The sequence below is a fragment of the Moraxella cuniculi DSM 21768 genome (assembly GCF_900156515.1).
GTDB classification, from domain to species: domain Bacteria; phylum Pseudomonadota; class Gammaproteobacteria; order Pseudomonadales; family Moraxellaceae; genus Moraxella; species Moraxella cuniculi.
Genome location: NZ_FTNU01000005.1, coordinates 1 through 115343 on the forward strand (window position 1 = coordinate 1; position 115343 = coordinate 115343).

Here is a 115343-nt window from a genome sequence, read left to right on the forward strand (position 1 = left end):
TTTGCCAAGAAGAACTTGTTGTACAGCGTTAAGTTTAAAGGTGGTGTCATAGATGGCTTTGGTTCTTCGTCTTTTAATACCATCAATACCGTGTGCTTGGTAGAGTTTGACCCAAAGCTCTACTGTTTTGTGGTCTAAACCAAAATGTTTTGCTGTGCGTTTGTAGCTGTGATTGTTTTGATAATAGGCCATCACAGACAGCTTGAAATCAAGTGTGTATTTTGCCATAGAAAGCACCCCAAGAGTTAGTAGTGGAATGTCTAACTTTTGGGGTGCGGTTCATTCACACTGGGGTATTTATCAAAAAAGTAAATTAACGGCGATATGCCAGCTCTGTCAAAATGCGTTCGGCATCGCTCCAGCGGCTTTCACTGCTTGATGCACCCAATAAAACAATAATCGCTGGGCGGTTATTGATATTGGTCTCCATGACGACATTATAACCAGATTCACGGATATAGCCTGTTTTTTGTACACCGATTGGGTAAGTACCTGCATTCACTAAGCGATTGCTGCTGTAGCCTTTATAGGTACGATCGCCGCTGCTGTCGTTGGCAATATAAAAATCATAATTTGCCGCTGTGGAGAAATTGCGAATGCTGTGATAACGAGGATCGCTATTGACCGCCTTCATCATGATAAGCAAATCGCTGGCTGATGACATATTGCGTGGATCCAGCCCCGAAGAGTCGCTAAACTTGGTCTGATACATGCCCAAATCGCGTGCCTTTTGGTTCATTGCTTCAATGAATGCATCATAACCACCTGGATAAGTGCGCGCCAATGCTTTGGCAGCTGGGTTTTCAGAACGCATCAAAGTCATCAAAGTAAACTCTGAGCGAGTCATGCGATCGCCAGCTTTTAGGCGTGTGCTTGCTTGTTTTGCCCCAACCAAATCAGAGGCAATCAAAGTAATTTGTTCACGCATATCCAGCTGTGCATCCAAAATTACCATCGCTGTCATCAGCTTACTGACCGAGGCAATCGAACGCTGTGCATCGATATTTTTGGCATAGATGGATTGGTTGGTTTGCAAATCATACACCAGTACCGCTGCCGAGCGTGTGGTCAGTGCCAATTGATCCAAACTATTGGCATAGCTTTGACTGCTGTAATTGGCAGTTGTGGCTGTTGTGCTTGGCTGAACACTGACACGGGTCGTTGTTGCCACTTGTGGCGTTGGTGTCTGTGCTGACTGGACAACCACATTGGTTTTGGTGGTCAGCTGAGCCGCTGGCTGCACATAGGTTGTCTGGGTGGTAGACAGGGTCGCAGTCTGAGCGGTACGCTGCTGACTGCTGTCCACCGAAAACGCTTGAGCGTTCATGCCAGCAGCCACTGCCAGCAACAGCACAAGACCTTTGCTGCTATGCTTGAATACTTTCATAGACGATCTCTGTTGTGAATATCTGACTATTGTACCATAATTTTTATGGAATTTTAGCCCTGCTGGGATTTTTTGTCAATGATTACAATATTACAATAATCTGTGCAGATAATTAACAATTGATTGATAAATCAACAAAATGGCACAAGCTACACCATCAAACCATCTGGCACAATAATGATTTTGAAAAATTTTCTAAATTTTCTAAATTTTCTAAATTTTCTAAATTTTCTAAATTTTCTAAATTTTCTAAATTTTCTAAATTTTCTAAATTTTTAAGATTTTTAAGATTTTTAAGATTTTTAAGATTTTTAAGATTTTTAAGATTTTTAAGATTTTTAAGATTTTTAAGATTTTTAAGATTTTTAAGATCTTGCCAGCAAAAAGATTAAGAAAATTTTGGCAAATTGTTGTCGGTTTGTGCTAGGATATGGCAAATTTATTCGGAAAAAATACCATGAAACAAGTGCATTTCAAAGACGGCAAAACCGCCCCTGTTAATAACATTTATTGCATCGGACGCAATTATGCTGAACATATCAGCGAGCTTGGCAATGTTCCAACTGGCGAACCTGTGGTTTTTTTGAAACCAACCACCGCACTTAACACCAATGACACGATGCGACTGCCTGATTTTTCTGATGATATTCATCACGAGGTTGAGCTGGTGCTGTATATCGGTTGCGATGTTGCTGATGATGACATGCCAAACCTTGATTGCATTACAGGCTTTGGCATAGGGCTGGATTTAACCGCACGCGACATACAAAGCCAGCTAAAAGCCAAAGGTCTGCCATGGACATTGGCAAAAGGCTTTCCTGATGCTGCATGGCTGTCGGTGCTGCAAGCAGGCACACCACCACAAATATCCCAGCTGTCTTTGACGGTAAATGGCGAACAACGCCAGCACGACAATACGGGCAGCATGCTGTTTGATATTGAGTTTTTGTTGCGATTTTTGCACAGCCGCTTCAGGCTGCGTCAAGGTGATTTGATTTATACTGGCACACCCAAAGGCGTTGGGCGACTGCACACAGGTGATGCCCTAATCGCCACCTTAAATAATGACAGTTATACGCTGCAAGTTATATAACCAAATCAGCGAATAAATTGGCAAATTGCCCAAAATTTGCTACAATCGCCGAAATTTTGGCCTTTTTGATAATTAATTGGGGAATGTATGAATATTTTAGTATTGGGTACAGGTGGTCGTGAGCATGCACTGGCATGGGCGTGTGCCAAAGACGAACGAGTGCAAACGGTTTATGTTGCCAAAGGTAATGCTGGCACAGAAGGTGAACACAAGCTGCAAAATATTGATTTGGATATCAATAACCATGCGGCATTGATTGAGTTTTGTCAAAATAATGCCATCGAATTTGTCCTTGTTGGCCCTGAAGCACCGCTGGTTGCTGGCGTGGTTGATGATTTAAGAGCAGCAGGCATTGCCATTTGGGGTCCAACACAATACTGTGCCCAACTTGAAGGCTCAAAAGCCTTTGCCAAAGCCTTTATGAAGCAGCACAATATCCCAACGGCATTTTATGAGGTATTTACCGATACCGATGCCGCCAAAGCCTATGTTAAGCAGCATGGGGCTCCGATTGTTATCAAGGCTGATGGTTTGGCAGCTGGCAAAGGTGTGATTGTCGCCATGAGCGAAGAAGAAGCCTATGATGCCATTGATGATATGCTTAGCGATAACAAATTTGGCGAGGCTGGCAGTCGTGTGGTGATTGAGCAATTTTTGGCAGGTGAAGAAGCCTCTTTTATTTGCATGATTGATGGCGAGAATATTTTGCCGATGGCGACCAGCCAAGATCACAAACGCATTTTTGAGGGTGATACAGGGGCAAATACAGGTGGTATGGGTGCCTATTCGCCAGCTCCTGTTGTTACTGCCAGCGTTCATGACAAAGTCATTACACGCATTATTCGCCCTGTGGTTGAAGCGATGAAAGCAGCTGGTACACCCTATACAGGATTTTTGTACGCAGGTTTGATGATTGATGAGTTGGGCGATCCTTATGTGATTGAGTTCAATTGCCGCTTTGGCGATCCTGAAACTCAGCCAATCATGATGCGACTAAAAAGCTCATTGGTTGAACTAATCACATCAGGGCTAAAAGGTCAGCTACCAAGCCAAGCTGCATGGTCAGATGAGGTTGCACTGGGCATTGTACTGGCAAGTCGTGGCTACCCAGAAAGCAGCTCAAAGGGCGATGTCATCACAGGGCTGACAGATGACGATCAGACGCTAAAAGTCTTCCATGCAGGTACAAAAAAATCAGGCGATGCCATCGTTACTGACGGTGGTCGTGTGCTGTGCGTAACGGCATTGGCTGCTGATATTGCTACCGCCCAGCAGCAAGCAATTGACGCTATCGGCAAAATTAACTTTGCTGGTATGCAATATCGCCGCGATATCGGCTGGCGAGCCATTGGTCGTTCATAAGCCCAAATCACGCAACCAAACCGCCCAAATCCACCAAAGGCAAGCCATGGGTTTGCTTTTTGGTGATGACGGCTGTTAAGTTTGGTAAAATTTGCTATACTATGATAAATTTTAATACAGCAAAATCATGAGCGATTCATTAAACAAACTAAAAACCAGTCCATTATCACGCCGCCTATCAATCGCCAAAACCTCACTTAATATCGGCAAAAACTGGGCAAAATCCAGCATGAGCAGTCTCCTGCTTGACAAAGATCAACGCTCTGCTCAAAAACAAGCCTTATTACAAGAGCAGGCGGATTATTTGGCTGCCGAACTGGGCAAGCTCAAAGGTTCTGTTGTTAAAGTCGGTCAAATGCTGGCACTGTATGGTGAACATTTTTTGCCAAAAGAAGTGCTAAATGCCCTACACACGCTTGATGCCAGCACCACACCTTTGTCTTGGCACATCATCTATGAGGCACTCAAACAAGAGCTTGGCGAGCGAGTGCATGATTTTGATATTGAACGCACGCCCATTGGCACGGCAAGCCTTGCCCAAGTTCACAAAGCTGTGCATAAACATACTGGCAAGCCTGTCGTGCTAAAAGTCCAGTATCCGCGTGTGGCAGAATCCATTGATTCTGATTTGTCAATTTTTAAGCATTTATTAAAAATCACCAATGCCGTGCCACAAACCAAATCGCTTGATGCATGGTTTGATGAAATCTCCAAATTGCTCCACCGCGAGGTTGATTATCAGCTTGAGGCAGCGACCACCAAGCGATTCGCCAGCTACTTGGCTGATGACGCTCGCTATGTTGTGCCGACCATTTATGATAATTACAGCAGTAAAGGCTTGATTTGCATGAGTTTTGAGGCTGGTATTTCGCTCAATGACCCAAACCTAGCACAGCTGCCCCAAGCACGCAAAAATGCTCTGGGTCAAGCCGCCATCGAGGTCGTGGTGCGAGAGTTGTTTGAATGGGGAGAAATGCAGACCGACCCAAATTTTGGCAATTATTTGGTACGCCATGAAGACAGTATTGACAAACTTATCCTGCTTGATTTTGGTGCAATTAAGCAGTTTGACCAGCATTTGCTTAGCATTGCCAAAGGTCTGATGGCAGCAGGCTATCATCAAGACAAATCACAGATGATGACCGCAATGACAGGTTATGATTTTTTTGACAAGCTTACAGGCAAGCCAAAATCAGACATGGCGGAGGTTTTTTTGATGGCGTGCGAACCGTTCGCCAATACCGAAAAATTAATCACCGCCCATGCTGGCAATTGTCCACATCTCGACGATGAGCAGCGTTATATCTGGGCGGGCAGTAATTTATACGCACGCGTCATGAATACCGCCAGACAAGGCATGCAGTCGCTTGAATTTAGCCTACCGCCCAAAGAGATGATGTTTATCAGTCGCAAATTTATTGGTGCTTACGCCCTGCTTGTGGCGTTAGATGCACGCACCGATTCTGAGGGCTTGGTTGCACGGTTTGTCTCATAAGCCATCATTGATTTGCTTACAGCCACATCGCCACCAATCAAAGTGCATATTCATTGGTTAATTATTAATGATAATTAATAGAAATTATCAGATTAATAACCAATCATCAACAGCGTCCCAAAACTTAGCCATTGGCATTGGGCTGTGTGCAGCCCAGCCAATTTAGCACCCCTTTTGCTGCCACTCGTGCCGTAGCAAAACAGGCGGTCAATAAATAACCACCCGTAGGTGCGTCCCAATCGAGCATTTCCCCTGCACAAAACAAGCCTGCCTGATGATGACACTGCAAATCATCAGCCACCGCCAAACGCTTCACGCCGCCACCTGTGCTAATCGCCTCATCAATCGGTCGCAAGCCCGTGCAGCTAACAGCCAGCATCTTAATATGGCAAGCCATCTTCTTGGGATTGTTCCAATCTTGCTTGGGAGTGCATTCTCGCAAAATGGCAATCTTGCTGGCATCAAGCCCTACTTTTTTCAGAGCGGTATTTAGCGATTGTTTTTTAGATTTTATTAATAATTGGTAGATTTTTTCTGCTGATTTATCAGGCAATAAATCCACATACAAGACAAAATTTGACAAATCACAAGTTTGTCGTATCGCCGAATTTAGCTTATAAATCAGTCCACTTTCTAACCCATAATGGCTGATAATGATATCACCCTGCTGTGCAGCCATACCGTCCACCCAAGCCTTGACACGCTTTAATGGCTGCCCAAAAACCCCTTGCATATACGCAGACCAAGCAACCGTAACGCCGACATTGCTGGCATACAGCGGAGTCAATAATTCCTCAGGCAGCCATTTTTGCCACCTGCCATCACTGCCAAGCGATGCGTAGGAGCCGCCACCACAAGCCAAGATAACCGCTGCAAATTTGCGTTGGAAAACTGTTGTTACCCCGCCCTTGCTATCTAGCACCTCAAAGCCAAGGGTCAAACCATCAAGCGATACACAGCGATGACGATAATAAAATTTTACTTCATAATCATTTAGGCGTTTTAGCCAAGCACGCACCAATGCCGATGCCTTCATCTGCACAGGAAAAATCCGCCCTGTAGAGCCTACAAAGCTCTCTATCCCCAATCCTGCCAGCCATTCAACAATCTGTGCTGAACCAAATTCTTGGACAAACGGTGCAAGCCAATCGCTTGGCGTGTAGCGACTGACAAATAATTCATGATTTTCGGCATGAGAAATGTTCAAACCAGTTTTGCCCGCCATCAAGATTTTGCGTGCAGCGGTTGGCTTATGCTCAAAGATATGCACATTCACAGGATAGCCAGCCAGCACCTCCGCTGCCATCAGCCCTGCTGCCCCTGCCCCAATAATGGCAACATCAGGTCTGCTCACATATCCCCCTTGGCAAAAAAATCATCAAATCGTGTGCGGTATCCTTCGGGTTTTTTTATTAGTAATTCTTGACAATGCTCACCGCGAGCCAAATATTTAATCTCAAAGTGCGTGCGTGCTGACTGCTTATCAATCACCCTTTTTTGATACGGCAGTTGCCATACTTCATCAAGCCTAGCACAAGCCTCGTCAATATATGCCGTGATATTGCTTGCTAAGACAATCTGTGCATTTGGCTTAAGTCTTGATAGCAAAAATTCAAAAAATGGCATATTTAACCAACGCTGATTTTTATTGCTAGGCTCAGGATTGGGGTACAAAATAAACGCACCGTCCAACGTATTTGGTGCAATAAAATGTGCGGTAAAGGCAATGGCATCAGCATGGATATAAATTAGATTTTCTAAAATATCTACCGATGCTTGTTTGTCAAATGCAGTAAATTTTTCGCTGGTGCGTTCAACTGCAATCAAGCGACTTTCTGGATTTTCTTTGGCAAATAATAACGCGTGCTTGCCCTTGCCTGCACCAATTTCCAGATACAGCGGCAGCTTGGATTGTTGCCATTTGCTAAGCTGTGATATGCTGTCAGTATCAAGGTTTTTTGGTGCGTGCAAATGAGCAGTGCTAAAAATTCGCTCAAACTGATGGCTTGGCTGTTTGGTTATCATAGATTCAACCGATTATCAAAAACAAAACCCGTCCAATAATTTGCATGGACGAGCCATTATAACACAATCACCCATCATATCTTGGCAAAAAATTCGCATAAAACCCAGTAATGATTTATAATAGCATATTTGACATAATAAAAAGTAATTAGTGCATAAATCTATGGAAACAATCATCGCATATACAGATGGTGCCTGCAAAGGCAATGGCAAACAAGGTGCGTCAGCAGGCGGCTATGGCGTGCATGTGCAGTTTGCCAATGGTGATGTGCAAAATTTTTGGGGCGGTGAGGCTGATACCACCAATAATCGCATGGAGCTTATGGCCGCCATTGTTGCCCTACAAAACACCCCACAAGACGCACCGCTACAACTATGGACAGATTCTGGTTATGTAAAAGATGGCATTACCAAATGGATTGCCAACTGGAAAAGTCGTGGCTGGAAAAAAGCAGACGGCAAGCCTGTGTTAAATCAGCAGCTGTGGCAGCAACTTGATACTCTGTGCCAAAACCGCTCCATTGACTGGCAGTGGATAAAAGGTCATGCAGGACACGCAGGCAACGAAATGGCTGACAAACTTGCCAATCTGGGCGTGCATGAGACAGGGCATGAGCTTATCCCAGCTGACGGTACAAACGCTGCCATGCCGACCAGCCAAAGCACCACAAACCAAACCAATATGGAAAAAACAACCATGCAATCGACCAGCCAATATACGCACAATAATGAACAAAACCCTGCCTATGATGGCGACACCAGCCGAAAAAACCCTGATTTTTGGCCAGTGTTGCCAGCACCAAATTTGCGAGGTGCACCAGAAAGACAGCTGATTATGGATACCGAGACCACAGGTTTTAATGATCAAAGTGGCGACCGCATTGTTGAGGTTGGTATCGTTGAGATGGTTGGACGCAAGTTCACAGGCAATAAGTTGCATGTCTATATCAATCCAGAAATCACCATGGACGATGAGGTTATCCGAGTGCATGGCATCAGCAATGAATTTGTTTCTGATAAGCCAAAATTTGCCGAGGTAGCCGAGCTGATTTATGAATTTATGGTAGATAGCGAAATCATCGCCCATAATGCAGGCTTTGATATGCGATTTTTAAAAATGGAATTTGACCGTGTTGGATTGACTGATTTTAGCGATAGAGTAACAGTAACTGACACTTTGGCACTTGCCAAGCAAATGTACCCCGGTCAGAAAAATAGCCTTGATGCACTGGTGAAGCGGTTGGATGTTGGCAAAAAAGACCGTACCTTCCACGGAGCTTTGCTGGATTCGGAAATCTTGGCAGAAGTTTATTTGGCAATGACTGGCGGGCAGATCAATCTGGCAATTGACGAAGAGCAATCAGCCACCGTCGAGCAAAATACCCAAGGCTTGCATTTTGCCAATTTATCACAACTGGCAAGTCTGCTCAATACCTCTGCCAGCGACCATCAAGCGGACGCACTGTGGCGTGAAAAGACCCTAAAATAACCCAAATCAAACGGTATTTGATATGGTAACAATCTGGCTTATTTGTGGTGATGGCATTATCTGTACAGCATCTGGCGTGCCGTTTGTTTTGACAACACAGTACACCCCAAGCTCGGCAATTTGCTTGGCATTTGGCGAAACCCATCAAGCCACAACCATCAGTCATGATAATAAGGACTGCCCTGTCAGTCATGTCATGGATTTACAAGATGCCTGCCAGCTTGGTCTGATTGCTCGCTATGGCAATGGTTATGACAGCAAGTATGAACAAAATTTACAGCTCATAAGTTTTCGTCAATTGTTAAATACAGCTAACAAAAACCTCCTAAATCAGCTGGCACGAGCCATCATGCTTAACCGCTGGAATATCGATCATCGGTTCTGTAGTCGCTGCGGTGTGGCAACCACAGCACATCAGCATGAACATGTCAAAATTTGCCCAAAATGCCGCCACCATGCCTACCCTCGTGTGCAGCCTTGCATCATTGTCGCCATCACTCGCCACAATCCTACCACCAACCAACCCCAACTCTTACTCGCCTGCCACACACGCCACAAAGACAGCGGCGTTTATGGGCTTATCGCAGGTTTTGTTGAGGCTGGTGAAACCCTTGAAATGGCTACACATCGTGAGGTTTTTGAAGAAGTGGGGCTACAGATTGATTCATTGAGCTATTTTGGCAGTCAGTCATGGCCATATCCGAGCAATCTAATGGTGGGATTTGTTGCCAATTATGCTGCTGGTGAGATTTGTATTGAGCCAAATGAAATTTTTGACGCACAGTTTTTTGACATTGATAAATTGCCAAAAATTGTCAGTGCTGGCACAATATCGCACGATCTCATCATGCATGTTCTCAACCAATTTTCAGCTGAATCATGAGCATAACAGATACCGAACGCCTTAACAATCTACCCATTTTGTTTGATTCTCTTAATTTAGAAAATCTTAATGAAGATGCACGCATTGCCATCGCTGCCATTGATGCTGTCTTGCCACAGACACAATGTGGCTTGTGCGGACATCATGATGGCTGCCTACCCTATGCACATGGCATTGTCATACATGGCGAGGCAATCAATCTATGCGTGCCGGGCGGACAAGCCGTCAGCGACCAAATCGCCAATATCGCCAAGCAGCCAAAAAAGCCAGCCACACCGAGCAAATGGGCAACCAATCCAAATACCCAGCGACCCATCGAAGTGCGTGCCATCATTGATGAAACCAACTGTATCGGTTGCACCAAGTGCATTCCCGCCTGCCCTGTTGATGCCATCATCGGCAGTGCCAAGCAAATGCACAGCATCATCACCGACCTTTGTACAGGTTGTGAATTGTGCCTACCTGCCTGCCCTGTTGATTGCATTGACCTTAGTCCCCACGCTCGCACAATTGACGACAACAAACGCCAGCACGAAGAGCAGCACCTAAGAAATCGCTATCATCAGCACTTGCACCGAGTTGCCAAGACCATCAAAACTGGCAGCAAGCCTGTGGTCAGCACCATTGAATCTGCCATGGTAAATGCCCTAAATAGCAGCCAATCTGCCAATATTGACGAAACTGCGGCAAAAAACACCATTGCCGCTGCCAAATTGCGTAGCAAAATAAAAAAAATCACCAAGCAGCTTGCTTTGGCAAATAACCCCAGCCTACAAACAACACTTGAGCAATTAACACAAGAGCTTGCCAAGCTAGAAAATCACAGCACACCGCCAAATAAGGACACTCATGGATAAGTATACCGAGCTTGAACATCAGCACCTACAGGCGATTAAGCTGCTTGAAGAGCAAGACTATATTTTTGCCCAAAACCCCAAAATTATCACCAAAGCTGTCGCAAGCGAAGCTGTCAGCAGTTATGACAAGCTGTTTTTGCGTGCCAAGAAAATTGACAGCGATGGGCAAATCATGCAGCAGCTTATCGATGCCACGCACACGGTTGCCTTAAGCAAACGGCTTTTGTATTTGGCTTATTTTTTGCTCGGTTTATTTGGTGTTGTGGGACTGCTAAGCGGTCAATCACTGAACTTTTTTTATGTCATCATCGCCCTATTGGGGTGGCACAGCTTATCTTTGTTGATTTGGCTTGTTCAGCTTACCCTACCACACAGACCTTCACTGATTGCCAATTTGATTAATAAATTTATTCTAAAAAATAATTTTATTTATGGAAATAAATCAAACAAACCACGACAAATAATCTCCGCCATTGTCGCCCAAAGCTCAACTGGTGGCTATCATGCGGTGCTGCATGGTGCATGGTTATGCGGACTGATTGGCAGCATGCTTGGCTTACTTGGTTTATTTTTATTTAAAAGTTATCAATTTTATTGGCAATCAACATTATTGCCCGATGGTTATTTTTATCAATTGATTGCCATCATTGGCTATCTGCCTGCCAAACTTGGTCTGACACTACCAACAGCAACCAATAATAGCCCTGATGACTTCGCTTGGCTAATGATTGTTAGTCTGCTACTGTATGGCATCCTGCCCAGATTGTTGGCTTATTTATTTAGTATATTTTATAAAAATAATCAATTTAAAATTGATACAAAAGATTCTTATTATGTAAATTTACTTAACTTTTACAACCAACAAATCATCGATAAAGATGATTATCAGCCAGTCAAACCAATCATTGGCAAAATACACGCCATCAGTGATACGCTGATTTTGGCAAGTCTTGAGAAAGCCACCAATATCCAGCCAAATCATGAATTTATTGCGGATTTTGGGGTGGTTGATAGCCAGCAACAAATCCAAGAGTTGTTGGCACAGGCGGAAAGTCTCGCCGCCCAAATCTATTTGATTGTCAACAGCGACACACCGCCTGATCGCGGTATTATTCGCAAGGTTGAACAATTGTCCAAGCACCCTTTTGGCATGATTGTCGCCCTATCTGGCACGCATCGCACACACGATGACGCATGGCAGTTAGCCTTAAATCAGCGGCAGATTGCCACAGAGGGCGGCAGCTTGGGCAAGAATTAGCAAATACAAACCACCAACAAAAGGAGAAACCATGCCTTTATTTGCCATTATCGGTCATGATGTCGCGGACAGTGGCGACAAACGCAGTAAAGCTCGTGCCGAGCATCTTGCAAGACTGCATGAATTATTGGCCGAAAATCGCCTTGTCATTGCAGGACCGACACCGATTGAACATGGACAAAGCCAAATGAGTGGCAGTCTTATTGTTGCCTCTTTTGATGATTTGCACAGTGCCAAAGCATGGGCGGCTGACGACCCATATATCATCGCAGGAGTTTATAGCCGTGTTGATGTCAAACCCTTTATTCAGGTTTTGCCAAATTTTGACTAGTATGACAAGATTGCTACTTGATTGATTGGCAGTCTATTTATCAAGTCTTACTAATTAATATTATCAGCAATACTACAATTTGCTTATCAATCAGTCAAAGCACATACCGCACAATCTGGATTGGCATAAAACTGATAATGCTGCAAACGCATCGTTGCCCCTTGCCATACCATCAGTTGATTGGCGATAGGATTAATGCCCTTTGCCAAAAATACCAATGCCAATTGTGCTGCCATGGCGCCAATGACCGCCACCGTACTGGCAAGCACCCCTGAGTTTGCACAATTTTGCTCATCATCGCCTTCATCAGCAAAAACACACTGATAGCACCCTGTCTGTGCGGTATAGAGTGCCACTTGACCTGTTTGGGCGATGGCGGCAGTCGATAGCAGTGGCACGCCTCGCCTGCGACATATTGTATTTAGCACATCACGCACAACAAAATTATCCGTGCAATCAATCAACAAATCCACCTCGGACAGATATGCTGGCGACCAATTGGCACACACTTGCTCGGTACTGGTGTCAATGCAACAAAAGCCATTTTCTTTGTGCAGTTTTTCTTTGGCAACCTCCACTTTGGCTCTGCCAATATCATCACTGGTATAAAGCAGCTGCCGCTGTAGGTTACTTGCCTCAACCGTATCATTATCAATAATGGTCAGCCTGCCAATGCCTGAACGCACCAAAATCTGTGCAATCGGACAGCCCAAACCACCCATACCAACAATAATCGCATGGCTATTTTTTAATCGTATTTGTGCAGGCAAATCCCACTCATCAAGCAAAATCTGCCGCGAATAACGCATCAGCTCATCATCGCTTAGTATCATCTGCTGATTTATCATACACCACTCCAATGCAGTTGATTATTTCACCACACTCTTGTGCTTATAGCAATCCAAGATATTTAATTAAAACCGACTGGTTGGTTTTTATTTATCACTCTGCAAAATATGCAAATCACCCCTGTCAATTGCACAGTTGGTTTATTAAGCGAAGTTGATATGGTCTAAGCCAGCTTTTGTATCGGCATAAGAAATAAGCCCATACCAACCAAATGGCAAACGCCTGCCGAATTTTGACAATCGACAGGCGGTCAAGTTTAGTCAATGCTTAGCCTAAAGATATTCATGGGTCAATCTGTGGCTGAGAAATCTTGATATGCTTATTAACCAAATAAATCAGCAATAGCACTGGGATACCAATTAAGAAAGTAAAGCCAAAGAAAAACTGATAACTTGTCGCATCAACAATTGAGCCTGAATAGCCGCCAAGCAACTTCGGTGCCAGTGTCATCAATGATGAAAATAACGCATACTGCACCGCTGTGAAACGAATTGAGGTCAAAGCAGACAAAAATGCCACAAACACAGCGGTCGCAAGCCCTGCCGCCAGATTATCAACAATCACAGCAAAATACATCATCATCGGCACAGGCGTATAAACCAACAAGATAAATAGCAAATTGGTTACACAGGCCAAAATCGCCCCAAGCGTCATTGCCTTAACAATGTTCATACGCTGAGCAATCCAGCCGCCAACAAAGCTACCGCCGATACTGGCAACCACACCAACCACTTTTACTGCATTGGCGATTTGTGTCTTGCTAAAGCCCAAATCCTGATAAAAAATATTAGAAATATTGCCAGCAACGACATCACTGATACGATATACACCGATGAGTGCCAATAGCAATAAGGCTTTTTTGCCATAGCGGCGGAAAAATTCTGCCACAGGCTCAACCCAAGTACGCATGACCATCTGCTTTGGGGCAATCTCAACTTTTATCAAAACAAAAATCATCACCGCAAATGCAATCACACTCGCCACAAACTGCATACAGCCATACAAAAAGCCCATCAGCACACTTTCGGTCTCGGGCAATACAGTCCCCATGCCACGAAATGCCAAAATAAATGCCACAACCGCCGCAACAAACACCAATATCATTTGTAAATAATCACGGTTGCTTTCAGTGGCAGGCTTAACACTAAGCGTTGGCTCTTTAATCCATAGCGTTGTCATGACGCCAATTAACATCACCGCCGCCATAATCAGATAGGTTTTTTGCCAAGCAAGATAACTGTACGACTCCATGGTTGAGCCAAAAAAATCCGCCAAATATAATGCCCCTGCACCAGAGACAATCATGCCGATGCGATAACCCATGATATAGGTGGCTGATAATGCAGGCTGCATTTGGGCAGGTGCAATCTCGATGCGATAAGCATCAATAACAATGTCTTGTGAAGCAGACGAAAATCCAAGCAATACCGCCGCTGCTGCCATCACCATCAACATCTGATCACTGCCCTGTGGATTGGTTAATGCCATCAAAACCAGTGCAGCAATAATCAACAGCTGCGTCAATAGCAGCCAGCTACGACGGCGACCCAAACTGCGTGTCAGTACAGGCAATGGCAAACTGTCCACTAAGGGTGCCCAAATGAATTTGAACGAATAGCCCAGTGCTGCCCAGCCAAACATGGTAACCGTGCTACGCTCAATCCCTGCCTCACGCAACCACAATCCCAAACTGGAAAAAACAAGCAAAATCGGCACGCCAGCTGCAAAGCCCAATAGCAACAGTGCCAGCGATTCACGATTCAGATAAGCCTGAGCAAATGCTTGCCATGCTGTCAAATTGGCAGTTTGTGAGGATTGATGAGTGATTGAGTCTGACTGACTGGGGTGTTTGTTGAGTTGATTCATGGTCATTACTTCGTTGGTCCATCAAATGATAAAAAAAAATCCAAAAGCAAAAATCCTTTGGCTTGCCTAAAGATAACAAATAGCTTGAGTTTATTTTACCCTACTTTTTATCAATTTTCTTGCAATTTTATGAAAAATTTATCTCTTTTTCACAAAAATTTGGTATGATGAACAGCACAAAATTATCCAAGTGTTGATTTTTTATTTATCATAAACATATTATTTAATTTATAAAAGGTTATTTATGGCCATTGACATCGTTATCAATCAGCGTCATCTGCAAATTCAGCTCAAGCAACTGGAGACAGTTTGGCATACGGTGGTCAATGGCTACAATCTTAGCCAAGCTGCCGAACTGCTGCACACCAGCCAGTCCAGCCTATCCAAGCAAATCGCCGCCTTAGAAAATCAGCTCAAGGCAGATGTGTTCACTCGCCAAGGCAAACGCCTAACAGGCTTAACCGAAATTGGCAAAAAACTACTGCCACACATTGAGGCGATTTTTGCTGAGATTCGCACCATTGAAAATCTCAGTCTTGATTTTAACAATGCTCAAGCAGGCACGCTCACCGTTGCCACGACACACACCCAAGCCCGCTATGTCCTACCACAGATTGTCAAAGAGTTTCGTGCAAAGTTTGACAAAGTCAATCTGGTGCTGCAACAGGCAGATCCTGAGAGTATCGCACAGATGGTGATTCGTGGTCAGGCTGATATTGGCATCGCCACCGAATCGTTACTAAATAACGATGTGCTGCGTTGCCATCGCTACTATGATTGGTCGCATGTCGTCATTGTGCCAAAAGATCATGAGCTGGCAGCATTTGCCGATGTGCCAGATGGGATTGATTTGCCAACTCTGGCGAGCTATCCGCTGGTTACTTATCACGGCGGTTTTACAGGGCGTGGTGCGATTGATAAGGCATTTGCTGCGGCAGGTTTTAGCCCAGAGATTGTCTTGGCGGCACTGGATTCGGATGTTATCAGTACCTATGTGTCAGCAGGTTTGGGCTTGGGCATCATTGCCGAAATGGCATATCAGCCGAAGCACTATCCAGATTTGGTGGCAATTCCCGTCAGTCATTTTGGGCGTTTTACCAGCTGGATTGCTGTGCGTGATGACAGTGAGATTCGCAAATTTGGTCATGAGTTTATCAAATTATGCCAATCGCAATTTGACAGTTTTTAATATATAATAAATTATATATTTATATTATTTGATAAATAAGCCAAGCAAATCATCTTTAATTTGCCAAATGTAGCAAATTGCACAAATGATTATCTATCTTTATTGCAATATAAATGAATCTTTGCAAAATCGCCACAGGCAGCATTAAGTTTGCCACTTAATCTGCAAAGATTCACCAAAAAAAGCATGGTCAAACCATCTCAATCCAACTCAAATTGCCAAAAAAATACCCATCATAGCGATGGGTATTGATAGCCAAACTGGCTTAAGTCAAGAAGACATACGCCCAAATTGTAACGATAACAATCGCCACAATATTGAGCCAAAAACCAACTTTCATCATGTCTTTTTGCTTAATATGCCCTGTTCCCATCACGATGGCATTCGGCGGTGTTGCCACAGGCATCATAAAGGCACAAGACGCTCCGATACCAATTACCATAATCAACACCTCAGGCGGTAGGCCAAGCTGTACACCAATTGGGGCGAACAATGGCACAAGCAAGGCTGCCGAAGCGGTATTACTGGTAAACTCCGTCAAGAAAATGATAAATGCTGCAATCACCAAAATCACAAGCAATGGCGATACGCCACCAAGCATTGCAGAGATACTCTCACCAAGTGCCGCAGAAGCACCCGTGTCTTTCATGATATTTGACAGGGTAATACCACCACCAAAGAGCATCAGCACGCCCCAGTCGGTATTATCCGAAATCTGCTTCCAGCTCACCAAACCGAACAACAGCACAGCAACCGCCGCCGACAGTGCAATCACCGTATCTGGCTGCGTAAAACCAAACAGCTCGCCCAACTGCTTGCCAAAAATCCAGCTGGTCGCCGTGATGACAAAAATCACCATGGTCAAAATGCGTGGCAGCGTCCAGTCGATTTGTTCTTGTACGGTTAGTTGAATTTTTTGATTGAGATTTGGTCGCAATACAAAATACATGGTAGCAAGCAAAAACGGCATCAGCACCAACATCATTGGCAAACCAAACTGCATCCATTCAGCAAAACCAATGCCAAGCTCTTTGGCAGCGATATTATTCGGTGGCGAACCAACCAGCGTTCCTAAACCACCGATTGATGCCGAATAAGCAATGCCAAGCAGCACAAAGATAAAGGTATTACGGTCTTTGCTCTCATCTACCTGCTCCAAAAGACCGATTGCCAGTGGCAGCATCATTGCCGCCGTTGCCGTATTACTAATCCACATGGATAGCCCAGCGGTAACGGCAAACATGATACATATCGCACGCCCCAAATGACCGCCTGCCAAGCCAATCAGCCCAAAGGCAATCTTGCGATCTAGCTTTTGGACATGCAAAGTTGCCGCCAATGCAAAACCACCAAAGAATACAAAAATAATTGGGTCAGCAAAGCTCACCAAGGCTTTTTTGGTATCAAACTCAGGGATACCAATAAACAATGCCAAAATAGGCACCAAAATCGCCGTTGCCGTTACATGAATGGCTTCGGTCAGCCACAAAATGCCAATAAACGCCACCAACGCCAAGCCCTTATTGACCAGCACATCAAATGGCAAAACAAATGCGTATAAAACATAAGCCACAATGGCGGCGATGACGGTGATAATCACACCTCTTGGAGCATCGGCACGCACCTCTCCTGAAGGTGGCACACCATTATCATCGTGCTGAAAATCAGATTTTAGCGTAAAATCCGTCTCTTTTGATTGATCTTGTTGAACCATAAGTTATCCTTAATCCTGTGCGACTTAGTCAATAAATCAGCACAAAGTGAGTGTTAAAAGTCGCAACCTACAACTTAATTGCTCGTATAATAACAAAACCGCAGTAATTTGCAATATTATTGTCATAATTTTATCATTTTTACTAATAATAAATCGCCAAATACAAAAGCAGCCCTGTTCATTCATTACATCAAATGCCCAATAAGTTGGGCTGTAAATTAACTTTAATAAATGAATATTTTGAATTGAATTAATAAATAGCACAATCTGCTCGCAAGTGCTTAACAAGACAATAAAATTACGCTACAATAGTCAGACCAGAGAATCAGTGAGTAACCATGAGTCAGACCACGCATGATAAATTGGGCGTTGATAACTTTAAAGACGCCTATCAAATCCTAAAAAATAATGCCGACAAGCTGGAGCAATCCGACCAGATAGATATTGACAATCTGGTGTCGATTGTTGAAGAATCTTTGGCAGCATATCGTGTATGCCAATCACGCATTGAGGCAGTTGAGGCGGCATTACAATCGGCCTTTGCCAATGCAGGTGCAGAGTTGCTTATTGATGGCGATGACGAGGCATAACCACTTTTGAGTACTTATTTAATCTCAAAAACTTGCCTTAAATAAGCAAGATAAGTATCGTCCTCAATCATGGTCTTGCCGGGACTGTCAGAGATTTTGGCAACAGGTTGTCCGTTGCACGCCACCAATTTTAGGACAATATTTAGCTGTGTGATGCCCATGTCATTGGTAAGATTTGTCCCTATGCCAAAGCCAGTTTTTATTCTGCCTGCAAAATATTGATGCAAATCCCATGCTTTTGGCAAGGTCAGACCATCGCTGAAAGTTAAAATTTTGGTTTTTGGGTCAATTTTTAATTTGTGATAATGTGCGATGGCTTTTTCGCCCCATTGATACGGATCGCCACTGTCGTGCCGCAAACCATCAAACAGCTTGGCAAAATACAAATCAAAATCACGCAAAAATGCCTCCATGCCCACCACATCGGTCAAGGCAATGCCCAAATCGCCACGATATTCACGCACCCAGCATTCCAGTGCCGCCTTTTGTGAATCACGCAATCGCACATCAAGTGCCTGAAATGCCTGCATAAACTCATGTGCCATTGTACCAATGGGTGTCAGCCCCAACTGCTTGGCAAGATAGACATTGGAAGTACCACGCACAATCTTTGGGCAGGCACTGCTGATTGATTTGACCACATGATAATGCCATGCTTTGCTAAAACGGCGGCGAGTACCAAAATCCGCCACCGTAAACGCCAGCTCATCAGGCACGCCCTTGGCGGTTTGTTCGGCATCGTATTGCTGAAGCAGGGCAATTTTTTCTTCCAAACGCCGCTGCCCTTCTTTGATAATCTGCTCATTACTTAGGCGGCGATAATACAGTTCATTGACAATGCACAAGACAAAAATCTCAAAAAACATTGCCTGAATCATCGGCCCTTCGATATCAATATTGAGCAAATTATCAGCAATAGATACGCGAATAAATCGGCGTTTTAATGAAAACAGTTCCAAATAATCCACAAAATCAGATTTAATAAAACGCAAACTACGCAAATAATCCAGCTCGTCTTGAGCAAAACTTAGCTGACACAGATAATCCAGCTGGGTCTGCAAATCCTCATACAAGCTCGCCAGTGGATAAGCAGCCTCATGATGATTGCGACAGCGAAAGCGATACACACCATGCGTCTGCGGAAACTGGTGCAACATTGCTTGTAGCATGGTGAATTTGTACAAATCATTATCAAGCAGCGAGCTGATGATTGGTTGATTTGTAGATAAAATGCTCATAAAGCAGTCCTTGATAATAACTAAGCTGGCAATCTTGGCACTATGATACACAAAATCAACGAATTTTGCACCCTTTGGTATCGATTTTGTGTCATTTATAACCCAAAGTCAGCTTGTGATTTTGGCAAATTCATCAATGCATCTTGCAATCTGTTGGCAAACTCTTTATTATGATACAGCCAAATAATCACAAAAATCACGCCATGAACGCACTCACCCCCTCTTTACAACTTAGCAATTCACAGCCACTTAGCTCGCAGTTTTATGTCCGTCTGCTTGATAATGCCGACTACCAAAGCACACACGAGGCAATGCTTAACCATACCTTGCAACGCATTGAGGATAAAAAAGCAGGCAAAAATCACCCTGATGAATTATGGATTGTCGAGCATCAAGATGTCTATACACTGGGTCAAGCAGGCAAGGCTGAGCATATTTTGTACCGAACCGACACCCCAATTATCCAGACTGACAGAGGTGGTCAGGTAACTTGGCATGGCTATGGGCAGTTGGTGGTTTATTGGTTGTTTGACTTGCACAGACTAGGCTTTGGTGTGCGTGATTTGGTCAGTCATGCTGAGCAAGCCATCGAAGATGTGCTAAGCCCTTATCTGCCCAGCTCGCTGTATGCCAAATCACGCCGTGATGCACCCGGCGTGTATATTTATAATCACGATGGTGATATGCTTGGCAAAATTGCCAGTTTGGGATTTAAGATTAAACAGGGTTTTAGCTATCATGGTGTGGCTATTAATCTTGTCAATAATCTGACCGCCTTTGACGCCATCAACCCTTGTGGTTATGCAGGTATGCCCATGGCAAAACTTGAGAGCTTTGGGCAATTTGACAAGCAACACACTGGCGAATTTATCAAGCAATTTATCAAAAATATCGCCGAACGGCACGCAGGCTTGGTTGAATTACGACCCCAAGATACGCTAAAATAACACGGTTTTTTACTTTTATCATAGGAGCATATTATGGCAGATTTTAACAAAATTTTGGACGCAGGTGATGTTGATGGTGGCATCATCAATGTCGTGGTTGAGATTCCAACAGGCTCAAACCACAAGATCGAATGGAATCGCCAACTGGCGTGCTTTGAGCTTGATCGTGTTGAGCCGATTGCCTTTGCCAAGCCTTGCAATTACGGCTTTATTCCACAAACTTTGGACGAGGACGGCGATGAGTTGGACGCACTGATCATCACTGACCAACCACTAAGCACAGGCATTTTTTTACAAGCCAAAGTCATCGGCGTGATGAAATTCGTTGATGATGGTGAAGTTGATGACAAAATCATCGTTGTGCCAGCCGATGACCGCAACAATGGTAATGCCTACAACAGTTTGGCAGATTTGCCTGAACAACTTATCAAACAGCTAAACTTCCACTTTAGCCATTATAAAGACCTTAAAAAAGCTGGCACGACCGTTGTTGAGGGGTTTTTTGGCATTGATGTTGCAACCGAAGTTATCAAAGAAAGTCAAAAACGCTGGAATGAGCAATAATCCATACCACAATAGCCGAGCAATCGGCTATTTTTATGGGATAAAATCAGTTTGGTTTTGTCAAAATTACCCAACGCAGCATCTTTATTTTTATCATGATATTAAATTTTAATTAATTAAATTTTATAAAAATATAATAAAAACACCCTGACAAAACAGGGCGTATTATCAACTGTAATAATGCGCACTTGGTTAAGAACTCTTGTTAATTTACCGCAGGTTGAATATCAATCTCAATAACATAATCCATCACAGGTGGCTTGCTGCCAAAAGCATCATACTGCAAACGAATGACATGGCGACCATTGTCGCTGACCTGATAAGACCCGTTGGCAAAGTCGTGCCAGTTTGGACGAACAAGCGTCAGACTGATGCGACTGTCAGATACCGAAGCCTGCACCGTATCGCCGATATATGGGTAAATAAAATAATCACAACTTTTGCCTGTCATGCTGTCTTGACGCAGAACTTGGGTGCTGTCCACCTTTTTTTGCACCAAGCGAGGACAGCTGTCTTTTTTATTTTTGTAAGCTGGCGACTCTGCTTGCTCCTCTTGCTTTGGCGTGTCGTCAATCGTCAGGATTTGGGTTTCTGCTTGCGGTTTGCAGCCACTTAGCAACACAAGCAACCAAGCAGCACCAGCAATGCAAAATTTAGAATTTTTTAGCATTATGCCCTACTCCCAACCCATCAAAACACTAGCAAAAACAGTTTTGGCTGATTTATTCAAATTCCAATTTAATTAATAATAGCTTAATAAATTCAAGCACTTGCCACAGCCCTGTCAAGCAACACACATCACCCAAATAATCATCAGGCGATTGGTTCAATTGGTGCTACAACATCGGCGTTTTGGGCTCGGTGGCGTAGATAATGATCCAAAAGCACAATCGCAAGCATTGCCTCTGCAATCGGAGTGGCACGCACACCAACACAAGGGTCGTGGCGACCTTTGGTAATCACATCAACTGGCTGACCTTGTAAATCAATGCTCTTACCTGCAGTGGTGATACTGGCGGTTGGCTTTAGGGCGATAGCAACCCGAATCGTTTGACCGCTGGATATTCCGCCCAAGATACCCCCTGCATGATTGGCGGTAAAGCCATCTGGAGTCAGCTCATCACGGCTGGTATGCCCATATTGCTCAACCACCGCAAAACCATCGCCAATCTCCACCGCCTTTACTGCATTGATACTCATCATCGCGTGAGCAATGTCTGCGTCTAGGCGATCAAAGACAGGCTCACCCAAACCAACAGGAACATTCTCGGCAAAAATCTCAAGTTTAGCACCGCAGCTTGTGCCTTGCTTGCGCAAATCATTAATCAATTGCTCAAAGCGTGGCACGGCATCAGCATCACCACAAAAAAATGGATTATTAGCCACTTCTTGCCAGTCCAATTTATTTGCTTTTTCTGAGCCGATTTGTGTTACATGGCCACGGATAGTAATACCAAGTCTTTGTGATAAATATTTTTTGGCAATCGCCCCTGCGGCAACACGCATCGCCGTCTCGCGAGCAGACGAACGACCGCCGCCACGATAATCACGAAAGCCATATTTCATCGTGTAGCTATAATCGGCATGATTTGGGCGAAAAGTATTGGCGATATTGCCATAATCCTTGGATTTTTGGTCGGTATTATGGATAATCAGCCCAATCGGCGTGCCTGTTGTTCGCCCCTCAAACACACCAGAGACAATCTGTACAACATCGTCTTCTTGTCGCTGGGTGGCAAATTTTGAACTGCCTGGTTTACGGCGATCAAGCTCAATCTGTAAATCCGCCTCGGTCAATGGCAACCCCGGTGGCACGCCATCAACAATTGCCATCAGCCCCACACCGTGCGACTCACCGCAAGTTGTTACCCGAAAAAGCTGTCCAATTGTATTACCCGCCATAAAGCCACCTTATCAAAATTATCAAATCCAAATGCACCACTGCCATGCTTGTATCATCGACAGCAGATGCCTGTTGATTGTATCATAATTTGCCGATACAAAAAAGCAACAACTGTTTATGCGGTATGTCGTTTGTCATATTTATAAAAATCTGCCGCAGCACGACTGAAATTTTTTGCCTGATTTACATGGGCAGACAGCTTGTCTGTTTCGCAGTATCGGCACAGTTGGATCCAAAAAATACCAGCAAGGCTTATTTTGAGCATTCATCATCTGCACAAAGACCGAATGCTCCTCGTGGCATTCTTGCACACCTGTGTCATTATAAATAAAATCTGCACAAAAATGCACTTTGCTGTGCAGCCTATCTAATTTTGCCACTTGTTTGATGGTCAATTTTTGCCAAGTCAGCCGCTGTGTCCATGCCAGCAGTGCCGCCCTATCCAGCAGATGCTGTTGAATGGGCAAAGTCGTGGCGATAATATAGTCAATCTCTTGATACACAAAAGCACTGTAACGAGAACGCATCAGTCGCTCGGCATTTTCTGCAAGCTCTCCCAAATGATATGGCTGACAGCACTGCTCATAAACATCGCCCAAACCACAAGGACAGACAGATAATGTATTCATTTGATATTTAACGATATTTTATTTAATAAATAACTTTGAGCATTGTGCGTGCCACCTACCACTGGATACCATTCGCCAGTGCCTGACAATTCCCATGCCTGAGTGTCATCTTTTAGATAATTTATCAATCCATCTTCATAGATTTTTTTGAATAATTTTTTATCTAAAATTGGAAATGCCACCTCAACACGGTGTAATAAATTACGATCCATCAAGTCTGCCGAACCGCAGTACAGCCGTTCTTGACCGCCATTTTGTACATCATTGGCAAAATAATACACGCGTGTATGCTCCAAAAACCGCCCCACCACTGAACGCACACGGATATTTTCAGACAATCCTGCCACCTGTGGACGCAAGCAACAAATTGACCGCACAATCAAATCAATCTGCACGCCTGCTTGGCTTGCTTCGTACAATTTATTGATAATTTTGCGTTCGGTTAGGGCGTTGAATTTCATAATCACTCGCCCAACTTTGCCCGCTTTGGCATGAGCAATCTCATCGTCAATCAGTCGCATCAGCGTATCATGCAGTGTAAATGGTGCGTGCAAAATCTGCTTGGAAGGCAACGGTCTGCCCATGCCAGTCAATTGCCAAAATACCCCAGCAACATCTTCGGTAACTTCTTCATTGGCGGTAAATAATCCATAATCCGTATATGCCTTGGCATTGCCTGCGTGATAATTCCCTGTGCCCAGATGTGCATAACGGCGGATTTTGCCCGCCTCACGGCGAATAATTAGCATCATTTTGGCGTGCGTCTTGTAGCCGACAATGCCATAAACCACCACCGCACCTGCCTCTTGGAGCATATTTGCCACAGCAATATTGGATGCCTCATCAAACCTTGCACGCAGCTCAATCACTGCCGTTACTTCTTTGCCATTACGAGCAGCAGCGGCAAGTGCTTGGACAATTTCTGAATTAACCCCAGAGCGATAAATTGTCTGCTTGATTGCCAGCACATCAGGGTCATTGGCCGCTTGCCACAGCAAGTTCACCACAGGGCTAAAGGCATGAAATGGGTGATGCACCAGCACATCTTGACGAGCAATGGTGGCAAACATTGAGCCTGTGTCGGCTTTGTTTAAGCCCTGAAACGCCTTAGGAATGGCGGCAGTAAATGGTGAAAACTTCAGCCTTGGATAATCAAAACTGGTCAAAAGCCGTGTCAAATTTACAGGGCCGTTCACACGGTATAGCTGCGAGCTATCCAATGCAAATTCCCTTAACAAAAATTCGCTGATTTGCTGTGGGCAGTTGGTCGTTACCTCCAAACGCACCTTTTGCCCAAAGCGGCGATTATTAAGCTCGCCTTCTAATGCTTTTGCAATATCATCAACATCATCAGCCAGTGCAAGGTCAGCATTACGCGTTAGGCGGAATTGATAGCAGCCTGTTACTGTCATGCCCAAAAACAACTCGCCAATATATTCATGAATCACCGCCGAAAGCATGACATGATGGTCCTTGCCCCCTGTTAGCTCATCAGGCAGGCGAATGACGCGTGGCAGCGAACGCGGGGCTGGCACGATGGCAAGGTTAATATCACGACCAAAGGCATCTTTGCCATCAAGCGTTACAATAAAATTTAATGATTTGTTTGCCAGTCTTGGAAACGGGTGGGCAGGGTCGATACTAATCGGCGTCAAAACAGGCATCACCTGACTGACAAAATACTCTTTCATCCATGCACGCTGCTTGTCATTTAGCTCATCACGCTTTAGGTAACGGATTTCATGCTTGGCAAGCTCGGGCAAAATATCCTCATTGAGCATACGATATTGCTCATCAACCGCACCGTGGGCGATTTTGCTGATGATTTGTAAAATTTCGCTGGGTTTTCTACCATCTAAACTGCTGACTTGATCGCCTTGTTTCATTTTTTGTAACAAGCCTGCAACACGAATCTCAAAAAACTCATCTAAATTTGACGAAAAAATGGTCAAAAAGAACATTCGTTCCAACAAAGGGTGATTGGGATTTGCCGCTTGTGCCAAGACACGCAACTGAAATCTCAATGCCGACAAATCACGATTAATGTAGCAATTTGGCGTAAACTTACCCTTTTCATCAAACAAACCCTCAAGCTCAATCAAGGCTTGGTTGGCTGTCATGCGATTATCTTGAGCTGTAGGCGGGATTGTCGCGGCTGTCTCATGCTGTTTATTTGAGCTATTCATCATATAATTCCCAATTGTCCTTAAAAGGCGAAAAATAATCATCTCTCGCCTTGGCTATATTTTTAATTTTATCTTAATTAATACATCATTATAAATTAAATATCCGACCGCTTGCTAAGTGCCTTTTATTTTGCCAAATTTGGCAGCATCGTCCAACTGTCTTTTAACCATTCTATGGCATTTTTATGACAGTTTGATGACAATCCAAGGCTATAAACTGACAAACTCAAGGCAATCTTGCACTGTTCATACGCCGCAAGATAATCCGCTGTTTATTACGCAGGCGTTTGGCGGTTAGATTTTTGCCGTAGTATTTGGGATTGGGCAATAGTGCGATCAATAACGCCGCTTGCTCACGATTTAGCTTGGCGGCTGGACGGCGAAAATAATGCCAAGCCGCCGCCTCAATGCCATAAATCCCCTCGCCAAATTCAGCAACATTCAGATACACTTCCAAGATTCGTTGCTTTTGCCACAGGCTTTCCATCATCACTGTAATCAGTGCCTCTTCGCCCTTACGAATATAAGAACGATGCGAGGTTAAAAATAAATTTTTGGCAAGCTGCTGGCTGATGGTCGAGCCGCCCACACTAACCGCCCCTTCTGCCTCATTGGCACGCATGGCTGCTTGTATGCTGGCAAAATCAAAGCCTCGATGCGTGCTAAATTTCGCATCCTCGCTGACAATGGCGGCTTGCTTGACAGGGGTGGCAATTTTGTCATAATCCACCCAAGTTTGCACAACCTCACCGCCTGATAATCTGTGCCAAAGCATGAATGCAGAAGTTTGCACAGGTGCATTCGCCCACCAAATAAGCAGTAAGGCAACCAGCAACTGAATGCCAAAAAATAGCAGCAACATGGGTGCAATTACCCATTTAAAAAGCCAGCGAAACACGCTAAAATAACCCCTATTTTATGCCAAATACACAAAACACCTTAAGCAAAAAAACACCGCCATGTCTACCATCTTAAGCCCCAGCACCCGATTGATACTTGCACAACTCAACACAAATAAGCATCTTTTGAGCCACGCTCACCCAGATGGCACACAAATCATTGCTGAGATTTTGGCTTGTTTTACGATAACTCATGCAGCAAAAACATGGTATCTGCTTGGCACTGATGGTTGTCATTTATGCCAAATTGCTACACAAACAGTTAATCAAGCATTGAGTATTATCACAAATCCGCCCACACTGGCAACGCTTGATTTAAGCGATAGCAGCGATTTATTACTCGTTGATATGCTTGGCAGCAGCATTCCTATTTTGATTGCCAACAATCGCCTGCTGTGCTATCCCTTTGGCTTGATGGATATTACCCAAATCATCAATCCGTAGATTTTTTCGCCAAAATCATGATATTATTAAAATTTTTTAAATAATATCAAAAAACTACACCTTTAACCCCACCTAAGATAGGCGAGAGCTGGCAAGTTTGGTCAATTGATACAGCCCGTCTCGATAGCGATTGTCAGGCAAGCGTGCCAGTGCTTCTTGTGCCAATCTGGTCTGCTCAAGTGCTTGATTTTTGCAGTATTCTATTGCCCCAGATTGTCGCACCAAGTCAATCAGCACCGCCGCATCATCTACCTTACCCGTCTGAACAGCAATGCGTAATTTATCATAATCATCACTGGCTGAATTTTTTAGAAATTCTAATGTTTTTATGATTGGCAAAGTTGGCTTACCTTCTGCCAAATCATCACCCAAATTCTTGCCCATGATTGCCATGTCGCCACTAAAGTCCAGCACATCATCTATAATCTGAAAGGCATTACCAAAATGATAAGCAAACGCCCCCAAATCATCAAGCAGCTCATCACGACCCTGCAATAACGCCGCACCTTTGGTCGCCATCATAAACAATCGTGAAGTTTTGCCGTCAATGATTTGCATATAATCCGCCTCGCAAGCCTCTGGATTGTGCTGATGTTGTAGCTGTAGCACCTCCCCTTCGGCAATATCGCAAGTGCCATCGCTAAACAGCTTTAGCAGTGGCAAATTATTAAACCCAACCAATAAATTAAAAGAACGGGCAATCAAATAATCCCCCACCAGCACCGCTGTGGCATTGTCCCAAGTGGCATTGGCGGTCGGCTTGCCACGACGCAGCCCTGAAGCATCGATAACATCATCATGCACCAAAGTTGCCGTATGCAGCATCTCGGTAATCGCCGCCAGCTGCATTGCCTGCTCACTTTGTACATCTTGCAGCATTCGGGCGGTCAATAGCGTAATCAATGGACGCATTCTCTTGCCACCAGCGTCAATCACATGCTTTGAGACACTCATCACCAGCTGCACTTTGGAATTTAGACTGCCAAAAACCTGCTTATCCATGATGGCAAAATCTTCATCAACAATTGCCTGAATCTCGGCATAACTCATTGCGTCATTCATACTCAACACTATCTGCTTGATTATAAAAGCACTATAATAGCACAATTTTATACATCTTGAAATCCAAGAACTTGGGATTGGTTGGTCAATTTTGACAGAAACAAAGAAGCTCCGCTAACAAACCCAACTTTACCAGACAACGCCATGCAGAAATTTGCTGATTTTTTGGCACATGATTGTAAAAATTTCACAAAAAATTGTCAGAAAACAGCATTTTTGGCTTGTAATCAATAGCAACAACAGGCATAATGTGCTTTATTTTCTCTATGGCATCGCCTCATTGAGCCAAATAGTATCGCAGCAAATCAAATCAAGCTGCCAACTCATATAAAACAGGGAGCTAACATGAGCCAGCCTACCACACAGCACAAAGAAATTGATGACGTGAATATTGAAAAATTCATTCCGCTGATTACGCCAAACAGCCTAAAATCCAAACTGCCCTTATCAGACAATGCTTATCAAACTGTCCTAACTGGTCGCAAAGTTATTGAGAATATCTTAGACGGTGTGGACAAACGCATCTTGGTCGTTGTTGGTCCTTGTTCTATACATGACCCAGTTGCCGCCCAAGAATATGCTGATAAATTAAAAATTCTTTCAGAAGAATTAAAAAATGAACTGTTCATTGTCATGCGTGTATATTTTGAGAAACCTCGCACCACCACAGGCTGGAAAGGATTAATCAACGATCCTGACATGAATGACAGTTTTGATATCGAAAAAGGCTTGCACATTGCACGCAAATTATTGCTTGAGCTGAACGAAAAAGGCTTACCTTGTGCCACCGAAGCCCTAGATCCAAACACGCCACAATATATCCAAGATCTCATCAGCTGGTCAGCAATTGGTGCACGCACCACCGAAAGCCAGACACACCGAGAAATGAGTTCTGGTCTGTCTTGCCCTGTTGGCTTTAAAAATGGTACCGATGGCAGCATGACGGTTGCGGTCAATGCCATGCAAGCGGTGCAGTCAGGTCATAGCTTTTTGGGTTTGTCTGGTGATGGTCAAGTCGCTATCATCAAATCAAAAGGCAACAAATACGCTCATGTCGTCCTGCGTGGCGGCAATGACAAGCCAAATTATGATGAAACTGCTGTCGCTGCCGCCGAAAATGAGCTTGCCAAAGGCAAAACCAACGGCAAAATCATGATTGATGCCAGCCATGCCAACAGTGGCAAAGATCCATATTTACAACCCATGGTTATCCAAAATGTCGCAAGCCAAATCGCCAATGGCAACCAGTCGATCATGGGGCTGATGATTGAGAGCCATCTTAAAGGCGGTCGCCAAAACATTCCTGTGAATTTGGACGACTTAGAATATGGCAAATCAGTTACCGATGGCTGTCTGGATTGGGAGGCAACGGTAGAAACCCTACGAAAATTTGCCAAAACCATCAAGCCACATCTGGCAAATCGCTGATTACACCACAAGGTCGCCCATGGGCGGCTTTGTCGCTTTGGCCAATTAATTTAGCAGCAACACGCTTATTAGCACCCTTATTAGACAAAAATCCAGCAAATTTGCCCAAATTTATCACGCATAAATTAGTATGAGTACACCAAGTTTTAAAGATATTTTATCAAAATCACAGCAGCAAGCACTTGCCAAGCTTAGCAAACCTGAGCCCACTGTAACTGCCCAAAAAACCCCCGTAGCAGCTGACAGACCAACAAGCCATGATGATAAGCAATTATTTTTGCAAGCCATGCACGGGGTCGTACCACTAAAAAACACGCCAACCGTCAGCCAAAAAAAACCAACCGCCGTTGATGATAATACACTACGCCGCCGCATGGCAGCACAAGGTGATGAGCAAATCGGTGGCACATTATCAGACATGCAAGCACTGCTAAATCCCGTTGCTGGCGAGGCATATTTATCCTACAAAAACCCAACGCTACAAAACAAAGTCTTCGAGCAATTAAAACAAGGCAAATTGCGGTGGTATGACGCTGTAGATCTGCATGGCTCAAGCATTGAAGAGGCAAGATCTGCCGTACAGCTGCTGATTCATCAGTCGATCAATCAAGGCGAAACTGTCGTAAAAATTGTACACGGCAAAGGCAAAGATGCCATCATCAAAACCTGCGTCAATGGTTGGCTACGACAAATGAACGAGGTTATGGCATTTGTTTCGGCACCAGCCAATGATGGCGGCAACGGTGCGGTATTGGTATTATTAAAAAAGAAAAAACTGGGCGACTAAGATGAGCAATCCTACCTTAACCATCGGTATCGTTGCAGGCGAAGTCTCTGGCGATGCATTGGGCGGTGATTTTATGCAGCAGATGAACCAACTTCACCCGAACATTCGCTGGGTGGGTGTTGGCGGACAACAAATGGCAGCACAGGGACTAAATAGCCTGATTGAGATGAGTCGGCTGTCAGTCATGGGGCTAATAGAGGTCATCAAGCATCTGCCCGACCTTGTGCGAGCAAAAAAACAAATTTTATCAGCATTTTTTGATGAAAAAATTGACATCTTTATCGGTATTGATGCTCCTGATTTTAACCTTAGACTGGGTAAGTCATTAAAAAAACAAGGGATTTTTTGTGTGCAATATGTCAGCCCAAGCATTTGGGCATGGCGAGAAAACCGCATCAACAGCATCAAGCAAGCAACTGATTTGGTGCTGTGTTTATTTCCATTTGAGCTGGCAGTTTATCAAAAACATCAGCACCCTGCCGTTTGTGTTGGACACCCCTTATTGAGCAAACTTCACGCCGATACACGCCCCATGCCTGTGCGTCTGCACGAATTTATCCAGCAAACCACAGCATTTGGCACGGCAACACTGAAGCAAGCCAGCCACCGCATTTGCCTTATGGCAGGCTCTCGCAATGGTGAGATTCATGCTATTTTGCCACTATTATTAGACAGTGCCAAAAAAATTCATGACATGCTGCCAAACAGCCAATTTATCCTACCTGTCATCACGCCAGCACAAGCTGATTTGATACGGCAAATCGCACAAAACACACACCCAGACCTGCTGGCAGCTTTGCATATTTTGCATAACAGCAACCAAAAGCCAAGCGATTTATCTTTAAGCCATGCCTGTATGAATGTCAGTGATGTTGTTGTGCTGGCTTCAGGCACAGCAACGCTTGAATGTCTATTGCTAAACCGCCCAATGGTTGTTGTTTATAAAATGAACAAATTAAGCTTTGCCATCGCCCAGAGACTCGTCAAAATCCCCTATGTTGCCCTGCCTAATATTTTGGCTCATGGACAAACTGGCAAGGCGATCGTGCCTGAGCTTATCCAGCATCATGCCACTGCCGAGACAGTCAGTGCCGAAGTTTTCGGCATACTCAACAATCAACAAGCACAAATACAACTGCTACAGCAAACCACTGAGACCTTGCGTGCAGACAGCCATCATGGTGCCGCCCAGTCGGTATTACAAAGCTATTTTCAGAACAAATTATGATTGATCATTCACTCATCACACAATGCAATATCATCACCAAGCCTGATGCCAAAATCAGCGATACGCCAGTTATTATCGGTATTGACGAGGTTGGCAGAGGAGCATTATTTGCCAATCTTACTGTCGCTGCAGTAATTTTACCTGCAACATTTAGCGGTGAATTTAATTCGGTGGATTTACGCACAACCCCAATTGAGTTGATTAACGACAGCAAAAAACTCACAGCAACCCGCCGTGAGCGATTGTTTGAACCCATAAAACTGCTGGCGGCTGATTATGCAATTATCGATGTACCACGCAGTGTCATTGATGAAATCAATGTCTTGCACGCCACTTTGCTTGGTATGCGTCTGGCAATCGAAACTCTGGTTGCTCGCCATCATCTCGTGCCACGCAATACCCAGATTGTTGTTGATGGACATCAATTCCCGAACCTACAAGGCGGCTGTGCTGAATTTTTTTATCAAAATCAAACTCTTATCAAAGGTGATGCCACTCACAGCAGCATTGCTTGTGCCAGCATTCTTGCCAAAGTGCATCGCGATCGCCAAATGTTACTTTTGGATAAGGTATATCCAGAATACGGACTTGCCAAGCATAAGGGCTATCTCACCGCCCAGCACAAAGCCGCCATCACCACGCACGGCATCTTACCCGAGCATCGCCGCAGTTACTCACCGATTAAAGAGCTGTTTGCCACAGGGCATCTGAATCATAATTTTTGGTAATTTTGCCCACAATCAACCATGCAGCAGCCCATTATGCCACTGACAAAAATTGGTTTTAATTTTATAGCCATGCAAATACTTGCATCTCGTACAAAATGCCAAAATGGCATATTGGTGGCTTTGTTGTCTTTTGGTGCAACTGTGAAAAATCAGCCACTGATATTATCAATGAATCATAATTTCAGCTCAGCTTAATTTATCTTAAAAATAAAAATTAATCACCAATTATAGTCATCATAATGACTATGCCAGTTTAACATTAGATAAATTAATAATACTTATTATTTATAATATTTTATATCAGCTATTGATGGATAATGTGATGGCAAATATTTATTGATAAAGGTCAGCATATCAAATTGCCCAAATCAGCGTGTGGCATTGACCCACAACAAATCCCCAATTGCTGATTGATGGCAAATAAAAAAAACAGCACATCAACGATATGCTGTTTTTTGGTGTGTAATCAAAGCAAAATGCGACGAGGATCTGCAAGCAGTTTGGCGATATAACGCGTAAACACGGCAGCATCTGCTCCATTGATGACACGGTGGTCGTATGACAGCGACAGTGGCAACATCAAGCGTGGCTCAAAGCTCTTGCTGGCAGCATTCCAGCGTGGTTGGAATGATGCTTCGGAGATGCCCAAAATGCCAACCTGTGGCCAATTGACCAGTGGCGTAAATGCTGTGCCACCCAAGTTGCCTTGGCTTGAGATGGTAAAGCTGGCACCTTGCAGTTCTTTTGCAGACAGTTTTTTGTCTCGTGCTTTTTTGGCAAGCTCACCAATTTCAATGGCAATCTGCTTAATGCCTTTGGCTTGGGCATCTTTAATCACAGGGACAATCAGACCATCATCAGTCGCTACGGCAATGCCCATATTGACCGATTTGCGAATCAAAATTTGCGTGTTGTCATCAGACAGATGGCAGTTGAATTTTGGATGCTCGGTCAGGGCATACGCAACCGCTTTGACAATAAATGCCAAAATCGTCAAGCCAATGCCCTGTGCCTTAAATTCACCTTTTAGCTCATTACGCAGATTTTCAGTATCTGTAATATCCGCCAAATCAAACTGGGTTACTTGTGGCAGATAAGTGTTATAATTAAGCTGTGGGATTGAGACTTTTTGTAGACGAGTCAAATCCTCAACCTCAATCTCACCCCAAATCTCTTTATTGCTCATATCAGGCAAGTTTGGCAAGCCTGAACGCACATCTGCCGACGCTGTGGTCGCTTGTGGCTTACTGGCAGCACCATTCATCACCGCTTTAACAAAGGCGAATAAGTCCTCTTTTAGGATGCGGCCATGGGTGGCAGTGCCTGTTACGGTGCTAATATCCACACCCAGTTCTCGTGCCAATTTACGCACAGCAGGGCCTGCATAGACATCTTTTGCTTTTTCGTTCACAACCTGTTCAGGCAGTTTGTCGGTGGTCGCTACAGGCTTGCTTGGGCTTGTCTCTGCTGCCTTTGGCTCAGCTTGCGTTTGAGTTGGTGCAGATTTTTCTTGGGTGGTTTTGCTTTCTTGTGCCACAGGCTTGCCAGCAGCTGCAATGGTGATAAACGCTTGTCCATTGCTGACACTGTCGCCTGCTTTAACCAAAATTGCCTCAACCACACCATCGGTTGGCGATGGCACTTCTACCGAAGCCTTATCAGATTCAACCAAAATCAGCGGTTGGTCTTTGCTGACGCTGTCGCCAACTGCCACCATGATTTCTGCAACTTCTGCTGATTCTACACCAAGGTCAGGTAGGTTGTGCGTCTGGCTGCCACCAGTAGCTGCAGCGGTCGGTGCTGACGGCTGCTCTGCTACTTGTTGCTCATCAGCAGGCTCGCTTGGCTCTGACTCCACTACCGCATCGGTCTGTTGGGTTTCATTCGTTGATACAGAAGCTGACTCGATTGTGAATAACAAGCTGCCTTCGCTGATATTATCGCCTGTATTGATATGAATTTGCTTAATCACACCAGCAGTTGGCGATGGCACTTCTACCGAAGCCTTATCAGATTCAACCAAAACCAAATTGTCATTCTCGCTGACGCTGTCGCCAACTTTTACCATGATTTCGGCAACTTCTGCTGATTCTACACCCAAATCGGGGGCTTTGATTTCCATCACATTCTCCTATTATTTGGGTTCTTGGATATTGCTATCGTTTAATAAAGCTGCATCAGCCTTGTCCTCGCTGCGACCTTGCTGATTAATAGCCTCATCTGACTCTTCAATCAACTCTGGTACAGGATTTGGGGCACGCGTAGTTTTTGGTGCTGGTGCATCTGGGAAAAAGTCATACTGTGGCTGCGGCTGCCAAGCGGGTGCTTGGTCTGCATCAATATCGAAGCTATTGATTGCATCTTGTACAAGGCGGACATTAATTTCGCCCTCATCAGCCAGTTTTTTCAAGGTGGCGACCACGATATGTTCAGCATTGACATTAAAGAAACTACGCAATTTGGCACGGCTATCCGAACGACCAAAGCCGTCAGTTCCAAGCGTAACATAAGGGCGAGAGTCAGGCAACCAGCCACGGATTTGCTCTGAATAGTTACGCATATAATCCGTTGCAGCAACCACGATACCCTTGTGAGCAGCCAATTGCTGAGTAATCCATGGTGTCTTTTGTTCGGCGGTTGGGTGCAGACGGTTATAATCATCACACGCCATACCATCACGGGTCAATTCATTAAAGCTGGTTACACTCCACACATTTGCCGTGATGCCAAACTCTTCTTGCAAGATGCGAGCCGCTCTTTGAACTTCACGCAAAATCACCCCAGAACCCAACAGTTGCACTTGGGTAGAACGATTGTCCTCAAGCAAGTACATACCACGCTTGATGCCTTCTTCAATACCTTGCGGCATGGCAGGTTGCTCATAGTTTTCATTCATCAGCGTAATGTAATAATACACACGCTCACCCTCGCCATACATACGACGCAAGCCATCGTGCATAATTACCGCCAGCTCATAGCCATAACATGGGTCATAGGTAACACAATTTGGCACCGTGCCAAATAAGATATGACTATGACCATCTTGGTGCTGCAAGCCTTCGCCATTGAGCGTTGTGCGACCTGCTGTCGCCCCAAACAAGAAACCTTGAGCCTGACAATCGCCTGCAGCCCATGCCAAATCACCAATGCGTTGGAAACCAAACATTGAATAATAAATATACATTGGAATCATTGGCAAAGCATTCACCGAGTAACTGGTTGCCAATGCAATCCAAGCACTCATCGCACCTGCTTCGTTAATACCCTCTTCTAGCATATGGCCGTCTTTTGCCTCGCGATAACCCATCAAGGCTTCGGCATCTTCGGCAACATAATTCTGACCTACCGATGAATAAATCCCCAACTGACGGAACATACCCTCAAGACCAAAGGTACGAGCTTCGTCAGGAACGATTGGCACGACATATTTGTTCAGAGCCTTGTCTTTTAATAGTGCTGACAGCAAGCGTACAAACACCATCGTTGTTGATTGCTCTTTGCCTTTTGAGCCTTGTAGTACCTGATCAAAAATAGACAGCTCAGGAATTTCTAGCGGAATATGACCGCTGCGGCGAGCAGGCAAATGACCACCCAATGACTCACGGCGACCCATCAGATACTTATACTCTGCCGAATCTTCACTTGGGCGATAAAACGGCAATTGCTTTAATTGCTCATCGGTAAATGGCAAATCAAAACGATCGCGGAAATACTTCAGTCCTGTTTCGTCCAATTTTTTTAGTTGGTGAGCTTTGTTTACAGCCTGAATTTGGCTTGACAGGCCATAGCCCTTGACAGTTTTTACCAAGATTACCGTTGGCTGACCTTTGGTTTTCATGGCTGCACTAAAGGCTGCATATACTTTTTTCGGATCATGGCCACCACGGTTTAAGTGCATAATGTCCTCATCGCTTAGCTCTTTGGCAAGCTCTTCTAATTCTGGATATTTGCCAAAAAATTCTTTGCGTACAAAGGCACCATCGCGTGCTGCATAAAGTTGATATTCGCCATCAACAACTTCTTCCATGCGTTTTTTGAGTGCACCTGATTTGTCTTTGGCAAGCAATGCGTCCCAATGATCGCCCCAAATCACCTTGATTACACGCCAGCCTGCACCACGAAATACCGATTCAAGCTCTTGGATAATCTTGCCATTACCACGCACAGGACCATCTAGTCGTTGTAGGTTACAGTTGATTACCCAAATCAGGTTGTCAAGTTTCTCACGACCTGCCATTGAGATTGCACCCAAGCTCTCTGGCTCGTCCGTCTCACCATCACCCAAAAATGCCCAAACCTTACGATCTTCATCTTTAATCAGACCGCGATTGGTTAGGTATTTTTGGTTGCGTGCTTGATAAATTGACATCAACGGCCCAAGACCCATTGATACGGTTGGAAATTGCCAATAATCAGGCATCAAATAAGGGTGCGGATAGCTTGACAGACCCTTGCCATCAACCTCACGGCGGAAGTTTTCTAGTTGCTCTTCAGACAAGCGACCCTCTAAAAAAGAGCGAGCATACATCCCTGGGGCTCCATGACCTTGGTAATAAATCATATCGCCGCCGTGATTTTCGCTTGGTGCACGCCAAAAATGGTTAAATCCTGTTTCGTACAGCGTTGCTGATGATGCAAAAGTCGCCAAATGCCCGCCCAAATCGTCATTATTTTGGTTGGCACGCATCACCATCGCAAGTGCATTATATCGCACCAAAGCACGGATTTTGCGTTCCATGTGCAAATCGCCCGGATAAGTCGGCTCATCTTCGACAGCAATGGTATTGATGTAAGCTGTATCCAAGCGATTAAACGGCAAACCTTCTTGTGCTGCCATGTTGTATAGTGCTTTTAATAAAAATTGTGCACGATCTTTGTCGGCATTTTTGATGACCGATTCAAAAGCATCTAACCACTCTTGGGTTTCGATGTGATCGGGATCGTTATAATAAGTTGTCATTACGCTTACCCTAAAATTAAATTTAATCAGTCTTTCATAAAATCACACAAAAGACCGCATCAACACACAAGCAGCTGCCCACTCATGCAACTTTATTCACTGCTCAAGGTGAACATGAATACACTTTAGTCTGTATTATAAAAGGATTTGGTCAAAAAGTTTATGCAGTAAAATAAATATCATCAGAATATTCATTTATTTAAAAAATACCAACACAGCACCAAATCATCTCACAGACTCTAATTTGTAGCAATGATAAATCTGCCACGCACAAGGATTATTATACCCTATTTTGGCTGATATTTAAATTTTTTCGGCGGCGGACAAAAGCATTGACAGGGGGGGTTCTGGGATACAATGCAAAAAATCCACACTGTCATTAGCCAGTAAGCGTATGGCAGCTATCTTGTAATTAAGGATAAGTTATGAATATCAAGCTAATTGCATTTGCCCTGATTGGCACTTTGGGGGCATTGACCGCCAACGCCAACCAATACACCCTTCAAAGTGGTTCGGCATACATTCAGACCAAAACCGATGGCTATGTCTATATGCGTAACGCACCACACCCAAACGCCACTCGCATACAACGCCTAAATGACTACACCGATGTGCAAGTGCTAAGCTGCGAAGGTCGCACCGTACGCCGCACCGATGTCGCCGCTCATGGACAAAAAGGCAAATGGTGCCGCGTCTCCGCGAACGGTCGCACAGGCTATGTGTTCAGCCCTTATCTTCGTTATTACTGATTGCTAGAGAATTTGGCGATTTATCAGTAATCACCTACCCAACATAAGACCTTAAGCCTTCAACGGTCTTAAGGTCTTTTTTGTATCTTGGTACTATTTATGAATAAATTATTTATTATTTTTTTAGTTAAAATTGCCATTATTGCCTTAATTGTGCAACAAGCCCAAAGTACTGGCAAGGCAAATCCAGCCATCAGCCCAAAAAATAACGCCCATGATCTTGACCTAAATCGCAGTGAAAATCAGCAATTTATACTTGAGCATAATATTTTGCTCAAGCAACAAACTTATGCCATCGGTCAAGAAAAATACGCCATCAATATTTATCAAAAATCACCCATTGGCACGACTCGCTATTTGGTGCTGCACGACAATGAGAATGCTGCTTTTGACAGTGGCTTGCGTGCCATTAAAGATGGTGGATTGCTGGTTGTGCTAGAAAATAAAGAAAGCCGCTATTTGTATGATTTTGGCAAAAATACACAAACCAACACGGACCCAAACCGTATTTTTGACGATAAAAATAAATATTTTGCCCTTGGTCAAGCCATCTTGTCATCGTTGCAATTGCAACAAGACAGCTTGGTTGTTGCTCTGCATAACAACAGCCCAAATTCTACCTTTAAAATGTCAAACATTCACAAATTTGGCAATACACAAATTGTCTGCCAAAAGGATCATAATGAAAAAAATCTGTACTGGCTACCTTATAAAAACAGCACCGATGCAGGCTTAAACCTTGCCAAAAAACTGTGCAATGCTGGCAGCTATAATGTCGTCAGCGAACAAGTCTCAACCATTGCCAAAGGCGATGGGTCGTTGTCAATCTATGCCGCCAATCGTGGCATTGATTATGTTAATATTGAAATAAAAGCAGCCATCGCAGGCGATAAAAACAACGAAAATACCGCGATGCTTGCTCAACAAAATTACATCACCACCCTAGCCAAACTATCGCAAGCCAAGCCAAACAGGTGATTTGACCCTACGCCATAACAGACCCAACTGGCGAGCTACAATAAAAAGCTCGCCAGCTGCTGTATGCCAATCCGCTCATGTGCCTTAAATGGCAAGCGTTTGGGATTGACCTGCCAGTTATTTTTAATGCACACTGCCAAAATATCAATATCTAATGCCACTTGATAATCAAATTCGGCAGTTTTTTTATGCTCATCGCGACCGCAGAGTTTCTCAATCTGCTTTAGCTGCTGCTGCAAGCTATCATGGGCGATATCCTGATAAAGCTGCAGATGCACGCACACATTGTGATAAATCAAGCTGCTGCGTGCCTCAATATCCGCCCCTTGTATCACTTGAGAGAGCCTTAATGAGCCCAATCGCCCAAGTTTATCCAAAGCCACATCAAAGCCCTGCTCGGCACGATAATTACTGCCCAAGCATAGCACTGCCTCCTGCACCTTCATCGCTTGCCTGCCACCATCAGTCATCATGTTGCTGATAAATTGGCTTGGCGGCGGACAATTTTCACGCCAACGCTTACTGCCTGCGTGATGGCATTGGGCTTGTGAATGGTTAGGCTGATTTGTCCACAAGGATAATGGCGTAAAATATGTTCAGCAATTCTCTCTGCCAAAGTTTCCAGCAACTCCGCCTGTATCTCATGGCACAATCGCTCGATATCCTCGCACACTGTCTTATAATTAATCACATGAGCCACATCGTCAGATGCCGCTGCCAAGCTCATATCACACAGCATTTCTGCATCAATAATCAGCTGCTGCTTGATTGCTCGCTCCCATGGATACACGCCAATCAGCGTATTGATTTGCAAACCTTGAATAAAAACCACATCGTCCATTATTTAACCTTTTTTATTTTTTAATAAATCAAAACTAAATAAAATCAACCCAAGCCAAATCAAGGAAAAGACCACCATATTTTGCCAAGCAAAGGGTTCATGATAATAAAACACCGCCAATAAAAAGACAATGCTTGGTGTTAGATAATTAAGAAATGATAAAGTATTAAATTGCAATAATTTGGCAGAAATATTATAAAGCAGTAGCGGAATAAGCGTAATTGGCCCTGCCAACATAAGCAGCCAAATCTCCGAAGACAGCCAAAATGACAGCTGGCTACTCACAACCTCTGCTTGACTTAGCCACAGCAATGACAATGGCAGCAAAAGCAGCGTTTCCAAGAATAAGCCATCCAGTGCATCAAATGGCGTGTATCGCTGAATCACCCCATAAAAACCAAAAGACAGTGGCAACAACAAGCTCACCCATGGCAAACCACCCAGCCATACAACCTGCGTTATAACAGCAATCATTGCCAAGCCGACAGCAATTTTTTGCAGAATTCTTAATCTTTCCTTAAAAATTATCATGGAAAGTGCCACACCAATCAGCGGCTGGATAAAATAACCCAAACTTGCCGACAGCACCTGATTGTTTGTTACTGCCCACACATAGACCAGCCAGTTGGTTGCAATCAATAACGCTGCCAAAAAAGTCAGCAGCAACCATTTGGGATTTTTGGCAATTTGCAATAATCCTGCCCAGCGGCGTGCAAGCAACACCACCACAAAAAGCAGCACAAAGGTCCAAATAATACGATGGGCAATGATTTCCACCGCATTATATTCAACCAGCATCTTAAAATATAGCGGAAAATTCCCCCAAATCAAAAATGCCACCAAAGCGGTGGTCAGCCCCTTTGGTGTATTTGATTGTTTAGAAATTGACATTATGCAATCACTTCCAGCCCAAGCCCTGCTTCTTTTACCAAGTTGGCAAAACTAGGAAAACTTGTTGCCACCGTCTCTGTGCCGTTTATCACAATTTCATCAGACGCACGCAGGCTTGCCACCGCAAAACTCATTGCGATTCTATGATCATGATGCGATTCGATCGCCCCACCACCAAACACAAATTCACCCTCACCCTTGCCGACAATCTCAATACCATCATCGAGTACCGCGCAGTCAATGCCCAAAGTTGTCAGTCCATCTGCCATTACCTGTATGCGGTCGGATTCTTTGACACGCAGCTCTTCTGCCCCACGCAAAATCGTCTTGCCAGTTGCACAGGCAGCCGCCACAAACAGCACAGGAAACTCATCAATGGCAAGCGGTACAAGATGCAAGGGGATTTCGATGCCGTGTAATTTGCTTGACTTGACGCAAATATCTGCCACAGGCTCACCGCCGACAAGTGTTTGATTTTTAAGCGTAATATCCGCCCCCATCAGGCGTAAAATATCAATCACCCCTGTGCGAGTGGGATTGATGCCAACCTTTGGCAATATCACATCGCCACGCCCTGCAATCGCTGCCGCCACCATAAAAAACGCCGAGCTTGAAATATCCGCAGGCACTTCGATGTCACACGCCGTCAGTGTACCGCCCCCTGTTAGGCGGATTTCGTTGCCGCTTGCCAGTGGGCTAACTTTGACATCATAACCAAAGGCGGTAAGCATTCGCTCGGTATGATCTCTTGTGATTTCAGGCTCGGCAACCACCGTCTCGCCATTCGCCCAAAGACCAGCTAAGAGCAGACATGATTTGACTTGGGCGGATGCCATGGGCATTTCATAATGGATGGCGTTTAGGGTTTGACCACCCATAATCGTAACAGGCGGTGTGCTTTTTTCACCTGTTGTGGTAACTTTCGCCCCCATTTGGCGTAAAGGCCCTGCAACTCGCTCCATGGGGCGTTTGGATAGGCTTGCATCACCGACCATCGTGCTGTCAAAATCTTGAGCCGCCAAAATCCCTGATAGCAGTCTCATGCTCGTGCCAGAATTACCCATATCAAGCGGTTTGGTTGGGGCTTTTAGCCCATTCATTCCCACGCCGTGTATCGTTACTTTATCACCATCTCGCTCTATCTGCACGCCCATATCACGAAAGGCTTGCAGGGTGGACAGTGCGTCTTCGCCTTCTAGAAAATTGGTAACACGGGTTACGCCATTGGCAAGCGAACCAAACATAATTGAGCGGTGCGAAATAGATTTATCAGGAGCGACTTTGTGCGTGCCTGTAAATGTGGTACTTGGAGTGAGTTTGTATTTCATAGGGTTTTCCTAATTTGGGTAAATGGTTTATAAAATTGATTACTAAGGTGTGTATTACGCACCAATGTTAAGTCAAGGCTCAATCTTAATATTATTCTTTACAATATTATCATACAATAATTCAACTTCTTTCATAATTAAATCCGCTAAACTGCCATCGTTAATTTTTGCCCAAATATCAGCATCGTATTGCCAATAACGCAAATTTTCTATGTAATACCAACCAAGCCAATTTGGTTGGTCTGACTTCATATTAGGCAAAGAATCAATGATTTCTTTTGAAACTTTAATAAAAATCAAATCATCCATCTTAATATCTTCATCAAGCGGTTTATATCCAATATAAAAATCATTAAAATTAGATTTGTCAAATCCAATAAAAACACATATATTATAACTTTTAAATTCTACCCCACTAATCCCCTTACTATTATCAAGAGAAATGGGCTTATTTTGATGCAATTGGTAATTGGGATTTTGATTGATTTTTTCGTTTAATTGTTTGTTTAATTTTTCAATCAAATTTCTTTGCAATATTGGAACTTGACTAGCAATTTTAATTGCTGAAACGATACTTTCATCGCTTTCTAGCATTGCATTAATAATGGCATTTTGCTCACTCATATCGCTCAGTCCCATAAATTGCTTTTGAATAAATTTAATAAATTGGTTAATAAATTCTAAAACACTGGCATTTTGACAATCTGCTTTACAAGCATCCAGCCAATCAACCAAATCATTATAGCCAATATGGCTAAATTCATTGTTAATTTGCCACTGCTCCAAATCTTCTGATTTTACACTACAATCACTTGGTAAATTTTGGGACAAATAAACCAAATGTTTATGAGAATGCTTTCTTTTTTCTAATTCTTGATAATAATCATTTAACTGGTCTTTTTGGTCTCTGGCATAAGGTTTATTTTCAATACAAATACCATATTTACCGCCATCGGTTAAATAAATATCCACTTTCCGATTGGATTTATTGGCGTATGCAATTTCTTCTCTTTCAATACCAATATTAGCCAAATTATCCAAAAATCCACTCCATTCTTGGCATTGTAAATTTGGTAAACATATTTTGATAAAATTTTTCAAAAATAAATCATCTTGTTGATGAGAGCCTTTTGGATTTAATAAGTCCGCCAAAATATAATTTAAATTGGTTTCATTAGTGGCAATATAGTCAAAAATACTAAAATTTGGGGCAAGTTGTTTGCCATACAGTCTTTTTGAAGTATTAATAAGCCGTATTTCGGTGCTGACATTTTTTATTAAATTTTTAATTTCTTGCATTATTTGACCTTATAAATTTAATAATAAAACACAATGACTTTCAATAACGATGCGTAATACACACCTTATGCATCAGCTTACAAATTCTTTAACTTCTCTTTTTCCACCAATAACCGCCCAAAATATTCCCGAGCATTTTTGGCAATTTCAAAAGTCTCTAACAGCTTCTCGCTATTGTCATTTTCAATATCAGCTTTTAATTGATTTAAGATAGCCTGATAATCTTCCAACCCCTGCAATACCGCCTGTTTATTTGCCAAAAAAATATCATGCCACATAATCGGACTGCTTGCCGAAATGCGACTAAAATCCCGAAAACCACCCCCTGCATATTTAAAAATATTCAAATTCTCCTCATCTGTGGCAAGCTGATAGGTCAAGGCATAGGACAATAAATGTGGCAGATGACTGGTCAGTGCCAAAATTTCATCGTGTTTGTCAGACGGCATAAAATCCACACTCGCCCCAAGCGATTGCCAAAGTGTGGCAATTTTATCCACCGCCTGTTTGTCATTAAAATCGTGCGGACAAATGATAAGTTTGTGCGATTTAAACAACGCCCCATTTCTTGCCATAAAGCCTGATTTTTCCGCCCCTGCAATTGGGTGAGCAAGCACCAAATTGGGTGGCAATTCGCCAAAAATAGCAAAAGCGTCTTGTAAAATATTGCCTTTGGTGCTGGCGGTATCGCTGATGATGACATCGCTTGGTAGTAGCTGATTGTCAATGGCGGTTTTGATTTTTTCCAAAATGGCTTTTACGGCAAACGCAGGCACAGCGATAATGACACAGTCGCAGTCTGTCAATACGCCTGTATTTGCCAAGTTCAACAATTCATCATCACCAGCTTGGATTAACTTATCAGCCATCGCATGATGAATCACCGATTTATCAAAATCTACCGCATACAGCCTACCCGCAAGGCGATTGTCAATCATGCCTTGTAAAACACTGCCGCCAATTAAGCCTAAGCCGATGACTAAGGCTTTGTGAAATATTTGCCCTGTTTGTTGCATTAATAACAATCCCAGTTATAAATCAGCTTTGAGAAGTTTTGCTCTTTTAAATCCTTAGGGTGAATAAAGAAATTCGCCACGCCGCTATCGCCCCATATAATGTCATTTTCATCATCGGTATCAATTTGCAATAACAAAATATGCTCTTGCAAAGAGCCTTCGTACTCTCGTGGGTCAGTTTGGGTAAAAATAGGATAGCCCAAAATCTGATGCCCGCCACTATTGACAAGCTCATCATAACTCGTCAGCACTTCATCAGCATCGTCTATTTTTAACTCTTCTTCCAAATAATCCCAAACATCAACCCCTGCCAATTCGTCAATTTTTTGGGAAATGTGATTATATTCATGACAAGTCGTGGTGCAAGATTGCGAAGTTAAAGCAAAATCCATGGCGTACTGATGACGAAAATCAAAAGGCAACTTATCAATGCCAAAGCCTTGTAACTGCTCGGTAATTTGTGTTAATTCATCGGCATTTATTGGCAGGCTATCATCTTGCCAAAACCGCACTTGATAAGTCTTGGACGGCAGTTGATTATCAAAATCCGCCCCATACAGATAATTATCATCTTGACCATCAATATAAATTTGCAAAATGCCTTGTTTTGGCAATGGATATGACAATTGGCTCATCTCCACCACCGCACCAAGCTGCCGAAAATTGAGCTGAGCCAATAATACAAGGGGCGTGCCGTCTGCCTTGGTAGGATAGGTTTCGCCAATTGGCAAATAACCCATGCCGCCAACTTGGCTTGATGTTGTTGGCAAAAAATCATTGTCTTGCTTTGATAGATTAATTTTAACGCAGTTTAGCTTTGAGATTGTCAATAGGGTCTGTAGGGGTTTTGGTAAATCAGATGCACTCATTATTCTTTGTCCTTTGTGTGGTTTTTCTTGCATTTATCGCATTAAAATAACCAAATGCGATTTACAATTTATCCAAATTGTTTGTTTTATTAAAAGGAGGAATTTGGTTTGCTTAAAAATTCCAACTCCCTCGGCGAAGATACTCGCCCCAAGATTGCATTGCGGTGCGGATAACGCCCAAATGTATCAATAATCGCTTTGTGCTTTAATTCAAAATCCAAAGTATTGCTGTCGCTGAATTTTTCAAACAATGGTACGGCTTTTTCGTGGACGATTTTTGATTCAGAGTGCATAAATGGCAATAATGCAAAATTTCGCTCAGCCACTGTCAATGCAGCAAAATCAGGCTGTTTTATTAATTCTTGAGCCAAAGCCAATGCCATGCCGTCTGCTGCAAAAGCATTGGGCGTATTTCTATAAATATTGCGAGAAAATTGGTCAAGGACGATGATTTCTGCCAATCGCCCTTGTGCTGTCGTCCGCCAAGTGTCGCATTCGCCCAAACTTGCACTTTGCAAAATGGCAAGAAACTTATCTGTCAGCAGTTTGTCAAATTCATCACTTTTGGCAAACCAAAAAGACCTTGCAGTCGCACCAAACCAAAAATCCAAAACCGCTTGTGCGTCAGTGGCGATCACTAAATCACCGCCTTTGGATACGAGCCCAATATCCGCACATCTTTGGCTATTTTGCTGATATCATCAATGGCGTTTTTGACATTGTCATCATTGATATGCCCAATCATATCAATAAAAAACACATAAGCCCACTTATTCGGACGCTCTGGGCGAGTCTCGATACTGGTCATGGAGACATTGTGGCGTTTTAGCGGCTCTAGGATTTCGATCAATGCCCCTGCACGGTCAGGGCTGGATACCACGATGGAAGTTTTGTCCTGACCACTTGGGGCGATGGTTTCGTGTCCGATGATAAGAAAACGGGTGGTATTGTTCGGATTGTCTTCAATATTTTCGTATAATTTATGCAAGCCATATTCCGCCACCGCCACATCGCCTGCGATGGCCGCAGAGTGCCACTCATTTTGTAGGCGTTTGGCAGCTTCGCCATTACTTGACACCGCCACACGCTCCACATTGGGAAAATTCACATCAAGCCAATGGCGGCACTGTGCCAATGCCTGTTGATGGCTATAAATACGGCTCAAACTCTCAACCCTAGTATGTTCCGCCACCAAAAAATTATGATGAATCGGCAGCTCCACTTCGCCGATGATTTTTAGGCTAGAGCTCAAAAACGCATCCAAAGTATGATTCACCACCCCTTCAGATGAATTCTCAACAGGCACCACGCCATACATGGCAGAGCCTGCCTCCACTTCACGGAACACATCTGTGATGGTCGCCAGCGATACGGTCGTTGCCGCCTTGCCAAAATGCTTGAGTGCTGCTGCATGGGTAAAAGTCCCCACAGGGCCCAAAAAGGCGACTTTTTGCGGTGCTTCTAGCTCCAAACAAACCGACATAATCTCGCGGAACAGTCGTGCCATTTTCTCACCGCTCAATGGCCCTTCATTGCGTGCCATGACTGCTTTTAGCACCTGAGCTTCTCGTTCTGGACGATAAAAAATGGGGTGGTTTTCATGATTTTTTTTGACGATGGCGACCTTTTGGGCGACTTTGGCTCGCTCGTTGATTAGCTGCTGAATCTGTTCGTCAATGCTGTCAATCTCATCACGATAGCTTTTGATTTCATCAGTATTCACAGGCAAAGTTTGTGCAGTTTCACTCATCGCAAGATTCCTTGTTTGATTGTTTGGCGATATACCAAATAAATTAATTTTAATAAATAATTTACCAAATCTAAAATTACCCAAGCCTGACCAAAGCAAACTGGTAAACTGTTTAATGATACACGATTTTTTGGTTTTGTTGTAGTGATTTTGGCAAACTTTTCATCACAAAGGCACCCCGCTACAATTTTGGCAACAAGCCAATAATAACACTGGCAAAATCAGCAAAAATATGCTAAGTTTGCCAAATAATCCAATCAGTATTAGCTTATTAAATAAAGTTTATGAACAGTTTAGAACAACTTGCCAAATATACCACCATCGTTGCCGATACAGGGGACTTGGTCGCCATCAAACGCTGGAAACCGATTGACGCAACCACCAACCCAAGCCTTATCACCGCTGCCTTTGCCGATGGCATTGACGATGAATTGCTTGCCAAAATTCGCCATCTGGACATTCAGACCGCCATTGATACGCTCACCGTAGAGCTTGGCGTACAAATCAGCCAACAAATCTCGGGGCGAGTCTCTACCGAAGTGGACGCACGATTGTCCTTTGACACCGAAGCGACAGTGGCAAAAGCCCTACAATACATCGAGCAATACGCAAAATCAGGCATCTCATCGCAGCGTGTGCTTATCAAAATTGCCGCCACTTACCAAGGCATCAAGGCTGCCGAAATACTCGAAAAACAAGGCATTGGCTGCAATTTGACACTGCTATTTACCGACACCCAAGCCCACGCCTGTGCTGATGCTGGGGTAACGCTCATCTCTCCTTTTGTGGGACGCATCACCGATTGGCAAAAACGCCATCACAACCTTGATGCCATCGCCACCGATGATGACATGGGCGTCCAATCGGTCAAACGCATCTATCAATACTACAAAGAGCACGGCTATCAGACCCAAGTCATGGGGGCAAGTTTTAGGAATATTGACCAAATCATTGCATTGGCTGGCTGTGATCTTTTGACCATCTCGCCTGCTTTGCTTGAGGCGTTGGCGGCAAGCTCATTGCCTGTCATTCCCAGACTGCACAACCAACCTGCCAGCAAGCCCAGACTCACCCCACTTAGCCAAACCGACTTTGTCAAATCACAAGACAAGCACCCGCTCAACGAGTTGCTATTGGCAGGCATTGATGGTTTTATCACCGCACGGGATAAACTTGCCAAACAGCTAACAGACTGATAATTCATCATCGCTTTGATAAATGAAAACCGCTGATAAAATATTGGCGGTTTTTGTTGCATGGGGGGGGGTAAATGGTACAATAAAATAACATTCACCACTTAAGGAGTCTTAATATGTTAAAACCTATCATCATGGCATTGGCATTATTGACCGCCGCCAGCCCTGCTTTGGCAAATTCTCAAAAACTGCCGTTTGTTGGTACTCGTGATATTAGTGCAGATTTTGACACCATGACAGGTCATATGATTACCATCAGCAAAAATGGCAATGTAACCTTTAGAGAATATTTCAAGACTATGGACGGGGGAGGTTCGTCTGTTATCTACCGAGGAAAATATCGCCAATTTATACCAATCAACTACGGTGATCGTGCCTATTTACAAATCAAAAATAACAAAGCTTATTTTTTAGATAGAAATAAAAACTTGGTATATAATTGCAGTTTTGGTTTTGATGGTGATCAGCCTTGTATCATACCACTACGCAAGTAAGCAAAATAACCCAGCCTAAGTTACGGTGATTTTGGCTTAGGCTGGGCATCACAAAACGCACTTTTATTTGCAATAACCGTCTGATCGTGCTAGGATAGACTTGCACAATTGTGCATTTTTTTAACTTTTTTATGAGGAAATTATGAATATCTTAGCACGCCTGCTGACAGTTCCAGCACTGACAGCTGCCATCATCGCCCTTACCCCCCCCTGCACTAGCCAATAGCCAAAAACTGCCGTTTGTTGGTACTCGTGATATTAGTGCAGATTTTGGCACCATGACAGGTCATACGATTACCATCAGCAAAAATGGCAATGTAACCTTTAGAGCATATTTCAAGACTATGGATGGGGGAGGTTCGTCTGTTATCTACCGAGGAAAATATCGCCAATTGATGCCAATCAACTACGGTGATCGTGCCTATTTACAAATCAAAAATAACAAAGCTTATTTTTTAGATAGAAATAAAAACTTGGTATATAACTGTAGTTTTGGTGGCAGTGATGGCTTACTTGAAGATCAGCCTTGTATTATGCCCCTAGAAAGATGCTAAACTCAAATCAGACTTAAAAATTCACCCCTCGTTACAAATTTTACTTGCAAAAATCTGATACATCTGTAAACTAAACAACTAAATTCACAAAAACAAATTTTAGGTGTTGATTTTGGGTGTTTTATGAAAAAATATCAGTGTATCGTATGCGGTTGGATTTATGACGAGGCGGTGGGTTGCCCAGAGGAAGGCTTGCCTGCTGGCACTCGCTGGGAGGACATTCCCGATGATTGGACTTGCCCTGACTGCGGTGTCGGCAAGGCAGATTTTGAGATGATCGAAATCTAATCATGAATACGCAAGCCCCCACCCCACCAGACAGCTGGCAGCGTTTTGGCGATATCAATTGGCAAGCATCGGATTTGTCCGAGCATCTGTATCAGGCGATGATTGATATTGGCGATGGCATTCGTCTGTGTGTTGAGGCTGGGGGCAATCCTGACAATCCGCCGATGATTTTTATTACAGGTCTAGGCTCACAAATGCTGTTTTGGCCTGATACGCTGCTCAAGTTATTTATTGACGCAGGGTTTTTTGTTATTCGCTTTGACAATCGTGATACAGGGCTGTCAAGCAAAATCCAAATTGACGGCTTGCCCAGACTTAGCACGCTCAAGATGATGCTAAAGGTACAAACAGGGCTATCCAATCGCTCCGAACAGGTTGCTTATACGCTGACCGACATGGCGGAGGATGTTGCACGCTTGATAAAAACCATGGGGATTAGCGAGGTCAATCTGGTTGGTGCGTCTATGGGTGGTATGATTGCTCAGATTGTTGCCGCACGCTATCCCAAATACATCAAAAATCTCGCACTGCTGTTCTCCACCGCCAACCGAGCCTTTTTGCGACCGCCCAATCCCAAGCAGTTTATGACCTTTGTGCGGAGACCAGAGAGTCATTCGCAGCGTGATATGGTTCGCCACAGTGTGTGGTTCATGACAACCGTTGGCTCACCAGGTCATCTGGACATCAAAGGCACGCGTGCCATTGCCGAAAAACGCTATCAACGCAACTTTCACCCGCTGGGCGTATCACAGCAACTCACGGCTATTTTGGCATCGGGTTCTATTTTGCGATTTAGCAAGCAAATTCGTGCCAAGACTTTGGTCATTCATGGCGATAAAGACGGACTGCTTGCCCCCAGCCATGGTAAATTTCTAGCCAAGGTCATTCCCAATGCTCGCTTTGTACTGGTCAAAGGCATGGGGCATGATTTACCTGCTTATTATCACCCTTATTTGGCAAATTTAATCATCAATCACTGCCACGCCCAATAGCCTTCCAAAACAATCCCTGCTCTATTATTTTAATCAATAAAATTAGCCAAGCAAAATACTTGGCTAATTATTAATCGTAGCAGTGTTATTTTAAGACCGTCAAAGGATCGACATACACGCCATTTCTTGCGACACGAAACTCAAACAATGCCGTACCTGTGGCTTGGTTTTTCATGCTGGCGATACGCTGACCCATGCGGACGCTGTCGCCTGATTTGACCTGTGCGTCTTTAATGTGAATATAGCTGGATACAAAACCATTGGTGTGCTGAATGACAATACTCGCTCCGTCCATGTTGCGATCGGCTTGGATTACCGTACCTGCATTGCTTGCTGCAATCGGATCGCCATCACGACCAGAGAACCACATACCATTGCTGGTAACGGTCGAGCCTGCAACATTGGCTGTACCAAAGCGGCGTACCACAGGATTGCTCGTACCTACAGGATAACGAAACTGCATCACGCCAGAGCTGCCTGAAGCAAAAGGCGGTATCGTGGCGGTGGTTGCTGGCTGAGCCACAGGCTTGGGCGGCGTTGGTGCTGCTGTGGTTTTTTGATTGTTTGATGCTGTGGCTTTTTGGCTGCTTGTAGTTGTTGCAGGCGTGGTTTTTGAGCTTTCGCGTGAGCCTGCTGTACCTGTCCACAAAGTCAGCCACTGCCCTGTGTAGATGGTATAACTGCTGTTTAGATTGTTTATTTTGCCAATTTCTCGCCAATTTAGCCCATAACGCTGTGCGATTTTTGCAACTGTGTCGCCCTGCTTGACCTGATAACGATTTGGCACGCCACGACTATCAGTTATTACCTGCGTACTGCTGACGGTGGCGGTCTTTGATGAACTGTTGTATGTTGGTTTGCTGGCACAACCTGCCAAAACACATACCGCTGCTGCACTGACGATTACGCCAAAATGCCCAAAGTTCTGGCTTGGTTTTCCAGTTGTTATTTTCACAATCATGCTCCATTTTAAACGATTTTCATCATAATCACTGCGATTTGCCCAAGCGGACTACTGATGATAAAGTGATATTGTAACACGCCAAGCCAAAACACAAAACCCACCAAACGGCAGGTTTTGTGTTTTTTTTGTCAAAGTTTTGGTACAAAGGTAGATTATTTGCTCAATTTATCGCCTCTATCTTGGCAATGGTTTCTTTTGGCTTGATGATGGCATAACTCACCGCTGTCAATAAACTGCCCGCACCGATTGCCACAAGATACATCAGAGCGTGATTAACCGTCCCGGGAATGAGTAGAACAAACACGCCACCGTGCGGAGCAACCAGTGTAATATCAAACAAAGCAACCAACGCCCCTGTCAAAACGCCACCTGCAATGCAGCAGGGAATGACACGCATGGGGTCTTTGGCGGCAAATGGAATCGCACCTTCGGAAATAAAGCACGCCCCCAGCACCATCGCTGCCTTGCCAGCACTGCGTTCGTTTTCGCTGAATTTTTTGGCAGCAAAGAGAGTTGCAAGCCCAATGCCAATCGCTGGCACCATGCCACCTGCCATCGCTGCCGCCATCGGAAAATAACTCTCCGAAGTCAATAAACCCACCGAGAATGCATAAGCAGCCTTATTGATTGGGCCGCCCAAATCCACGCACATCATACCAGCCAAAATCATGCCCAAAATCACCGCATTGGCCGTACCCATATTTGCCAAAAAGTACTCCATCTGCGACAATACATAGGCAACAGGCGTACCGATGACATAGTACATTGCAAGCCCAACAATCAGGCTGCTAATCAAGGGGATAATCAAAATTGGCTTTAATGCCTCAAGCGTTACAGGCAAGGTGAGTTTTTTTGCCAAAAATAGCGACACATAGCCTGCCAAAAAACCTGCAACAATACCGCCCAAAAATCCCGCCCCCAGCGTGCCTGCCAATGCACCGCCAATCAAACCTGCCACCAAGCCAGGTCTATCAGCAATTGAATAAGCAATATAACCTGCCAGTAACGGCACCATTAGCCCAAAGGCCGCCTTGCCTGTTCCCATCAAGGCGGCAGCAAGTGAGCCTTCAACCTCAAATGCCTTAATACCAAAAACAAAAGACAAGGCAATTAATAAACCACCTGCCACCACCATGGGCAGCATATAAGACACGCCTGTCAAAAGGTGTTTGTACACACCGCCAGACTGCTGACTGCTGGCAGTGCTGCTGGGCGTTGCTGTAACGGTGGTATGCACACTGGCGGTCTGTATGGCAGCGTCAAATGTCGCATCGGTCTTTTTTAGGGCATGACCTGTACTGGTGCGATAGATTTTTTTGCCAGCAAATCGGTCAGCATTCACCTCAATATCTGTTGCCAAAATCACAAAATCAGCCCGAGCGATACTCTCTTCGCTTAGGATATTTTTGGCACCGACTGACCCTTGGGTTTCAACATCGATGGTATAACCAAGTCGTTCAGCACCCAGCTTTAGGGCATCTGCCGCCATGAAAGTATGTGCCACCCCTGTTGGGCAGGCGGTAATCGCCACAAAATGCAGCGGCTTGCTGGCATTACGAATACCGACAGATTGCTGCCCATCAAATAATGCCAACAAATAAGACACATCGGCAAATTCATCGCCTGTTAGTTTTTGGGTATTCACATAAATACCATCATCACCTGACGCACCCTCACCAACAAACACACGCACCGCATCCGTGCGATGGCTGTCGGTGGATTCATCAACAACGACCACGCCTTGCTGCATTAGCGATTTGGCAAGCTGCTTACTAAGCAACAGACTGCGTATCGATGTATCCACTGGAGTGATGGCAACCAAAGAAGGAAATTTTTGCATAAAGCACCAATAATTACTAAATTGTATTTTAAAAAATATCTATCTACAGTCAATGACTACCTGCGATCGCAAAGCGTCCAAGCGTGATTTATCCGCCACAGTAAACCCAACAATGCTGACCGCATGAGCCGCCAATGCCACTGCCGTTGTCAAAGTTTCTACCTTGTCATGCTCGTGCAATAGTCCATAAATCATGCCCGCCAATAAAGTATCTCCAGCTCCAACGGTACTTTTGACCATAACTTTGGGCGGTGTAGCATGGCAACTGTGCGTGCTGGTAAACCAATTCACCCCCTGCTCACCCATAGAAATCACGCTATGGCATGGGCGAGCTGGCAGGCTATCAAGCCATGCTTGTTGCTGAGACATATCATCACATGACACGGCAAATGCTTCTAGCAGTTCATCTGTATTGGGTTTGATAAGCCACAAATTATGGTTTAAGGCTATTTTTAGGGCATCGCCACTGACATCAACCGCCACTTTGTCATTGGCAGCACACAGCACTTGGAGTAATTTGTCAAAATCCGCCAAAGCAAAGCCGTGTGGTAGACTGCCTGCCACCAAAACAGCATCGCACTGCTCGGCAAGGCTTTTAGCCTCAATCAGTAACTTCTCTTTATCAGCTTCATTCACCACAAAACCTTGTCCGTTAATATCGGTTGTCAGACCTTTATCAACAAGTTTAATGTTGGTGCGTGTTTGCCCAGCCACTCGCTGCAGGCGATCGATAAGCAGTGTTTGCTGCTGGTTTGTCAGGGTAAATAACCGCTCAAACGCCGCTTGATTTTCATTGCCCAAAAAGCCACTTAACACACACCGCACACCAAGCCCACTTAGAATCTGGGCGGCATTTAGTGCCTTGCCAGCAGCATGCAACTGGGTATCGGCGGCACGATTCACCTTGCCGATTGTCAAATTATCCACCGATATTGTCATATCCAAGGCAGGATTTAACAAAATGCACAATACCTGTTTCATGACCATTCACCAACCAGCTGGCGTACCTCTTCGGCACTTTGACACGCCAAGGCTTGCTTGGCAAGTGCTTGAGCTTGCCCAAAGTCAAGACTGCGAATCTGTGCCTTCACCAGTGCAATCGCCCCACCTGACATGGACAATTCATCAACGCCCAGCCCCACCAAAATCGGCACAGCTTTGGCATCGGCAGCCAGCTCGCCACAGACCCCAACCCATTTGCCATGTGCATGTGCCGCTTGTACCGCTTGGTTGATTAAAGTCAGCACACTTGGGTGCAAGCCATCTGCTTGTTTTGATAATACAGGATGCCCACGATCAATTGCCAGTACATATTGGGTCAGGTCATTTGTCCCCATACTAAAAAAATCAACTTCTTTGGCAAACTGATGTGCCAATACCGCCGCACTTGGCACCTCAAGCATCATACCAACCTGTAGTGCCTCGTGCGGATAATCTGTCAGCACCTCATCAACCATGGCACGAGCAGCTCGCCACTGGCTGATACAGCCAATCATCGGAAACATGATTCGCAAATCACGCCCTTTGGCAGCACGAATCAGGGCAATCAATTGATTGCGTAGCAGCTCAGGTTGCTCAAGCAACAGCCGAATACCCCGCAATCCCAAGAATGGATTTTCTTCTGCTGCCATTGGCAAATATGGCAATGCTTTATCACCGCCAATATCCAGCACACGCACCACCAAGGGCTTACCTGCCAATGCATCAAACACCTGCTCATAATCAGCAATTTGTGTCTCAATATCAGGAATCTCTTGGTGCGACATGAATACCAACTCTGTGCGAAGCAAACCAACCCCTTCGGCACCATTTGCCACAGCAGCGGTGGCATCGCCAACATTACCCAAATTCGCCGCCACTTCGACACGATGACCATCGGTAGTGATGGCAGGTGCGTGTGCCTGCTCGGCAGCCAGTCGCTTTTGTTCACGGCGGTGCTGCTGGGTTTTTTGGCATTGTGCGACCATTTCATCGCTTGGATTGACAACAAACCAACCTTCGCCACCATCTAGCAACACCTGCTCGCCATTATTTAGCTGCAGCACAGCCTCGCCTGCCCCAACCACAGCAGCAATGCCCAACGCTCTGGCAATGATGGCACTGTGCGAGCTGGCCCCGCCTGTTGCTGTGATAATCCCTGCCACGCGTGCAGGGTCTAACATGGCAACATCTGATGGCAACAAATCTTCTTTAATCAGCACATAAGGGCTATCAGGCAGCGAATCCGCCTGCTTGCCAAGCAGTTTTAGCAGCACTTTCTGCCCAACATCTTTAATATCTTGGGCTCGTTCGGCAAGCAAGGCATTGCCAAGTGATGCTTGGGCTTTTGCCAATTGCTCAATAAATGCCGACCAAGCAGCTGGTGCAGACATGCCGTCATTGATTGCGGCATTTGCCCCTGTTAGCACCTCATCATCTTCTAATAATGCCAAATGTGCCGAGAAAATTTGTGCAATCTGCACACGCTTACTATCAGCAATCAAGCCTTGCAGATCCGCCTTAACCGCCATGATGGCAGTGTGCAATTTATCAATCTCTAGCCCAGCATCGGAGGCGGTCATTGGGTACTGATATTGCTGCTGTTTGGGCAGGTATGCCTCACCTATCGCCAGACCCTGCGAGGCACTGATTGCATATTGACGCACTCCATACTCAATGGATATTGGCTCGCGATTTAACTTAGGCACGGCAGCACTGGGCAAAGTGGCAGCTGGCTTATTTACCTCTTCGCCTAAGCCTTCGGATACTGCCGCCACCAAGGTTTGTAAATGATTTGCCGCATCAGAGTCAGCTTTGGCAATAAAGGTCAGTCGCTGACCATGAACCGCCCCAAGCGATAGCAGTTTTGTCAGACTTTTGACAGAGACATATTCGCCATCTTCTACCGCCACCAAAATCTCGCCTGTAACTTGTTTGGCAAGCTCAGCCAAAGCTGTTGCAGGGCGAGCGTGCAAGCCGTTCTTGTTTGGCAAAACAACACTTGCCGATGCCCAGTTGGCATAACTTTCGATATTTAATAATGCCAACATGGCAGCTTTGTCATTTTGCTCGACAGCTTGGGTAAAAGCCTCGCTCATCAGCACATCAAGCACGCCAGCCAATGCCACTTTATCAGCCGTTTGGTTGGCAACAATCAACGCCAAAGCCTGCAATTCACCGACCGCCACCGCCAAAGCAGATGTCTTGATTGCGTCATGATTTTCGATAACAACACAGCTTAACGCCTCGCTTAGCCGTGTTGGTTGATATTTTGGCAAAAATACCGAATCAATCAGACGCTGCTTTTTTAATAATGCCGCCGCCTGCAGATACAGCTCATCAACAGCTGCCGTTTGGCAATTGGTTGTTATTAACGCCTCTTGTAGGACAAATTCACGCCGCACTCCCAAAGCAGCAATGATATCCTCAGCGGTTTTGGCGGTGCGGATTGGCTGTGCAACATCGTCAGTCAGTGCTTTGGTCAGTTGTTGCAAAATTTGCAAATGCTCATCAGATTTGGCTGCAATCACCACTGCCAAATAAACCACATCGCCAGCAGCATTCCAGACCACACCATCGGCAAAATGCACCAATCGCACCCCTGTATTTTTGATGCTCTCTCGTGAGTTTGGCGTACCATGCGGAATGGCAATCCCTTGCCCCAGATAGGTTGATGACTGCGTTTCGCGGTCTTTTAGACCTTGTAGATAGTCAGCACTTGCCAAACCATCAGCCACCAAAATCTCACTGAGTACCTGCAGTGCTTCGTCTTTATTCTGTGCAGTCGCCTGCATACGGACATTGTCTATGCTTATGCTGAGCATGGCTATCCTTTTTTAAATTTATTTAACCAAATTATACAAAATGGCTGAAAAATCACTTTCAGCCATTGAAAATAAAATCATCAAATTATAGCATGATTTTGCCGATGGGAGATAATTTTTATAAAGCAACTCTCATCAAGACAACATTGGCTTGGTAACTGCCAAAATCACAATGCCAACATAGGCAACCAGTGCAATCAACAGCCCTGCTTGTGCCTGCGATGGTGCGACTAAGGCGTGCTTTTGTGCCTTTACGGTTGCAGATGCTGCCACGATAAGCAAAACCAGCTTGGCAATCGCCCAGTGCTGTAGCCCTGCCACTTGGAATAATTGCCACACAAGCCAAGCCCCAGAACAAATCACCAGCGTGTATAACAAATGTGTGCTGATTTTAATTGCTTTTGATGAACGCATCGGTCTGCCTGTCAGCACTGGCAATGCCCCGATAATAAAAATCAACAGCAGAAGCACCGCAAGCAAAATATGCAAATGTTTCATATCATTTCCCCAATTTACCGACAATCACCACACACTGTGGCACATTAAGCATAAATCACTTGCAAAATCTCAAATTCTGCCAAGCCACTTGGAGTCTGGATTTTTGCTTCGTCGCCTTCTGATTTGCCAATCAAGCCACGAGCAATGGGTGAATTGACCGAAATTTTACCAACCTTAAAATCCGCCTCATCATCACCAACAATCTTATATTGGCGTTTTTCACCATCATCAAGATTTTCAAGCACCACCGTTACCCCAAAGACCACGCGACCATCTTGTGGTAGTTTGGCAGGGTCAATAATCTGTGCACCGCCCAGTTTTGCCTCAATGTCTCGAATGCGTGCCTCGCACAGCCCTTGCTGCTCTCGTGCGGCATGATATTCGGCATTTTCTTTTAGGTCGCCATGCTCTCGTGCCTCGGCGATGGCAGTGGTGATGCGTGGTCGCTCGACAGTTTTTAGATGTTTTAGCTCTTCTTCGAGTGCCTGATGCCCCTCTGGAGTCATTGGGTAGCGTTGCATATGATTTCCTTAATCCAAAAACAAAATGCAAAAAAACTTGCCAAAGTTCAGTTTGGCAAGATATTTGCAGGATAAATTTTGTGGTTATTATAACAAATCTTGCCAAAAATACCAGTATATTTTTACTGGCACCATGGCGATACAAGCCCTGCCATGCACAGGCAAGGTAGCGATGGTATTATTGATTATAAATTTATGATTAATTTATAAATATTTATCAATATGCAAGTGCATCGCCTTGGCAACACAAGTTCTTATAACACCATCGTAGCGATTAAGCCAAAAATAATCAGCGGAATGTTATAATGAATAAAAGTCGGTATCACCGAATCACGAATGTGGTCATGCTGATTGTCAGCATTTAGCCCCATGGTCGGCCCCAAGGTGGAATCAGACGCAGGAGAACCTGCATCACCCAGCACCCCTGCGGTTGCCACCAATGCCACTGTGGCAGGCACGCTAAAACCCATCGCCATACACAGCGGCACATAAATCGCTGCAATAATCGGCACAGTAGAAAATGACGAACCAATCCCCATCGTAACCACCAAGCCAACCAGTAACATAGATAGTGCCGCCAGCCATTTATTCTGCCCAAAAATATCAGTAGCAGCTTGCACCAGTGCATCAATCTGCCCTGTAGCTTTCATCACTTCGGCAAAGCCCTGTGCACAAATCATCACAAAGCCAATCATCGCCATCATTTTTATGCCATCATTAAACACCGCTTCGGCATCATGCCATCTAACCACCCCTGTCGCCACAAAAATCAAAAATCCAGCAATGGAGCCAATAAGCAGCGAATCACTTAACAGCTGCACCACAAAAGCAAGCACAATCGCCACCAGTGCAATGATGATATTTTTTTTGGCAGGAGTGGCTGGGGTATGGGTTGTTGTTATGGTAACATCAGCATACTCTCGCTGACCACGATAGCTTACAAATACCGCAATCAAAAGACCCATAAACATACCCAGTGCAGGGATTGACATGGTTTTTATCATTGACAACTCACCTGTTGCCATGCCTGCATCGTTAATATTTTTTAAAATAATTTGATTAAGAAAAATATCACCAAATCCATAAGGGATAAACATATAAGTATTTACCAAGCCAAAAGTCAAAATGCACGCAAGACTTCGGCGGTCTATCTTTAGCTGATTAAATAACAAAAGCAGTGGCGGTACAATCAAGGCAATAAAGGCAATGTGAATCGGTATGACATTTTGTGATAATATCGCCATCACGCCCAAAATGGCAAAAATACTGTACTTAAGCCGCGTGCTGGCAGCACCTGTCCGTAAGCGTGTAACCAACTTATCAGCAATCAGCTGCGGCACGCCCGAATGTGCAATCGCCATGGCAAATGCACCGAGCATGGCATAGGATAAGGCGATTTGTGCCCCATTCTTGATACCATCTTGAAAAACACTTAAGGTATCCTGAAGACTTAGCCCTGCCGTCATGCCACCAATCAATGCACCGACAACCAAACTTAGCACCACATGCACTCGCATCAGCGACAGCCCCACCATGATAATCACTGCAAGCAGCACCGCGTTTATCATACAACCTCTACCAATCAAATCAATTAATAAATAAAATTTATAAACCGCATATTATATCATAAAATATGGTCATCAAATTAACGATAATTAATTTATTTTAATTAAATATATAATAAATAAAAATAATAAAATGTTGTTCGTTGCAGATATTAGCATCAATATTATTTTTAATATTAATAAAAATAATCATTAATAAAAATTATTATAAAACTAACAAAGCAAATTTATCCAACCCAAATCAAGCGATAAATAAAATTTTATCTTGCAATTTATCACAACCACCACCATAAAGCCAAAATCCTGTCTTAATTGACACCCTATTAAATAACAAGGAAAACAGCGATGACAATTTCAACAAACTCATCGAATAATCACCGCAAGTTGCCACTGCTTGCAGTGCGTGATGTTGTGGTCTATCCCTATATGCAAATTGCTTTGTTCATTGGTCGCACACAATCAACGCACGCCATCGAACTTGCCCAAGAGGAATATGATGGCGAGCTGATTGTCGTTTCACAAAAAGACTCTCTGTCTGAGACCATCAATCCTGACGACTTGTATCAATTCGGTACTCGTTGCCGTATTATCAGCACAATGCCGCATGACTCGGACGACAAATGCCTAAAGGTACTCATCGAAGGGCTTGAGCGTGTCGAACTTGGCAAGATTGACAATGACGACCCAGAGAGCAGCCTAATGACTGATTTTTGGGCAGCTGATATTGAAGTGCAAGGCAGTGAAGAAGAAATTAATGCCAAAAAAACCGTTTTACTTGATTTGTTTGCCGATTATGCCGATGGTACGCTTCGTAATGCTCGTGAGCTTAGCCGTGTGGCAGGCAATATCAATAGCCTGCTTGAGCTGATGTATTTTGTTGCCACACGCACACAATTGCCAGCGGACAAAAAGCAACAACTGCTACAATCATCTGACAGCAATGGCTATTTTCAGGTATTGATTGATTATTTTAGCCACAGCAAGACCGAACGCTCTATCGAAAGCCAGCTGCAAGACAGCGTTCGCAAACAAATGGAAAATAACCAGCGTGAGTATTTTTTAAACGAAAAAATGAAAGCCATCAAATCAGAATTGTCTGATTTGAACAACGGCATGGACGATGAAGATGGTGAGTTAGAATCTCGCCTAAAGCAAGCCGACCTGCCCGATGAAGTTCGCAAAAAAGCAGAATCAGAATTCAAAAAACTCAAAATGATGCCCGCCACCTCCTCTGAAGCATCTGTAGTGCGAGGCTATGTTGAGTGGATTTTGGACACGCCTTGGAATACGCTTAGCAAAGTTGGCATTAATCTGGACAAAGCCAAACAGACCCTAGATCAGGATCACTATGGACTTGATGATGTCAAAGACCGCATCTTGGAATACTTGGCGGTGCAATCACGCGTCAAGCAATTGCGTGGCCCTATTTTGTGCCTAGTTGGCCCACCGGGTGTCGGCAAAACCAGCTTGGGTGAGAGCATTGCTCGTGCTACAGGGCGGAAGTTTGTGCGTATGGCATTGGGCGGTGTGCGTGATGAGGCTGAAATCCGTGGTCATCGCCGCACTTATATCGGTGCCATGCCGGGCAAAATTGTCCAGTCTCTATCAAAAGTTGGTGTAAAAAATCCGCTATTTTTGCTTGATGAAATTGACAAGATGGCACAAGATTTTCGTGGCGATCCAGCCTCTGCCTTGCTAGAAGTGCTTGATCCTTCACAAAACAAAGCCTTTAATGATCATTATTTGGACTTGGATCTTGACCTATCGCAAGTGATGTTTATCTGCACAGCCAACAGCATGAATATCCCTCCTGCACTGCTTGATCGCATGGAGGTGATTCGCCTACCTGGCTATACCGAAGATGAAAAACTCTCCATCGCCAAAAACTACCTAACGCCCAAGGCAATTGAGCAAAATGGTCTAAAAGCAGATGAGCTTGAGATTCAAGATGAAGCAATCATGAGTATCATTCGCCACTACACACGAGAAGCTGGCGTTCGTAATCTTGAGCGTGAAATCAATAAGATCAGTCGCAAAGCCGTTCGCAAACAGATCGAAACCTATGGCAGCAAGCCCAAAAAAGGCACGACCATTGAGCAGCTGCAAGTCAATGATGCCAATATTGCTGACTTTTTGGGCGTAAAACCCTATGATTACGGCTTGGCAGAAAAAGATCCTGAAGTTGGTCGTATCACAGGGCTGGCTTGGACTTCGGTTGGTGGCGAGCTATTAACCATCGAAGCTGCAACCATGCAGGGCAAAGGCGAGCTGGTTTTCACAGGTTCACTAGGCGATGTGATGAAAGAGTCAATCCGTGCCGCCATGAGCGTGGTGCGTGCAGGTGGTGAGCGATTTGGCATTGAGTATGATAAGTTTAAAAATACTGATTTGCACATTCATATGCCAGAAGGTGCTACGCCAAAAGATGGTCCATCAGCAGGTATTGCCCTAACGACCGCCATCGTCTCAGCGATGACAGGCATTGCTATCCGTGCCGATATTGCCATGACAGGCGAGGTTACCCTGCGTGGCAAAGTACTTCGTATTGGTGGATTAAAAGAAAAACTACTGGCAGCCCATCGCGGAGGAATTAAGCAAGTACTGATTCCAAAATCCAACGAACGAGATTTGGTTGATATTCCTGACAATATCAAAGACGGTCTTATCATTCAATCTGTTGAGACCATCGATGAGGTGCTGGCAGCGGCATTGGTAGAAAAAGTTCGCCCCCTACCACCGACACGCATCAAGCACGAGCCATCAGCCGATACTGTTCGTAGCTAACAGCCAGACTCTGCCAGAACTGTTTGTTTTGGCAGATTTTTTACCACTTAATACAACTTACCATCATGAAAGCATTATTTGATTATATTCCGTTAATTATATTTTTTATATTATATAAAACAACCGACCCTGCCGACAGCAATCACCCTTTATTGCAGCTCATCGGTGCTGGTGGTGCGACCAACAACCATATTTTGGTTGCCACCATTGGGTTGATAGCTGCAACGGTACTGGTGTATGGATATCTATTCATCAGCCAAAAATTCCACCTTGAAAAACCCCAATGGTTCGTGTTGCTGATGACGATTGTTTTTGGCGGAATCACGCTGGCATTAAGTGATGCTTTTTATATCATGCTAAAGGCAGTGATTATCAACGCCACTTTTGCGGTAGGTTTGCTGATATCACCTCTGTTTAGTCAAGATCGCAGCCCCATCATCAAAAAACTCTTTGATCCCATATTTGAGCTTAGTCATCAAGGCTGGCACAAGCTCAATCTGGCATGGGCGGGACTGTTTGCCACCTTGGCAGGTCTGCACGCATTTTTTGCTTTTGTGTTTGCTGATGGCAAATATTGGGGTGAGTTTACCGCCTTTGGTGATATGATGGTCATGCTGGTATTTGTGATTGCAATGATTTTTGTATTAAGAAACCATTTGCGTAAAGAAATAAATTAACTGGTAACAAACAACAAAAAACCCTGCATTTGCAGGGTTTTGCTTATTCGCTGACAAAGGCGATTTTGGTTAGCCCCGCCTGACTGGCAACCGCCAACACTTGTGCCACCGTGTCATATTTGCCCTCTTTATCGGCACGCAGATTGATTTGCGGATTGTTGCCAGCTTGCACTTGCTCGGCAAATCGCTGATTTAGCCCCTCAAGTGTCAGCTTTTCTTTGTCCCAATAAATCTCACCTGCTTTATCAATACTTACCTGAATCACTTGTGGCGGTGCGTCATTGATACTGGCTGATGTTTTTGGCAAATCCAGTGGTATACTGGGATTTAGCACGGTTGCCGTTACCAAAAAAATAATCATCAAAACCAGCATAATGTCAATAAGCGGAATCAGGTTCATCTCATTCATGCCCTGATCGCTATGATCGCCAAGCTCAAACGCCATAACCCCTCCTTTTATCGTGCCACTTTGGCCAAAATCTGATGGGCAGTGTCTGTCGCTGTGTGCAAGGCACTCTTGTTGATACGCATGGCAATATTATAAAACACAACCGCAGGGATAGCCACTGCAAGACCCAAGCCAGTCATAATCAACGCCTCACCCACAGGGCCTGCCACTTGAGCCAATCCAGCCTGACCTGTTTTGCCGATGCCGTTGAGTGCATGAAAAATACCCCAAACCGTACCAAACAAGCCAATAAAAGGAGCAATTGATGCTGTCGTCCCAAGGATTGGCAAACCCTTTTCAAGCTCATGTCGCCAACGGGCAATTTGTTGCAAGAGATTTTGCTCGGTAATCATCTTGCGTTGCTCAAATGCAAGGTCTGACAACGACTGTGTATCAACACGGCGATGCAGCTCATCGGCAATGGTTGTGGCAATACGGCGAGAGTTTAGCACACGCACAATACCCACCACCCACGATGCCAATGATAGCAGCAACAGCACAAAAAATAGCGTCTTGCTCACCGCATCAGTTTGCGACCAATAAAAAGCAAAATCCATAAACTCACCTTTATTTTTGATAATAAAAATTATAAAAAATACTTATTTAATTTCAGTCAGAATACACCAACTCATCTTAAGTCATGACAACCTATCTGCCATATGTGCAACTTTCATCTTTTGGCAGATTCAACTCAAGCGGATAAGTCGCACTACCCACCTTGGTAACATTACCTTCTTTAAAGGGGTGCAAGACACCACGGCTAACCTGACGAACAATCAACCTATCAAGCTCTCTATCACTTGTTGAGCCGTTTAATTTCACACCAGAAATATTACCTTTTTCATTAACAGAAAAAGAAACCGTAATGCCCATCATGATGTCTGATTTTGCTGAACACAACACGCCTTTTAATTTCGGTGCTGAACGCCAGCTGGCATTGGTGATTGTTCCCAGATTGGTCTGTTGTACTTGAGATTTGTCATTGCCGCCGCCCTCTTGGGCTTTGCCACCACCTGTGCCACCGCTGTTTTTAGCAGCTTGGGCAGCAGCGGCTGCCTTACGGCGTGCTTCTTCGGCTTCGGCAGCTCTACGGCGTTGCTCAGCAGCAGCTTGCTCGGCTCGTTGTCGTGCCTCTTGTTCTGCTCGCTGCCGTGCTTCTTGTTCTGCTCTTTGCTGCATTTCACGCTGACGGCGTTCGTTTTCGGCACGCTCTTGTTCGCGACGCTGTGCCTCTTGCCTTTGTTGTGCCTCCCATGCTGCCTGTTGCTGTCTGGCTGCCTCGATTTGTGCCAAGCGTTGTTGCTCGGTAAAATCAGGCTTAGGCTCAGACTTAGGTTCAGGTTTTGATTCTATCTTGGGCTTAGGTTCAGGCTTAGGCTCATTTTTTGGTTCAGCCTTTGGTTTAGGTGGCTGAAACTCTTGTATGACAGGCTTGGGCTGCACTTGTTGCACAGGCTTAGGCTCTGTGGCAGCTTTTATTTTTACTGGCTCTGCCTTGGCAGCGGCAGGCTTGGTCGGTTGCTCAATCGGCTTGGGCGGCTCTGGCGATTCTAGATTGTTAAGAATCACAGGCTCAGGCTTGGGTGGCTCAATCAGCTCAATCTCAAGCGGTGGCGTAATTTTTGGTGGCATGATGGGCTTAATTTGCATATTGGCAATACCAGCCGCTACTGCACCGTGTAGTATGACTGCCACAGATAATGCTAATATCTTGATTTTTTTGGAATAATCCACCGCTGACACCTATACCGATAACCAATTAGCAGTAATTTATTTTGAATACAAATGATAACAATTTGCAATTTCACAATTATAAATGATAAATTTTTAAATTTCAAGAATCTGTATAAACTTTTTTTGATAATAAATCCATCTTTAATACAGCTACCCATCATGGCATTCGTCATCACCAGTCATTGCGTGGATTTTGCCAGTTTTATTATATTTGTCCTTTACTGCGTTTTGCTTGCATTGCTTGGTATTATCCAAATAGCCATGCATCAAAAGCACAGTGCAAAATCATCGCAGCAGCCTACTTTTTTGGGTTGATTTACACAAGGTAAAAAATAAAAATAAAAACGCACAAATCATCTTGACAATTTTTTATATTTTGCTAATATTTTTATAACACTATGTTACAGTCTTGTAATTTGTGTTAATTTGTTACACGGTAGTTTTATAAGGAAATCATAATGCAATTTAAACCTGCACTTTTAGCAACAGCGTTAGCAACAGTTTTGGGACTGACTGCTTGTGGTAATTCTGGCTCTGACTCTCAAGCCAAAACCTCAGGCGATGCAAAATCATCAGCCACGCTACCAGCTGGCAAAGATACCCTAATCATCGCCAATGGTTCAGAACCTGCAACACTTGACCCAACCAAAAGCCAAGACACCACAAGCTCGGCAATCATTCGCCAAATGTTTGAAGGCTTAGTCTCTGGCAGCGAAAAAGGCGAGACTGTTCCCGGCCTAGCAAGCAAGTGGGAAACCGCTGACAATAAAGTCTGGACATTCACCCTACGAGATGCCAAATGGTCAAATGGCGAACCCATCACCGCACATGATGCCGTCTATGCCCTACAGCGTCTGACCGATCCAAATACCGCTGCAGAATATCAAAGCTATCTGGCTGATGCCAAAGTGCTAAATGCCGAAAAAGTTGCCGCTGGCGAATTGCCACTGGACGCTCTTGGCGTTAAAGCATTAGATGACAAAACACTACAAATCACTCTGACAGAGGCTGTGCCTTATTTGCCAGATATGTTCACCCTGCCAGTTACTTTTCCAGTACCAAAAAGCGTTATTGAAAAGTATGGCGATAAGTGGATTGATCCTGCCAACATCGTGGTCAGCGGTGCTTATAAGCTCAAAGAATGGACAGTCAATAGCCATGTTACCCTAGAACGCAATGGCGAATACTATGACAATGCCAATACCAGCATTGAAAAAGTTCAATTCCTACCAATCACTCCTGCCAACGGTATCAACCGATATTTGGCGGGCGAGCTTGATGTCAATGGCATTCCTCCAGAGATGATTGATAAGATGCGTAAAGATTTGCCTGAAGAAATGAAATCTTCAGAAAAACTTTGCACCTATTATCTGCGACCAAATACAGTTGCCAAGCCATTTGACGATCCGCGTGTACGCCAAGCACTGTCTATGGGTCTGGATCGTGAGATTGTTGCCGAAATCCTAAAACGAGATGCACCAGCAGCATTCCAATTCACGCCAACCATCACCCAAAATATGCTTGAAACCAAGCCTCAATGGGCAGCACTGGATCGTGAAAAACGCAATGAACAGGCCATCGCCTTGCTTGCAGAGGCAGGCTACAATGCCCAAAACCCACTGAAGTTTGAGTTCTTGTACTCAACCAGCGAAACAGGCAAGATGCTTGCAGGTGCATTTGGCTCCATGTGGCAAAAAAACCTTGCCAATATTGTTCAGCCAACGCTAAACAACCAAGAATGGAAAACTTTCCTAGATACCACCAATCGTGGCAAGTTTAGCCTTTCTATGGCAGGCTGGTGTGCTGACTACAACGAGCCATCAAGCTTCCTAAATATCCTAAAAACAAGCAGCAGTAACAACGCTGGTAAATACAGCAATCCGCAGTTTGATGCCGTACTGGAAAATGCTCTAAAAGCTGGCACAACTGACGAAGATCGTGCACAGCTCTACAAGCAAGCCGAAGAAATCATCGCAAAAGATACGGCGGTTATCCCACTGTACACAGCGGTAACTGTTCGCTTGGTGAAACCATATGTGAATGGCTTCGATGGTCAAGATCCGATGGATCATTTCTTGGTGAAGAATTTTTCATTCAAAAAATAAACCCATTCACCAAAACCCAAAAAGCACCGCAATTCGGTGCTTTTTGTTTATTTATCAAAAAATTACACAAAAGATACAGCCTTGGCGTGCTGTCTGAAATTTACCATTCATGCCTTGGTTTGGCAATCAAAACCACCCAAATTAAGCAAATGACAAAATAAGCCAAAGCTCATTATGAGCAGCAAGTCGGTACTCAATGCCAATGGGTTGGCGAATCGACACAATCAAGCCAGCAATCAGCTTACTCGCCACCAACTGCCGCCATCAAATCTGCCTGATGCTCTCGCAATAAGCTGTCAAGCAGCTCTGTCAAATCCCCCTCCATGATGGCATCAAGTTTATAAAGCGTCAAGTTAATGCGATGATCTGTCATACGCCCTTGTGGAAAATTATAAGTACGAATGCGTTCACTGCGATCGCCAGACCCCACCAAATTACGCCGCATATCACTGGTTGCGTCAATTTGAGCTTGCACCTTTGCCTGCTGAATACGTGCAACCAGCATTTTCATTGCTTTTTCACGGTTGGCGTGCTGGCTGCGTTCTTGCTGGCATTCAGCCACCACCCCTGTTGGAATATGCGTGATACGCACTGCCGAATCCGTGGTATTGACATGCTGACCACCTGCACCGCTGGAGCGATAAGTATCGATACGCAAATCAGCAGGGTTTAGCTCAACCGTATCATCAATCTCCACCTCAGGCATGATAGCGACGGTACACGCCGATGTATGCACTCGTCCTTGTGATTCGGTTGCTGGCACACGCTGTACACGATGGGCACCACTTTCAAACTTCAGCCGTCCATACACGCCCACACCTGAAACACGGCTAATAATCTCCTTATAGCCGCCATGCTCGCCCTCATTGGCTGACAAAATCTCTATCTGCCACCCTTGTGCTTGAGCGTATTTATGATACATACGGAACAAATCACCGCTAAAAATTGCCGCCTCATCACCGCCCGTACCTGCACGAATCTCCAAAAATGCCGATACTTTATCATTAGGGTCCTTAGGCAGCATCATGACATTGAGAGTCTCGGTCAAATCTGCCATGGTTTGCTTGGCAAGTTCCATCTCTTCGACAGCCATTTGTTTCATATCAGGGTCGCCAAGCAGCTCTTCGGCAGTTGCCAAATCCGCCTCGGCCTGCGTATATCGTTGCCATGTTTCGGTGATTTCTGCCAAATCGCTGTGCTCAACTGACAATTCACGGAATTTTTTGCTGTCGCTTAGCGTTTCAGGATCGGAAAGCAGTGCGGTTACTTCCTCAAATCTATCCACCATCTGATCAAGGCGATGTCGTAAAGATGCTTTTATCATATCAAATTAGCTTTTTACCAAATATTAATCCAATCGATTATTTTGCCATATTTTTAGCAGTTTTGCACCAGTTTTCCTGTGATAATCCTTGTATGTATTGAGAGATTGCATAAAATATGTATGAATTTTTTCATAATTATGCTAATCTGTAACAATTGGCATTATTCGCCAATAAGCCATCAATCACAGCTCAAGTGCTTTTGTATTTGCCAAAAACGCTTGACAAAAATCAATTTTATCAATTGATGGCTATTGTTATACTGATATAAAGGTGCATTATGACTCACTCACCCACCATGCAGCGGCTGACATGGCGATCATTTGGCCCGGGCATTTTGATGGCATCAGCAGCAATCGGCGGATCGCATTTGGTTGCCTCAACACAAGCTGGTGCATTATACGGCTGGCAGTTGGCAATTATGATTGTACTTGCCAATTTGGCAAAATACCCATTTTATCGCTTTGCTACCGAATACACCTACAGCACTGGTACTTCACTGGTTGCAGGCTATGCCAAAATCTCTCGTGTATATTTATGGGCATTTTTTGTGCTGTGTATCATCTCTGGGGTGATTAGCACAGGTGCGGTGGCATTACTGTGTGCGGTGATTTTGGGTCAAATATTACCATGGGAGCTAAGCACGCTGGCATTATCAGCCATTGTAATGGCAAGCTCATGGCTGCTGCTGTTTGCAGGTCATTATAAGTTATTGGACAGTCTAACCAAATGGATCATCGTCTGCCTTACCATAGCAACTCTGGCTGCTGTATGTATCGCTGCTGGCAAACCTGCAAATATCGCAACTGATTTTATCCCTGCCTCGCCATGGAATTTGGCTGCTTTGGGCTTTATTATCGCCTTGATGGGCTGGATGCCTGCTCCGCTGGAATTTTCGGCAATCACCTCCGTTTGGACCGCCAAAAAAATTCGCACCGATCACACCACTCGCTATCAGGGCATGGTTGATTTTAATGTGGGTTATTTCACTTCGGCAATCTTGGCATTGTTTTTTCTGGCATTGGGGGTCTTTGTACAATACGGCACTGGACAAGAAATCGCCATGCAAGGCGGTGCATATGTGCCACAATTGATACAAATGTACACCCAAACCATCGGCGAGTGGTCAAGATTGCTTGTAGCGTTCATCGCCTTTTTGTGCATGTATGGCACGGTGATTACTTGTGCTGATGGTTATGGGCGTACTAATGCCGAGAGCCTGTCGCTGCTTTTGAGCAACAGCACCGAACACACCGAAAAATATGTCAGCAGATGGGTTGCTTTTACCATCGTGGCAGGCTTTGGGCTGATTGCATTTTTCTCGGGGCAGATGGCAACTTTACTAAAATTTGCCATGATTTCAGCCTTTGTAACCGCACCTATCTTTGCGTATCTTAACTACGCCTTGGTAAAAAAAGAAGGTCATCTTAGCACTGGCATGAAGTGGTTTGCTTTGGCGGGTATTGCATTTTTGGCAGGATTTACCCTATTGTTTTTATTGCAATTTTTTGGCATTATCGGCTCATAAACCACTCATCGCTTGATTTGTTCGATAATCAATCACGATAATCGGGCAGATCAAGCGATTGTTAAACTGGCAAAAATTATCATAAATTTATAATTTTTTATTTTATATCAATTAATATAATCTTAATATATTAAATTGCCAAATTGGCAATCCAGCCACGCCAGCTGCTTTAACAATCACAAACTACCACAGTTTCCAACTGATATTCTCTTACACGCATTTTTACCAATTTATTTAATAAAATAAAAAGAAAATATATTAATATTTATCAATATACCACATTACAACATAAAATAAAGCGGTTATCTTTGCCAAATCAAGTAAAAATCATCAAGCAACTCGTTACACAAATGCCAAAGTATTTGTATAATTTTCTAAAAATTGCCAGTTTCACCGATAAAACAACATCACCAATCCCAAGCAATTTTACAAAATAGTTTTTATATTTGCTAATTAATGCCGCTCACTGACTAGCTGGCATAAATAAAAAACACCAAGTAGCTAACTTGGTGTCTGGGTAAATACTTGTGATAATTAATACTGCTGCGAATTTCGCATTTGCTCAAGCTGTTGTAGCAGCTGCTGCAATTGCTCTATGTTTTGTGGCGTGCCTTGATTTTGAGCTGCTGGCTGCTGATCAAAATTTGGACGCTCTGCCAACTGTGCAGACAGATTAAGCGTCTTGTCTTGTCGCACGATGGTCAAAGACAGCGTACTGTTTGGAGATTTTTGTGCCACCATGCCGATGAGTGCATTGGCATCTTTAATCGGCGTACCGTCAATGGCGGTGATGGTATCACCAACCTGCACGCCTGCCTTTGCCGCTGGGCCATCTTGCCAAACTCGTGCTACCACAGCCCCTGTGCGACTCTCAATGCTTGTTGGGTTGTCAGTCGCTGGCATAATCTCGATACCAAGCCAGCCCTGACTGACCTTGCCCGTGGTGATTAGTGCATTCATCACGCGTTCGACAATTTGCGTTGGAATGGCAAAGCCGATACCCATTGAGCCGCCAGAGCGTGAATAAATCGCCGTATTAATGCCAATCAATGCCCCATTGGCATCAACCAACGCACCACCAGAATTACCGGGGTTGATTGCTGCATCCGTTTGGATAAAATCCTCAAAACTGCTAACGCCAATACCTGCACGCCCTGTTGCCGAAATAATGCCCTGCGTTACCGTCTGCCCCACGCCAAAGGGGTTGCCAATTGCCAATGCGACATCTCCGACACGAATCGGCTCGGCACGAAATGCCATCGGTACCAGATTATCCAGCTCAACACGAATCACCGCCAAATCACTGTCAGTATCACTACCCACCACTTTGGCTCGTGCCTTGCGACCATCATTAAATGCCACCGTAATCTCATCTGCCTGTGCAATCACATGGGCATTGGTAACGATGTAGCCATCTTTTGACACCACCACGCCAGAGCCTAAGCTACTGCCTTGATTTGGCGTGCCGCCGCCATAGTATCGCTCCAAAAATTGTTGCAATACTGGGTCATTGGCATAAATCTGCCCACTGGTATTTTGCGTAGTGTAGATATTTACCACCGACTGTGCCGCACGATTTACCGCTTCATAATACGAGCTGATGGGGGCAGGTGTATCAGGATTGGTGTTTTGTGTACTGTCAGCGATGGCAGGCTGCCATGTGTTTTTGGTATCAGTAAGCTCTTGGCTTGTCTCGACCTGTGGCGTTGCAGGCTTGGTAACAATGCTTGGGTTAAGCACCAAATATCCAATGATAATTGCAAACAGAGCAAGCAGCAGCCATGAAACAATCAACAAAACGCTCACGCCTGCCTGCGATTTGGCACAAGGAGGGATTTTTGACATAGATTTTCCTACAGTATCCTATATTTAATAAAATTCTAGCACGAAAATCTTGCCAATTTATTAAGCAACTGTTGAATGATGATAAAATCTACTCACACCAAATGCCAAGCGATTCATCATCAGCACAATCAAGGGGTAATTGGCACCAAGTCCAGAGCTGTTAATTCATCAAAACCAAACATAATGTTCATATTTTGTACCGCTTGACCTGCTGCACCTTTGACCAAATTATCCTGCACCACCAAGATTGTCAGCATATCTGCCTGTTGATCGATGGCAATTCTTAGCTTATTGGAAGCCTTAACAGACCGAGTGTCAGGCAACACTCCAGAGGGCAGCACATCAACAAAATATTCGTGCTGATAGCTGCTGGCAAAATATGATTGCCAATCAACCTTTGAGCCTGTATCTGTCAATGGCACATGAATGGTGCTAAACATACCACGAATCATCGGCACCAAATGTGGCACAAAACGGATTTTTTTGGGGAATACTGCTGCCAAAATTTCATTAAGCCCCTGAGCAATCTCTGGTGTATGCCGATGCCCTGATACGCCATAAGCACTGAAATTATCAGCAACTTCTGCATAACTGATGGCAATTTTTCCTTGCCTGCCTGCTCCAGAAATGCCTGATTTGGCATCAATGATAATCCGCCCATCAACGACATTGCCCAGCTGTTTTTCAGCATCAATCACAGGCTTTAAGCCCAAAATTGCTGTTGTTGGATAGCAGCCTGGGTTGGCAATCAAGGCAGCTTTGGCAATTTTTTCTCGATTCACTTCAGGCAAGCCATAAACCGCCTGTGCCAGTAATTCAGGGCAACTGTGCGTCATGCCATACCAATTGGCAAACTCATCAAGTGATTGCAGGCGAAAATCTGCACCCAAATCAATCACTTTAACACCGCTATTGACCAAGCTGGGTGCGTGGGTCATTGCCACGCCATGCGGTGTTGCAAAAAATACCAAGTCGCAAGTTTGTGCCATTTCATCAAACAACGCATCACTCATATCACAAAAATGCAACTGACTGACTGACCGCAAACTCGGAAAAATCTCACTGACAGCACGCCCTGCTTCAGCTCTGGAAGTTAAATAACGCACCTGCACATTGGGGTGCCGACTTAGGATTCTTAAGAGCTCAACCCCTGTATAGCCTGTGCCACCGACTATACCAACTGTAATTTGCTTCATACCATCACCCATCACTTTGATTTAATTTTAACCATCTTAGCCGAAGTTTATGAAAATTGCAAATTGCATTTGTGGGTTCTATCAAGCCTTAAAAAAATCCCCAAGCAGGCTTGGGGAGATAAGTTTGACAAACTACAGCTGATAGTCATGCACCGCATCAATAAATGCCTTGGCATGATCAGGGTCTGACCATTGAGTGATACCATGACCAAAATTGGCAATATAACCTGTTTTTTCGCCCAATACATAAGCATCATCTAGCATGCGGCGAACCTCGCAAGCAATGGCATTCGGCGTACCATAAATGGTTGCAGGATCAAGGTTGCCTTGCAGGGCTTTTTTGGCATTTAGTGCATGCAATGTGTGGCGTGCCTTGTCCAATGGCATGGTCCAATCCAGCCCCAATGCGTCCGCTTGACTGTCCGCCTGAATATCCAGCCACAGCCCGCCACCTTTGGTGAACAATACCACAGGCACATCAGGGTGTTGTGATTTTAAGCGATTGACAATATCACGGTTATAAGCATGGCTAAACTCAGCAAATTGACGATGCCCCAACGCACCGCCCCAGCTGTCAAAAATCTGCACCAGCTGAGCCCCTGCAACAATTTGTGCATCCAAATAATCAACCACCGCATCAGCAATCTTGCCAAGCAGTGCGTGCAGCAACTCTGGTGTCTGATACATCATCTGCTTACTGTGGCGAAACTCACGGCTAGAGCCGCCCTCTATCATATAAGTCGCCAAAGTCCACGGCGAGCCACTAAAGCCAAACAGTGGCACTTGCCCATTTAATGCATTACGAATACTTGTTACCGCCTTTAGCACATAATCAAGCGATGCCTGCGTATCAATCTTGGGCAAGGCGGCAATATCCGCCTCGGTGCGTGTGGTTTTTTTAAGTTTTGGGCCCTCACCTTCGGCAAAATACAACCCCAACCCAAAAGCATCAGGAATGGTCAGAATATCACTGAATAAAATCGCTGCATCCAACTCAAAACGACGAAGTGGCTGCAAAGTAACTTCGGTTGCCTTATCGGTGTCTTTGCACAAGCTCAAAAAATCCCCCGCCTGACTACGCACCTGCTTATATTCTGGCAAATAACGCCCTGCCTGACGCATCATCCAAACAGGGGTCGTATCCACAGGTTCAAAACGCATTGCACGCAAAATACGGTCGTTTTTTAAAGGGGTAAATTCTGACATAAAATTCTCTTTACTGGTTTAAAATTCAAGAATATACATTTGTAAATCACACTCAGTTTGTGCAATTGTAGCAATTATTAATTTGCAATCAACCCAGCATATCTAGCTGGCGTTTATTTTGCAAGCTTTTATTAAAGGCAGAAGTATTATCCACTTTATAATCATCATACAGTGTCAAAAAATCGTCTTTATTGCCAATCTTATCCATCAGACCTCTTTTGTGCAAACACACAAATAATGCCACCGCATAAGCCTGACAATTGATAGAGTTTTTTGGATTAAACTCAATATCGGTAAACGCTGTAAATTGCAATAATTCATCATGCAAATGTTTATTTTGGTTAAGTGCATTGACATACAACCAATCATAAAAAGCAGTTTTTGGATTTAAATCCCACTGACGATTGCCAAGCCAAACGAACTGCAATAGCTCGCCTGAGGTTGATAATCGTTCGTCCTTTTTTGCCTGTCGAGAAGACACACTTTCATTCATCAAGTCCACAAAAGGCCCGCCTTTTTCAAACACCTTACTTGACTGATATGCCTGCTCAACACTATAACGTTTGCCGCTTGGGTTGGTAATCATCAAATTAAAGGCACTTAAACTTCTTCCTAGACTGTCTTCAGATTTACTTGAAACCTCAAGTATATATTTTACTTCAGTAGAACTTTGTAAAAATGCCTCATGCAAAGAACGAATCGAAGCCTGTTTCTGCACCAAAGATAAACCTGAATAAAACTTAAATTCCACAAGCTTTACTTCAACAAGCGTATCGCCATTAATACATGGGGTGTATACTGGTCTTTTTGCCATGCACCCTCCTTATTCGCCAACAATTCGTTGATTAAAAAAATCAAAATCTTGATTAGCTAAAATACAGTTTAGAGCATAATAATTACTTTGAAAACGGTGCATATGATCCATATTGTCAAAAACACAAAACTTAACATAATCAGGTTCTATGCCCTCCAAGCAAATCACCTCAGCCTGCACATCAGTTGGATGGTGTGCTGATAGGTTTATCCGCCTTAGCAAAATACCTTTTTTGCTATAAACCTCATCAGCAAACATGGCAGCAAAAATCTCATGCGATTCAAAGACAGTCTGTTCATATTGCCTATAAAACCCACAGGCAGCATTACTTGGAAAGAACAAACAATTTTTCTCATATAAAACTTTGGAACTAATTGCTAACACAACCCAATTAATCTGTGGGTATTTTTTGCGATAAGTATAAAACATTTTGCTATTAGGGAAAGAAACCGATAGGCAAACTCCATTTAAAAAATTATCTGCTCTGTCTTTATCAAAATACTGATAATTACCATATCCATCCAATACCTTCCTAGATAACAAGCCATATTGTAAAATCTTTGTAAGATTGTACAAGCTGGTGAAATGCGTTAGGAACTGGATATTTCTCTGCTTTACAATATGGTAAATATTTCTTTTGTTTATCAGTTCATCAGTCAGCCAAGGTAAAAACCTATCAATATCATCAAAATGCTCAAAATACCATTTTTTTACCGAAGGATTCCAACGCCCCCCCCTTTGCCTTCACCACATCTTTTTGGGCATAAGGCACATTCAAAAAATACATTTCAACTCCTTAAAATCAATAAGGCACATACTCCACCGCCACATCATAGTCATCTTCATCAAAATCCTCGTCATCATCAACCAGCCCTTCACGCTGACGCTTACGCATGGCACGATAGGCTTCTTTTTGGATTTCGGTATTATGGCGAACCTCTTGTTCCAATCTGGCAAAACGCTCAGCCTGTGCTTGGGCAAACTCCAAATCTTCGGCTTCACGCAAGCGTTCATCTTCAATCGCCTGCATCAGGTGATGCTTGATCGCTTCTACACCCTCTCCTGTCAAAGTTGAGGTGCGAAATACAGTGCCTGTCCAGCCCAGCCTTGCTATAATATCAGCACAAACAGCATCTTGCTCATCTTGTGGAATTTGGTCAATTTTGTTTAAGACCAAAATCTGTGGCAGCTGAGAAAGCTCATAAGAAAATTTTGCCAATTCATTTAAGATAATATTGGCATTATCCACAGGGTCGCTGCCATCGATTGGCTGCACATCAACAATGTGTAGCAACCGCCGTGTGCGTGCCACATGTTTTAAAAAGCGAATGCCAAGCCCTGCACCATCAGATGCCCCTGCAATCAAACCTGGAATATCCGCCATCACAAATGACTGATGCGTGCCGACATCAACAACCCCAAGATTTGGTACTAGTGTTGTAAAGGGATAATCAGCCACCTTTGGACGAGCGGCAGAAACTTGGCGGATAAAGGTGGATTTGCCCGCATTTGGCAAGCCAATCAAACCAACATCGGCAACCACTTTTAGCTCCAGCTTGATATTTCTACTCTCACCTGCAAAGCCCGGCGTTGCCTTGCGTGGTGCTTGGTTGGTGGAAGATCTAAAGTGTGTGTTGCCAAAACCGCCATCACCCCCTTTGGCAATGAGAATTTTTTGTCCTTTTTCGGTCAAATCACCAATCACCACATCAAGGTCGGTATCAATGATGGTTGTACCAATTGGCACAGCAAGATAAATATCCTCCGCTCCTTTGCCCGAGCAGTTTTTGCTGCCGCCATTTTCGCCACGGCGTGCCTCAAATTTTCTTGTGTAACGATAATCCACCAGCGTATTGGTATTATCATCAGCGATGGCATACACATCACCGCCTTTGCCGCCGTCGCCACCATCAGGGCCACCTTTTGGGACGAATTTCTCTCGGCGAAAACTCACAATGCCATTACCGCCGTCGCCTGCTTTTACGCTAATGACTGCTTCATCAATAAAACGCATATTTTTCTCAATTTTTCTTCAGTTGATTATCATTGTAGCATATTTATGGCAGGTTTGCTTGGCAAAAACAAATCATGCAAAATATAACAATCAATCCTTGTACTGAATTTTAATGTTTAATTCAAAACCAACAAAAAAACAGCCAAACCTGACTGTTTTTATTGAAAATAAAATAAAAAATTAATCCTGATTGGTACTGTCTTTATTACCCGATTGTACATTTGGATTTTTTTCATACTCCTGTCTGCGTTGCAAGACTTCTACATTTTTATTTACAAGCTCTTGTCCAGTTTCAAGTCCTTGTTTAGCCTTATCTTGTATCTTATTAAATGCATCACCAATTGATTGAGTTTGCTTTGCCATGATCTGTTGCAGCACTTCACTGTCATCACGCTCAAACACCTGTGCTTTATGCAAAAATTCATCTTCATTATCTTCATAATACGGTGCTATACCAAAGGATAACTTTTGTGCTATCAGTACAGCAGGGAAGCGATTTCTTTCTCTGTTATAGATATTGACAGTTTCATTATACTTTATTCGCCGATCTAAAATCTGTTGCTCAACAGCCTCAAGTTGTTGCATGAGATGCAAATAGGTTTGATTTGCTCTAAGTTCTGGATGCGATTGCGACAATGCCCTGATATCTTGTAGTGAGCTTGAATTTTGACTGATACTAATCTGAACAGTTTTTTCATGGTCTTGATATTCTTTAGCAATGCTATAGACTTGTTGTATCAAATCACGACGCTTTTTTAATGCCGCTTGCAAATTTGATAACTGCTGGCGAATATCTTGCATTCTAGCTTGCAAGTTGTTATAAATTGACATCAACCATACTGCCAAGCCAATAACAATGATAAGTAAACTGATAACCAAACTCATAATAAATTCTCGTCTTATATTTCTATTCAAATCATGAATAGTATCTACCCAGCAATCAAATGGCATGGTGGCAAAAACACACAAACTAAGTTGCCAATCGCCTAACAGCTGACAACTTAGACCAGCTCACATGATTACTTTGCCATCTCTTCGGCAACACGAATCACCTGCGTGCTGTAGCCCATTTCGTTATCATACCACACATACAAAGTTGCACGATTGGCTTCGGCGATGGTTGCTTTGGCATCAAAAATGGCAACTTTTTCTGAGCCGACAAAATCAGTCGATACTGCCTCTGGTGAATCAGAATAGGCAATTTGCTCTTGCCACTGCTGGCTTTGTGATTTTTCCTGAATAAAGGCATTGAGCGACTCGGCATTGCCCACTGCTTTATCAAAATTAAGATTCAAGATTGCCAAAGAAACATTTGGCGTTGGCACACGAATGGCATTGCCAGACAATTTACCTTTTAACTCTGGAATGGCTTTGGCAACCGCTGATGCCGCCCCTGTGCTAGTCATCACCATGTTCAGCGGTGCTGCACGGCCACGGCGATCGGCTTTGTGGTGATTGTCCACAAGGTTTTGATCATTGGTAAAGGCATGAATCGTCTCCATGTGGCCATTGATGATGCCATATTCGTCATGCAATACTTTCAGCGTTGGCGTGATGGCATTGGTGGTGCAGCTGGCGGCAGATACGATGGTGTCAGTACCGATTGTTTGATGATTGACACCGTAGACAATGTTTTTGATTTCGCCTTTGGCTGGTGCTGTCAGTAGCACCTTTGCCACACCTTTGCTTGCCAAATGTTTGCCCAGCCCTGCTTCATCCTTCCATTTGCCTGTATTGTCAATGACGATGGCATTATTGATGCCATGTGCTGTATAATCCACCTCGCTCGGATCGGCTGCATAGATAATCTTAACAAAACGACCATTAACAATCATGCCGTTATTTTCGGTGTCAATTTGCACCGAACCATCAAACCACCCATGCACCGAATCACGCTCTAGCAGTGAGGCACGCTTGGCAAGGTCGCCCTCACCTGCTGGACGCACCACGATTGCTTTTAGTTGCAAGCCTTTGTCAGAAGCAGGACGGCTCATTAATAATCTTGCCAAAATACGGCCAATGCGACCAAATCCATACAGCACCACATCGGTTGCCCCCAGCTCATCACCACTGGTGAAGTCCGCCACAGACTTGCCTGCACGCACCGCTTGGGCGATATCAATGGCTGTGTTGCTGATGGCTGCTTCATTTAATGCCTGTGCCAAGGAGAGCGTATCAGCCACCGCAAGTTCTGCTGCATCATGCAGTGCAATGATGGTTGCCACATCTAGGCGTACACGCTCGCCCAAAAATGTCAGCTGCACTTGTCTTTTTGCCAATGAACTCAAAGCAACCAACAGCTCAACCGCTTGTGATTCTTGATTTTTACGAGCTGATAAATGGGTAGAATATAAGTCTGACATAGCTTCGTCCTTTTGATGATGAATTAATCATGAATACAAAAATAATAAAACACCCAAATTATAAAATAATCTGGGCGGCTTGGCAATGTTAATTTATTTTTGAAATATGGGTATTTTTTATAAAAATATATAAAATTTAAGACGATTAAATTTAAGATAATTTATCACAACTACCGCACTGATAATGCTTTAACCAAGTATCATTATTTAATCAAAAATGCCAGTTAATAAATTTGGCATATCATACAAGCCATCACAACTCCTGCAATGTATCTATTTTAAATCAATCAATTTACTTATTAAACAAAGCCACTTCAAGCAATGCCCATCAAATCATCAGCCTTGCAAATTGCATGGCGGTTATCAATTTAAATATAAATATTATCTTAATAATCTATAAATTTATGTTAATAATCTACGAATGCCAGCAATCGCCCTTGCACCATAGGATTTGGCAATTGGCAAATGTTCAATTTTCATACCACCCAAAGCAATACATGGCACATCGCACAATTCATTGAGCATTGCAAATCTCTCCCAGCCCAGCCCTTCGCTCTTTTGATGGCTGTCGGTTGGCAAAACTGGCGAAACCAATGCCGCCAACACACGGCGTGATTTGGCAAGATGGTTGGCACGATAAGCCTCCTGTTCATCATGCACACCAAGCAACAAAACCACATCATCACGCATCTGCTCGGGGTTGTTGGCAAAATATTCAAGCTCATCAGCGGTCAGCTTCACCATCACACCCTTTGTAAGCTCTGACAAACTGGAATCATCGCACAACTGCTGATAAACAGCGTAACGAACAACCCACCCAATATCCTTGCGTATATTTTTTATTTTTTTTAAAATATCAATATCAGTATTTTCGTCTGACTGACTACGCAAATAAACCAAAGCATCTTTTGGCAAGCGATTGACATAATACGCCACAAAAGCATCGGTATCTACAAACTGATGAAGAGCATGACTAACATACAAAGTATCTGGCAGATTAAGCCAGTCAAGAATCACAGCATTGGCAGCAGGCAGACTATCTTTATGCTTAATGAGCGTTGGCATATCAAACCAGTGCAGCGACTGCCCCTCTAGACCTGTATGCTGCTGACGCAGAAAATGATAATTTTCTTTATTAAGTTTTGCTTCATAAATATGCAAAATAACAGCCCTATCGCCATAATCATGGTTAATCCTACCAATAAAAACCATCTGGTCGGTTTTTAATGACAAACCAATCTCTTCTTGTATCTCGCGAACCAAGGCGGATTTGGCGGATTCGCCATGGCAAATCTTACCACCAACAAACTCAAACTTACCCCCTTGGTGTTGATGCTGCTGTCTAAGAGCAAGCAAAAACCACTCCTGATAACGCAATACCGCTACCGCTACCGCCAATAAGCTTTGCTTTTTTGGTTGCGTGTCTGCCACTTGCTTGGTGCAAAACTCTGGTGGATTTTGTGCTTTGTTTGAGTTATTTTGGTTCATAATTGCTTTATTTTCAATAAGTTACAAAATTTTTTGATAATTTTTATCATTTGGGTTTGCATTTTTTTGAAATTTTGCTATTATATCAACAAATGATAATTGTTATTGTTTAACAACAAATATCATCACTGTTAGCAAACCATTATCATTTTGGTTGCATTGTGCAACAACAAGCTGTTTGATTTCAAACAATTCAATAGTTTAGCATGCGGCTTGGGATAACCACCCATCACCCGCCAATAGAAGGAAAAACGCCATGACTATGAGTATCGCTCGCTATTTTAGCAATCGTGAGAGCATTCGCCTACCCACCCTATATTCACAAAATTTGTTCGCCATGACCAAGGAAGTACGCATCGAACATCAAGGCGAGGAATATCGCTTGCGATTAACTCGCAATAATCGCTTGATTTTGACCAAATAACCAAACCATCAGATTATTCACTTTCTCCAAACCAAACAAGCATCACCCAGTGGTGCTTGTTTGGTTTTTTGTGATATTAATTGTCAAAAATCTACGCAATAAGCAAATAAGCCCGTCAGGCATTCATGGGTCAAAACCAGCCTCTTAAAATTTCCAACGATAAATCACATCAACCATATTCTCTGCTGCACTGGTTGCCTCAATATAAATACGGCGAGTTAATTGATAACGCATTGATAAGCTGCTTTCGGCATTAAACACGCCAACGCCATAGCGAATGTACAAATCTGGCGTGATATAGCCTGTAACATTGACATTGGTATCTTCAGAATTGCCCGAAGCATCAATGGTTAAGCTCTGAAGCCCCAACACCTGACCGATTTGGTTGGTCAGATTGCGTGTGGTGGACAATCCAAGGCTCAAGCCTGCCGCCGCCAGCTGGTTGGTAACTTGTGAACGAAAACCCTGTTCGGTGATGCCAGCGTCATTTGACTGACTGATACGCCCTGTAACCAGTGCATTCATCGCCTGCTGCTCGCTTAGCCCTGCATCATTAAATACGGTGATATTAGGGCTGCTGATTGTGCCACGAATACGCACACCGACTGTCTGTCCTTCCACCTGCTTTTCGCCTTCGATAGACAGGCGTGGATTGGTCATATTACCATCAAAGCGAATCTGGGCGTAGTTTAAGTCCAAGTTTTGCCCAATGGCATCAATCTTGGTGCGTTCCGACACCTGAATCACGCCCAGAGCTTGCATAACGCCTTGTCCTGACTGGGTCAGATGCAACGCCCCTGCCAGTGGTAATCTTGCCCCAAAGCCACGAAACTCAACATCACCGCCCAAATCCACACCGATATTGGCATTGATATTCCAAGGCTCAACCACTGCCAGCACCTGATCAATATTGCCAGTCATACGGCGATCCAACACCGAAACATCAGCTGATTCACTGACAATCTCAGCGGTTGATTCAGGTGGGCGAATGGTTGCAGCTGGGATACTGACCACGCCTTGAACATCGACAAATTTTTGTTGGGGTTTGATAACAATCTCAAGGTCAGGACTGATTTGTGCAATAACCAGCGGTGGACGATTGACGCTCAAATTCTCGCCCATAATGCCCAGTTTTGCCTGTATTTCTGTCGCCCAATCCAGCTCACCTGTCAGCACGCCCTGACCTTCACCACCGACAAAACTACCCTCAAGCACAGCGTGTGTGCCTTCAATATTTAGCCCTGCTTGAATGTTTGACAATGCCAGTGGCACACCAGTGATTGCCAAAGCTCCTTGGTCAAGTTTGGCATTGCCATAAAACAAGGGTTTTTTTAGCGTGCCATCAAGTCTGCCCGACAAATCCACTCTGCCTGTCAATGTCTGCAAATTGGAGAAAAATGGACGCAGCACCGCAAGATTTAGCTCATTCATCGCAAGTCTGCCCGAAATGGGCTTGTTGGGCTGATAAGGGTCAATCACCACATCAGCATAACCACGCCCTGCCACGCCCAGCACATCGGTGCGTATCTGCAAGCCTTTGCTGACACTTTTGGCAATGACTGATGCCCGCTGATATGGCATATCAACATAGCCTGTATCCTCTTGATTTAGCCCAATGCTACCATTGTCCGAATACAGCACCACATCAACCTCAGGTCTGCTGCCAGCTCGCCAACTGGCTTTGGCACGACCATTGAGCATCGATTGCCACTGAATATCTTTGGGCAAAGCGGCAGAAAACACCTGCGTATCCAAGTTTTGGACAACAACATTAACATTGCCAGAATTTGGTGTATGGCTAAGCGTATCTTGTAGACAAATTACACCCTCGCCCTTATTACGCAAATACTGCGTCTGCCAACAATGTGCTGCCACCTGTATACTGTTATCGCCAAGCCCATAGGCAAATTCTGTAGGCTGTCTTTGGGTCATTTCGCCAAATTTGCTCTTGATTGAGCCATCAGACAGCACACCTGAATATCGCATCGTTTTGCGGTCAAGCGATCCTGTCACTTGTGCCACCGCCTCAATATCGCCACTTTTGGTTGCCACAAACAGTGTATGCTCACTTTCTGTACCAGCAAAATCAATCCGTGCTGCCTTTATCACCTTGCCCAGTGCGATAACATCTTCACCACGCACCAAAAGCTGACTGTCGCTATTGCCCAAATTGACAATTTTGCCCAGTATTTGAGCATTTTGAATGAGCAAATTTGGCATTCGCAGGGCATTAATTGTTGTGTCAATATATAAAGTTGGCAAGGCATTGTCATCATTGATTAAAATCACACCACCCGTGATTGCACCGCTGGTCTTGTTAATCAACTGCCCCATATCCACCACTCTTACACTGGTGGTAAACTGGCTTTCATCACCTGCCATGCGGACAATATTATCGCCAATTTGCACCTTCAGATCATCGGCGGTTAGCTTGCGAATGATATTTTGGGTCTGGCGTGCATTACTGTCTATGCGTTGGCGTAATGACAGCAACTCATCGGTAGAAGTTGGGCGACGGCTGGTTTGTTTGATTTTTTGCAAATAACCTGCCATATCTTTTGGCAGAGCAAGCTCGGCATATAATGCCCCTGTCGCTATCAGTGGCAAGTCATTGTATGTGCCAGCAATATCAAGCGTTTGAATATCAACAATCTGTCTGTCGTCCTGCCAACTGCCTGCAATGTTTGCCGTGCCGCTTAATTTGCTTGGTAGATTTTTGACAAACGCCGCCAAATTTAGCGATGCCATCTTGGCATCAAGCTGCCATGCCACACCGCGAGAAATATCCAGCCAGCCTGCCGCATCAAGATTACCTGCACTGCCTTGATGCACCAAGCGATTGATGACAAATTTAGAATCAGAACCTGTGATGTCAAAATTCAGCACACCGTTGGTCATGCGATTATTTGCCACACGACCAGCAAAATTTGCCGATACACGCTGTAACTTACCTGCACGATAACTGCCTGCCGTTAGCAAATCACCAGTTAAAGTTGCAACCAGATTGCTATTATTGACAAATTTGGCGGTATCCACCTCTTCAAGTTTGCCCTTAATATCCCAATCCACACCCTGCGTCAGAGCCAGTTTTCCCGTTGCCACAATCTTGCCAGAATCACCTGACAGGCTGGCACGGTTAATGGTTAATTGCTCCAAATTCCCCTCAAGCTGTAGCCCAACGGCCGACTTAGCCAGTTGTGGCAAAATGTCTTGCTCGACATCGCCATCAAACTTGGCAACCAAGTGGGCAATTTGTCCATTTTGCAGCTTGATTGTACTGCTGCCCTGACCTGCCAAAGCAACTTGCTTGCCATCTGTTAGCCGTGCCAGCAAATCACTGTCGCTAAGCGAAATCTCATGCACAGATGCCTTGCCCTCTTCACGCATACGCCCTGTAGCAACAATGCGACCTGTGATGGTATCAAATGGGGTTTGGTTGGGCGTGGCAAAATACGCATTGGGGCGTAAGCTGTCAGCACGCATATCCACCTGCCAAGTCAGCGATGCATTTGTCGTGGCAAAATCAAGCCGCCCTATGCCAGCAAGAGTACCCATCACACCCTGATAGCGAAAATCTGTCAAATGCAACCGCTCGCCTTTTTCAATATTGGCTTGCAACTGATAGCGTCCACGCGGTGCTGCATTTAGTGCATCAATATCAGCATCGGCGGCGATATAGGTGCGACCCTCTTCCAAACGCAGGCTAAGCTGCCCTTGGCGGCTGTTGATTGTGTCAATTTTTGGAACTTGTCTGCGGATAAGATTTGCCCATGTGGCATCAATACGCCATGGGGCATCGGTGCTGTCTTGATTTTGGGCAAGCGTGGCATAAATACGCTCGCCGTCTTGTTGATTTAGGTCAAATTCAAAACGCGTGTCGTTATTTTCGTCCAGTAGATAATATTTCACCCCCAAACGACCAGTCAGCGTCTGTGGCAAATACGCCTGATATTCTCGATATTCAATCGGCATGGCGTTACGAATCGCAAAACCATTACCAACAATAGTAGCGTCCAGCTGATACTTATCCGACCACTGCATACTGCCCGAAGCAGTCAATACACCCTGTGGCGTGTTGGCTTGTAAAAATGGAATATCCATGCCACCATCACGCACGATACCACGCCCATGATAGCGTCCACTGGGGATATCTTTGGCGGTCAAATCAGCATTAATTCGCAGCTCAATATTTGATACCACGCCTGCTGCTGTGATAACCCCATCTGTTAGCGTGATATTTTGTTCTTCGGCGTATGGCAACTGAACTTTGGCAAATTCAAGTTTTGCCTCAAAAGGTGAATTTTTATCCAAACCTTGGGCAATAAAGCTGCCTGTGATATTTTGTTGATTATAGCGACTAACCAGACTGCCTGTGGTACGCTTTAAACTGCCCGAAGCCTTGACAGACAAAGTGTCAAAGTATACCTTGTCAAGTGCTGCAACGCGCACATCAGCAGTGGCAGTTAGTGGATAATCACCTGACAAATCAATCTTGCCTGTGGCTTTACGAACATCAACCACATCGCCATAGCTGACAGCCGCATCAACCAGCTCAACTTGCGAGCCTGACCACTTGGCAGATGACAAGGCAATGCTGTGCAATCGCACAGAATCACTGCCTGTCTGCTCATAACGAACCTCATTCACCTTAGCATTATCAAGCTGTAATGCAACAGGCAGACTGATGGTGGCATAATCAAATGGTTCGCCTGTGGCTGGTTTTTTGTTAATGACCAGCACTTTGTCAATATCTGCATTCACCAAATGTACTTGCCGAGCAAATAACGCACGCCAACCAAACTGCACATAGGCACGATTGACCTTGACAGTAATATCCTCACCTTGGGCGATATTGACATCTTGTAGCCAAATACCCCTCCCCAGCGAACCTTCGGTATACTTAAGCTGCACGCCTGTTTCGAGGGCGATTTTTTCGACCAAAAATTTTGAGCCAGTATCTGTGTTTATAAGATACAACAAAGATACCAACAACAAGGCTGTTGCCACCACCGCAGCAATCAACAATCGCAACAGATAAACCAGCCAGCGAGGTCGCTTGGGTGAAGGGTTTGGTGGTGGCAAATCCTGCTGGTGGTTGGCAATATCGGCAGGAGGTGGCAAATCGGACGCACCATCACTGGATAGATGGACAGACGACTGCAAATCATCAGCGTGCAATGCAGCTGATTTGTGCAATAAAATCAATGATGTGCTTGATGTGGTCATGCCCCAGTCTTGCCTCGTCACCCTGTCTAAGTTATAAAGCGTTATTTAACCATAAATAAGAAAAATTATCAATTTTTTGGCACGCATCGCCAGCTGCCACGCTTTTTCAATAGCCAGCTGGCACGCTTTTAATCAAGCAGCCATCACAAATGCTGTGATACCAATCATGGCAAATCACTCAAGTTGCCAAATGCCTAAAATGGCGTACCAATAAAAAAGTGTAATTTAATCGGCGTGCCTTCTTCTTTTAATCCTGTTGCAACATCAACTCTCACCTGACCAACTGGCGATGCCCAGCGAATGCCCAGTCCTGCACCGACTTTGGTTTCGTTGCTAAAATTTCTGTCATAGGCGTTGCCAGCATCGGCAAATACCGCCAATCGCAAATCTTTTAATATTTCATAATTATACTCAACGCTGCCAACTGCCAGTGCCTGACCACCGCTTAGATAGCCATCAATTAATGGTGCTAAGCTGTTGTTATTATACCCACGAATGCTCTGATCACCCCCTGCAAAAAAGCGTAAGCGATATGGCACATCATAAAAATTATCCGACCAGATATACCCCCCTTGCAAACTACCACTGAGCTGATGGGCACGGTCTTTGCCATACACATTATCACCAAAACTATACACGCCACTGACACCTGCTCGTGCAATCGCCATATTGGCACTGGACAGCAAATTTTTTGTGCCTGCTTCTAGCGAATAGTACTGACGATAGCCACGCATTGGGTTTACCAAATCATCTGCCACTGTTTTGTTAAGTGCAAATCCAGCAAGCAATGCCTCTTGGGTTGGACGACCATCAACAAAATCCACAGGCAAATATCGCCAAGTCTCTGGTGCTGCTCTGGTTTCTAACTCGTCCAGACGGTAACGGAGAGAATAAGTGCGATTCCAGCCTGTTTTATTAACAATGGTGCGACTTAGCATCTGCTCAAGTGTGCGTGATGATAAATCAAAACCGCCTGTAGACTGTCCAAATACTTCCTCATCATAGCTTAAGCTGGCACGCAATTTGTCATTTAGTGGATGGCTCATCGGCTTGGAGGCGTATAGTTTTAGCCCCTTTTTGTCTTCGGACAGGCGAATTTCTGCCCCTGCCTGATAGCCCTTGCGATTGATAAGATTGTGATCAAACTTGCCAATCAGCCTTGCACCTGTATCCGATCCCCAGCTGACACCCACTTGGGCATCTCTGGGCTTATCCGTCATGACAAAAATATACAATGGCACTTTTTTGTCTTGATATACTTGCTGTGGCGTTTTGCGTCCAGCCAGCTCTGGTCGCTCTGCTCCTTCAGGTAGATTAAACAATTCAGCCTCTGGCTCATCAGGCAAAATAGCTCGTGCCACGCCACTGACCGCATCGCTGATTCTGCCAAGCAATGAGCGGTTTTTTTTGCTATTATTATCAATGGCAAGCACACGATCATCAGGCATATCATACAGGCGGCGTGCTTTGGCAGCGACCAAATTCAGCTTGTCTTTAATCAGCTCCGAGGCACTAAATTCAATCGGGGCAATATCCACCATCGTACCATCTGCCAAAGTAATGCTTTCACCTTGCTGCTCATCACTGGCAACTGTCTGATTATTATCAGCATCACCGCCTGATGATTGCTCAAAATTAATCCCAGCTGTCTGCTCGCTTTCAGGTAGGACAGTTTCAGTATTGACCATGTTAAAATAACCTGTCGCCAGCAAATCGTTTGATAATGCACGCACCGCTTGACGATTATAGGCATCACCCATCTCAAAGCTCAATAACTGCTGCAACAATTCTGGCTTGACTGGCAGCTTGTTTGGGTCTGTTGTCAGCCGACCTGTTTGCTTATCAATGGTAAAAAACACCACTTCATCAAAATCATACTGCTCCCCTGTGTCATAGATTAAATTGACATCAGCAACATTGTCAGGCAAGACCACATCAACCGATTTGTCCAGCCATTTGCCATCAAAAAACCCCTGCTCTGCACTGACTTGCTCTACAGAATATTTGCTTGTCTCATAGCGACCATGATTAAATACCTCATCAGATTGCAGGGCAATTTTGTCCACCGTTTGCGTAAAAGCAGGATTGTCAGCACCTGCACCACGCACCTCAATGGCACGATGACCAACTCGCACAGGCTCGCCCAAATCACGAACCAGCACCTCAACCTCACCAAGGCTTGTGCGAATAATTTGCAAATCAACCTCATAATAACCCACCGCTCTGGCTGCTGCCAATGCTGTCTGCCGAAGGCGAGCCTGCGATCCACGCAAATCCATCGCGGATTCTTGGGTGATGTCCTCAAGTGCTGCTTTGATATTGGCATAAGGCTCGATTTTTTTATCGGCAGCACTGATTGGTATACGCTCGCCTGTTTCGCTTGTGCGATAAAATTTTGCCTTTAGGCGTGGAGCTTTGCTTACGCCATCATTGAACATTCTATCATACAGTCGCTGCACCACATTGACCTGCGGTGTCTTTGTTTGCATCTGTTCTTCATCGGCTATATCAGGCAATACAAATGCCTCGTACTGCGGCATATAGTCATCAGGATTCAGTAGTGCGGTGTTTTCTTGCTGATTATTGTCATCTGCCACCGAAGGCAGCTGCTCTAGCTGGGTGGTATCCAGCCCAATTGGCACAAAAGACTCATTGATACGAGCAATTGGTGTATCGGCTTTGTCTGACGATTCACTCGCCACCAGCTGATGATTGTTTGCTGCTGCCAGCCGTGCCTCGATTTGTTCGGGGCTTAGTAGATTGACAGTTGGTATGACAGGTGAATTATTGACCGCTGGCGGTTTTTGATTGACCGCATTATTATCTTGGGCGGCAGACGCCAGTGTTGATAGTGTCAATAACGGCAGCAAAACCCACAGCTGCACTGGCACAACAGGGCGATTCGACAACAAAACTAACTTTGACATACAAAAAACCCAAGATAAAAAATGAAATACCTGCTATTATAGCAGAGTTTGCATGCGATAAAAATCAAAGTTGCATTTTTACGACATATCGGTGCATAATTAATCATTGTTTGATAGATAGTTGTTATTTATGGCAAGTCAGCTTTCGTTATTTCGTCATCGCCGTTTTAATTCGATGTTTTTTACCCAATTTTTTGGGGCATTTAATGATAATGTGTTCAAGCAAGCACTGATTTTGGTGCTGACCTATTCAGCCGCCATCAAGCTAGGTGTTGAGGTCAGCCTACTCAACAACCTTGCTGCCATGCTATTTATTTTGCCATATTTTTTGTTTTCGGCATTGGCAGGTCAGATTGCCGATAAATACGAAAAATCCAAACTCACCCAATTGGTAAAATTGGTCGAAATCATCATCATGGCAGTGGCAGCAATTGGTTTTGTTTATGAAATTTATTGGCTGTTATTTTTGAGCCTATTTTTGATGGGTATGCAATCAACCTTTTTTGGCCCAATCAAATATGCCTACCTACCAGAGGTGATGCACAAAGATGAGCTGGTTGGTGCCAATGCTGTTTTTCAGACCAGTACCAGCCTTGCAATCTTAACAGGTATGATACTCGCTGGTGTACTGACCCAATTGTATCTGTCAGAATATTGGCTGGCAACCATCACGGTGCTGGTGGCAATTTTAGGCTATCTATCAGCACGCCAAATTCCCACGACCACCATCTATGCCCCAACGCTGAAGATTGATTGGAATATCGCACGCACCAGCTGGGATATTGTAAAATATTGCTACCAACTGCGTTTATTATTTTTTATTATTATTGGTAATAGCTGGTTTTGGTTTTATGGAGCAACCTTTTTAACCCAAGTGCCTGAAGTGAGCAAAACCATCTTGCACGGTGATGAATCCGTGGTGATTTTTTTGCTGACTTTGTTCTCATTTGGCGTCGCCATCGGTTCATTGTTGTGCAAAACCTTGACCAAAAACCAAATCAGCTTCCGCCTTATTCCGCTTGGTCTGGCAGGTCTATCCATTTCTGCCACTGCGTTGTATTTTTCGTTAAACAAACTGGCATTGCCGATTACCATTGAGCCTTATGACATTTTTACCCTGCTTGAATTTCGCCAAACTTGGGGGATTTTTGCCGAGCTGTTTTTGGTTGGCCTAAGTGGTGGTGTGTATATCGTGCCGCTATATGCCAGTATGCAAGCCTATGCCCCAACCGATCATCGCTCTCGCATTATTGGTGCTAATAATATTTTTAATGCTTTGTTTATGGTTATTTCGGCAATATTTGCCATCGTGATATTGACCATGATTGGTTTAAGTTTGGCACAGTTATTTGCCATCACCGCCATCATCAATCTGATGTTTGGGCTGTGGCTATATCCCAAATTGCACCAGTACCAAGACAGTCTGCCAATTCAGACTGATGGCACACCGCTGCCATAGCCATCTTGTTAAGCTAAAGGCTGTTGCAAGAAAAAACAAATCGGCAATATTTTATGCAAAATTTTGTAAATCTTTACCGTCAAGCGTGATAAAATCTGTTATTATTGACAGTGTTTTGGCTTACTGATGCTCTTGGCTACGGCCAATTATGCTGCAAGATAGCTGCTTATTTATCAGTATTGCTTAATAAATATTTATACAATCATTTACTGTAATATGGAAGGTTTTATGAAAAAACTCACACTAAGTTTCTTGTCTTTGGCGATGATTGCCACAACTGCAACCGCCAATACCACAACCAGCTACCAAAGCCCAACCATGCGTGGTGAGATTACCGAAATTATCACGCCTCGTGCTGGCATTGCCGATCTATTAACAACCAGCATCAAAGGCTTGCCAACGCCAAATATTGCCGTTACTGAGATTAAAAATATCCCAACGGTAACAATTCCTGCCAACACCAAAGGCACGGTCATTCTTGATGTTACTTTGATTGATGAATTTATCAATGATGTCGCCCCCAATGCTCGCCATTATCCAACCAATTTCCCAACACGCACCGCTGAGTACATTACCACCGAAAATGTCAAATACCTGTCTGACTGGATTGAGCCTTATGCCAGTGCCAGCGATGCTTCGTTTGATGTTATCTTGCGTGCCGCCAAATTAAACAGCATGGCACGCAACCTAAACTTAGGTACGGCATACACACTGCGTGCCAGCAATCATATGCAAAAAGCCCTACAATTAAAGCCAAATGACAGCGAGGCAAACTATCTATTTGGCATGATGCTGTCAGAAACTGGCGGCTTTAAAGAAGGTCGCAAATATCTGGACAAGGCAGTATCGCTTGGTAATGTTGAGGCTGAGCAAAGCATTGCCCAAGCCGATTTGCTCAATGACAACAAAACTTCCGCCCTAAAACGCTTACGAGATTTGGCTGCCAAACACCCAAACAATGAAATCATCAAGCAGCAAATCGCCATCGTTGAAAATGGCGGCTACTACATTTGGAATATCAAGGATAACGACATTAATGTCAAGCCGCTTCGTTAATTAGCCAATATTTAATGAACTTATCCTATAGCAAATATCCATACAAAGTTGTGTGGGTATTTGCCAAATTTTGAACATTTGGCTTGCTAACTTTAACCCATTTTGATGACTCATGGCACAGTTTATCTCTCCGCTGACTGCCAAAATTATGGCGGCATTATTCATCACCGCCACAACTGCTGGCTGTAGCACACTACAAGCACCAAAACAAAGCCCAGCCAAACTTCTGCAAGAAACCCGCAGCAGCATCATCACCGATAACGAGGTTAGTGCTGCCACGCGTTCTACATTACTAAGTTCAGGATTTAATCAAGAAAGCTGCATGGCGACATTTGACAGCTGCATTGATGCGGTAAAATCGTCATTTTTGGACGACAAAGTCAGCAAACCCATGCTTGCCGTGCTAAGCGAGCTTTATTATACACGCACGCTGTATCTTGCACTGCAAGATGGCTGCAAAACCCTGCTTGATAGACCGCCAATTGATCCATATTATACCAATGCACCTTTAAGCGAGGCTAATAAAAAAGAAAAACAAAACGCCCAAAATCAATGCCAAAGCGACTATCGAGATGCTCTGTACCAAACCGTACGCAATAGCTATGCTTATTTGTTTTTTGATGCACTTAATAATAATACCCAAACCATCAGTCCCATTCCTCAAGAAATGGATATTCGCACTTTGGACTTTTATCACTTAGCAATCAATGAAATCATCAGCCAACTGTATCGTGCCAACAAGGGTATTTTTGCCGCAGCCAAACTTCGCCATCATTCACTCAGCACACCATCAATAGAACCAAAATACCAACAAGTACAGCTCTCCACCCTAATAAGCCAAGAAAATGGCACAGACAATCAGCTGGATTTATCCATCAGTAATTATCCATACTATTTAGAATATCTTAAAAAAAGCGATGGCGAGGTATTCTCCGAATTGGTTTCTGCTTATGATTCTCGATTAAGCAAACTGAATGTATATTCACGCCGCTCTGGCTTGGGGGTGAGTTTTATCGGCTCGCTAAAATCTCGCTACACCACCAACAGTCTTGACCGCCGAGCAAATAAGCCAATTGCCGAACGCATTCACACCACAGGACATCTGCAAGTAACAGCAATTATCGAACCTACTGGCAACAGCCTTGATGAAGTGCTAAATAGCAACCGCTTTGGCGTTTATTTATTCAATCCGCAAGCACAAACCCAAATCACCATCAAAGGCAGACCCTATCCTTTGGCGGCGAATTTCTCGGCAAGTTATGCTTTGTGGCTTAACGAAAATCGCCTCCAGCAGCTTAGCCTGATGAATATGGTATCAAAAGGCGATGCCATGGCTTTGCCCGAGCTTTTTATGCTAAAGCCCTTTGACCCCAACCAAAAAGTCATCATTATGCTGCACGGCTTGGCATCAAGTCCTGCCACTTGGGTAAATCTGACCAACAATTTGCTTGCCGACCCCAAGCTCAATGATGCTTATCAAGTATGGCAAATCGCCTACTCGACCAATTTGCCGATTTTGGAAAATCGTTATCAAATCAATCAACTGATTCGCCAAGCGTTCGCCAGCGTCGACCCTGATGGCACAACCGCCGCCAGTCGCAATGCGATTTTGATTGGGCATAGCATGGGTGGCGTCATCTCTCGCCTTTTGGTTTCTGATGATGACTTAAATCAGTATTTAAATCAACTAAGCGATGGCGAGCAGGACAAACTGTTTAGCAAGCTGTCCGTTGATCAAAAGCAGCTACTGGACGAACGATTGGCACTGTCCACGCTGCCTCAGGTGGATACGGCAATATTTTTATCCGCCCCATTTCGTGGTACTGACTATGCTGATCGCTGGTTTACTCGGGCAGCCAGACGCATTATTCGCCTGCCTGTCGATTTGACCAAAACAGTCAATGCAGCCATCAGCGAAGGCAACCAAAGCGTGCTGGGTGCTTTGTACCTACAAAATGGTGCCAGCCAGCTGTCCGACCGCTCAGCCTTTATGACACTGACAAAAGATGTAACAATCAGCCCAAAGGTACGCTATCATACTTTGGTTGGCAACAACAAAGCCAACACAGATTCGGCAGCAGATGCGGTTGGTGCAGCTATCTCGGACGGCATTGTCCCTTATAGCAGCTCGCATTTGGCAGGAGCAAGTTCAGAAACCATCATTGCAGGCAAGCACAATATTCACGAAAGTCCAGAGACCATTGCCCAGTTACGCAAAATTCTCTATGAACATCTTGCCAAACGCTAAAAAATGCCCATAAAAAATGCCCAAATGTATCAAACATTTGGGCAGATGCCAAAAACACAGCTTAAGATTTTAAAACAGCAAAAATCTCATCACGCACCACAGAAATGGGTTTGGTACCATCAAAATTATGATACGCTGGGGCATTTTCGCCCGATGCTGCCACTTGTTGATAATGACCGATTAAGGTTGCCGTCTGGGCATGATATACCGCCAAACGATCTCGTACGACCTCTTCTTTGTCATCATCACGCTGCACCAGTGGCTCACCTGTAACATCATCAATGTCGGCAACCTTAGGCGGATTATGCAACACATGATAAGTGCGACCTGATGGCAGATGAGCACGGCGACCTGACATACGGCTGACAATCTCATCGTCAGGCACACTAATTTCAATAACAAAATCAATATCAACACCTGAGGCTGCTAATGCTTCGGCTTGTGCAATGGTGCGTGGAAATCCATCAAAGATACAACCACCAGCACAATCAGGCTGACTGATACGCTCTTTCACCAAATTAATAATCAACTCATCAGAAACCAACTGACCTGCATCCATGACGCTTTTGGCAATCTTACCAAGCTCACTGCCTGCCTTGATTGCTGCACGCAACATATCCCCTGTTGAAATCTGCGGAATGCCAAATTCTTTGGCAATCAATTGAGCCTGCGTGCCTTTGCCAGCACCTGGTGGCCCAAGTAAAATAATACGCATCATCTTCATCTCCAAGATTATCACAACAACTCGCACCGCTTTTGGCTGCTAGCAGTGCGTACAACCCTTTACTATAAAACACATCGCCAAATTGTTCAAGTAATTTATGAAAAAACCGCTCAATCATTAAGGTTTTGGAGCTTTTCTCCAGCCACTTGCCGTGATGATTGCCCGCTTTGGTATTTTTTAAAAACAAGCAATCACAACCAACATTCATCGATTATAGGCTGACAAAAACCAGCAAACCATCTGTCGCCATATACCAAGAGCAAATATTGCTATGGCACAAGCTGCGAGATGGTCAGTGCAACCTCTGTCTGCTTATCCAGCACCACAGGATTTGCAAACAAGTCGCCCGATTGAGCAATCGCTGAACCAGCTCGACTGATACGAGCATTCACCACCAGCGTGGCAGCTGATTTGCGTGCCGATGACAGAGTGCGTTCTGGCATCATGGCATCAAGATCGCTTAGGCTGACCTTAACGCCGCCCGCTCCTTGTATCTGGGCGACAGACACTCGCTTGACAGCAAATGGAGCGCCGCCTGCCTGATCGCTGATGGAGACAAACAGCACCTCATCAGGCTTAACCTCTTTTAGCAAATTCGGAGCAATATTAACCACCACTGACACGCCTTGTGCGATAGCAGCTTCTTGCTGATTAATATTGGCAATGAGCTTATCCAAACTTGCCAACGCCTCGCTACGATCGCCAGAGCTTTGGGTGATATTGGTACGCAATCTGGCAATCCATGCTTTTGCTTGGGTGTAGTTACCTGCTCGCGATTCACCCATTGCCATCATCATCATCGCCCCTTCGTGATTTGGCGTTTTTGCCAAAATACCCTCCAAAGCAGCACGAGTGGCAGCATCCAGTCGCCCTTCATTGACAAATACGCTGGTCTGTGCATAAATCAAGGCAATCTCATCGTTATCAGGCTCCAAGCGATTGGCTCGTGCCAGTGCTTCCAAGGCCTGAGGCTTGGCATCAAGCATCAAAAACAGCTCCGACAGTCGCATCCAGCGATTGGCATCATAAGCATAGCGATGAACATTGGTCTGCATGGCACTGATTAACGCTGTCGAATCTTTGACCGCCCATTCTGGTGGCACATCAATTTTGCCCGTCAGCAAATCATCAGCAACTTGCCCGACTGTATCTTGTGCCTGCCACAGTGCATAGACAGGGGTACGGTCAGCAACCAGCACATAAGCGGTTGCTGCCAAGATTGGAATCCAAATCATCACAATCGCACGACCCTTCACGCCGACAGGTGCATGAGTTTCGGCAACAGTTTGTGCGTCAAGCAATTGGCGTTTTAGCTCGGTAATTTGTGCTTGGTAACTGGCTTCATCAATCACGCCTGCCGCCTTGTCAGCATCAAGCTCAGCAACGCGTTCGCCAAAAATTTGTACATTAATTGCCATCAGCTGATTGTCAGAGCTTCGCTTGGCACGCAACCAAGGAAAAATCACCACCAGTGATACAATGACCGTTAATACAGCACATAATGAAAAAAATAAAATCAAAGTCATATCAAGCCTTAGTTATTGCTGGTGGATTGATTCTTGTTGCTATCATCAGGGGCGGTTATGCCATGATGAGATAAAATTTTGGCAATTTTTGCCTCTTCACTGGCGGATAATTTCGCCTCAGGGTCTATCGCCACGACGGCACTGCGTCCTTTTTTTGCTCGATAGAGCCAGCCGACAATCAGCACAAGCAGCAAGATGGGCGGAAAAAACCACAAAATCCAAGTTGAAGGTCGCACAGGTGGTCGATAGCTAATAAAATCACCATAACGCTCAAACATATACTTGCGAATTTCGCTATCAGAACGCCCTTCTTTAACCATTTCATAGGTTTTTTGTTTTAAATCTTGGGCAATTGGAGCATTTGATCCAGCCAGATTCTGATTTTGGCACTTGGGGCAACGCAACTCTTCAATCAAGCCGCGATATTGTGCTTCTTGTTGTGGCGAATCAAATTGATACAAATCAACCTTGATATTTGCCACAGCTGGCAAAGTTATAAAAGCCAATAAAATTATTAAAAATAACTTCATAAAAATCCCTTATTTACACGCCTGCAACCGTGCATTTGAATCCAAAGACTTATCGCTAACAGCTTGGAGACATTGTGCAATCGCTTCCCAATTGCTATCATCAACCATGCCAACAATGTGCTTATACACGATGCCATCATCGCCAACCACATAGCTCTCTGGTGCACCTGTAATGCCCAAATCCAAAGCATATTGACCTGACAAATCCTGCACCGAATACAAAAATGGATCTTGATATTTGTTTAGATAATCTAAAGCATTGGCAAGCTCATCTTTATAATTCACGCCAACAAGCAGCACGCCTTGCTCTCGCAGCTTCAACAAAAATGGATGCTCAGCATAGCAGGTTGGGCACCAAGAACCCCAAACATTGAGCAAAAATGGCTGCTTGGGCAAATCTTGATTGCTCATCATGCGTGTCGTGTCGGACAATAATGGCAAATTAAATGCAGGTAAAGGCTTACCAACCACACGGCTTACTTCAATATCTGTCGGCTTGCCCAGACGAGTAAATAACATCACAATCAGCACCGCAAAAACAACCAGCGGAATGATAAAAGTTAATAAGCGTTTGTTTGACTTTGCCATGACTACACCTCCATCTTGGCAGTTTTGTTGGCTTTGCTTAAGCGATAACGCTTATCAATGATGGCGATAAATGCACCAAATGCCATAATAATCGCTCCCAGCCAGATCCAACGCACCATCGGCTTGACATAGATACGCACCGCCCAAGTATTATTATCAATCGTACCATCTGCAGCTGCGATTGGCTCACCCAAGGCAACATACATCTCGTTTAATAAACTTGAGCGAATCCCCACCTCAGTCATCGGCATCATGCTGATGATGTAGTTGCGTTTTTCAGGATACAGCGTTGTGATGAGCTGATTGTTTTGTTTGATACTGATTGTTGCTCGCGTGGCATCGTAGTTTGGGCCTTTGATTGATTCAAACTTTTGTAAATCAAAATCATAACCTTGCACATGCACACTATCACCAACGCTCATTGCCACATCTTTTTCTAGGCTCATGCTGCTTACGCCCGCAACGCCAAGTACACAAACCAGCACCCCAATATGAGCAATCTGCATGCCCCAGTAGCTGGGCGTTAATTTGCCAAGTGCCGCAAACAATCCTGTGTTGCGATGACGCAGCTTTTCCTTAATGTCAAGCAGCATAAAACTTAGCACCCAAAGAGACAATATGCCCGAAACATACAGCCCAAAGTCCACCTTAGGCTCTTCGGCAAGCTGTGATAATAAATAAGCCACCACCGAACCTAGCACCACTCCACTTATTGCACACGCCATCACAGATGCGAGTAATGGGCGACTGTCGTACTTATAACGAAGTACCGCTCCAACACCCATGAAGCCAAGCAGCACCCAAGTCAAAGGCACAAATAACGCATTAAAATACGGAGGGCCAACCGACACCTGCCCCAATTTTAGGGCATCGGCAATGATTGGATACAGTGTGCCAAGCAGCACAACAAGAGCTGCAACAAGCAGAACAATATTATTAATCACCAACACAGTTTCGCGAGATTTTAAGCGATAACTGCTCTCAACGGTCAGCTTCCAGCCACGCAGTGCAAACATGAGCCAACCAAAGCCAATCACCACCGCCAAAATGACCAAAATCGCAAGGCCTCGCTTGGGGTCGGCAGCGAACGAATGCACCGAAGTTAGCACACCCGAACGCACCAAAAAAGTACCAAGCAAGCTCAAGGCAAACGCAAAAATCGCCAGCATAATTGTCCATGCCTTGAACACGCCGCGTTTTTCGGTAACAGCCAACGAGTGCAACAAGGCAGTTGCTACAAGCCACGGCATCAAAGAGGCGTTTTCAACAGGATCCCAGAACCACCAGCCTCCCCAGCCCAGCTCATAATACGCCCACCATGAGCCAAGTGCGATACCTAAGGTCAAAAATGCCCATGCTACCAGCGTCCAAGGACGGCTCCAGCGTGTCCATACCGCATCCAAGCGACCCGCCCACAATGCCGCCATACAAAAAGCAAATGGCACAGACAGACCAACATAACCCATGTACAGCATCGGCGGATGAAAAATCAACCCAGGGTCTTGTAGCATCGGATTCAAATCCGCCCCATCAACAGGTAAGTTGGGCAGCACACGCGTATAAGGCGATGAGGTAAAAATCATCATCGCCATCATCATCGTCTGCACCCCTGCCAGCACCGACAGCACTCTGGCACGCATATCCAGTGGTAATCCACGGCTAAATACCGACACCAGCATAGACCAAGCGGACAGAATTGTCATCCAAAGCAGCAATGAGCCTTCATGCCCACCCCAAGTGGCAGAGAGCTTATAATACCAAGGCATCAGGCTGTTGGAGTGCTTGGTAACATAAACCAAGCTAAAATCATTATATAAAAAACCAGCAACCAACCCAGCAAATGCCATCAGCATTGCCAAGAATTGAGCTACAGCAAGACTGGGTGCTAGCCGTTGCCACTGTGCTTGATGCCGCATGACACCGATGGCAGGCAGCACCATTTGCAATATCGCAAGCATAAACGCCAGCAATAACGAAAAATATCCAAGTTCTGTTATCAGCATATCTTATTACTCAGTTTGCTGTGCAAAAATTTTGCAGGGCTTTTAATTTATTGTTGGGATTATCATTTATAACGCAGCGACTTGCTCTGATAATAGCAACCAATTATTTGGGAATTATCATACAGCCGCCGCTTGTGTTTTGTTGGTTTATATTGTCAAAAAAACACCACCACCAGATGCAACCACCCTGCCAAAAAGCCTGTGATGCCACCCAGTATAATTAAGGTTAATTCATCTTCTTGAAAAGCAGGTCTTAACAAATTCTGAAATTCTTTTGGTGTTAAGGCACGAATACGGCTCTCAAACAAACCAAAAATTTTGCTGGCACGAGAAGTGTTGAGCTTAGGATCACGAATCGGCACCATCGTTGCGTCAATGGATTTGTCCAAAATCGTATCTTTAAAGGTATCCAGACTGCGTTCGTCCATGCCCATCTTCAGCGTCGTGGCAACCATTGGGTCTTCAAGCATGGTGTACAAATGCGATTTCATCAAGGTGCGAGTTTTATCCGCTCTTGCACCATACATCATCTCATGCATGATATTTTCAAGCGTAACCAATTCTTTGACGACAATTTCGGCAAACACGGTCGAGACTTCATCTTGTCGCTTCATAAATCCACCCTGCCAACTGTAACGATGCCAATGGGGACGCAGCCAAACGATTCGCTTTTGCCCATCGACCATTTCATAACGAAACAGACGAATAAACGACACCATGCGTGGCTCAACAGGGTTAAATACCATCCAAATTGCAATCCAATTGGTCAATGCACCCCAAATCATCGCAAAAAATGGCACAGTCCAATGCTGCGGCACAAAATAAAACAGCACCATCTGCACCACACCAAAACCAAAGCCAATTAACGCACTGATTTTCCAGATGAAATTAATTTCTTTTTTGCCAACTCGCAAAAACATATCCACCATCAGCTTGCGATCGTTTTCCATTTTGCTAACAATCATTTGTCGCATATCCACCAGCGATTCAACATTATAAGTCAAATCCATCACCAGTGCCTTCATGATGCTGGGCAGTCTTGTGTGCACATGCGAATAAATGCGGCGGCGAATGGCATACGGCATATGTGTCCATAGGGTATAAGACCGCTCAAGCATAATCTCATCAATGAGGTTTTCTAGGTTTTTATCGACAGTTGCCGTGATAAACTCTGCCATCTCCTCAGGCTCCATCGCCTGAAAAAATTCATCAAGCGAGCCCAGTTTTGATAAAGTCTGATCGACAATCACCCCTGATATTTTGCCTGCTTTGGCAGGTACAATGCCTTGCCAACCAAGACCTTGCAAACCAAACGGCATATTTTTGATACGAATACCAACAAATCGGATTGGATAAAACAGCATCTCCAACGCCATCCAAACATGAGCCCAAGTAACAAATGCTGTTACAGGCGGAATGGTGAGCATGGCAATAAATTCAGGATGTGCCGCAAAGGTCTGCCAAATCGATGAAAACATAGTTTTTGGTCTGCTTATACGCCTCATTATCTATCAACGGGCGTTTTGGTTATCTTTTGGTTACAATAAAGCGATTTTGTAGCGTGGATAAATCCCAACCATTGTACCATATTTGCCCAAAAATAAATCATCAGAATAAATAGCAATCCAGACTATCACAAAACCATAACATACGGTAAAATACTGGCAAAATTATGCAAACAACCAGACAGCTTTATTATGAAAAAACGCACCACGCCACATCAACACACCAAACCAAAGCAGCAGCTTGGCAAAAATCAAGTCCGTATCATTGCAGGACAGCACCGCCGTCGCCAGCTGTCATTTGTCGATGCTGAGGGTCTACGCCCAACACCTGACCGCTTGCGTGAGACCTTGTTTAATTGGCTGATGGGTTATCTACAACAATCTTCTGTGCTTGATATGTGTGCAGGCAGTGGCTGTCTTGGTTTTGAAGCACTTTCGCGAGGGGCAAAATCGGTGATATTTATTGAGCCCTATACCCCCCAAAGCCGCCTACTTAAAGAAAATGCCACTTTGTTACAACTGGAGAAGCAAACCACCATCATCAATGATGACGCACGCACCGCCTTGCCAAAGCTAACTGGCAGATTTGATATTGTGTTCATTGACCCACCTTATGCGGCAAATTTATGGCAAGAGTTGCTTGAACAGCTCATCCAACATCAGCTCATCGATACAGACAGCCTGATTTATCTTGAAGCGGACAAGCCACTGACAGCGGTACTAAGCGAGGATTTGTGCCAGCGATTTTCTGTACTCAAATCAACCAAAGTAGGTCAGGCACATGCTTTTTTGCTAAAAATGATTAATTAATAGCTATAAATTAATATAATTATTAATCAAATTTTCCTTTAGCCACCAAGACAAACCAAAGATTAGCATCGTACATTTGCACATGATGGGTTTGTTTGGTGAGATTTATTAAGGGTGATTGGTGGTGTTGTAAGTTTACCACTAATCATTTGTGCTTCAACATCGCAAATTAACCCACATTGCCAAACCCAGCACACTTAAAGCAAGCTAAGCAACCAAAGCCAAAGCCAAGCACTTGGTACAATCACGACAAATTACGACAATTTTTAAAAATTCATCACAAATGTACAAAAATTGCTTGATTTTTTGCTCATAACAAGGCATAGTTAAACATTGATTTTTCCAATTGCTTTAATTGGTTGTTTTATTAATAAGAGGTAGTGCAATTATGGCAGAAAAAATGACTGTCGGCTTGGTGGGCTGGCGTGGCATGGTAGGTTCGGTACTGATGAATCGCATGGTTGAAGAAGGGGATTTTGCACATATTAATCCTGTGTTTTTTTCAACCAGCAATGCTGGCGGAAAAGCCCCCAACTTCGGTACTGATGCAGGTACACTAAAGGACGCAACCGACATCAATGAACTGGCAAAATGCGATGCCATCATCACCTGCCAAGGTGGCGACTACACCAAGCAAATCCACCCTGCACTACGAGATAGTGGCTGGACTGGTTACTGGATTGATGCCGCCAGCTCACTGCGTATGCAAGATGACGCTGTCATTATCCTAGACCCAATTAACCGCGAAGTGATTGATACTGCTTTGGCAAATGGCACCAAAGATTTTATTGGTGGTAACTGCACTGTTAGCCTTATGCTGATGGCGATTGGCGAGCTGTTCCGCCGTGGTTGGGTGGAATGGGTATCAGCCATGACTTATCAAGCCGCCTCTGGTGCTGGTGCTGCCAATATGCGTGAACTTATCAGCGGCATGGGCGTGTTGCACAATGCCGTTGCCGATGAGCTTGCCGACCCTGCCTCTGCCATCTTAGAAATTGATAAAAAAATCGCCGCCGCCCAGCGTAGCGATGACTTCCCTAAGCAAAATTTTGGTGCAGTACTGGCAGGCAGTCTGATTCCATACATTGACAGTCAGCTTGAAAATGGTCAATCACGAGAAGAATGGAAAGGTCAAGCCGAAACCAACAAAATACTTGGCAAAACAGCCGATGATTTGATTAATGTTGATGGCATCTGTGTGCGTATTGGTGCAATGCGTTGCCACAGTCAGGCACTGACCATCAAGCTGACCGAAGACATCGCCTTGGAGCAAATCGAATCAGCCCTGCGTGAGAGCAACAACCCATGGCTTGATGTGGTCGAAAACGACAAAGCTGCCAGCATGGAACGCCTGACACCTGTTGCGGTTACTGGTTCATTGAAAGTTGCTGTCGGTCGCCTGCGTAAGATGAATATGGGTGGCGAATACCTAACCGCCTTTACCGTTGGCGATCAGTTGCTGTGGGGTGCCGCCGAACCATTACGCCGTATGCTTGCCATCTTGCAAGGTCGCATTTGATTTAATCAGTGTTGATTTATTTTTAAAATTACAGCCCAAGCCTATTTTGTGCTTGGGCTTGTTTATGCCATCATGGCCAATTAATCAATTATCATGCCCAAACACCAAAAACCAAGCATGATAAGATTACAAACTGCTGTCCGATATCTGGCAAATAAGCCGTCTGATTAGTGTGGTGGATGTGGTGCAAATCACTACTGCAACAACAAACAACAATTGCTGGATTAACCAATCCATCAACTTAACCAGTACAAAACTTCCGCCCATTATCTGTCAATAAACCAGCTCTTGGCAGTGCCTATTTTATAATTTTATTAAAAAAATACAAAATAAATAATTAATATTAAAGATAAACACAGCAGAAAACTGGTTTTATTCCTTGCTTTTGATTTATAATAATAAATCACGATATCAGCCATAAATTTTTTTAACTTTTTATTAATTGTATAAGATGACAAACTTAAATTGCTGTTTAATTTATGCGGGTGGGACTTTTGGTAGCCATGGCGTGCCATTATCCCCCTTGCCAGCCACTGTATTTTTGCCGATTTTGCATAATCAGCTCAGCCAGCACGGCTACCATGTGAAAATACTTGACAATCGGATTATTAAAGATTCAAGCACACTGACCGCAAGCGACTTTGTGGCTTTTTATCAGCTGATTTTGCACGCCTATCAACAAGGGCAAAGACGCTTTGTGCTGATTACTGGCACAGACACGCTGAGTTTTTTGGCAGCGTTTTTGGCAAACGCACTGGAGGATTTTTCAGACATTAGCCTTGTTATCACAGGCAGTATGCAGCCTCTGCTCATCGCCACTTCGCCTGATTATCAGACAGATACCGCAAGCGATGCATGGGCAAATTTGAGCGAAGCCATTGACTTGGCAATGACGCATTTTGGTGTCTTTGTGCAATTTTGTCATCACAGCTTTGATGCCCGCAATACCCAAAAAATTGACAGCCAATCCGATAATGCCTTTATCGGTGCTACTGCTCAATTTGGGCAAACACGCACACACAGCACAACAATTGATGAGAGCTTGGCAAAACTGCCCATGTTGATACAACAAGCAGACAATACTGTCATTGAGGCAATATACGCCCTGCCAAACAATCCTGACATCTTGGCAAATGCACTCGCTGGCATACATCGGCACACTCGGGCAGTCATTTTGATTGGCTTTGGTGCTGGCAATCTGCCGCAATCTGAATCACTCATCGCTGCCATCACCAAGCTACAACAGCAAGGCATCGCCATCATCAGCACCACCATGTGTGCCTACGGCGGTGTCAATGATAACTATGCCGCAGGTGCTTGGCAATATCAACATGGCGTTTGGTCGGCAGGTATGCTCGGTGTCGCTGGTATTTATGGCAAGGCACTGTGGCTGGCTCTGAACAATCAACTGACGCAAGCACAGTGGGTGCAATCATGACAACACAAACTCTGGCGGTGGGTATTGAATTTCTGGGTACACGCTATCGTGGCTGGCAACGCCAAGCCGAGGTGCTGGGCGTGCAAGCGGTCATTGAACAAGCATTATCAACCATCGCCAACGAACCAATTGAGCTGATTGCCGCTGGTCGCACCGATGCAGGCGTACACGCAAGCAATATGGTGGCACATTTTATCACCACGGCAGAACGCACACCCTATAACTGGTTGCGTGGAGCAAACAGCTTATTGCCTGATGACATTGCTCTGCGTTGGCTAACCCCCATGCCAGCCGATTTTCATGCTCGCTTTAGTGCCATTGCTCGTAGGTATCGCTACATTACACTTAATCAGCCCTACCGACCTGCATTGCTTCGTCATCAGGTAACGCATGAATTTGCACCACTTGATACCGCAGCGATGATTACCGCCAGTCGTCTTTTTGTCGGCAGGCATGATTTTAGCAGTTTTCGAGCAGCTGCCTGCCAATCCAACCAGCCAGTACGCACCGTCAGCCATGCCAAACTGTTTGAGCATGGAGCATACTTGGTGCTGGATATTCAGGCAGATGGTTTTTTGCACCACATGGTACGCAATATCATGGGGGCATTATTTGCCATCGGTCGCAATCAAATGAACATTGATGATTTGCACGCATTAATTGCCGCCAAAGACCGCAGTCTTGCACCACCAACCGCAGCAGCAGATGGATTGTATTTTATCAATGCTTATTATCCTGAGCATTTTCAGGCCCTGCTGCCAAGCCTACCGCTTACGCCCGCTTGGCTCAATCTGCCTGATGACAACTCCATGCCTAAATACTGATAGGTGATAAAAATCAAATTGTCTCTGTATTTTTTGGCAAAAAGTGCTATAATAAGGCAAATTTTTTATTGATTAGTTACAACTATGGCAAAAAAAGACGATATTATCGAATTTGAAGGCGAAGTCATTGATACTTTGCCAAATACCCTGTTTAAAGTACGCCTTGATAATGGTCATGAAATCATCGCCCATATTTCGGGCAAAATGCGTAAGCACTACATTCGCATTTTGACAGGCGATAAGGTAAAAGTAGAAATGACCCCTTATGATTTGAGCAAAGGTCGCATCACTTATCGTGGCAAATAACCAAGCCCGCCCAAAAAAGACTTGATAATCATCAAGTCTTTTTTTATTTGTGATGTGATTTTTATTACTTGGCATCATTTATAACAACAAAAAAAGCCCATCAGATGATGAGCTTTTTTGGATTTGGCTGATTAGAACTTATATTCTAGACCGCCACCGATGCCATAAGCATCAGCTTTTGAATTAGCTACATTTTTACCATCGTTTGATCTTAGGTATGCAGTGTACAGATGACCTGTGGTGTTGCGGTTAAACGCATACTTACCACCCACTGCCAAACGCTGAGTTTCAGCATCTTTTAGACCCTTGGCATTATCCACCAAATCCACTTGACCATAAGCAGTCCAAGGAGTTTGAGCGACTTTATGCGAAGCACTTACAGTGATGGCATTTTCGTTATTATCAGTGTTTAGGTTGGTATTTTGGTATAATGCACCTACTGTGGTGTTGCCATTTAGCTTATAATCACCACTGACACGAATTGCTTTTAGCTGCTTGCCAGCTTGGATATAGCTTGCACCTGCACGGTAGGCTTGACCTGCTGGCTCATATTGTACTGCCACACCAGCTGCATCACGACCAAGACTATCAGTCGAATTATTTTCATCAAGCGTGTACATTGCAGAAGCAGTGAAGCCATTATAGCTTGGTGATACATAAGCAAAGGTGTTATTGGCACGCGGTGCATCAAATGCAGTCAGTACACTGTCACCACCCAATACACCGCCATCAACTACAGTGGCATAATCTACACGACCGTCAATTGCTTTTAGACGACCTGCCAGTAGTGTACCGTATTGTTTGTTTGATAAGCCTAGATAAGTATCACGGCTTCTAAAATTCTTGCCAGCATCCGCATCAACATCCACACCATACTCAAGTTGATACACAAGGTCAGTATTTTGGGTAAGTGCTTCAGAGCCTTTTAAACCAATGCGTGAGCTATTAGAGTTTAATTTTGAACGAGAATCTTTATAGGTGCTGTTGTCGTCGCCACCAGTCACATCAAGCGTCAAGAACGCTTTACCATAAACGGTTGGTGCTGCTTGGGCAGCTGTTACAGACAAAGCAGCGATAGCTGTTGCTAGTACAAGTTTTTTCATGGTTTTCTCCACTAAATTGGGCGTTGCCCAGTAAAATTGTAATTATTCGCATACATTGGCGATTGCTATGTATCGTTAGAAATGATTGCTTAAACATTTTGGCAACAAAATTTACATTGTTGAAAATATTCACAGCAAGCGATTTCCTGCTTGACTATAGAATACCAATTTTGAAATATTTTGCAATACCTTTTTTGTGATTAATTTTGTAAATTTGGCAAATTTTTTTATTTTTTATTATTTATCAATGACTTATAAAAAATAAAAATTTCACCAATTGGCGAATTTTTCTGAAATTTATCACAAAATTGAGGTATTTTTAGCGATATTTTTGGCAGTTTTTGGCAAATTTTTATAACTTGTTACAAACTATCCGATGCCATAGCTTGACAATTAAGTAAAACTTTCGGCAAATATCAGCGGTATTTTTTGATATTAACAGATAAATGTTACGCCATCATGACAAATGTTTTTGGCGAATTATCACACTGGCACGATACCACTTGGGTGCCGTTATGGTATAATAAAACCACAATAACAATAGGTATAACACATGGCAATGACCGATATTACACACGAAGATGACTTGAGCGTCATCACCACTGGCACACGCACGCCGACAGACATCAGCCATATTCATGAATTTTTGGGCTGTCGCACTTCGCCAGCGTGGCTTGCTGTCGCCAAAGATAATCTGCCCTTGCTGCTACAAGACCACGCCAACTGTGAAAAAAAGGCGGCTGGCACAGCGATGAATTTGATTTTTCGTTATGAATTTCATCGCTCATTACAAGAAAAACTGGCACAACTGGTGCGTGAAGAAATGCTGCACTATGAGCAGGTGCTTAGTCTGATGAAACAAAGAGGCATCAACTGGCATTATCTGCCTGCTGGTCGCTACGCCAAGGGGCTGCTCAAGCACAAACGCACGCATGAGCCTGCAGCCATGACTGATGTACTGATTATCGGTGCTTTTATTGAGGCTCGCTCTTGTGAGCGGTTTGCCGCCCTGTCCGAGGTGATTGATGATGAAAAACTGGCACGATATTATAAATATCTGCTAAAGTCAGAAAGTCGCCATTATGAAGATTATCTGGCATTGGCACGCTCCATCACCGATGAGAGTATCGATGAACGAGTGGCGTTTTTTCGCGAAGTAGAAAAAGAACTGATTGACTCACCAGACAGCGAGCTAAGGTTCCATAGTGGCGTACCTGATGAGACATTGCTTGCCAGTATCACAGCATAAACCCAAGAAAGCCTTAGGTATTTTGTTTTAATTACCCAGCATTTACACAACCAACACCACCCTGCCAGAAATTCAAGCAAGGGTGGTTTTGGTTTATGCTACTGCAGCTTTTTGACTTTTGATAAATCATCGCAATCAATGATATGCTGATAAATACACTAATATGACAAGATAAATTAAGGCAATTGGCAACAATGGCAAAAAATTCTTGAAACCAACCACCTGATTGTAACATCGCCCTTAATCCATCCTTGGAATACATGGGCGAAAACAAGGGTGGTTAAATATTTATTTACTGTTTTTATTATAAAAATAAAATTAACCCCATGTTGCCAAGATTATTTAAATGCTCTTTGTTTTATCATTCGCTTATCTATTTTTCATCATCAAATAAATAAAATACACACCACCGATTAAACTTGCAATCACACCCATAGAGATCTCATAAGGAAAAATCAGATAGCGACCCAAATAATCCGCCAAAACCATCATTACCGCCCCAAGCAGTGCTGCCAGCGGCAGCTGCTCGCGCAGTCGCACCGCACCTAGCGACTGTGCCAAATGCGGAATCATCAAACCAACAAAACTCAAAGGGCCGACCGCCAAAGTGGCAGCCGAACTCATGAGTGCCACCAATGTCAGCACAACCAGCTGATAAAATTTCAGACTTACACCCAAACTTGTGGCGACATCATCACTTAAGCTAATGATTTGTAAGGGTTTGGTAATCAAATAAGCTACCACAAATAACAGCACTGATAAGAAGATCAGCCACATACCACTATCAAGACTGGCATAATAAGTCGTGCCAGCCAGCCAAGAGAGTATGGCCTGGATTCGCATATCACCAGCAAGTTTAATGACAGCAAGAATACTGCTGGTAAATGCCGAAATGGCAATACCCACAAGTAACAAATGCACAGGGCTAAGATATTTGGCCAAAATGAACAATAAAGCACAAACAAGCAATGCTCCCAATGTGCCGCCGATAATCAGCACGCCAATATCGGCGGCCAAACCCATCATCGGTGCCAATACAAACATCACCACCACACCTAACGCAGCAGCCGAGCTAATCCCCAGCACTTCAGGGCTTGCCATGGAGTTTTTGGTTAAGGCTTGTAAAATCACACCAGCACAGGACAATAGCACCCCTGTTGCCATCGCAAATAGTGTACGAGATAAACGAAATTCTTCAATAAATGCCCAATTCATGATGAGCAAGCTGCCCAGCTGACTTTGTCTCGGCATAATCAATAACGCCATCATCAGCACCGCAATCAATAGCAGCACATATCGCCACCAAACAATTTTGCGTGGCAGCAACTTTTTGGCATTGCTATGCTCTAAGCTATGTTTTTGAGATTTGATGATCAAATAAATAATTAACAACGATCCAAAAATGCCCGTAATCACCCCCTCGGGGAGTAAAAAAGCAAGCTGGCTGCGTAGCAGTGCGGTAGCATTTTGAGCAATAAGCAATAATAGTGCACCGTAGCCAAAGCCTGACCACAGACGATGAGCCAAGCGGCTGCCTGACAGCATATTTGCCAAGGTCGCTGCCCCAAGCCCTACAAAACTTAGCATACCTAACTGACTGACAACACTAGCAACCATCAGTGCTGCCATGACAAGCACGCCACCTTGCACGGCTTTAACTGGTACGCCAAGGCTGGCTGCCTGCTCTTCGTCTAGGCTGACAATCACCAGTGAGCGATACATAAACATAAGCACACACAGCGAAAAAATCAGCACGCCTGCCAAAAGCCACACGCCTGCATAGCCGCTTTGTAACACTGAGCCTGCACCCCACAACATAACCGACAGTGCTGCTTCTGAATAAAACACCGTCAAAAACGCCGCCACAGATGAAAATAAGATATTTACCACCAAGCCTGACAGCACCAAGGTGTTTGCCTGCATACCACCCTTTTTTGCCATCAAAAAAACAAGCAAAAGGCTGAATAAAGCACCAATAAAACACAGTCCAAATTCACCAAAGACAAAAGCGGTGCTTGGTAAAAATAAAGTAGCCAAAAGCAGCGACATATTCGCCCCTGCACCCACAGACAGCGTGGTGTCTGATACCAAAGGGTTTTTTATCAGCTGCTGCAATAAAACACTGGCAAGCCCAAGCACCCCACCTGCCAAGATTGCCATCAGCATGGTTGGGACGATTTGTAGCTGTGTCGCCATTTGTGCCAATGATAATGTATCTGGCGGTATAACCAACCAAACAAGTGGCAAGCTCCACAGTCTATTGATTAAAAAAACACTGCTTAATACCGCAATCGTCAGCATGGATAGTACAAGCAAATGGTGCGACACTGGTTTGAGATATCTGTCATTCATGATGGGCTTGGCTAGTATTTTCACTGTTTGAAATTGATTATATTTTTTAAACCACAATACTAATCTGAATCAATACTGGTTTAATGGTATATCAATCGGCATCTTGCTGGTGCTTGGACTGATTTTTAATCGTTACTTATCTGCTTTAATTTGCTTTATTTTACTCATCTTAACTACCAGCGTTTTATCTGCCAATATTGGACATAAAAAGCAAAGCATTTATTTTCATGACGATACGCCCATCAGTACCACCCCATCTAAGCGCTTGGCAAAGCTATATAAAGAAGGTATACCGCCATACATCCAAATCGGCTCAAGCACACCCATGCAGCGAGTTTTCCCAAAGCCTAAACGCTGCCAAATGGCATTATTTTGCAAATTTTGTTGTAAAATTGCACTATAAGGCTTAACAACAAGCAAGCAGCTATCCTTGGGCAACTTCGCCAAATCATTCAGTGTAATCGGCACAAAACCCCACTGATTACTTTGACCCATTATTACCAGCGACAGCCCCATCTGCTTAGTTGCTGGATAAAAAATACTACTTTGACCATATAATCGTAAATTATTTTCATCAACAAACTGCACAACAGCAAGCGAGCGAATACTTGGGTTTCTTTGAGTAAATCGCTCGCCAATCGCCCGTATCTCATCTTTGGTACGCGTAATATAAATTTGTGCCTGTGCTTGCTTATTTACTGTTTTAGCAATCTGCCAAGTTGCCCTAGCAAAACCATCCCAAGTAGCCATCGTCTCTTGACTATTAAAATCCACCGTAGTCAGCGAGATGTTTTTATACTGTGGGCGGATTTGAGCATAAAACTCGGTATCAATGACTTGTTCAATCAATCCTTGCTCTACAAGCCAAGCTAACAACTCGCTATTTGGTGTAAATCGTAAGCCCAAATCAATTACTTGCTTGGGCAAGGCAGGCTCAGCCACCCATTCATCATAATTGCGCACCTCACCAATTGCCACAGGTATAATATCCAGTGCCAAAAGATTCATTGCTACTCCCCAGTCGGGTGTCATCACCTTAATCGGTTGTGTATCATTTAGTGCAGTTGGCGTTTGAGCATTGTTTTGAGTGCTTTCTTGGGTATTTGTATGGGTATTTTTATTAATGTCAGGCGATTTATCAGCATTTGGTGTGCAGACAGATAATAAAAATACAGTCATTAGCACGCCAATTTTTAGGAATTTTGATACAGCATTGATCATAACACTGCCACGCTTTGACCGTTTGGGTGGGTTAATAAAGTAAAATCTACCTCAAAAATATGTCGCAAAGCCGTCTGATTCATCGTTTCGTTCACACTTGCTTGGTGACAGATTTTACCACGCTTTAAAGCGATAAATTCATCACAATATCGTGCTGCCAAATTGATATCATGGATAATCAGTACGATACCGATGTTTTGTTCTTTGGCTAATTTTTGAATCAACTCAAGCACTTGTACTTGATAAACAATATCTAAGGGAGCTAAGGGCTCATCTAATAATAAAAACGGTGTTTGCTGAGCTATGCACATAGCAAGCCAAACTCGCGTTTTTTGACCACCTGAAAGCATATCAACACTTTTATCCAAGAGCGTCCGACTGTCCGTTTGATCAATCGCCCAATCAACCATTTTCTTATCATGATCATTGGCTTTTTGTAGCCATTTTTGGTGCGGATGGCGACCAAGCATGACCAGTTCTCGAACACAAAATCCTTGAGCTTCCGGCAATTTTTGTGGCAGATAAGCGATATTTTGAGCAATTTGCTTGCGTGTGTATTTGCCAAGTGGCTGACTGTCTATGTATATCCGCCCAGAGGTTGGCAAAGTTTGTGCAGACAGTGCTTTAATCAAAGTTGATTTTCCTGAGCCATTATGCCCAATTAGTGCATAAACTTTACCACGCTCAATGCAAATATTGACATCATCAATCAGAGTTTTATTATCTCTGATAATACTAAGATTTTGAGTATACAGCATAATAATTTATGATGGCGACACGGTCAGATGGGCTAATTTTTATTTAATTTTAATAAAATTGCTGGCAGGCTGGTTTTTAGAGTAATTTTATAAAAATAAAATAATAATAGACGAAAAAATGATTATCAATTATAATATCACACTCATAATGACAAATCAATCGCTTTGTTTTTGATGTCGCTTTCCTTAATCACAACCTGATAAAAACAAATCATCATACTCGCCCCAAAAGCTCATATTGTTATGATTTTATCATCATCTTGTGGTTTTTATTTCCATTTTTATTGGATTTTTTATGCAAAAAACTCTGTTAAATACCGCAATCGGAGCCGTGCTATTTAGCACTTCTGCTCCAGTGCTGGCAAATACAACGCCTGACCAAAACATACCCTCTGTTACGCTTGCTACCGAAATAGTAGTGGTTAGTGCTGACGCTTCTAGTTCTGGTTTAAAGCCTGCTTACGCTGGTGGTCAAATCGCCAAAGGCAGTCGCGTGGGCATCCTAGGCAACAAAGACTACATGGATACGCCGTTTTCAACCACAGCCTACACACAAAATTACATCAAAGACAAACAAGCCAACAGTGTTGGTGATGTACTCAAAAATGACCCAACCGTTACCGTCGCTCGTGGCTATGGTAATTTTCAAGAAGCCTACTTGATGCGTGGTTTTGTAACTTATTCTGACGACACCATGTACAATGGCTTGTATGGTATCTTGCCACGCCAATACACTTCAAGCGAAATGTTTGAACGCATTGAGTTGCAACGCGGTGCATCTACAGCATTAAACGGCATCTCACCTGGCGGTGCAAACACAGGTGGCACCATTACTTTGCTGCCAAAACGAGCAAGCAATAACCCAAAACGCGAGGTGAGTGTCGCCTATCAAACCGATAGTCAAGTAAAAATCTCCACCGATATTGGTCGACGCTTTGGTGAAAACAACCAATTTGGCGTGCGTACCAATGTCGCTGTTGCTAAGGGTGATGGTGTAGTCAAAAATGAAGAGAAAAAACTTGGCTTGGCGACCGTTGGCTTAGATTATCGCGGTAAAAACACTCGCTTATCAGCAGATGTCGGTTATCAAGATATTACCGATACTGCCAAAAGAAGCAGTGTTGATGTCAATCAAGCTGGCAAAATCCCAAATCCTGTCGATGCCAATACCAACTGGAGTCAGCCGTGGACAAATACACGCTCCAAAGATCTGTTTGCCACCGTGCGAGCTGAACAAGATTTGAGTGAAAACATGACCGCCTATGCCGCTTATGGTTTTCGCAACGGTAAAGAGTACAATGTGCTTGGCGGCGGCTTTTTATACATGAATGACAAAGCCAGCAATGACGGCAGTGCCTATTACACCAGTTTTGACAACAATCGTGAAGACAATGTGCAAACAGGCGAGTTAGGTTTAAAGGGGCGTTTTTATACTGGCAAGCTAAGCCATGACTGGACAGTAGCTGCCAATACCTATCGCCATGACGAAAAAAATGCTACCGTTTGGGACTGGCAAAATCGTCAAGCCACCAATATCTACAACCCTGTTTTAAGCGAACAAAAACCACAGCTATCGACAAGCGTATGGCAAAGTGGCGATTTAAACAACCCAGCGAAAACCGCCAAAACCAAACTTGATAGCGTGGCAATCGCCAATACCGTCTCGGCATTAAACGGTAATCTACAGGCAACGCTAGGGGCTCGCTATCAACAAATCCAATCCGAAGATATCACTTGGCAAACGATGTATGATGATAAAAAAATCTCACCAGTTGCTGCCATCAATTATCGTTTTGGCGATTGGTCTGTTTTTGCCAATTATAGTGAAAAACTCACCGCAGGCAAACAGGTGAAAATCGATCAACGCAGCCTAATGCTCAAACCTTATGTCTCTAAACAAAGTGAGGTTGGCATGAAATATGATGGTGGTAATATCGGTGCAACCTTTGCCATCTTCAACATCAAAGAGCCAAGAGCTGCCTTGGCCAATGGCACGGTTGATACAGCTGGAAATAATGTCCATCAAGGCGTTGAGATCTTAGTCTTTGGTCGCCCTGCCGAAAACCTACGCTTGATATCCGGCATGACTTTACTTGATGCCAAACAAAAAAATACAAACGATATTTTTGATGGCAAGCAAGTCATTGGTACAGCACGCTTGCGTGCCACAGCAGGGGTGGAATATGAGGTTAAAGC

Annotated in this window: 95 protein-coding genes and 1 pseudogene (1 of these 96 running past the window's edge); 39 read left to right on the forward strand and 57 right to left on the reverse strand. The window is 44.2% G+C overall.

Annotated features, from left to right (window positions below; genetic code table 11):
• Both BW928_RS04195 and BW928_RS04200 read right to left on the reverse strand, forming a co-directional pair.
• Window positions 1–228, reverse strand: a 228-nt coding sequence (locus tag BW928_RS04195) for a helix-turn-helix domain-containing protein (RefSeq protein ID WP_144295803.1), incomplete at its 3' end; no start/stop codon positions are given.
• Window positions 229–313: 85 nt separating this feature from the next.
• Window positions 314–1387, reverse strand: a complete 1074-nt coding sequence (locus BW928_RS04200) for a D-alanyl-D-alanine carboxypeptidase family protein (protein WP_076554992.1) — start codon at window positions 1385–1387, stop codon at window positions 314–316.
• Window positions 1388–1844: 457 nt separating this feature from the next.
• Between BW928_RS04200 and BW928_RS04205 the strand changes: the two genes are divergently transcribed.
• The 3 genes from BW928_RS04205 to BW928_RS04215 all read left to right on the forward strand — a co-directional run bounded on the left by BW928_RS04205 (window position 1845) and on the right by BW928_RS04215 (window position 5337).
• Window positions 1845–2480, forward strand: a complete 636-nt coding sequence (locus BW928_RS04205; protein WP_076554993.1) for a fumarylacetoacetate hydrolase family protein — start codon at window positions 1845–1847, stop codon at window positions 2478–2480.
• Between the two features lie 87 nt (window positions 2481–2567).
• Window positions 2568–3842 carry a phosphoribosylamine--glycine ligase gene (gene purD, locus BW928_RS04210; RefSeq protein WP_076554994.1) on the forward strand — a complete coding sequence of 425 codons (1275 nt, stop codon included), beginning with the start codon at window positions 2568–2570 and terminating at the stop codon, window positions 3840–3842.
• A 127-nt stretch (window positions 3843–3969) separates the two neighbouring features.
• Window positions 3970–5337: an ABC1 kinase family protein gene (locus BW928_RS04215; RefSeq protein WP_076554995.1), complete on the forward strand. Its 1368-nt coding sequence runs from the start codon at window positions 3970–3972 to the stop codon at window positions 5335–5337.
• A gap of 124 nt (window positions 5338–5461) precedes the next feature.
• On the opposite strand, the gene BW928_RS04220 is transcribed toward BW928_RS04215, so the two are convergent.
• Both BW928_RS04220 and BW928_RS04225 read right to left on the reverse strand, forming a co-directional pair.
• Complete coding sequence (locus BW928_RS04220) at window positions 5462–6691, reverse strand: TIGR03862 family flavoprotein (RefSeq protein WP_076554996.1); 1230 nt, start codon at window positions 6689–6691, stop codon at window positions 5462–5464.
• Window positions 6688–7362, reverse strand: coding sequence for a class I SAM-dependent methyltransferase (locus BW928_RS04225; RefSeq protein WP_076554997.1), 675 nt, complete (start codon window positions 7360–7362; stop codon window positions 6688–6690). The genes BW928_RS04220 and BW928_RS04225 overlap by 4 nt, the downstream gene beginning before the upstream one ends.
• A 163-nt stretch (window positions 7363–7525) precedes the next feature.
• On the opposite strand from BW928_RS04225, the gene dnaQ reads away from it, so the two are divergent.
• Genes dnaQ through BW928_RS04250 form a run of 5 tightly spaced genes read left to right on the forward strand, consistent with a single transcriptional unit; the run spans window position 7526 to window position 12180 of the window.
• Window positions 7526–8851, forward strand: coding sequence for a DNA polymerase III subunit epsilon (dnaQ, locus tag BW928_RS04230; RefSeq protein WP_076554998.1), 1326 nt, complete (start codon window positions 7526–7528; stop codon window positions 8849–8851).
• 22 nt (window positions 8852–8873) lie between these two features.
• Window positions 8874–9734: an NAD(+) diphosphatase gene (nudC, locus tag BW928_RS04235; protein WP_076554999.1), complete on the forward strand. Its 861-nt coding sequence runs from the start codon at window positions 8874–8876 to the stop codon at window positions 9732–9734.
• On the forward strand, window positions 9731–10591 hold the full coding sequence (locus BW928_RS04240; RefSeq protein WP_076555000.1) for an RnfABCDGE type electron transport complex subunit B: 861 nt from the start codon (window positions 9731–9733) through the stop codon (window positions 10589–10591). The genes nudC and BW928_RS04240 overlap by 4 nt, the downstream gene beginning before the upstream one ends.
• Window positions 10584–11849 (forward strand): DUF2868 domain-containing protein, encoded by a 1266-nt coding sequence (locus BW928_RS04245; protein WP_076555001.1) that lies wholly within the window; start codon window positions 10584–10586, stop codon window positions 11847–11849. Before BW928_RS04240 ends, BW928_RS04245 begins: the two co-directional genes overlap by 8 nt.
• 31 nt (window positions 11850–11880) lie before the next feature.
• The gene (locus BW928_RS04250; protein WP_076555002.1) at window positions 11881–12180 is read left to right on the forward strand and encodes a YciI family protein; all 300 of its coding nucleotides are present in this window, start codon (window positions 11881–11883) and stop codon (window positions 12178–12180) included.
• A gap of 86 nt (window positions 12181–12266) precedes the next feature.
• Here the strand turns inward: BW928_RS04250 and BW928_RS04255 are convergent, their stop codons facing one another.
• Window positions 12267–13028: a HesA/MoeB/ThiF family protein gene (locus BW928_RS04255; protein WP_076555003.1), complete on the reverse strand. Its 762-nt coding sequence runs from the start codon at window positions 13026–13028 to the stop codon at window positions 12267–12269.
• A 283-nt stretch (window positions 13029–13311) separates the two neighbouring features.
• Window positions 13312–14895, reverse strand: coding sequence for an AmpG family muropeptide MFS transporter (locus tag BW928_RS04260; RefSeq protein ID WP_078310033.1), 1584 nt, complete (start codon window positions 14893–14895; stop codon window positions 13312–13314).
• Between the two features lie 244 nt (window positions 14896–15139).
• Between BW928_RS04260 and BW928_RS04265 the strand changes: the two genes are divergently transcribed.
• Window positions 15140–16084, forward strand: coding sequence for a LysR substrate-binding domain-containing protein (locus BW928_RS04265; RefSeq protein ID WP_076555004.1), 945 nt, complete (start codon window positions 15140–15142; stop codon window positions 16082–16084).
• Between the two features lie 265 nt (window positions 16085–16349).
• On the opposite strand, the gene BW928_RS04270 is transcribed toward BW928_RS04265, so the two are convergent.
• A complete protein-coding gene (locus BW928_RS04270; protein ID WP_076555005.1) occupies window positions 16350–17798 on the reverse strand; it encodes an SLC13 family permease in 1449 nt (482 codons plus the stop codon).
• A 338-nt stretch (window positions 17799–18136) separates the two neighbouring features.
• Here BW928_RS04270 and xseB point away from each other — a divergent pair, with 338 nt between their 5' ends.
• A complete protein-coding gene (gene xseB / locus BW928_RS04275; RefSeq protein ID WP_076555006.1) occupies window positions 18137–18388 on the forward strand; it encodes an exodeoxyribonuclease VII small subunit in 252 nt (83 codons plus the stop codon).
• Window positions 18389–18402: 14 nt separating this feature from the next.
• Here xseB and pncB read toward each other — a convergent pair whose 3' ends face one another.
• On the reverse strand, window positions 18403–19626 hold the full coding sequence (gene pncB / locus BW928_RS04280) for a nicotinate phosphoribosyltransferase (RefSeq protein ID WP_076555007.1): 1224 nt from the start codon (window positions 19624–19626) through the stop codon (window positions 18403–18405).
• Between the two features lie 203 nt (window positions 19627–19829).
• On the opposite strand from pncB, the gene lipB reads away from it, so the two are divergent.
• Window positions 19830–20573: a lipoyl(octanoyl) transferase LipB gene (lipB, locus tag BW928_RS04285; RefSeq protein WP_076555008.1), complete on the forward strand. Its 744-nt coding sequence runs from the start codon at window positions 19830–19832 to the stop codon at window positions 20571–20573.
• A gap of 33 nt (window positions 20574–20606) precedes the next feature.
• On the forward strand, window positions 20607–21137 hold the full coding sequence (locus BW928_RS04290; protein WP_076555009.1) for an inorganic diphosphatase: 531 nt from the start codon (window positions 20607–20609) through the stop codon (window positions 21135–21137).
• A gap of 205 nt (window positions 21138–21342) precedes the next feature.
• On the opposite strand, the gene BW928_RS04295 is transcribed toward BW928_RS04290, so the two are convergent.
• From BW928_RS04295 to mtgA, 5 genes are all read right to left on the reverse strand, one after another.
• Window positions 21343–21807 carry a hypothetical protein gene (locus BW928_RS04295; protein ID WP_076555010.1) on the reverse strand — a complete coding sequence of 155 codons (465 nt, stop codon included), beginning with the start codon at window positions 21805–21807 and terminating at the stop codon, window positions 21343–21345.
• Between the two features lie 143 nt (window positions 21808–21950).
• Window positions 21951–23039 (reverse strand): chorismate synthase, encoded by a 1089-nt coding sequence (gene aroC / locus BW928_RS04300; RefSeq protein ID WP_076555011.1) that lies wholly within the window; start codon window positions 23037–23039, stop codon window positions 21951–21953.
• Between the two features lie 141 nt (window positions 23040–23180).
• Window positions 23181–23669: a YchJ family protein gene (locus BW928_RS04305; protein ID WP_076555012.1), complete on the reverse strand. Its 489-nt coding sequence runs from the start codon at window positions 23667–23669 to the stop codon at window positions 23181–23183.
• Window positions 23666–25789, reverse strand: coding sequence for a polyphosphate kinase 1 (ppk1, locus tag BW928_RS04310; protein ID WP_076555085.1), 2124 nt, complete (start codon window positions 25787–25789; stop codon window positions 23666–23668). Before ppk1 ends, BW928_RS04305 begins: the two co-directional genes overlap by 4 nt.
• A gap of 292 nt (window positions 25790–26081) precedes the next feature.
• Window positions 26082–26717: a monofunctional biosynthetic peptidoglycan transglycosylase gene (gene mtgA / locus BW928_RS04315; RefSeq protein ID WP_211277308.1), complete on the reverse strand. Its 636-nt coding sequence runs from the start codon at window positions 26715–26717 to the stop codon at window positions 26082–26084.
• Window positions 26718–26814: 97 nt separating this feature from the next.
• On the opposite strand from mtgA, the gene BW928_RS04320 reads away from it, so the two are divergent.
• The gene (locus BW928_RS04320; protein WP_076555014.1) at window positions 26815–27198 is read left to right on the forward strand and encodes a hypothetical protein; all 384 of its coding nucleotides are present in this window, start codon (window positions 26815–26817) and stop codon (window positions 27196–27198) included.
• A gap of 72 nt (window positions 27199–27270) precedes the next feature.
• On the opposite strand, the gene BW928_RS04325 is transcribed toward BW928_RS04320, so the two are convergent.
• Entirely contained in the window at window positions 27271–28260 is a 990-nt protein-coding gene (locus tag BW928_RS04325; RefSeq protein ID WP_143821466.1) for a polyprenyl synthetase family protein, read from the reverse strand.
• A gap of 345 nt (window positions 28261–28605) precedes the next feature.
• Here BW928_RS04325 and BW928_RS04330 point away from each other — a divergent pair, with 345 nt between their 5' ends.
• The 4 genes from BW928_RS04330 (at window position 28606) to rnhB (ending at window position 32431) form a co-directional block, all read left to right on the forward strand.
• Window positions 28606–29688 (forward strand): 3-deoxy-7-phosphoheptulonate synthase, encoded by a 1083-nt coding sequence (locus tag BW928_RS04330; protein WP_076555016.1) that lies wholly within the window; start codon window positions 28606–28608, stop codon window positions 29686–29688.
• A gap of 130 nt (window positions 29689–29818) precedes the next feature.
• A complete protein-coding gene (locus BW928_RS04335; RefSeq protein WP_076555017.1) occupies window positions 29819–30475 on the forward strand; it encodes a Smr/MutS family protein in 657 nt (218 codons plus the stop codon).
• A 1-nt stretch (window position 30476) separates the two neighbouring features.
• A complete protein-coding gene (gene lpxB, locus BW928_RS04340; protein WP_076555018.1) occupies window positions 30477–31703 on the forward strand; it encodes a lipid-A-disaccharide synthase in 1227 nt (408 codons plus the stop codon).
• A complete protein-coding gene (gene rnhB / locus BW928_RS04345; RefSeq protein ID WP_076555019.1) occupies window positions 31700–32431 on the forward strand; it encodes a ribonuclease HII in 732 nt (243 codons plus the stop codon). The genes lpxB and rnhB overlap by 4 nt, the downstream gene beginning before the upstream one ends.
• Before the next feature lie 466 nt (window positions 32432–32897).
• Here rnhB and BW928_RS04350 read toward each other — a convergent pair whose 3' ends face one another.
• Window positions 32898–34553 carry a dihydrolipoyllysine-residue acetyltransferase gene (locus tag BW928_RS04350; RefSeq protein ID WP_076555020.1) on the reverse strand — a complete coding sequence of 552 codons (1656 nt, stop codon included), beginning with the start codon at window positions 34551–34553 and terminating at the stop codon, window positions 32898–32900.
• A gap of 12 nt (window positions 34554–34565) precedes the next feature.
• Window positions 34566–37391: a pyruvate dehydrogenase (acetyl-transferring), homodimeric type gene (gene aceE / locus BW928_RS04355; protein WP_076555021.1), complete on the reverse strand. Its 2826-nt coding sequence runs from the start codon at window positions 37389–37391 to the stop codon at window positions 34566–34568.
• Between the two features lie 425 nt (window positions 37392–37816).
• On the opposite strand from aceE, the gene BW928_RS04360 reads away from it, so the two are divergent.
• Both BW928_RS04360 and BW928_RS04365 read left to right on the forward strand, forming a co-directional pair.
• A complete protein-coding gene (locus BW928_RS04360; RefSeq protein ID WP_076555022.1) occupies window positions 37817–38140 on the forward strand; it encodes an SH3 domain-containing protein in 324 nt (107 codons plus the stop codon).
• Between the two features lie 99 nt (window positions 38141–38239).
• Window positions 38240–39118 (forward strand): hypothetical protein, encoded by an 879-nt coding sequence (locus tag BW928_RS04365; protein ID WP_076555023.1) that lies wholly within the window; start codon window positions 38240–38242, stop codon window positions 39116–39118.
• Window positions 39119–39153: 35 nt separating this feature from the next.
• Here the strand turns inward: BW928_RS04365 and BW928_RS04370 are convergent, their stop codons facing one another.
• From BW928_RS04370 to pheA, 9 genes and pseudogenes are all read right to left on the reverse strand, one after another.
• Complete coding sequence (locus BW928_RS04370) at window positions 39154–39591, reverse strand: 2-amino-4-hydroxy-6-hydroxymethyldihydropteridine diphosphokinase (protein WP_078310030.1); 438 nt, start codon at window positions 39589–39591, stop codon at window positions 39154–39156.
• Window positions 39588–39959: a dihydroneopterin aldolase gene (folB, locus tag BW928_RS04375; protein WP_076555024.1), complete on the reverse strand. Its 372-nt coding sequence runs from the start codon at window positions 39957–39959 to the stop codon at window positions 39588–39590. The genes BW928_RS04370 and folB overlap by 4 nt, the downstream gene beginning before the upstream one ends.
• Before the next feature lie 3 nt (window positions 39960–39962).
• Window positions 39963–40850, reverse strand: a complete 888-nt coding sequence (rarD, locus tag BW928_RS04380; RefSeq protein WP_076555025.1) for an EamA family transporter RarD — start codon at window positions 40848–40850, stop codon at window positions 39963–39965.
• Window positions 40850–42151, reverse strand: a pseudogene (gene aroA, locus BW928_RS04385) (3-phosphoshikimate 1-carboxyvinyltransferase); the annotation flags it as partial. The gene rarD and the pseudogene aroA, both read right to left, overlap by 1 nt.
• Before the next feature lie 99 nt (window positions 42152–42250).
• Window positions 42251–43477, reverse strand: a complete 1227-nt coding sequence (locus BW928_RS04390; RefSeq protein ID WP_076555027.1) for a PDDEXK-like family protein — start codon at window positions 43475–43477, stop codon at window positions 42251–42253.
• A 77-nt stretch (window positions 43478–43554) separates the two neighbouring features.
• Entirely contained in the window at window positions 43555–44493 is a 939-nt protein-coding gene (locus BW928_RS04395) for a prephenate dehydrogenase/arogenate dehydrogenase family protein (RefSeq protein WP_076555028.1), read from the reverse strand.
• The gene (locus tag BW928_RS04400; protein ID WP_076555029.1) at window positions 44493–45362 is read right to left on the reverse strand and encodes a YwqG family protein; all 870 of its coding nucleotides are present in this window, start codon (window positions 45360–45362) and stop codon (window positions 44493–44495) included. Before BW928_RS04400 ends, BW928_RS04395 begins: the two co-directional genes overlap by 1 nt.
• Before the next feature lie 89 nt (window positions 45363–45451).
• Window positions 45452–45997, reverse strand: coding sequence for a DUF924 family protein (locus BW928_RS04405; protein ID WP_076555087.1), 546 nt, complete (start codon window positions 45995–45997; stop codon window positions 45452–45454).
• 2 nt (window positions 45998–45999) lie between these two features.
• A complete protein-coding gene (gene pheA / locus BW928_RS04410) occupies window positions 46000–47112 on the reverse strand; it encodes a prephenate dehydratase (RefSeq protein ID WP_076555030.1) in 1113 nt (370 codons plus the stop codon).
• A gap of 284 nt (window positions 47113–47396) precedes the next feature.
• Between pheA and BW928_RS04415 the strand changes: the two genes are divergently transcribed.
• The 5 genes from BW928_RS04415 to BW928_RS04435 all read left to right on the forward strand — a co-directional run bounded on the left by BW928_RS04415 (window position 47397) and on the right by BW928_RS04435 (window position 50636).
• Window positions 47397–48308, forward strand: a complete 912-nt coding sequence (locus tag BW928_RS04415; RefSeq protein ID WP_076555031.1) for a transaldolase family protein — start codon at window positions 47397–47399, stop codon at window positions 48306–48308.
• A gap of 116 nt (window positions 48309–48424) precedes the next feature.
• Entirely contained in the window at window positions 48425–48802 is a 378-nt protein-coding gene (locus BW928_RS04420; protein ID WP_076555032.1) for a hypothetical protein, read from the forward strand.
• Between the two features lie 278 nt (window positions 48803–49080).
• Window positions 49081–49356, forward strand: a complete 276-nt coding sequence (locus BW928_RS04425) for a hypothetical protein (RefSeq protein ID WP_076555033.1) — start codon at window positions 49081–49083, stop codon at window positions 49354–49356.
• A gap of 123 nt (window positions 49357–49479) precedes the next feature.
• Window positions 49480–49644: a rubredoxin gene (locus tag BW928_RS04430; protein WP_076555034.1), complete on the forward strand. Its 165-nt coding sequence runs from the start codon at window positions 49480–49482 to the stop codon at window positions 49642–49644.
• 2 nt (window positions 49645–49646) lie between these two features.
• Window positions 49647–50636 (forward strand): alpha/beta fold hydrolase, encoded by a 990-nt coding sequence (locus tag BW928_RS04435; RefSeq protein ID WP_076555035.1) that lies wholly within the window; start codon window positions 49647–49649, stop codon window positions 50634–50636.
• An 85-nt stretch (window positions 50637–50721) separates the two neighbouring features.
• On the opposite strand, the gene BW928_RS04440 is transcribed toward BW928_RS04435, so the two are convergent.
• From BW928_RS04440 to BW928_RS04470, 7 genes are all read right to left on the reverse strand, one after another.
• Window positions 50722–51591 (reverse strand): LysM peptidoglycan-binding domain-containing M23 family metallopeptidase, encoded by an 870-nt coding sequence (locus tag BW928_RS04440; protein WP_227516545.1) that lies wholly within the window; start codon window positions 51589–51591, stop codon window positions 50722–50724.
• Between the two features lie 169 nt (window positions 51592–51760).
• Window positions 51761–53440, reverse strand: coding sequence for a fructose-specific PTS transporter subunit EIIC (locus BW928_RS04445; RefSeq protein WP_076555036.1), 1680 nt, complete (start codon window positions 53438–53440; stop codon window positions 51761–51763).
• Window positions 53441–53479: 39 nt separating this feature from the next.
• Window positions 53480–54421, reverse strand: a complete 942-nt coding sequence (locus BW928_RS04450) for a 1-phosphofructokinase family hexose kinase (RefSeq protein WP_076555037.1) — start codon at window positions 54419–54421, stop codon at window positions 53480–53482.
• On the reverse strand, window positions 54418–57243 hold the full coding sequence (ptsP, locus tag BW928_RS04455; protein ID WP_076555038.1) for a phosphoenolpyruvate--protein phosphotransferase: 2826 nt from the start codon (window positions 57241–57243) through the stop codon (window positions 54418–54420). The genes BW928_RS04450 and ptsP overlap by 4 nt, the downstream gene beginning before the upstream one ends.
• A gap of 135 nt (window positions 57244–57378) precedes the next feature.
• Window positions 57379–57741 carry a SirB2 family protein gene (locus BW928_RS04460; protein WP_076555039.1) on the reverse strand — a complete coding sequence of 121 codons (363 nt, stop codon included), beginning with the start codon at window positions 57739–57741 and terminating at the stop codon, window positions 57379–57381.
• Between the two features lie 44 nt (window positions 57742–57785).
• Window positions 57786–58262 carry a transcription elongation factor GreA gene (gene greA / locus BW928_RS04465; RefSeq protein ID WP_076555040.1) on the reverse strand — a complete coding sequence of 159 codons (477 nt, stop codon included), beginning with the start codon at window positions 58260–58262 and terminating at the stop codon, window positions 57786–57788.
• A gap of 254 nt (window positions 58263–58516) precedes the next feature.
• Window positions 58517–59830 carry a Na+/H+ antiporter family protein gene (locus BW928_RS04470; RefSeq protein ID WP_076555041.1) on the reverse strand — a complete coding sequence of 438 codons (1314 nt, stop codon included), beginning with the start codon at window positions 59828–59830 and terminating at the stop codon, window positions 58517–58519.
• 342 nt (window positions 59831–60172) lie between these two features.
• On the opposite strand from BW928_RS04470, the gene lon reads away from it, so the two are divergent.
• Both lon and BW928_RS04480 read left to right on the forward strand, forming a co-directional pair.
• Entirely contained in the window at window positions 60173–62611 is a 2439-nt protein-coding gene (lon, locus tag BW928_RS04475; RefSeq protein ID WP_076555042.1) for an endopeptidase La, read from the forward strand.
• Window positions 62612–62676: 65 nt separating this feature from the next.
• Window positions 62677–63288 carry an inner membrane-spanning protein YciB gene (locus tag BW928_RS04480; RefSeq protein ID WP_076555043.1) on the forward strand — a complete coding sequence of 204 codons (612 nt, stop codon included), beginning with the start codon at window positions 62677–62679 and terminating at the stop codon, window positions 63286–63288.
• A gap of 43 nt (window positions 63289–63331) precedes the next feature.
• On the opposite strand, the gene BW928_RS04485 is transcribed toward BW928_RS04480, so the two are convergent.
• The 3 genes from BW928_RS04485 to BW928_RS04495 form a co-directional block, all read right to left on the reverse strand.
• A complete protein-coding gene (locus BW928_RS04485) occupies window positions 63332–63733 on the reverse strand; it encodes an ExbD/TolR family protein (protein WP_076555044.1) in 402 nt (133 codons plus the stop codon).
• 11 nt (window positions 63734–63744) lie between these two features.
• Window positions 63745–64293 (reverse strand): MotA/TolQ/ExbB proton channel family protein, encoded by a 549-nt coding sequence (locus BW928_RS04490; protein ID WP_076555045.1) that lies wholly within the window; start codon window positions 64291–64293, stop codon window positions 63745–63747.
• Window positions 64294–64384: 91 nt separating this feature from the next.
• On the reverse strand, window positions 64385–65470 hold the full coding sequence (locus tag BW928_RS04495) for a hypothetical protein (RefSeq protein ID WP_076555046.1): 1086 nt from the start codon (window positions 65468–65470) through the stop codon (window positions 64385–64387).
• Window positions 65471–65928: 458 nt separating this feature from the next.
• On the opposite strand from BW928_RS04495, the gene BW928_RS04500 reads away from it, so the two are divergent.
• Window positions 65929–67575: an ABC transporter substrate-binding protein gene (locus BW928_RS04500; RefSeq protein WP_076555047.1), complete on the forward strand. Its 1647-nt coding sequence runs from the start codon at window positions 65929–65931 to the stop codon at window positions 67573–67575.
• Between the two features lie 241 nt (window positions 67576–67816).
• On the opposite strand, the gene prfA is transcribed toward BW928_RS04500, so the two are convergent.
• The gene (prfA, locus tag BW928_RS04505; RefSeq protein ID WP_076555089.1) at window positions 67817–68896 is read right to left on the reverse strand and encodes a peptide chain release factor 1; all 1080 of its coding nucleotides are present in this window, start codon (window positions 68894–68896) and stop codon (window positions 67817–67819) included.
• Window positions 68897–69177: 281 nt separating this feature from the next.
• On the opposite strand from prfA, the gene BW928_RS04510 reads away from it, so the two are divergent.
• Complete coding sequence (locus BW928_RS04510) at window positions 69178–70425, forward strand: NRAMP family divalent metal transporter (protein WP_076555048.1); 1248 nt, start codon at window positions 69178–69180, stop codon at window positions 70423–70425.
• Between the two features lie 534 nt (window positions 70426–70959).
• On the opposite strand, the gene BW928_RS04515 is transcribed toward BW928_RS04510, so the two are convergent.
• The 9 genes from BW928_RS04515 to BW928_RS04555 form a co-directional block, all read right to left on the reverse strand.
• Window positions 70960–72270: a S1C family serine protease gene (locus tag BW928_RS04515; RefSeq protein WP_076555049.1), complete on the reverse strand. Its 1311-nt coding sequence runs from the start codon at window positions 72268–72270 to the stop codon at window positions 70960–70962.
• A 128-nt stretch (window positions 72271–72398) separates the two neighbouring features.
• Window positions 72399–73466, reverse strand: coding sequence for an N-acetyl-gamma-glutamyl-phosphate reductase (gene argC / locus BW928_RS04520; RefSeq protein WP_076555050.1), 1068 nt, complete (start codon window positions 73464–73466; stop codon window positions 72399–72401).
• Between the two features lie 132 nt (window positions 73467–73598).
• Window positions 73599–74672 (reverse strand): uroporphyrinogen decarboxylase, encoded by a 1074-nt coding sequence (hemE, locus tag BW928_RS04525; protein WP_076555051.1) that lies wholly within the window; start codon window positions 74670–74672, stop codon window positions 73599–73601.
• An 88-nt stretch (window positions 74673–74760) separates the two neighbouring features.
• Window positions 74761–75486: a DarT1-associated NADAR antitoxin family protein gene (locus tag BW928_RS04530; protein WP_076555052.1), complete on the reverse strand. Its 726-nt coding sequence runs from the start codon at window positions 75484–75486 to the stop codon at window positions 74761–74763.
• A gap of 9 nt (window positions 75487–75495) precedes the next feature.
• Window positions 75496–76062 (reverse strand): DarT ssDNA thymidine ADP-ribosyltransferase family protein, encoded by a 567-nt coding sequence (locus BW928_RS04535; protein WP_076555053.1) that lies wholly within the window; start codon window positions 76060–76062, stop codon window positions 75496–75498.
• 226 nt (window positions 76063–76288) lie between these two features.
• On the reverse strand, window positions 76289–77500 hold the full coding sequence (gene cgtA / locus BW928_RS04540; protein WP_076555054.1) for an Obg family GTPase CgtA: 1212 nt from the start codon (window positions 77498–77500) through the stop codon (window positions 76289–76291).
• Between the two features lie 180 nt (window positions 77501–77680).
• Window positions 77681–78385: a LemA family protein gene (locus tag BW928_RS04545; protein ID WP_076555055.1), complete on the reverse strand. Its 705-nt coding sequence runs from the start codon at window positions 78383–78385 to the stop codon at window positions 77681–77683.
• 134 nt (window positions 78386–78519) lie between these two features.
• Entirely contained in the window at window positions 78520–79863 is a 1344-nt protein-coding gene (locus BW928_RS04550) for a glyceraldehyde-3-phosphate dehydrogenase (protein WP_076555056.1), read from the reverse strand.
• Window positions 79864–80265: 402 nt separating this feature from the next.
• A complete protein-coding gene (locus tag BW928_RS04555; RefSeq protein WP_078310012.1) occupies window positions 80266–81351 on the reverse strand; it encodes an NUDIX domain-containing protein in 1086 nt (361 codons plus the stop codon).
• 262 nt (window positions 81352–81613) lie between these two features.
• On the opposite strand from BW928_RS04555, the gene hemP reads away from it, so the two are divergent.
• The gene (gene hemP / locus BW928_RS04560; RefSeq protein WP_227516546.1) at window positions 81614–81775 is read left to right on the forward strand and encodes a hemin uptake protein HemP; all 162 of its coding nucleotides are present in this window, start codon (window positions 81614–81616) and stop codon (window positions 81773–81775) included.
• Window positions 81776–81919: 144 nt separating this feature from the next.
• On the opposite strand, the gene BW928_RS04565 is transcribed toward hemP, so the two are convergent.
• The gene (locus BW928_RS04565; RefSeq protein ID WP_076555058.1) at window positions 81920–87001 is read right to left on the reverse strand and encodes a translocation/assembly module TamB domain-containing protein; all 5082 of its coding nucleotides are present in this window, start codon (window positions 86999–87001) and stop codon (window positions 81920–81922) included.
• 194 nt (window positions 87002–87195) lie between these two features.
• A complete protein-coding gene (locus BW928_RS04570; RefSeq protein ID WP_076555059.1) occupies window positions 87196–89928 on the reverse strand; it encodes an autotransporter assembly complex protein TamA in 2733 nt (910 codons plus the stop codon).
• A 130-nt stretch (window positions 89929–90058) separates the two neighbouring features.
• Here BW928_RS04570 and BW928_RS04575 point away from each other — a divergent pair, with 130 nt between their 5' ends.
• The 3 genes from BW928_RS04575 (at window position 90059) to BW928_RS04585 (ending at window position 94691) form a co-directional block, all read left to right on the forward strand.
• The gene (locus BW928_RS04575; protein WP_076555060.1) at window positions 90059–91387 is read left to right on the forward strand and encodes an MFS transporter; all 1329 of its coding nucleotides are present in this window, start codon (window positions 90059–90061) and stop codon (window positions 91385–91387) included.
• Between the two features lie 228 nt (window positions 91388–91615).
• The gene (locus BW928_RS04580) at window positions 91616–92443 is read left to right on the forward strand and encodes a tetratricopeptide repeat protein (RefSeq protein ID WP_076555061.1); all 828 of its coding nucleotides are present in this window, start codon (window positions 91616–91618) and stop codon (window positions 92441–92443) included.
• A gap of 112 nt (window positions 92444–92555) precedes the next feature.
• On the forward strand, window positions 92556–94691 hold the full coding sequence (locus BW928_RS04585) for an esterase/lipase family protein (RefSeq protein ID WP_076555062.1): 2136 nt from the start codon (window positions 92556–92558) through the stop codon (window positions 94689–94691).
• Between the two features lie 61 nt (window positions 94692–94752).
• Here the strand turns inward: BW928_RS04585 and adk are convergent, their stop codons facing one another.
• The 6 genes from adk to BW928_RS04615 all read right to left on the reverse strand — a co-directional run bounded on the left by adk (window position 94753) and on the right by BW928_RS04615 (window position 101540).
• Window positions 94753–95406: an adenylate kinase gene (gene adk, locus BW928_RS04590; protein ID WP_197719017.1), complete on the reverse strand. Its 654-nt coding sequence runs from the start codon at window positions 95404–95406 to the stop codon at window positions 94753–94755.
• A 278-nt stretch (window positions 95407–95684) separates the two neighbouring features.
• Window positions 95685–96941: a c-type cytochrome biogenesis protein CcmI gene (gene ccmI / locus BW928_RS04595; protein WP_076555064.1), complete on the reverse strand. Its 1257-nt coding sequence runs from the start codon at window positions 96939–96941 to the stop codon at window positions 95685–95687.
• Between the two features lie 8 nt (window positions 96942–96949).
• A complete protein-coding gene (locus tag BW928_RS04600) occupies window positions 96950–97471 on the reverse strand; it encodes a cytochrome c-type biogenesis protein (RefSeq protein ID WP_076555065.1) in 522 nt (173 codons plus the stop codon).
• 9 nt (window positions 97472–97480) lie between these two features.
• Window positions 97481–98059 carry a DsbE family thiol:disulfide interchange protein gene (locus BW928_RS04605; protein WP_076555066.1) on the reverse strand — a complete coding sequence of 193 codons (579 nt, stop codon included), beginning with the start codon at window positions 98057–98059 and terminating at the stop codon, window positions 97481–97483.
• 2 nt (window positions 98060–98061) lie between these two features.
• On the reverse strand, window positions 98062–100062 hold the full coding sequence (locus BW928_RS04610; RefSeq protein ID WP_076555067.1) for a heme lyase CcmF/NrfE family subunit: 2001 nt from the start codon (window positions 100060–100062) through the stop codon (window positions 98062–98064).
• Between the two features lie 155 nt (window positions 100063–100217).
• The gene (locus BW928_RS04615; RefSeq protein WP_076555068.1) at window positions 100218–101540 is read right to left on the reverse strand and encodes a DUF445 domain-containing protein; all 1323 of its coding nucleotides are present in this window, start codon (window positions 101538–101540) and stop codon (window positions 100218–100220) included.
• A gap of 219 nt (window positions 101541–101759) precedes the next feature.
• Between BW928_RS04615 and rsmD the strand changes: the two genes are divergently transcribed.
• The 5 genes from rsmD to infA all read left to right on the forward strand — a co-directional run bounded on the left by rsmD (window position 101760) and on the right by infA (window position 106464).
• A complete protein-coding gene (rsmD, locus tag BW928_RS04620) occupies window positions 101760–102377 on the forward strand; it encodes a 16S rRNA (guanine(966)-N(2))-methyltransferase RsmD (RefSeq protein WP_076555069.1) in 618 nt (205 codons plus the stop codon).
• Between the two features lie 400 nt (window positions 102378–102777).
• The gene (gene asd / locus BW928_RS04625) at window positions 102778–103896 is read left to right on the forward strand and encodes an aspartate-semialdehyde dehydrogenase (protein ID WP_076555091.1); all 1119 of its coding nucleotides are present in this window, start codon (window positions 102778–102780) and stop codon (window positions 103894–103896) included.
• Between the two features lie 451 nt (window positions 103897–104347).
• Complete coding sequence (locus tag BW928_RS04630; protein WP_076555070.1) at window positions 104348–105334, forward strand: asparaginase domain-containing protein; 987 nt, start codon at window positions 104348–104350, stop codon at window positions 105332–105334.
• Entirely contained in the window at window positions 105331–106158 is an 828-nt protein-coding gene (gene truA, locus BW928_RS04635) for a tRNA pseudouridine(38-40) synthase TruA (RefSeq protein WP_076555071.1), read from the forward strand. The genes BW928_RS04630 and truA overlap by 4 nt, the downstream gene beginning before the upstream one ends.
• A gap of 84 nt (window positions 106159–106242) precedes the next feature.
• Entirely contained in the window at window positions 106243–106464 is a 222-nt protein-coding gene (infA, locus tag BW928_RS04640) for a translation initiation factor IF-1 (RefSeq protein ID WP_029102801.1), read from the forward strand.
• 131 nt (window positions 106465–106595) lie between these two features.
• Here infA and BW928_RS04645 read toward each other — a convergent pair whose 3' ends face one another.
• Window positions 106596–107567, reverse strand: coding sequence for a porin (locus BW928_RS04645; RefSeq protein WP_076555072.1), 972 nt, complete (start codon window positions 107565–107567; stop codon window positions 106596–106598).
• 559 nt (window positions 107568–108126) lie between these two features.
• On the opposite strand from BW928_RS04645, the gene BW928_RS04650 reads away from it, so the two are divergent.
• A complete protein-coding gene (locus BW928_RS04650; protein ID WP_227516547.1) occupies window positions 108127–108816 on the forward strand; it encodes a MiaE family protein in 690 nt (229 codons plus the stop codon).
• Between the two features lie 369 nt (window positions 108817–109185).
• Here BW928_RS04650 and BW928_RS04660 read toward each other — a convergent pair whose 3' ends face one another.
• The 3 genes from BW928_RS04660 to BW928_RS04670 form a co-directional block, all read right to left on the reverse strand.
• On the reverse strand, window positions 109186–111168 hold the full coding sequence (locus BW928_RS04660) for an iron ABC transporter permease (RefSeq protein WP_076555075.1): 1983 nt from the start codon (window positions 111166–111168) through the stop codon (window positions 109186–109188).
• A gap of 225 nt (window positions 111169–111393) precedes the next feature.
• The gene (locus BW928_RS04665) at window positions 111394–112347 is read right to left on the reverse strand and encodes a TroA family protein (protein WP_144295804.1); all 954 of its coding nucleotides are present in this window, start codon (window positions 112345–112347) and stop codon (window positions 111394–111396) included.
• Window positions 112348–112385: 38 nt separating this feature from the next.
• Complete coding sequence (locus BW928_RS04670; RefSeq protein ID WP_078310009.1) at window positions 112386–113147, reverse strand: ABC transporter ATP-binding protein; 762 nt, start codon at window positions 113145–113147, stop codon at window positions 112386–112388.
• 295 nt (window positions 113148–113442) lie between these two features.
• Between BW928_RS04670 and BW928_RS04675 the strand changes: the two genes are divergently transcribed.
• Window positions 113443–115343, forward strand: the 5' portion of a protein-coding gene (locus BW928_RS04675) for a TonB-dependent receptor (RefSeq protein ID WP_076555077.1). The gene runs 274 nt beyond the window's last position; 1901 of the gene's 2175 nt are visible here — the first part of the coding sequence; the start codon lies at window positions 113443–113445; the stop codon falls past the right edge of the window.

Excerpts from the sequence above, each read along its gene's own strand:
- argC (WP_076555050.1), bottom strand. The coding sequence starts at position 73,466 with ATGAAGCAAATTACAGTTGGTATAGTCGGTGGCACAGGCTATACAGGG.
- BW928_RS04250 (WP_076555002.1), top strand. The coding sequence starts at position 11,881 with ATGCCTTTATTTGCCATTATCGGTCATGATGTCGCGGACAGTGGCGAC.
- BW928_RS04665 (WP_144295804.1), bottom strand. The coding sequence starts at position 112,347 with ATGACTGTATTTTTATTATCTGTCTGCACACCAAATGCTGATAAATCG.
- BW928_RS04420 (WP_076555032.1), top strand. The coding sequence starts at position 48,425 with ATGTTAAAACCTATCATCATGGCATTGGCATTATTGACCGCCGCCAGC.
- BW928_RS04500 (WP_076555047.1), top strand. The coding sequence starts at position 65,929 with ATGCAATTTAAACCTGCACTTTTAGCAACAGCGTTAGCAACAGTTTTG.
- greA (WP_076555040.1), bottom strand. The coding sequence starts at position 58,262 with ATGCAACGCTACCCAATGACTCCAGAGGGGCATCAGGCACTCGAAGAA.
- dnaQ (WP_076554998.1), top strand. The coding sequence starts at position 7,526 with ATGGAAACAATCATCGCATATACAGATGGTGCCTGCAAAGGCAATGGC.
- BW928_RS04390 (WP_076555027.1), bottom strand. The coding sequence starts at position 43,477 with ATGCAAGAAATTAAAAATTTAATAAAAAATGTCAGCACCGAAATACGG.
- mtgA (WP_211277308.1), bottom strand. The coding sequence starts at position 26,717 with ATGTTGCTGCTATTTTTTGGCATTCAGTTGCTGGTTGCCTTACTGCTT.
- BW928_RS04600 (WP_076555065.1), bottom strand. The coding sequence starts at position 97,471 with ATGAAGTTATTTTTAATAATTTTATTGGCTTTTATAACTTTGCCAGCT.
- BW928_RS04565 (WP_076555058.1), bottom strand. The coding sequence starts at position 87,001 with ATGACCACATCAAGCACATCATTGATTTTATTGCACAAATCAGCTGCA.
- BW928_RS04570 (WP_076555059.1), bottom strand. The coding sequence starts at position 89,928 with ATGTCAAAGTTAGTTTTGTTGTCGAATCGCCCTGTTGTGCCAGTGCAG.
- aceE (WP_076555021.1), bottom strand. The coding sequence starts at position 37,391 with ATGACAACTTATTATAACGATCCCGATCACATCGAAACCCAAGAGTGG.
- BW928_RS04240 (WP_076555000.1), top strand. The coding sequence starts at position 9,731 with ATGAGCATAACAGATACCGAACGCCTTAACAATCTACCCATTTTGTTT.
- BW928_RS04605 (WP_076555066.1), bottom strand. The coding sequence starts at position 98,059 with ATGGCAAAGTCAAACAAACGCTTATTAACTTTTATCATTCCGCTGGTT.
- BW928_RS04265 (WP_076555004.1), top strand. The coding sequence starts at position 15,140 with ATGGCCATTGACATCGTTATCAATCAGCGTCATCTGCAAATTCAGCTC.
- BW928_RS04255 (WP_076555003.1), bottom strand. The coding sequence starts at position 13,028 with ATGATAAATCAGCAGATGATACTAAGCGATGATGAGCTGATGCGTTAT.
- asd (WP_076555091.1), top strand. The coding sequence starts at position 102,778 with ATGACTGTCGGCTTGGTGGGCTGGCGTGGCATGGTAGGTTCGGTACTG.
- BW928_RS04350 (WP_076555020.1), bottom strand. The coding sequence starts at position 34,553 with ATGGAAATCAAAGCCCCCGATTTGGGTGTAGAATCAGCAGAAGTTGCC.
- BW928_RS04575 (WP_076555060.1), top strand. The coding sequence starts at position 90,059 with ATGGCAAGTCAGCTTTCGTTATTTCGTCATCGCCGTTTTAATTCGATG.
- BW928_RS04320 (WP_076555014.1), top strand. The coding sequence starts at position 26,815 with ATGTCTACCATCTTAAGCCCCAGCACCCGATTGATACTTGCACAACTC.
- BW928_RS04670 (WP_078310009.1), bottom strand. The coding sequence starts at position 113,147 with ATGCTGTATACTCAAAATCTTAGTATTATCAGAGATAATAAAACTCTG.
- xseB (WP_076555006.1), top strand. The coding sequence starts at position 18,137 with ATGAGTCAGACCACGCATGATAAATTGGGCGTTGATAACTTTAAAGAC.
- BW928_RS04615 (WP_076555068.1), bottom strand. The coding sequence starts at position 101,540 with ATGTTTTCATCGATTTGGCAGACCTTTGCGGCACATCCTGAATTTATT.
- BW928_RS04305 (WP_076555012.1), bottom strand. The coding sequence starts at position 23,669 with ATGAATACATTATCTGTCTGTCCTTGTGGTTTGGGCGATGTTTATGAG.
- BW928_RS04225 (WP_076554997.1), bottom strand. The coding sequence starts at position 7,362 with ATGATAACCAAACAGCCAAGCCATCAGTTTGAGCGAATTTTTAGCACT.
- BW928_RS04485 (WP_076555044.1), bottom strand. The coding sequence starts at position 63,733 with ATGGCGTTTGAGCTTGGCGATCATAGCGATCAGGGCATGAATGAGATG.
- rnhB (WP_076555019.1), top strand. The coding sequence starts at position 31,700 with ATGATTGATCATTCACTCATCACACAATGCAATATCATCACCAAGCCT.
- BW928_RS04445 (WP_076555036.1), bottom strand. The coding sequence starts at position 53,440 with ATGCAAAAATTTCCTTCTTTGGTTGCCATCACTCCAGTGGATACATCG.
- BW928_RS04515 (WP_076555049.1), bottom strand. The coding sequence starts at position 72,270 with ATGTCAAAAATCCCTCCTTGTGCCAAATCGCAGGCAGGCGTGAGCGTT.
- ptsP (WP_076555038.1), bottom strand. The coding sequence starts at position 57,243 with ATGCTCAGCATAAGCATAGACAATGTCCGTATGCAGGCGACTGCACAG.
- BW928_RS04330 (WP_076555016.1), top strand. The coding sequence starts at position 28,606 with ATGAGCCAGCCTACCACACAGCACAAAGAAATTGATGACGTGAATATT.
- BW928_RS04205 (WP_076554993.1), top strand. The coding sequence starts at position 1,845 with ATGAAACAAGTGCATTTCAAAGACGGCAAAACCGCCCCTGTTAATAAC.
- BW928_RS04650 (WP_227516547.1), top strand. The coding sequence starts at position 108,127 with ATGACCGATATTACACACGAAGATGACTTGAGCGTCATCACCACTGGC.
- lon (WP_076555042.1), top strand. The coding sequence starts at position 60,173 with ATGACAATTTCAACAAACTCATCGAATAATCACCGCAAGTTGCCACTG.
- BW928_RS04325 (WP_143821466.1), bottom strand. The coding sequence starts at position 28,260 with ATGAATGACGCAATGAGTTATGCCGAGATTCAGGCAATTGTTGATGAA.
- BW928_RS04215 (WP_076554995.1), top strand. The coding sequence starts at position 3,970 with ATGAGCGATTCATTAAACAAACTAAAAACCAGTCCATTATCACGCCGC.
- BW928_RS04555 (WP_078310012.1), bottom strand. The coding sequence starts at position 81,351 with ATGAACCAAAATAACTCAAACAAAGCACAAAATCCACCAGAGTTTTGC.
- BW928_RS04580 (WP_076555061.1), top strand. The coding sequence starts at position 91,616 with ATGAAAAAACTCACACTAAGTTTCTTGTCTTTGGCGATGATTGCCACA.
- adk (WP_197719017.1), bottom strand. The coding sequence starts at position 95,406 with ATGCGTATTATTTTACTTGGGCCACCAGGTGCTGGCAAAGGCACGCAG.
- lipB (WP_076555008.1), top strand. The coding sequence starts at position 19,830 with ATGAACGCACTCACCCCCTCTTTACAACTTAGCAATTCACAGCCACTT.
- rsmD (WP_076555069.1), top strand. The coding sequence starts at position 101,760 with ATGAAAAAACGCACCACGCCACATCAACACACCAAACCAAAGCAGCAG.
- BW928_RS04480 (WP_076555043.1), top strand. The coding sequence starts at position 62,677 with ATGAAAGCATTATTTGATTATATTCCGTTAATTATATTTTTTATATTA.
- BW928_RS04470 (WP_076555041.1), bottom strand. The coding sequence starts at position 59,830 with ATGATAAACGCGGTGCTGCTTGCAGTGATTATCATGGTGGGGCTGTCG.
- BW928_RS04400 (WP_076555029.1), bottom strand. The coding sequence starts at position 45,362 with ATGAGTGCATCTGATTTACCAAAACCCCTACAGACCCTATTGACAATC.
- BW928_RS04430 (WP_076555034.1), top strand. The coding sequence starts at position 49,480 with ATGAAAAAATATCAGTGTATCGTATGCGGTTGGATTTATGACGAGGCG.
- BW928_RS04545 (WP_076555055.1), bottom strand. The coding sequence starts at position 78,385 with ATGAGTTTGGTTATCAGTTTACTTATCATTGTTATTGGCTTGGCAGTA.
- BW928_RS04585 (WP_076555062.1), top strand. The coding sequence starts at position 92,556 with ATGGCACAGTTTATCTCTCCGCTGACTGCCAAAATTATGGCGGCATTA.
- hemE (WP_076555051.1), bottom strand. The coding sequence starts at position 74,672 with ATGTCAGAATTTACCCCTTTAAAAAACGACCGTATTTTGCGTGCAATG.
- BW928_RS04425 (WP_076555033.1), top strand. The coding sequence starts at position 49,081 with ATGACAGGTCATACGATTACCATCAGCAAAAATGGCAATGTAACCTTT.
- purD (WP_076554994.1), top strand. The coding sequence starts at position 2,568 with ATGAATATTTTAGTATTGGGTACAGGTGGTCGTGAGCATGCACTGGCA.
- BW928_RS04530 (WP_076555052.1), bottom strand. The coding sequence starts at position 75,486 with ATGGCAAAAAGACCAGTATACACCCCATGTATTAATGGCGATACGCTT.
- BW928_RS04370 (WP_078310030.1), bottom strand. The coding sequence starts at position 39,591 with ATGATGACTGATGGTGGCAGGCAAGCGATGAAGGTGCAGGAGGCAGTG.
- BW928_RS04510 (WP_076555048.1), top strand. The coding sequence starts at position 69,178 with ATGACTCACTCACCCACCATGCAGCGGCTGACATGGCGATCATTTGGC.
- BW928_RS04435 (WP_076555035.1), top strand. The coding sequence starts at position 49,647 with ATGAATACGCAAGCCCCCACCCCACCAGACAGCTGGCAGCGTTTTGGC.
- BW928_RS04260 (WP_078310033.1), bottom strand. The coding sequence starts at position 14,895 with ATGAATCAACTCAACAAACACCCCAGTCAGTCAGACTCAATCACTCAT.
- folB (WP_076555024.1), bottom strand. The coding sequence starts at position 39,959 with ATGGACGATGTGGTTTTTATTCAAGGTTTGCAAATCAATACGCTGATT.
- BW928_RS04200 (WP_076554992.1), bottom strand. The coding sequence starts at position 1,387 with ATGAAAGTATTCAAGCATAGCAGCAAAGGTCTTGTGCTGTTGCTGGCA.
- ccmI (WP_076555064.1), bottom strand. The coding sequence starts at position 96,941 with ATGACTTTGATTTTATTTTTTTCATTATGTGCTGTATTAACGGTCATT.
- pheA (WP_076555030.1), bottom strand. The coding sequence starts at position 47,112 with ATGAGTGAAACTGCACAAACTTTGCCTGTGAATACTGATGAAATCAAA.
- truA (WP_076555071.1), top strand. The coding sequence starts at position 105,331 with ATGACAACACAAACTCTGGCGGTGGGTATTGAATTTCTGGGTACACGC.
- pncB (WP_076555007.1), bottom strand. The coding sequence starts at position 19,626 with ATGAGCATTTTATCTACAAATCAACCAATCATCAGCTCGCTGCTTGAT.
- BW928_RS04645 (WP_076555072.1), bottom strand. The coding sequence starts at position 107,567 with ATGAAAAAACTTGTACTAGCAACAGCTATCGCTGCTTTGTCTGTAACA.
- BW928_RS04550 (WP_076555056.1), bottom strand. The coding sequence starts at position 79,863 with ATGTCAGACTTATATTCTACCCATTTATCAGCTCGTAAAAATCAAGAA.
- BW928_RS04365 (WP_076555023.1), top strand. The coding sequence starts at position 38,240 with ATGAATAAATTATTTATTATTTTTTTAGTTAAAATTGCCATTATTGCC.
- BW928_RS04630 (WP_076555070.1), top strand. The coding sequence starts at position 104,348 with ATGACAAACTTAAATTGCTGTTTAATTTATGCGGGTGGGACTTTTGGT.
- BW928_RS04360 (WP_076555022.1), top strand. The coding sequence starts at position 37,817 with ATGAATATCAAGCTAATTGCATTTGCCCTGATTGGCACTTTGGGGGCA.
- BW928_RS04295 (WP_076555010.1), bottom strand. The coding sequence starts at position 21,807 with ATGCTAAAAAATTCTAAATTTTGCATTGCTGGTGCTGCTTGGTTGCTT.
- cgtA (WP_076555054.1), bottom strand. The coding sequence starts at position 77,500 with ATGCGTTTTATTGATGAAGCAGTCATTAGCGTAAAAGCAGGCGACGGC.
- BW928_RS04415 (WP_076555031.1), top strand. The coding sequence starts at position 47,397 with ATGAACAGTTTAGAACAACTTGCCAAATATACCACCATCGTTGCCGAT.
- rarD (WP_076555025.1), bottom strand. The coding sequence starts at position 40,850 with ATGTCAATTTCTAAACAATCAAATACACCAAAGGGGCTGACCACCGCT.
- BW928_RS04335 (WP_076555017.1), top strand. The coding sequence starts at position 29,819 with ATGAGTACACCAAGTTTTAAAGATATTTTATCAAAATCACAGCAGCAA.
- hemP (WP_227516546.1), top strand. The coding sequence starts at position 81,614 with ATGAGTATCGCTCGCTATTTTAGCAATCGTGAGAGCATTCGCCTACCC.
- BW928_RS04245 (WP_076555001.1), top strand. The coding sequence starts at position 10,584 with ATGGATAAGTATACCGAGCTTGAACATCAGCACCTACAGGCGATTAAG.
- infA (WP_029102801.1), top strand. The coding sequence starts at position 106,243 with ATGGCAAAAAAAGACGATATTATCGAATTTGAAGGCGAAGTCATTGAT.
- ppk1 (WP_076555085.1), bottom strand. The coding sequence starts at position 25,789 with ATGACAGCCAACCAAGCCTTGATTGAGCTTGAGGGTTTGTTTGATGAA.
- BW928_RS04290 (WP_076555009.1), top strand. The coding sequence starts at position 20,607 with ATGGCAGATTTTAACAAAATTTTGGACGCAGGTGATGTTGATGGTGGC.
- aroC (WP_076555011.1), bottom strand. The coding sequence starts at position 23,039 with ATGGCGGGTAATACAATTGGACAGCTTTTTCGGGTAACAACTTGCGGT.
- BW928_RS04270 (WP_076555005.1), bottom strand. The coding sequence starts at position 17,798 with ATGGTTCAACAAGATCAATCAAAAGAGACGGATTTTACGCTAAAATCT.
- BW928_RS04450 (WP_076555037.1), bottom strand. The coding sequence starts at position 54,421 with ATGAAACAGGTATTGTGCATTTTGTTAAATCCTGCCTTGGATATGACA.
- lpxB (WP_076555018.1), top strand. The coding sequence starts at position 30,477 with ATGAGCAATCCTACCTTAACCATCGGTATCGTTGCAGGCGAAGTCTCT.
- BW928_RS04610 (WP_076555067.1), bottom strand. The coding sequence starts at position 100,062 with ATGCTGATAACAGAACTTGGATATTTTTCGTTATTGCTGGCGTTTATG.
- BW928_RS04490 (WP_076555045.1), bottom strand. The coding sequence starts at position 64,293 with ATGGATTTTGCTTTTTATTGGTCGCAAACTGATGCGGTGAGCAAGACG.
- BW928_RS04460 (WP_076555039.1), bottom strand. The coding sequence starts at position 57,741 with ATGAAACATTTGCATATTTTGCTTGCGGTGCTTCTGCTGTTGATTTTT.
- BW928_RS04660 (WP_076555075.1), bottom strand. The coding sequence starts at position 111,168 with ATGAATGACAGATATCTCAAACCAGTGTCGCACCATTTGCTTGTACTA.
- BW928_RS04395 (WP_076555028.1), bottom strand. The coding sequence starts at position 44,493 with ATGCAACAAACAGGGCAAATATTTCACAAAGCCTTAGTCATCGGCTTA.
- nudC (WP_076554999.1), top strand. The coding sequence starts at position 8,874 with ATGGTAACAATCTGGCTTATTTGTGGTGATGGCATTATCTGTACAGCA.